The organism is Brevundimonas sp. Marseille-Q4549 (assembly GCF_976940555.1).
In genome coordinates this window covers 2,779,390-2,890,286 of sequence record NZ_CDRHXG010000001.1, presented here as the reverse complement: position 1 = coordinate 2,890,286, position 110,897 = coordinate 2,779,390, and the positions used below count along the sequence as shown (strand labels likewise).

Annotated in this window: 116 protein-coding genes (1 of these 116 running past the window's edge); 49 read left to right on the top strand and 67 right to left on the bottom strand. The window is 64.6% G+C overall.

Going from position 1 to position 110,897, the window contains the following annotated elements:
- From ACWPV3_RS14490 to ACWPV3_RS14460, 7 genes are all read left to right on the top strand, one after another.
- On the top strand, positions 1–553 hold the 3' portion of the coding sequence (locus ACWPV3_RS14490; RefSeq protein WP_035307831.1) for a cation transporter. Its footprint begins 53 nt before the window's first position; only the last 553 of its 606 coding nucleotides appear in the window; its start codon lies beyond the left edge, outside the window; it ends in the stop codon at positions 551–553.
- 8 nt (positions 554–561) lie between these two features.
- Positions 562–1,161, top strand: coding sequence for a methyltransferase family protein (locus tag ACWPV3_RS14485; RefSeq protein ID WP_224764254.1), 600 nt, complete (start codon positions 562–564; stop codon positions 1,159–1,161).
- Between the two features lie 7 nt (positions 1,162–1,168).
- Positions 1,169–1,300, top strand: coding sequence for a hypothetical protein (locus ACWPV3_RS14480; protein ID WP_255347087.1), 132 nt, complete (start codon positions 1,169–1,171; stop codon positions 1,298–1,300).
- An 11-nt stretch (positions 1,301–1,311) separates the two neighbouring features.
- Complete coding sequence (locus tag ACWPV3_RS14475; RefSeq protein WP_035307827.1) at positions 1,312–3,873, top strand: heavy metal translocating P-type ATPase; 2,562 nt, start codon at positions 1,312–1,314, stop codon at positions 3,871–3,873.
- 30 nt (positions 3,874–3,903) lie between these two features.
- Positions 3,904–4,341, top strand: coding sequence for a CopM family metallochaperone (gene copM, locus ACWPV3_RS14470; protein ID WP_035307825.1), 438 nt, complete (start codon positions 3,904–3,906; stop codon positions 4,339–4,341).
- A gap of 115 nt (positions 4,342–4,456) precedes the next feature.
- Positions 4,457–4,762, top strand: coding sequence for a hypothetical protein (locus ACWPV3_RS14465; protein ID WP_287103373.1), 306 nt, complete (start codon positions 4,457–4,459; stop codon positions 4,760–4,762).
- Positions 4,762–5,886 carry an acyltransferase gene (locus ACWPV3_RS14460; RefSeq protein ID WP_314430740.1) on the top strand — a complete coding sequence of 375 codons (1,125 nt, stop codon included), beginning with the start codon at positions 4,762–4,764 and terminating at the stop codon, positions 5,884–5,886. Before ACWPV3_RS14465 ends, ACWPV3_RS14460 begins: the two co-directional genes overlap by 1 nt.
- Positions 5,887–5,892: 6 nt before the next feature.
- Here ACWPV3_RS14460 and ACWPV3_RS14455 read toward each other — a convergent pair whose 3' ends face one another.
- Together ACWPV3_RS14455 and ACWPV3_RS14450 are read right to left on the bottom strand one after the other, a co-directional pair.
- On the bottom strand, positions 5,893–7,263 hold the full coding sequence (locus ACWPV3_RS14455; RefSeq protein WP_293826842.1) for a hypothetical protein: 1,371 nt from the start codon (positions 7,261–7,263) through the stop codon (positions 5,893–5,895).
- Between the two features lie 74 nt (positions 7,264–7,337).
- Positions 7,338–8,399, bottom strand: coding sequence for a hypothetical protein (locus ACWPV3_RS14450; protein ID WP_314430742.1), 1,062 nt, complete (start codon positions 8,397–8,399; stop codon positions 7,338–7,340).
- 164 nt (positions 8,400–8,563) lie between these two features.
- Between ACWPV3_RS14450 and ACWPV3_RS14445 the strand changes: the two genes are divergently transcribed.
- From ACWPV3_RS14445 to ACWPV3_RS14435, 3 genes are all read left to right on the top strand, one after another.
- Entirely contained in the window at positions 8,564–9,040 is a 477-nt protein-coding gene (locus ACWPV3_RS14445) for a hypothetical protein (protein ID WP_314430743.1), read from the top strand.
- A complete protein-coding gene (locus ACWPV3_RS14440) occupies positions 9,033–9,578 on the top strand; it encodes a hypothetical protein (protein WP_287104327.1) in 546 nt (181 codons plus the stop codon). The genes ACWPV3_RS14445 and ACWPV3_RS14440 overlap by 8 nt, the downstream gene beginning before the upstream one ends.
- Before the next feature lie 1,135 nt (positions 9,579–10,713).
- The gene (locus tag ACWPV3_RS14435) at positions 10,714–10,986 is read left to right on the top strand and encodes a hypothetical protein (protein ID WP_003168944.1); all 273 of its coding nucleotides are present in this window, start codon (positions 10,714–10,716) and stop codon (positions 10,984–10,986) included.
- An 18-nt stretch (positions 10,987–11,004) separates the two neighbouring features.
- Here ACWPV3_RS14435 and ACWPV3_RS14430 read toward each other — a convergent pair whose 3' ends face one another.
- Complete coding sequence (locus ACWPV3_RS14430; RefSeq protein ID WP_126150241.1) at positions 11,005–11,781, bottom strand: 2-keto-4-pentenoate hydratase; 777 nt, start codon at positions 11,779–11,781, stop codon at positions 11,005–11,007.
- Between the two features lie 320 nt (positions 11,782–12,101).
- Between ACWPV3_RS14430 and ACWPV3_RS14425 the strand changes: the two genes are divergently transcribed.
- From ACWPV3_RS14425 to ACWPV3_RS14365, 13 genes are all read left to right on the top strand, one after another.
- On the top strand, positions 12,102–13,247 hold the full coding sequence (locus ACWPV3_RS14425; protein WP_126150240.1) for a porin: 1,146 nt from the start codon (positions 12,102–12,104) through the stop codon (positions 13,245–13,247).
- Positions 13,248–14,027: 780 nt separating this feature from the next.
- The gene (locus ACWPV3_RS14420; protein ID WP_126150238.1) at positions 14,028–14,390 is read left to right on the top strand and encodes a hypothetical protein; all 363 of its coding nucleotides are present in this window, start codon (positions 14,028–14,030) and stop codon (positions 14,388–14,390) included.
- A 35-nt stretch (positions 14,391–14,425) separates the two neighbouring features.
- On the top strand, positions 14,426–15,334 hold the full coding sequence (gene dapA / locus ACWPV3_RS14415) for a 4-hydroxy-tetrahydrodipicolinate synthase (protein WP_453978272.1): 909 nt from the start codon (positions 14,426–14,428) through the stop codon (positions 15,332–15,334).
- A 181-nt stretch (positions 15,335–15,515) separates the two neighbouring features.
- Positions 15,516–15,710, top strand: a complete 195-nt coding sequence (locus ACWPV3_RS14410; RefSeq protein WP_035284886.1) for a hypothetical protein — start codon at positions 15,516–15,518, stop codon at positions 15,708–15,710.
- Between the two features lie 54 nt (positions 15,711–15,764).
- Complete coding sequence (locus ACWPV3_RS14405; RefSeq protein WP_003168933.1) at positions 15,765–16,013, top strand: hypothetical protein; 249 nt, start codon at positions 15,765–15,767, stop codon at positions 16,011–16,013.
- A 475-nt stretch (positions 16,014–16,488) separates the two neighbouring features.
- Entirely contained in the window at positions 16,489–16,578 is a 90-nt protein-coding gene (kdpF, locus tag ACWPV3_RS14400) for a K(+)-transporting ATPase subunit F (RefSeq protein ID WP_067179871.1), read from the top strand.
- Positions 16,579–16,608: 30 nt separating this feature from the next.
- The gene (gene kdpA / locus ACWPV3_RS14395; protein ID WP_003168932.1) at positions 16,609–18,312 is read left to right on the top strand and encodes a potassium-transporting ATPase subunit KdpA; all 1,704 of its coding nucleotides are present in this window, start codon (positions 16,609–16,611) and stop codon (positions 18,310–18,312) included.
- 227 nt (positions 18,313–18,539) lie between these two features.
- Positions 18,540–20,609 carry a potassium-transporting ATPase subunit KdpB gene (gene kdpB / locus ACWPV3_RS14390; RefSeq protein WP_126150236.1) on the top strand — a complete coding sequence of 690 codons (2,070 nt, stop codon included), beginning with the start codon at positions 18,540–18,542 and terminating at the stop codon, positions 20,607–20,609.
- A gap of 72 nt (positions 20,610–20,681) precedes the next feature.
- A complete protein-coding gene (kdpC, locus tag ACWPV3_RS14385; RefSeq protein ID WP_126150235.1) occupies positions 20,682–21,254 on the top strand; it encodes a potassium-transporting ATPase subunit KdpC in 573 nt (190 codons plus the stop codon).
- Between the two features lie 57 nt (positions 21,255–21,311).
- Positions 21,312–24,017 carry a DUF4118 domain-containing protein gene (locus tag ACWPV3_RS14380; protein WP_453978271.1) on the top strand — a complete coding sequence of 902 codons (2,706 nt, stop codon included), beginning with the start codon at positions 21,312–21,314 and terminating at the stop codon, positions 24,015–24,017.
- Complete coding sequence (locus ACWPV3_RS14375; RefSeq protein WP_003168927.1) at positions 24,014–24,709, top strand: response regulator transcription factor; 696 nt, start codon at positions 24,014–24,016, stop codon at positions 24,707–24,709. The genes ACWPV3_RS14380 and ACWPV3_RS14375 overlap by 4 nt, the downstream gene beginning before the upstream one ends.
- Before the next feature lie 46 nt (positions 24,710–24,755).
- Complete coding sequence (locus ACWPV3_RS14370) at positions 24,756–25,208, top strand: PTS sugar transporter subunit IIA (protein ID WP_126150234.1); 453 nt, start codon at positions 24,756–24,758, stop codon at positions 25,206–25,208.
- Positions 25,209–25,378: 170 nt separating this feature from the next.
- The gene (locus tag ACWPV3_RS14365; RefSeq protein WP_126150233.1) at positions 25,379–26,356 is read left to right on the top strand and encodes a LysR family transcriptional regulator; all 978 of its coding nucleotides are present in this window, start codon (positions 25,379–25,381) and stop codon (positions 26,354–26,356) included.
- 28 nt (positions 26,357–26,384) lie between these two features.
- Here ACWPV3_RS14365 and ACWPV3_RS14360 read toward each other — a convergent pair whose 3' ends face one another.
- Genes ACWPV3_RS14360 through trbB form a run of 11 tightly spaced genes read right to left on the bottom strand, consistent with a single transcriptional unit; the run spans position 26,385 to position 35,967 of the window.
- The gene (locus ACWPV3_RS14360) at positions 26,385–26,606 is read right to left on the bottom strand and encodes a DUF2274 domain-containing protein (protein WP_126150232.1); all 222 of its coding nucleotides are present in this window, start codon (positions 26,604–26,606) and stop codon (positions 26,385–26,387) included.
- Positions 26,603–27,799: a TrbI/VirB10 family protein gene (locus tag ACWPV3_RS14355; protein WP_126150231.1), complete on the bottom strand. Its 1,197-nt coding sequence runs from the start codon at positions 27,797–27,799 to the stop codon at positions 26,603–26,605. Before ACWPV3_RS14355 ends, ACWPV3_RS14360 begins: the two co-directional genes overlap by 4 nt.
- Complete coding sequence (trbG, locus tag ACWPV3_RS14350) at positions 27,796–28,764, bottom strand: P-type conjugative transfer protein TrbG (protein WP_223214155.1); 969 nt, start codon at positions 28,762–28,764, stop codon at positions 27,796–27,798. The genes ACWPV3_RS14355 and trbG overlap by 4 nt, the downstream gene beginning before the upstream one ends.
- Before the next feature lie 11 nt (positions 28,765–28,775).
- Positions 28,776–29,465, bottom strand: a complete 690-nt coding sequence (gene trbF, locus ACWPV3_RS14345; RefSeq protein ID WP_010395139.1) for a conjugal transfer protein TrbF — start codon at positions 29,463–29,465, stop codon at positions 28,776–28,778.
- Positions 29,462–30,820: a P-type conjugative transfer protein TrbL gene (gene trbL, locus ACWPV3_RS14340; protein WP_126150229.1), complete on the bottom strand. Its 1,359-nt coding sequence runs from the start codon at positions 30,818–30,820 to the stop codon at positions 29,462–29,464. The genes trbF and trbL overlap by 4 nt, the downstream gene beginning before the upstream one ends.
- Before the next feature lie 3 nt (positions 30,821–30,823).
- Positions 30,824–31,111: a putative entry exclusion protein TrbK-alt gene (trbK-alt, locus tag ACWPV3_RS14335; protein ID WP_126150228.1), complete on the bottom strand. Its 288-nt coding sequence runs from the start codon at positions 31,109–31,111 to the stop codon at positions 30,824–30,826.
- Positions 31,112–31,121: 10 nt separating this feature from the next.
- Complete coding sequence (trbJ, locus tag ACWPV3_RS14330; RefSeq protein WP_003170522.1) at positions 31,122–31,901, bottom strand: P-type conjugative transfer protein TrbJ; 780 nt, start codon at positions 31,899–31,901, stop codon at positions 31,122–31,124.
- A complete protein-coding gene (gene trbE / locus ACWPV3_RS14325; RefSeq protein WP_453978270.1) occupies positions 31,898–34,354 on the bottom strand; it encodes a conjugal transfer protein TrbE in 2,457 nt (818 codons plus the stop codon). Before trbE ends, trbJ begins: the two co-directional genes overlap by 4 nt.
- Positions 34,355–34,367: 13 nt before the next feature.
- Positions 34,368–34,649 (bottom strand): VirB3 family type IV secretion system protein, encoded by a 282-nt coding sequence (locus tag ACWPV3_RS14320; protein ID WP_003170524.1) that lies wholly within the window; start codon positions 34,647–34,649, stop codon positions 34,368–34,370.
- Entirely contained in the window at positions 34,649–34,981 is a 333-nt protein-coding gene (locus tag ACWPV3_RS14315) for a TrbC/VirB2 family protein (protein WP_003170525.1), read from the bottom strand. The genes ACWPV3_RS14320 and ACWPV3_RS14315 overlap by 1 nt, the downstream gene beginning before the upstream one ends.
- A complete protein-coding gene (trbB, locus tag ACWPV3_RS14310) occupies positions 34,978–35,967 on the bottom strand; it encodes a P-type conjugative transfer ATPase TrbB (protein WP_003170526.1) in 990 nt (329 codons plus the stop codon). Before trbB ends, ACWPV3_RS14315 begins: the two co-directional genes overlap by 4 nt.
- Before the next feature lie 331 nt (positions 35,968–36,298).
- Here trbB and nhaA point away from each other — a divergent pair, with 331 nt between their 5' ends.
- On the top strand, positions 36,299–37,531 hold the full coding sequence (gene nhaA / locus ACWPV3_RS14305) for a Na+/H+ antiporter NhaA (RefSeq protein WP_453978269.1): 1,233 nt from the start codon (positions 36,299–36,301) through the stop codon (positions 37,529–37,531).
- A gap of 45 nt (positions 37,532–37,576) precedes the next feature.
- Entirely contained in the window at positions 37,577–37,792 is a 216-nt protein-coding gene (locus ACWPV3_RS14300; protein ID WP_453978268.1) for a glycosyltransferase, read from the top strand.
- A gap of 104 nt (positions 37,793–37,896) precedes the next feature.
- On the opposite strand, the gene istB is transcribed toward ACWPV3_RS14300, so the two are convergent.
- The 3 genes from istB to ACWPV3_RS14285 form a co-directional block, all read right to left on the bottom strand.
- Positions 37,897–38,637 (bottom strand): IS21-like element helper ATPase IstB, encoded by a 741-nt coding sequence (gene istB, locus ACWPV3_RS14295; RefSeq protein WP_453977025.1) that lies wholly within the window; start codon positions 38,635–38,637, stop codon positions 37,897–37,899.
- 3 nt (positions 38,638–38,640) lie between these two features.
- Entirely contained in the window at positions 38,641–40,182 is a 1,542-nt protein-coding gene (istA, locus tag ACWPV3_RS14290; protein WP_453977024.1) for an IS21 family transposase, read from the bottom strand.
- Between the two features lie 220 nt (positions 40,183–40,402).
- Positions 40,403–40,657, bottom strand: a complete 255-nt coding sequence (locus ACWPV3_RS14285) for a helix-turn-helix domain-containing protein (RefSeq protein ID WP_291720614.1) — start codon at positions 40,655–40,657, stop codon at positions 40,403–40,405.
- Between the two features lie 38 nt (positions 40,658–40,695).
- On the opposite strand from ACWPV3_RS14285, the gene ACWPV3_RS14280 reads away from it, so the two are divergent.
- The 9 genes from ACWPV3_RS14280 (at position 40,696) to ACWPV3_RS14240 (ending at position 48,547) form a co-directional block, all read left to right on the top strand.
- Positions 40,696–41,154: a helix-turn-helix domain-containing protein gene (locus tag ACWPV3_RS14280; RefSeq protein ID WP_453977023.1), complete on the top strand. Its 459-nt coding sequence runs from the start codon at positions 40,696–40,698 to the stop codon at positions 41,152–41,154.
- Positions 41,151–41,498, top strand: coding sequence for a hypothetical protein (locus ACWPV3_RS14275; RefSeq protein ID WP_453977022.1), 348 nt, complete (start codon positions 41,151–41,153; stop codon positions 41,496–41,498). The genes ACWPV3_RS14280 and ACWPV3_RS14275 overlap by 4 nt, the downstream gene beginning before the upstream one ends.
- A gap of 2 nt (positions 41,499–41,500) precedes the next feature.
- On the top strand, positions 41,501–41,782 hold the full coding sequence (locus ACWPV3_RS14270; RefSeq protein WP_453977021.1) for a hypothetical protein: 282 nt from the start codon (positions 41,501–41,503) through the stop codon (positions 41,780–41,782).
- Between the two features lie 114 nt (positions 41,783–41,896).
- Positions 41,897–43,642 (top strand): dihydroxy-acid dehydratase, encoded by a 1,746-nt coding sequence (gene ilvD, locus ACWPV3_RS14265; RefSeq protein ID WP_453977020.1) that lies wholly within the window; start codon positions 41,897–41,899, stop codon positions 43,640–43,642.
- Between the two features lie 57 nt (positions 43,643–43,699).
- Positions 43,700–44,698: a ketol-acid reductoisomerase gene (ilvC, locus tag ACWPV3_RS14260; protein WP_453977019.1), complete on the top strand. Its 999-nt coding sequence runs from the start codon at positions 43,700–43,702 to the stop codon at positions 44,696–44,698.
- Entirely contained in the window at positions 44,695–46,386 is a 1,692-nt protein-coding gene (ilvG, locus tag ACWPV3_RS14255; protein ID WP_453977018.1) for an acetolactate synthase 2 catalytic subunit, read from the top strand. Before ilvC ends, ilvG begins: the two co-directional genes overlap by 4 nt.
- Positions 46,367–46,603 carry an ACT domain-containing protein gene (locus ACWPV3_RS14250; protein WP_453977017.1) on the top strand — a complete coding sequence of 79 codons (237 nt, stop codon included), beginning with the start codon at positions 46,367–46,369 and terminating at the stop codon, positions 46,601–46,603. Before ilvG ends, ACWPV3_RS14250 begins: the two co-directional genes overlap by 20 nt.
- Complete coding sequence (locus tag ACWPV3_RS14245) at positions 46,597–47,520, top strand: aminotransferase class IV (protein ID WP_453977016.1); 924 nt, start codon at positions 46,597–46,599, stop codon at positions 47,518–47,520. Before ACWPV3_RS14250 ends, ACWPV3_RS14245 begins: the two co-directional genes overlap by 7 nt.
- On the top strand, positions 47,513–48,547 hold the full coding sequence (locus ACWPV3_RS14240; RefSeq protein ID WP_453977015.1) for a threonine dehydratase: 1,035 nt from the start codon (positions 47,513–47,515) through the stop codon (positions 48,545–48,547). The genes ACWPV3_RS14245 and ACWPV3_RS14240 overlap by 8 nt, the downstream gene beginning before the upstream one ends.
- A gap of 482 nt (positions 48,548–49,029) precedes the next feature.
- On the opposite strand, the gene ACWPV3_RS14235 is transcribed toward ACWPV3_RS14240, so the two are convergent.
- Positions 49,030–49,707, bottom strand: coding sequence for a hypothetical protein (locus ACWPV3_RS14235; protein ID WP_453977014.1), 678 nt, complete (start codon positions 49,705–49,707; stop codon positions 49,030–49,032).
- 275 nt (positions 49,708–49,982) lie between these two features.
- Between ACWPV3_RS14235 and ACWPV3_RS14230 the strand changes: the two genes are divergently transcribed.
- Positions 49,983–50,918 (top strand): glycosyltransferase, encoded by a 936-nt coding sequence (locus ACWPV3_RS14230; protein WP_453978267.1) that lies wholly within the window; start codon positions 49,983–49,985, stop codon positions 50,916–50,918.
- Positions 50,919–50,960: 42 nt separating this feature from the next.
- Here ACWPV3_RS14230 and ACWPV3_RS14225 read toward each other — a convergent pair whose 3' ends face one another.
- The 28 genes from ACWPV3_RS14225 to ACWPV3_RS14090 form a co-directional block, all read right to left on the bottom strand.
- On the bottom strand, positions 50,961–51,383 hold the full coding sequence (locus ACWPV3_RS14225) for a CopG family transcriptional regulator (protein WP_003170529.1): 423 nt from the start codon (positions 51,381–51,383) through the stop codon (positions 50,961–50,963).
- Between the two features lie 3 nt (positions 51,384–51,386).
- Complete coding sequence (locus ACWPV3_RS14220; protein WP_453978266.1) at positions 51,387–53,378, bottom strand: conjugal transfer protein TraG; 1,992 nt, start codon at positions 53,376–53,378, stop codon at positions 51,387–51,389.
- Between the two features lie 30 nt (positions 53,379–53,408).
- Entirely contained in the window at positions 53,409–55,172 is a 1,764-nt protein-coding gene (locus ACWPV3_RS14215; RefSeq protein ID WP_453978265.1) for a relaxase/mobilization nuclease domain-containing protein, read from the bottom strand.
- A gap of 250 nt (positions 55,173–55,422) precedes the next feature.
- Positions 55,423–56,208 carry a lytic transglycosylase domain-containing protein gene (locus ACWPV3_RS14210; RefSeq protein ID WP_126150222.1) on the bottom strand — a complete coding sequence of 262 codons (786 nt, stop codon included), beginning with the start codon at positions 56,206–56,208 and terminating at the stop codon, positions 55,423–55,425.
- Positions 56,209–56,211: 3 nt separating this feature from the next.
- Complete coding sequence (locus ACWPV3_RS14205) at positions 56,212–56,550, bottom strand: DUF736 domain-containing protein (protein ID WP_003167733.1); 339 nt, start codon at positions 56,548–56,550, stop codon at positions 56,212–56,214.
- Between the two features lie 68 nt (positions 56,551–56,618).
- Positions 56,619–57,164: a S26 family signal peptidase gene (locus ACWPV3_RS14200; RefSeq protein ID WP_003167734.1), complete on the bottom strand. Its 546-nt coding sequence runs from the start codon at positions 57,162–57,164 to the stop codon at positions 56,619–56,621.
- Entirely contained in the window at positions 57,161–57,682 is a 522-nt protein-coding gene (locus ACWPV3_RS14195) for a DUF2840 domain-containing protein (RefSeq protein WP_126150221.1), read from the bottom strand. The genes ACWPV3_RS14200 and ACWPV3_RS14195 overlap by 4 nt, the downstream gene beginning before the upstream one ends.
- The gene (locus ACWPV3_RS14190; protein WP_126150220.1) at positions 57,679–57,933 is read right to left on the bottom strand and encodes a hypothetical protein; all 255 of its coding nucleotides are present in this window, start codon (positions 57,931–57,933) and stop codon (positions 57,679–57,681) included. The genes ACWPV3_RS14195 and ACWPV3_RS14190 overlap by 4 nt, the downstream gene beginning before the upstream one ends.
- The gene (gene parA, locus ACWPV3_RS14185) at positions 57,930–58,568 is read right to left on the bottom strand and encodes a ParA family partition ATPase (RefSeq protein ID WP_126150219.1); all 639 of its coding nucleotides are present in this window, start codon (positions 58,566–58,568) and stop codon (positions 57,930–57,932) included. Before parA ends, ACWPV3_RS14190 begins: the two co-directional genes overlap by 4 nt.
- Positions 58,565–59,725: a replication initiator protein A gene (locus ACWPV3_RS14180; protein WP_029371818.1), complete on the bottom strand. Its 1,161-nt coding sequence runs from the start codon at positions 59,723–59,725 to the stop codon at positions 58,565–58,567. The genes parA and ACWPV3_RS14180 overlap by 4 nt, the downstream gene beginning before the upstream one ends.
- A gap of 17 nt (positions 59,726–59,742) precedes the next feature.
- Positions 59,743–60,024, bottom strand: coding sequence for a helix-turn-helix transcriptional regulator (locus ACWPV3_RS14175; RefSeq protein ID WP_003167739.1), 282 nt, complete (start codon positions 60,022–60,024; stop codon positions 59,743–59,745).
- Positions 60,025–60,159: 135 nt separating this feature from the next.
- Positions 60,160–60,486, bottom strand: coding sequence for a DUF2285 domain-containing protein (locus tag ACWPV3_RS14170; protein ID WP_083825826.1), 327 nt, complete (start codon positions 60,484–60,486; stop codon positions 60,160–60,162).
- Between the two features lie 190 nt (positions 60,487–60,676).
- Positions 60,677–60,931, bottom strand: coding sequence for a transcriptional regulator domain-containing protein (locus ACWPV3_RS14165; protein ID WP_126150218.1), 255 nt, complete (start codon positions 60,929–60,931; stop codon positions 60,677–60,679).
- Between the two features lie 112 nt (positions 60,932–61,043).
- Positions 61,044–61,307 carry a DNA -binding domain-containing protein gene (locus ACWPV3_RS14160; RefSeq protein ID WP_206437813.1) on the bottom strand — a complete coding sequence of 88 codons (264 nt, stop codon included), beginning with the start codon at positions 61,305–61,307 and terminating at the stop codon, positions 61,044–61,046.
- A 94-nt stretch (positions 61,308–61,401) separates the two neighbouring features.
- Positions 61,402–61,662, bottom strand: a complete 261-nt coding sequence (locus ACWPV3_RS14155) for a helix-turn-helix domain-containing protein (RefSeq protein ID WP_126150217.1) — start codon at positions 61,660–61,662, stop codon at positions 61,402–61,404.
- A 283-nt stretch (positions 61,663–61,945) separates the two neighbouring features.
- Positions 61,946–62,347: a single-stranded DNA-binding protein gene (locus ACWPV3_RS14150; RefSeq protein WP_453978264.1), complete on the bottom strand. Its 402-nt coding sequence runs from the start codon at positions 62,345–62,347 to the stop codon at positions 61,946–61,948.
- A gap of 704 nt (positions 62,348–63,051) precedes the next feature.
- Positions 63,052–63,468, bottom strand: coding sequence for a hypothetical protein (locus tag ACWPV3_RS14145; protein ID WP_010395074.1), 417 nt, complete (start codon positions 63,466–63,468; stop codon positions 63,052–63,054).
- A 164-nt stretch (positions 63,469–63,632) separates the two neighbouring features.
- Positions 63,633–64,568: a DUF2493 domain-containing protein gene (locus ACWPV3_RS14140; protein ID WP_453978263.1), complete on the bottom strand. Its 936-nt coding sequence runs from the start codon at positions 64,566–64,568 to the stop codon at positions 63,633–63,635.
- Between the two features lie 331 nt (positions 64,569–64,899).
- Entirely contained in the window at positions 64,900–65,937 is a 1,038-nt protein-coding gene (locus ACWPV3_RS14135; protein ID WP_126150216.1) for a DUF7146 domain-containing protein, read from the bottom strand.
- Positions 65,938–70,284 (bottom strand): strawberry notch-like NTP hydrolase domain-containing protein, encoded by a 4,347-nt coding sequence (locus ACWPV3_RS14130; protein ID WP_453978262.1) that lies wholly within the window; start codon positions 70,282–70,284, stop codon positions 65,938–65,940.
- Positions 70,285–70,442: 158 nt separating this feature from the next.
- Positions 70,443–71,087 carry an antitoxin of toxin-antitoxin stability system gene (locus tag ACWPV3_RS14125; protein WP_453978261.1) on the bottom strand — a complete coding sequence of 215 codons (645 nt, stop codon included), beginning with the start codon at positions 71,085–71,087 and terminating at the stop codon, positions 70,443–70,445.
- On the bottom strand, positions 71,080–71,496 hold the full coding sequence (locus ACWPV3_RS14120) for a hypothetical protein (protein ID WP_003167753.1): 417 nt from the start codon (positions 71,494–71,496) through the stop codon (positions 71,080–71,082). The genes ACWPV3_RS14125 and ACWPV3_RS14120 overlap by 8 nt, the downstream gene beginning before the upstream one ends.
- A 74-nt stretch (positions 71,497–71,570) precedes the next feature.
- A complete protein-coding gene (locus ACWPV3_RS14115) occupies positions 71,571–71,765 on the bottom strand; it encodes a hypothetical protein (RefSeq protein WP_035284207.1) in 195 nt (64 codons plus the stop codon).
- 9 nt (positions 71,766–71,774) lie between these two features.
- Positions 71,775–71,921, bottom strand: a complete 147-nt coding sequence (locus ACWPV3_RS14110; RefSeq protein WP_453978260.1) for a hypothetical protein — start codon at positions 71,919–71,921, stop codon at positions 71,775–71,777.
- Between the two features lie 9 nt (positions 71,922–71,930).
- A complete protein-coding gene (locus ACWPV3_RS14105) occupies positions 71,931–72,176 on the bottom strand; it encodes a hypothetical protein (RefSeq protein ID WP_453978259.1) in 246 nt (81 codons plus the stop codon).
- A gap of 72 nt (positions 72,177–72,248) precedes the next feature.
- On the bottom strand, positions 72,249–72,863 hold the full coding sequence (locus ACWPV3_RS14100; protein WP_453978258.1) for a hypothetical protein: 615 nt from the start codon (positions 72,861–72,863) through the stop codon (positions 72,249–72,251).
- 138 nt (positions 72,864–73,001) lie between these two features.
- Positions 73,002–73,166 carry a hypothetical protein gene (locus ACWPV3_RS14095; protein WP_010398879.1) on the bottom strand — a complete coding sequence of 55 codons (165 nt, stop codon included), beginning with the start codon at positions 73,164–73,166 and terminating at the stop codon, positions 73,002–73,004.
- A 971-nt stretch (positions 73,167–74,137) separates the two neighbouring features.
- On the bottom strand, positions 74,138–76,285 hold the full coding sequence (locus tag ACWPV3_RS14090) for a ParB/RepB/Spo0J family partition protein (RefSeq protein WP_126150213.1): 2,148 nt from the start codon (positions 76,283–76,285) through the stop codon (positions 74,138–74,140).
- Positions 76,286–76,691: 406 nt separating this feature from the next.
- Here ACWPV3_RS14090 and ACWPV3_RS14085 point away from each other — a divergent pair, with 406 nt between their 5' ends.
- Complete coding sequence (locus ACWPV3_RS14085) at positions 76,692–76,949, top strand: hypothetical protein (protein ID WP_438853039.1); 258 nt, start codon at positions 76,692–76,694, stop codon at positions 76,947–76,949.
- 115 nt (positions 76,950–77,064) lie between these two features.
- On the opposite strand, the gene ACWPV3_RS14080 is transcribed toward ACWPV3_RS14085, so the two are convergent.
- The 16 genes from ACWPV3_RS14080 to ACWPV3_RS14005 form a co-directional block, all read right to left on the bottom strand.
- Positions 77,065–78,012 (bottom strand): adenine nucleotide alpha hydrolase family protein, encoded by a 948-nt coding sequence (locus tag ACWPV3_RS14080; RefSeq protein ID WP_126150212.1) that lies wholly within the window; start codon positions 78,010–78,012, stop codon positions 77,065–77,067.
- Positions 78,012–78,965 carry an ArdC family protein gene (locus ACWPV3_RS14075; RefSeq protein WP_126150211.1) on the bottom strand — a complete coding sequence of 318 codons (954 nt, stop codon included), beginning with the start codon at positions 78,963–78,965 and terminating at the stop codon, positions 78,012–78,014. The genes ACWPV3_RS14080 and ACWPV3_RS14075 overlap by 1 nt, the downstream gene beginning before the upstream one ends.
- A 158-nt stretch (positions 78,966–79,123) precedes the next feature.
- Positions 79,124–79,381: a hypothetical protein gene (locus ACWPV3_RS14070; protein WP_126150210.1), complete on the bottom strand. Its 258-nt coding sequence runs from the start codon at positions 79,379–79,381 to the stop codon at positions 79,124–79,126.
- Between the two features lie 156 nt (positions 79,382–79,537).
- Positions 79,538–79,915 carry an XRE family transcriptional regulator gene (locus tag ACWPV3_RS14065; RefSeq protein WP_453978257.1) on the bottom strand — a complete coding sequence of 126 codons (378 nt, stop codon included), beginning with the start codon at positions 79,913–79,915 and terminating at the stop codon, positions 79,538–79,540.
- Between the two features lie 255 nt (positions 79,916–80,170).
- Positions 80,171–81,058, bottom strand: coding sequence for a HEPN domain-containing protein (locus ACWPV3_RS14060; RefSeq protein WP_126150204.1), 888 nt, complete (start codon positions 81,056–81,058; stop codon positions 80,171–80,173).
- Positions 81,059–81,067: 9 nt separating this feature from the next.
- Positions 81,068–81,883, bottom strand: coding sequence for a hypothetical protein (locus tag ACWPV3_RS14055; protein ID WP_453978256.1), 816 nt, complete (start codon positions 81,881–81,883; stop codon positions 81,068–81,070).
- An 8-nt stretch (positions 81,884–81,891) separates the two neighbouring features.
- A complete protein-coding gene (locus ACWPV3_RS14050; protein WP_126150202.1) occupies positions 81,892–83,655 on the bottom strand; it encodes an ABC-three component system protein in 1,764 nt (587 codons plus the stop codon).
- Positions 83,652–83,897 (bottom strand): ABC-three component system middle component 6, encoded by a 246-nt coding sequence (locus ACWPV3_RS14045; RefSeq protein ID WP_126150201.1) that lies wholly within the window; start codon positions 83,895–83,897, stop codon positions 83,652–83,654. The genes ACWPV3_RS14050 and ACWPV3_RS14045 overlap by 4 nt, the downstream gene beginning before the upstream one ends.
- The gene (locus ACWPV3_RS14040) at positions 83,894–84,808 is read right to left on the bottom strand and encodes an ABC-three component system protein (protein WP_126150200.1); all 915 of its coding nucleotides are present in this window, start codon (positions 84,806–84,808) and stop codon (positions 83,894–83,896) included. Before ACWPV3_RS14040 ends, ACWPV3_RS14045 begins: the two co-directional genes overlap by 4 nt.
- Entirely contained in the window at positions 84,801–85,181 is a 381-nt protein-coding gene (locus ACWPV3_RS14035; protein WP_453978255.1) for an XRE family transcriptional regulator, read from the bottom strand. The genes ACWPV3_RS14040 and ACWPV3_RS14035 overlap by 8 nt, the downstream gene beginning before the upstream one ends.
- A gap of 110 nt (positions 85,182–85,291) precedes the next feature.
- Positions 85,292–85,594 (bottom strand): helix-turn-helix domain-containing protein, encoded by a 303-nt coding sequence (locus ACWPV3_RS14030; protein WP_453978254.1) that lies wholly within the window; start codon positions 85,592–85,594, stop codon positions 85,292–85,294.
- On the bottom strand, positions 85,587–87,002 hold the full coding sequence (locus ACWPV3_RS14025) for a tyrosine-type recombinase/integrase (protein ID WP_126150197.1): 1,416 nt from the start codon (positions 87,000–87,002) through the stop codon (positions 85,587–85,589). The genes ACWPV3_RS14030 and ACWPV3_RS14025 overlap by 8 nt, the downstream gene beginning before the upstream one ends.
- Before the next feature lie 269 nt (positions 87,003–87,271).
- Entirely contained in the window at positions 87,272–88,948 is a 1,677-nt protein-coding gene (locus tag ACWPV3_RS14020) for a M56 family metallopeptidase (RefSeq protein ID WP_453978253.1), read from the bottom strand.
- Positions 88,945–89,319 carry a BlaI/MecI/CopY family transcriptional regulator gene (locus tag ACWPV3_RS14015; RefSeq protein ID WP_292087474.1) on the bottom strand — a complete coding sequence of 125 codons (375 nt, stop codon included), beginning with the start codon at positions 89,317–89,319 and terminating at the stop codon, positions 88,945–88,947. The genes ACWPV3_RS14020 and ACWPV3_RS14015 overlap by 4 nt, the downstream gene beginning before the upstream one ends.
- A 100-nt stretch (positions 89,320–89,419) precedes the next feature.
- Entirely contained in the window at positions 89,420–90,466 is a 1,047-nt protein-coding gene (locus ACWPV3_RS14010; RefSeq protein WP_453978252.1) for an oxidoreductase, read from the bottom strand.
- A 64-nt stretch (positions 90,467–90,530) separates the two neighbouring features.
- Positions 90,531–91,964 (bottom strand): helix-turn-helix domain-containing protein, encoded by a 1,434-nt coding sequence (locus tag ACWPV3_RS14005; RefSeq protein WP_453978251.1) that lies wholly within the window; start codon positions 91,962–91,964, stop codon positions 90,531–90,533.
- Between the two features lie 131 nt (positions 91,965–92,095).
- Between ACWPV3_RS14005 and ACWPV3_RS14000 the strand changes: the two genes are divergently transcribed.
- The 9 genes from ACWPV3_RS14000 to tdh all read left to right on the top strand — a co-directional run bounded on the left by ACWPV3_RS14000 (position 92,096) and on the right by tdh (position 103,750).
- On the top strand, positions 92,096–93,631 hold the full coding sequence (locus ACWPV3_RS14000) for an acyl-CoA carboxylase subunit beta (RefSeq protein ID WP_453978250.1): 1,536 nt from the start codon (positions 92,096–92,098) through the stop codon (positions 93,629–93,631).
- 6 nt (positions 93,632–93,637) lie between these two features.
- The gene (locus ACWPV3_RS13995; protein ID WP_453978249.1) at positions 93,638–94,423 is read left to right on the top strand and encodes a TIR domain-containing protein; all 786 of its coding nucleotides are present in this window, start codon (positions 93,638–93,640) and stop codon (positions 94,421–94,423) included.
- A 9-nt stretch (positions 94,424–94,432) separates the two neighbouring features.
- Positions 94,433–96,409, top strand: coding sequence for an acetyl-CoA carboxylase biotin carboxylase subunit (locus ACWPV3_RS13990; RefSeq protein WP_453978248.1), 1,977 nt, complete (start codon positions 94,433–94,435; stop codon positions 96,407–96,409).
- Positions 96,410–97,786: a methylmalonyl-CoA mutase family protein gene (locus tag ACWPV3_RS13985; protein ID WP_453978247.1), complete on the top strand. Its 1,377-nt coding sequence runs from the start codon at positions 96,410–96,412 to the stop codon at positions 97,784–97,786.
- Positions 97,783–99,942, top strand: coding sequence for a methylmalonyl-CoA mutase (gene scpA / locus ACWPV3_RS13980; protein ID WP_453978246.1), 2,160 nt, complete (start codon positions 97,783–97,785; stop codon positions 99,940–99,942). The genes ACWPV3_RS13985 and scpA overlap by 4 nt, the downstream gene beginning before the upstream one ends.
- Positions 99,939–100,361 (top strand): methylmalonyl-CoA epimerase, encoded by a 423-nt coding sequence (gene mce, locus ACWPV3_RS13975; RefSeq protein ID WP_453978245.1) that lies wholly within the window; start codon positions 99,939–99,941, stop codon positions 100,359–100,361. Before scpA ends, mce begins: the two co-directional genes overlap by 4 nt.
- Before the next feature lie 61 nt (positions 100,362–100,422).
- Positions 100,423–101,322, top strand: coding sequence for a DUF4232 domain-containing protein (locus ACWPV3_RS13970; protein WP_453978244.1), 900 nt, complete (start codon positions 100,423–100,425; stop codon positions 101,320–101,322).
- Between the two features lie 42 nt (positions 101,323–101,364).
- The gene (locus ACWPV3_RS13965; RefSeq protein ID WP_453978243.1) at positions 101,365–102,555 is read left to right on the top strand and encodes a glycine C-acetyltransferase; all 1,191 of its coding nucleotides are present in this window, start codon (positions 101,365–101,367) and stop codon (positions 102,553–102,555) included.
- A 142-nt stretch (positions 102,556–102,697) separates the two neighbouring features.
- Entirely contained in the window at positions 102,698–103,750 is a 1,053-nt protein-coding gene (tdh, locus tag ACWPV3_RS13960) for an L-threonine 3-dehydrogenase (protein ID WP_292087487.1), read from the top strand.
- 13 nt (positions 103,751–103,763) lie between these two features.
- On the opposite strand, the gene ACWPV3_RS13955 is transcribed toward tdh, so the two are convergent.
- Together ACWPV3_RS13955 and ACWPV3_RS13950 are read right to left on the bottom strand one after the other, a co-directional pair.
- Complete coding sequence (locus ACWPV3_RS13955) at positions 103,764–104,765, bottom strand: DNA topoisomerase IB (protein WP_312736492.1); 1,002 nt, start codon at positions 104,763–104,765, stop codon at positions 103,764–103,766.
- Positions 104,765–105,232: a hypothetical protein gene (locus ACWPV3_RS13950; RefSeq protein ID WP_453978242.1), complete on the bottom strand. Its 468-nt coding sequence runs from the start codon at positions 105,230–105,232 to the stop codon at positions 104,765–104,767. The genes ACWPV3_RS13955 and ACWPV3_RS13950 overlap by 1 nt, the downstream gene beginning before the upstream one ends.
- On the opposite strand from ACWPV3_RS13950, the gene rlmJ reads away from it, so the two are divergent.
- Positions 105,179–105,994, top strand: a complete 816-nt coding sequence (gene rlmJ / locus ACWPV3_RS13945) for a 23S rRNA (adenine(2030)-N(6))-methyltransferase RlmJ (RefSeq protein WP_453978241.1) — start codon at positions 105,179–105,181, stop codon at positions 105,992–105,994. The genes ACWPV3_RS13950 and rlmJ overlap by 54 nt on opposite strands.
- 22 nt (positions 105,995–106,016) lie before the next feature.
- Positions 106,017–106,748 carry a glutamine amidotransferase-related protein gene (locus ACWPV3_RS13940; RefSeq protein ID WP_292087495.1) on the top strand — a complete coding sequence of 244 codons (732 nt, stop codon included), beginning with the start codon at positions 106,017–106,019 and terminating at the stop codon, positions 106,746–106,748.
- On the opposite strand, the gene ACWPV3_RS13935 is transcribed toward ACWPV3_RS13940, so the two are convergent.
- Complete coding sequence (locus ACWPV3_RS13935) at positions 106,745–107,824, bottom strand: YeiH family protein (protein ID WP_453978240.1); 1,080 nt, start codon at positions 107,822–107,824, stop codon at positions 106,745–106,747. The genes ACWPV3_RS13940 and ACWPV3_RS13935 overlap by 4 nt on opposite strands.
- A 79-nt stretch (positions 107,825–107,903) precedes the next feature.
- Between ACWPV3_RS13935 and ACWPV3_RS13930 the strand changes: the two genes are divergently transcribed.
- Complete coding sequence (locus tag ACWPV3_RS13930) at positions 107,904–108,779, top strand: LysR family transcriptional regulator (RefSeq protein WP_453978239.1); 876 nt, start codon at positions 107,904–107,906, stop codon at positions 108,777–108,779.
- 7 nt (positions 108,780–108,786) lie between these two features.
- On the opposite strand, the gene hemF is transcribed toward ACWPV3_RS13930, so the two are convergent.
- The gene (hemF, locus tag ACWPV3_RS13925; protein WP_453978539.1) at positions 108,787–109,656 is read right to left on the bottom strand and encodes an oxygen-dependent coproporphyrinogen oxidase; all 870 of its coding nucleotides are present in this window, start codon (positions 109,654–109,656) and stop codon (positions 108,787–108,789) included.
- 22 nt (positions 109,657–109,678) lie between these two features.
- Positions 109,679–110,146, bottom strand: coding sequence for a tRNA (cytidine(34)-2'-O)-methyltransferase (locus ACWPV3_RS13920; protein WP_453978238.1), 468 nt, complete (start codon positions 110,144–110,146; stop codon positions 109,679–109,681).
- 194 nt (positions 110,147–110,340) lie between these two features.
- Between ACWPV3_RS13920 and petA the strand changes: the two genes are divergently transcribed.
- Positions 110,341–110,889, top strand: coding sequence for a ubiquinol-cytochrome c reductase iron-sulfur subunit (gene petA, locus ACWPV3_RS13915; RefSeq protein ID WP_292087502.1), 549 nt, complete (start codon positions 110,341–110,343; stop codon positions 110,887–110,889).
- Positions 110,890–110,897 lie beyond the last annotated feature (8 nt).

Below are 110,897 nucleotides of genomic sequence, written 5' to 3'. Positions count from 1 at the left end.
GCTGTTCCTGAACGCTCTGCTGTTCGTGGGCCTGGGAGTCGGCGGCCTCGCCGCCGACTCCAGCGCTCTGCTCGCGAACGCCGTCGACAACGGCTCCGACGCGGCCGTCTATCTGATCAGCTTCCTCGCCGTCGGGCGCGCGCTGATCTGGAAGACGCGGGCGGCTCAGGTCTCCGGCGTGATGCTGCTGATCTTCTCGGTCCTCGTCCTGCTCGACGCCCTGCGCCGGACGCTGACGGGAACCGAGCCGGTCGGACCGACCATGATGGTGCTCGCTGTCGTAGCGGCGGTTATCAATCTGATCTGCCTGCTGCTGATCCGTCGGCAGCAGAGCAGCGACGTCAACATGAAGGCGGCCGAGACATTCAGCCTGAACGATTTCGCCTCGAACGGCGGCATCCTCGTCGCAGGCGGCCTGGTGATGTGGTTGGACCAGTCGTGGCCCGACCTGCTGGTGGGGGTGCTGGTCGCCGCCATAGCCGCCAAGGGCGGCTTCGACATTCTACGCGATGCGCGCCTTGCGCGACGCGACGCGGAGAGCTCGGTGACATGAGCCCGCCGTTGATCGACATCGCCTCCGTCCAGCGCTGGCGCAAACTCTTCATCGCCGCCGGGTTGTTCGCCCTGCTGGCCTGGACCGCTCTCGTGAAGGCCCAGCCACAGCTCGAGCATCCCGTCGAACATCTCGGGCTGATCGCCATCATGGTTTGCGTCTTGGGGCGCGCCTGGTGCTCGCTCTACATCGGCGGCCGAAAGAAGCAGGAGATCGTCACCAGCGGGCCTTATTCGCTGTGTCGAAACCCGCTTTATGTTTTCAGCTTCATCGGCGCATTCGGGATCGGCGCACAGACGGGCAGCCTGACCGTCGGCGCCACCTTCGCCGTCGCCTGCTGGATCGTGTTCCGCATCGTCGCGAGCCGAGAGGAAAGCTTCCTGACGTCGGCCTTCGGCGACACCTACCGCAGCTACGTCGTGCGCACCCCCCGCTTCGTTCCGAACCTGCGCCTCTGGCGTGATGAGGCGGAACTGTCCGTCCGGCCGGCCTTCTTCCTCCGGACTGTCCGCGACGGCCTTGTCTTCCTTCTGGCGTTGCCCGTGTTCGAGGGACTGGAGCACCTCCAGAACCTCGGCTGGCTCGACGCTCTCATCGCCCTACCGTGAGGTCGAGATGAACCGCAAGCGACTGGTCATCCTCCTGAGTGCGGCTTTGGCGATCGCCGCCTTCGTCGCTGGAGCCGTCGCCCAGCGCGCCGGGATGTTCGTGCCTGACCGCTCGATCCCTACCCGTGATGTCTCCTGAGGAGCCCGATCATGCCCAAGACCCTCCGCCTCAACATTCCCGTCCTCCTGCCTCATGCGCCCGATGTGCAGGACGGCTGCGTTGGACGGCTGATCGCGCTGTTGCGGGCCGAACCCGGCGTCTCTGAGGCGCATGTCGCCGAAGGCGAGGGAGGCCCAGAGCTTTGCATCCATTACGACCCCGACCAGCTGTCGCTGGCTCAGGTCCGTCGCCGTGCGCGTCAGGCCGGAGCCGAGGTCAGTGAGCGTTTCGGGCATCTCGTCGGGCGAGTGGAGGGTGTCCGCCACGCCCGGCACGCCCGCACGCTCGCGGCCGCGCTCGGCGAAGAAGCCGGCGTGATCGAGGCGGTGCTGGATCCGGCTGGCGCTCTGCGCCTGGAGTTCGACCGGCAGATCACGAACCGTGAGACGCTTGTCGATCGCCTTGCGAGCCACGGCCTCGCACTGGTCGGAGCGACGGAGGACGCTGCTTCAGCCACTGCAAAGCGCCCTGATGCGCAGCCGACTGCGCCATCCGATGACGAGGCCAGTCATACGCCCGATGACGGTCACGGCCATGGCCACTTCGATGGCGATGGCCATGACCACGGACATTCCGAAGGCGACGGGCACGACCATGGTCATGGCGGCTTCCTCGGACCCAACACGGAGCTCATTTTCGCGGTCGGCAGCGGTGTCGCGCTCACGATTGGTTGGCTGATCGAGAAATTCATTCCGGGCGTGCCGGGATGGCTGCCCTTCGGCCTTTTCCTGATCGCCTATGCCTTGGGCGGCTGGTTCACGGTCGGCGAGGCTGTCGGGAATCTGCGGCGCAAGCGTTTCGAGATCGACACCCTGATGCTGGTGGCCGCAGCCGGCGCCGCGGCGCTCGGAGCCTGGGCGGAAGGGGCGCTGCTACTGTTCCTGTTCAGCCTCGGGCACGCCCTCGAACACTTCGCGATGGGTCGCGCCAAGAAGGCGATCGAGGCTCTGGCCGCCTTGGCCCCGCGCACCGCTCATGTGCGGCGAGGAGAGGCCGTCGTCGAACTTCCGGTCGAAGAGCTGGAAGTCGGCGACCTCGTCGTCGTCCGGCCGAACGAGCGTCTCCCGGCCGACGGCTTCGTCGTGAAGGGAACATCCAGCGTGAACCAGGCTCCCGTGACAGGGGAGAGCATTCCGGTGGACAAGCAGCCTGTCCTGAACCCCGAGGAGGCCCGCGCCAAGCCGGCGAATGTCTCGGCGGCGTCGGTGGTCTTCGCCGGCACCATTAACGGCGGCGGCGCCATCGAGATCGAAACGACGCGTCGATCCAACGACACCACCTTGGCCAAGGTCGTCCGGATGGTGAGTGAGGCCGAGACCCAAAAGTCGCCGACCCAGCGCTTCACCGATCGCTTCGAGCGCGTCTTCGTGCCCCTCGTGCTCGGTCTGGCCTTCGTCCTCCTGTTTGCATGGGTTGTCGTCGACGAGCCGTTCCGCGACAGCTTCTATCGGGCGATGGCCGTGCTGGTGGCCGCCAGTCCGTGCGCTCTCGCGATCGCCACGCCGAGCGCGGTTTTGTCCGGGGTCGCCCGGGCGGCCCGCGCCGGGGTTCTCGTCAAGGGTGGCGCGCCGCTCGAAAACCTGGGAGCGCTCGACGCCATCGCGTTTGACAAGACCGGGACGCTGACCGAGGGGCGGCCGCGGATCACCGATGTCGTTCCGTTCGGCCAGACGACAGAGAGCGAGCTCCTGGAGATTGCTGTCGCGGTCGAACGGCTCAGCGATCACCCCTTGGCGGAAGCGATCGTCCGCGACGGAAGCCAGCGGTTGGTCGCCGCCCCCGTTCGAACCGCAACGGATTTGCGTAGCCTGACTGGCAAGGGCGTCACGGCACGCCTGGACGACCAGGATGTTTGGATCGGCAAACCGGAGATGTTCGGTTCGGACGCCATCGCTCCGCTCGCACCGGACACCGAGATCGCCGTCGCGGGCCTTCGAAACCAGGGACGGACGCTCATGGTGGTTCGCCGCGGGACAAAGGATCTCGGGGTCATCGGCCTTCTCGACACGCCTCGGGCCAAGGCGCGCGAGACCCTTACCGCGCTCCGCGCGCTCGGCATTCGCCGCATGATCATGATCTCGGGCGACCACCAGAAGGCGGCCCAGGCGGTGGCCGGTCAGGTCGGGCTGACCGAGGCGTGGGGCGACCTGATGCCGGAGGACAAGGTCGACGCCATCAAGAAACTCCGGGCGGAGACCAAGGTCGCCATGGTCGGCGATGGCGTCAACGATGCTCCGGCGATGGCCACCGCGACGGTCGGCGTCGCCATGGGTGCGGCGGGATCGGACGTCGCCCTGGAGACCGCCGACGTAGCCTTGATGGCGGATGATTTGTCGAAGTTGCCCTTCACCGTGGGTCTCAGCCGTCAAACCCGCCGCATCATCCGCCAGAACCTGTTCGTCAGCCTCGGGGTCGTGGCGTTCCTCGTCCCGGCGACGATCCTCGGTCTCGGCATCGGCCCTGCCGTCGCCCTCCACGAGGGTTCCACCCTGCTGGTCGTCTTCAACGCGCTTCGCCTTCTGGCGTGGCGCGGTCCGCGCGGCGTCGAATGACCCGCCTTCAGGAAAGCAAAGGATAGTCCAATGAAACGTCTCGGCTGGGTTGGCGTCATCGCCGCCTTTCTCCTGATCTCGGTCTTCGGCTTCGGGATGCTCTCGCGGCAGGGTCGCCCGGCGCCGGAGCCGACGGCAGTCGATGCACGCCCGATCGACCAGCATGCCGGGCACGGCGATGCCGCCTCGGATAATCCCGCCACCCGTTCCTACAAGGAGGCGAACGAGCGGATGCACGCCGCTATGAACATCGACTACAGCGGCGACGCCGATGTCGACTTCATGCGCGGGATGATCGCCCACCACGAGGGGGCGGTCGCCATGGCAAGGATTGCGCTCGACCAAGGTTCGGATCCCGAGGTCAAGGGCCTCGCGGAGGAGATCATTCGGACTCAGGAAGCTGAAATTGTCCGTATGCGGGTGTGGCTGGCCAACCGCGCGGCTCGCCCGGCGGACGCGCAGGGCTGAAGCCATGGGGGGCAAGCGATCCCCGATCCGGAGCAAGGCTCCTCGATGGCGTCCAGGGCGCTACAAGGGGCGCGGCCGGTCCAAGCTATACGGGAGGCCAGAGCCGTTCCGGCCGGTGCAGGACACACTGATCGCGATTGGCGCGAGCCTCGTCGCCGGCGCGATCGTCGTCTGTCTCGCCGTACCGCTGGCGGCGACCTACCGCATCCCGGTGTTCGTGTCCTTCGGCGTTCTCATGTCGCTCCTGGCGATCATGACCTATCGTCTCGGGCGGAAGGGGCAGGCTGGACGGGTCATGACCGCCGCCATGGCGGCTGTATGTCTCTTGGGGTTCGGCCTTCTTGTTCTGACGCGAGATCAGTTGCAGTTCGCTCCACGTCATCACGATCACCCCGCAGCGGCCGGACAGGCACGACCCTGATGATTGCATCGGAGCACGCACGGCCGCAGCCCGTCAGGATTTCGCGGGGTGGTTGGCTCGATATCCTGCGCTTTGTCGCCGGCGCGCTGATCATTCTTTACCACTTCCGCGAAGCGGCCCCGACGCCTTTGGGTCAGTTCCACCCGGTGTTCGACCGGGGCTATCTCCTGACAAATTTCTTCATCATCGACTCCGGGTACGTCCTTGCCCGGATCTACGGCGACGGCTTCGCGGCCCGCGCAATCCCGCTACACGCCTATGTCCGCCAGCGCCTTCTTCGCGTCGCGCCCTCTCATCTGGTGGTCGTCGGCGTGCTGGCGCTGTTGATCGCCCTCGCCGGGCTTTTCGGGATCGCCCCGAGCAATCCGCAGTGGTTCGATTGGGGTCAGCTGCCGGCGCAGGTCTTTCTGGTTCAGGCCTACGGAGTTCCAGGCGGGCTGGGGTGGAACGCGCCGACCTGGACGCTATCCGCCCTTCTCGGCTGCTACCTTCTACTTCCCTGGATATGCCGCCTGCTCTGGCGGCTCGATCCTTGGACCGTGGTGATCGGCGCCGGCTTGTTGATGATTGCCACAGACTGGGCGTGCCGGACATGGCTCGGCGAGCCCCTCTACCGCCTGCCTCTGAGGTTCGGATTCATTCGAGCGCTTCCGCTGTTCCTCCTTGGGGTCGCCGCCGCTCTTTTTGGATCACGCATCTATTCGACGCCGATATGGGCCGGCCGCATCGGTCTGCTCGCTTTCGTAGGTCTCGTCGCGGCGCAAGTCATCGGCCACTTCGCTCTTGTCTCGGTGGTCCTGCTGACCGTTCTGATCTGGGCGGCCGGAGCCTTGCCAACCGTGCGGCCATCGAGGCTGATCGAACACCTCGGACTTATGTCGTTCGCCATGTTCCTCACCAATGAGGTGAGCCGGATCGTCTGGTTTGGAGCATTTGACGCCTTCGGTCAGTCTGGCTGGTCGGATGCCGTCCGGTGGGGTGTGTGGACGGCGGGGCTCATCGCGGCTTTCCTTGGTGCTGCGGCTTTCCGCTACGGCTTCGACCGCCCGGTTCAAACAAGGCTCAATCCGCCTCGCCCCCGAACACCGCTGCCCGGGACAAGCGCCGATCGACCGATCGCCTGATGATGCTCAATCCTCGTCATCATCGAGTGCGGCCGGGGGCGGCGTCCAACCATCCGCTTCGAACAGAGCGGTCATTTCGGCGAAGGCTTCTCGGCGGCGCGACCTGAGAAGCATTTGATAGAAGCGGTTCCGAGCATCGACTGACGGAAGCCGTCCCGCACCAGCATTCCTGACAACGCTCAGGAGCAGGGTGCTGGTACCCGCTGCCGCGTAGTTCTGGCCGTTGCCGGCGACCGCGTCGAGCAACTGGTCCAGGGCCGCCGCATCGAGCGTCCCCGCGTAGGGCGTAATGTACTCGCTGAAGTTTGCTTCCGATCCGCGGAAGCTTCCGGAACTGGCGTAGATCTCCACCGCCTGCGCCCATAGCTCCGGAAGAGGAGCGGCGGCGATAGCCTGAGCCAAGGCATCGCGGTCGAGCCCGGCAATCAGCGCGACGATCGGCGCTTGGAACTGAGCAAAGGCGACGCCTTTGAGGATCAACGGGTCCGCCAGATTGGCGGCGTTGGCGTTGTTGACCGTTTCCTGAAGAGCGGTCCGTGTCGGCTCCTGCAGCCGGGGCCAGAAATCTGGGAACGCCGCGACGAACGCGATGGCTCGGGGCCGATCAGCCGGGTCGAGAGTATCGAGCAGGCGGACGATAGCAGGCACGACATCGGGCCAAGCGCCTGCCGCGCGATCGCGAACGGCGACCAAGGCGGACTCGATCTTGGAGCGGAAGCCGACGAGATGAGCCGGGACGCCTTTCAGCAACGACTTCGCCAGCACGGTTCCGAAGTTCCGAATGTTTTGCGGGCGGACCCGGGCGAGGTAGCGCTGCTCGACGTAGTCGAGAATCCGTGCGTGATCCCTGGGAAAGCCCGCCGACTGAACGTCGCCGTCGAAGACCTCAAAGATGGCGCGTCCTTGCAAGGCCTCGTGTCCCAAAACAAGGTCGACGGCGTTGACGAGATGCATCCGGACCAACTCCGGCGTAGGCTCGAAAAGCAGAGCTTCGGCGGAAAAAGCCGGATGAGCGCAGAGGTGGCGGTCTTCGCGGAGGCGTTCGAGTTGCCGGCCTGCAATTTGGCTGATCGCCTGAGTGTTGTTGGCGGCGTCCTCCAGAATCTTCCCTTCGAGCTGCAGCAGCTGCCGGATGTCGCTGATAGCGGTCGCGTTGTCCCATGATTGCAGGAAGGTGGTCGCGGCGGCGTCGCCCATTGCGCTGAGCTCGCGGTATTTAGCAATCAGGTCGTACGCGATGGCGACCCAGGCCGCCGTAAGCGAGGCGCGCAGCGCTCCAGCCTTGTAGGCCCGCACCGCGTCCAGAAAGTAGACGCGAGACTGCGGGTTGCGGACCTTGGTCAGGAGGATGTCGAGGTCTACGAAGCTGGAGTCCATTGTTCCTGCAGAAATGTTGTTTGGTTCAGTCGAGGGGCTGGGAACCTTCGTCGCGCTGCCCGAGGGTTCGGAGGCTATTCGTAAGGCAGCTCTCCGAAGAGGCCGATCATCAGATCGCCCCTGAGCTCGCGGAACGGAATCTCGACGAAATGGTCGCGATGTCTGGGCTTAGCCCGACCATCTCCGGGACCGTTCTTTGTGTGGCCCCTGACGTGCTCGCCGTTCTCCTTGACGTACGGAAGGACCACTAGGCGACCGTGATTGGTCGAGAGGATTGTGCCTTCGCGCCAAAGCGTCGAGCCATCCTCTCCCTTGTCGCTGGTCGTGGCCTTAACCGTCCAGCCAAGCTGGCCGTCCGGCTCATACCAGAAGACGATCCCGTTGCTGACAAGAACGCGCTCGCCACGCGCCAGCGCCTCGGCGAGCAGGCGTTGCACGCTGGCCAGTTGAAGAAGCTGATTGGCGCGCGGCAGGAGTTCGGCGCGGATCCGGGCCTTTACTTGACCCCAGTGCTGATCGTGGTGAAACTTGAACCCGTTGGCGATCCGGGCGCGCATAGCTTTTTCAGCTGATTTCTCTCCGGCGGGATAGGGCTTGCTCCAGACGTCGTCGGCATTCCGATACAGAACGACCTGCCGCCCGCGGCCATCGAGAAGAGCCATCCAAAGATAGGGGTAGGTTTGCAGCTCTTGCGCCAGAGCCTCCCGATAGGGCTCGGCCTCAATGTGCAGCTTGATTTGATCGATCGGGATCCGGGGCGTGTCCGCGTGGCGTCGGACCGCCTCAGAAAGCATCAGGGCTTCCTCGTCCGCCAGACGTTGCCGCGACTGAAGCGCCTTGCGGACCTTCAAGGTGAGAGAGGTCTTCTCTGTTGCGTCCATCTGCCTCGCGGCGAGCGCCGCCGTCAGGGATGGGTTCAAGGCTTCGGCTACGGAGACAGCGGTGTCCCGATCTGGATGCACGTCCATCTTCACCCACCCTTCCTCCGAAGGGATGCGGCGGTCTCGCCAGCGCACGCCGCCATCGTCAGTCTCGACCAGTTCAACCATGAACCAACGCTTATGCAGCGGGCGATAGCTCGGCCATATGGCGAGGATCGGATCGTGATCCCGTCGACTGTCTCCCCACTTGATCACGCGCACCTCCCAACTCGGAACGATTTCACCAATCAGCCTGCGATAGCGCAATGCCTGATTGAAGCTTGACGGTTTCTGACAAAACTTGAGATAGCGGCTTCAGGCGCTGGCGTGCGCAGATAGGGCTTCCCATCTCAAGCTCCACAACAGTGGAGAGAATGTTCATGGTGAAGGTTGTCGGCTTTCCTGCCCCTGTCGATGTCGCCGGACTGAAGCCAGGGTCCGCATTCCAGATGGGTGATTTCGATCCGCCCCTCTATGCGCTGACGCTTAAGGCCGGAGACCGGCTGACGGCCGTCGTTCTGGGACAGGTTAAGGGGCAGGCGACCTCACCTGGATATCTTCAGAACCATGAACTTCCGCGCGAGTGCTACGCTGTCGATGCAGAGCTTGTGATCACCCGAACCGCGAAAACCGAGCGACGGGAGGCGGTGGCGCATGGCGCGCTCGTCTTCGACGGAGGGAACAAGCCCTTCCTCGTCATCGAGCAGACTGATCCGTTCCCCCGCCTGTATGTCGCGCTTGAGACCGGCGAAGCGACGCCGGACAACCCAACGGGCATGTTGCGGATTTACGGAAACTGGATCCTCAAGCTGGTGTCCGCAGGGGAGACCCTCTCCGAGCACACCCTGAATGTCTAAGAAGCGCTACACGGCGGCGGAGGATCTGCTCGAAGGTCTCAAGGGCGACATCCTCTATCTGCTCCTCACGATCCTGGCCCACCGCGAAAAGCAACGCCTGCTCAATCTGGCGAAGATGTCGCGGGAAGACCTCGTGCTCGACCTGGTTCTGCTGGAGAGCGGGACGCGCGACATTGTCGCGCGGCTTACAGCTCTGGACGACGACGGATCGGGGTCACGGTCGTTCCCAAACGCTTTGGCGGCTATGAACCGTGAGGGGTTGGAAGCGAAGAGGGCCGAGGAGCTGAAGAAGCAGGTCAAGGCGTATCGGGGAGCGGTCAACGATCTCAAGATCAACCATCGAAACAGCTACATCAGTCATGTGCAGGAGTTCGCCGAAGTCGTCCCCCGCATCGTCGATAAACCCGTGCGTTTCGAGACGGCAGCGGGCCTCGCCGTCAACGTTCTCGACGCATTGATGGGGCGACAGGTGGGATATCGATTCCGGGTTGGCTCACAGGAACCGGAAATAGACTTGCGTGCGCGTCTCTCCGCTTAGAAATCGCACGAGGACGCTCCACAACCGGACGCATACAGCGATCTTAGGCCTTGCCTGTGGGGGCTGCCGCCTTACACAAATGCTTACACACTCGCCTTCTTTGTGATAGATTGTATTTAAGTATCAGTGGTTTGATGCTGGCGTGTGTGACTTAAAAAGTCTTTTTTCTACCGTGCTGAAAAAAAGTTTTGGAGAGGAAAAAGGTTGGCATTTCAGAATGTTGGGAGTGCGGGCTAAGGGAGGCATAAAAGGGCTGTTTTTGTGCTAGGTGCAATATAGGTGCAGAGACCTAGTGCGAGAATCGGCGGCAAAAGGCGGACGTGGCGAAATCGGTAGACGCAGCAGACTTTATAATTGGAGTGCCCGTGGGGAAATCCGCGGAGTAGAACCGCTCAAAGTCGGGGAACGCTAACGGGCAGATGCCTTAAGCCAATCCCGAGCCAAGCCCCTCTTCGGGGGAAGGTGTAGAGACTGGACGGGCGGCGCCTAAAGCCTTTGGGCCACGGCGAAGGGACAGTCCAGACCACGAACGCCATATGGCGGCGGCGAAAGTCGAGGTGGTACGAAAATCTGCTTCTCTGTGAGAGTACGGGTTCGAGTCCCGTCGTCCGCACCATTATCCAGCGTCACAGGGTGCCGCTGGAATCCAAGCATTAAGCGGTGGCGGATGATCTTGCATAATAAGATCGTGTTCGGTGAGTCCGAGTCCAAAATATCGTGCGCGCCATTTCATCTTCGAACTATGAACACTACAGCCGCTGTTCCGAAGATCGAAGTGGAACGGGCGTTAACGTTTTCGATCCTGACCCTGTGATGCAGTTCACCTAGCAACGCACGTCAAACCCCGAAATAAAATCCGCTTATGCAGCTTGCGGACGGTCCCTCTCGAATTCCTATGCAGCAGCATCCTAGAAATAGCTGCGCACTGGAGCGCCGAGGGAGCGCTCATCGCAAATGGCTGGAAATGGTAGGGTCCGGAAGAATCAGAACGAGGCGCCGCGCCCTCAGAAAGAGCCAGGGAATGGTGGGCTTGGCTTGCTGCTTGTCCTGGCGATTACCGCGATCGGCGTTGGGTATGTCGGCTACCGGCTGACCCTCGTCTTCGGCCTGATCTAACGAACGATCCAGGCGTGTTATGCGGTTAGACGAGCAGTCGCGAGAGCACATTGGGCGCTATGGCATCAAGCTGGTCGTCGCTGCGGCAATCGCCTACATTCTGAAGAGCGAGAACTTCCTTGCCACATTCGCGCTGTGGACCGGCATATACGGCGTAATGGCCGTCGCTTACGCAGTTCATCGCGGCGAACGATTCGGCAAGACCAGGTTCACCTATTGGGATGAGGCTCTATGGTTGGCGGCGACGGCGTTGGGTCTCTACATTTTCAGTGGCCATCAGTTGGCCGTCTGATCGGCCGCTTCTGTTGGTTCAAAGAAACCGTGCGGATGCGTCGCCAACGCCTGACAACTCGACCTTCAGTTCCTGACCAGGAAGGATTTGCAGCAGCATCGGGATGATCGATCCGGTTGCTACGATATCGCCGGCGCTGAGATAATTGCCTCTGGCGATCAGGTCATTCACGAGCCAGAGCGCAGAGTTGATCGGATCAACCAGCCCCTCTCCCGATGCCGACTGAAACACTGGAACGTTGTTGATCGACGCTCGCATGTCGATTGTGTCCATGGCCTCCAGGCCTGTTGGCTCATGATATTTGTCGACGATCGTCGAAACATGGAACGCATAGTCAGCAATGGCGGCCAGGTGTGGTTGCCCAGTCAGGTGACCACGTCGCCCAACAAGACCGATAGCCGGTTGGTAGCTCAGGATCGCCTTGCAAAATTGATCGCGAGTGATGGGCCAATGGTCCGCCCCCAAGGGACCGCCTATCGTAAAGACGATTTCGCATTGTGCTCCGATGAAGCCTTGGGGAAGCCGGAACGGCCCGTGGGAGTCCTGAAGAACTGATCCCACAGGGATCGGGCAGTAGATGGGACTGGCAAGGCCGAGCGTGCCGCGGATGGCGGGGCAAGTGCCTATCAGTGCGTAGCCTACCGCGTCATTGGCGAAGGCCGAGATTGCTGCTGACTGCACCGCCCAGGCGTCATCCTCGCTTCGAAGCAGATCGAACGGGATATCTGAGGTAATTCCCTGCCGACGGTTTTGGCAAAGCAAGCTAGCGAGATAGTCGAGATTTTGGTCAATCATAGAAGCACACTCCCGCGCGAGAGAGGGCGCAAAGTCGTGCTCAGTCAAATAAAAATCCAACTATATGAGTGCGTATATTTTTGTCAGGGCTTTTTCTTATGAAAATACTATCGCAGCGCGGCTGAGCTCCCGTCGAAACAATATGCGGCTCTATTTAGCTTGAGGGTCCCACCAAACCGGAAGGACCTGAAGGTATGAAGCCGCTTAAACCGTCCCTCGCACCCGCCGCTACGGCCACAGCCGAGGCCGGTCTCCCAACAAGACCGGGGGCTGGGCGTCGGCGGATGCTTTGCCGGAGCGCAGTTGGCGCGGTCGCGATCATGGCCGGTTCGGTGATGGGTCTTGGCCAGGCAGCGGCCGAACCCCTGAGCGCGCCGAGCTTTGGTGGCCCTCTGCGCCCGAACCCCGATCCGATGAGCATGGATGCGGGCGTGTTTGGTCGCCTTCATATCACCGGCCAGCTCACAGGCATCGGCAATGCGCAGACGAACGGCATTCCCGGCGTCGATCCGCGAACGACAGATCCCCTCGTCGATATCGGCAATGCCCAAATTCAGGTGCAGACAACCGGGGCGCCTTTGACGTTCTTCGTCCAGGGCGGTGTCTACTCGCTGCCTTCTTTGGGCTCTGCCTACACCCGCGCAACCGACGTCACCGATCAGTTGTACGGGCCGGTGCCGGTTGCTTATGGCAAGCTCGAGCTGTCGCCGAATTTCTCAGTGCAGGCGGGTTTGCTGCCGACGTTGATCGGCGCGGAATCGACCTTCACGTTCCAGAATATGAATATCGCGCGCGGCCTGCTCTGGAACCAGGAGCCGGCGATCAGCCGCGGTGTGCAGGTGAACTATAGCAATGGACCGGTCAACGCCTCGGTGTCGGTCAATGATGGGTTCTACTCAGGGGATTACAACTGGGTATCCGGTCTGGTGTCTTATGCGGCGACGCCGTCGAGCACGATCACGCTGGTCGCCGCAGGCAACTTTGCAGAGTCGGGCAAGACCGGCGCCGCGACGCCACTGGCGCAGAACAACAGCAGCATCTTCAATGTGATCTACACCTATGTCGACGGCCCGCTGACGCTCCAGCCCTACCTGCAATACACAACGGTCCGCTCGAACAGGGACATCGGGATCGATCGCTCGGCCGAAACATTCGGCGGAGCGCTGCTGGCTCGATATGCCATCAATGAGAATTTTTCGATCGCTGGACGCGCCGAGTACATCGCTTCAAGCGGAGGAGATTGCGGCGTCGCCGCAGACTGCGCCCCCACCAATCTGCTCTATGGGCCGAAAAGCAGGGCGTGGTCGCTGACAGTGACGCCGACCTACCAGCGCGGGATCTTCTTCGCGCGTACCGAGCTTTCGTACACCCGCATCGATCGGGTCACCGAAGGCTACGGCTTTGGGTCCAACTTCGACAAGCGCGACCAGGTTCGCGGGATGTTTGAAGCTGGGGTGCTTTTCTAGGACGGGCGCGGGCGGACATGCGGAGCCACCGGCTCCGCAGACGCTCTGCGAGCTTAGGTGATACATGGGTTTGGAACAGATCATATCGAAATTGGAGGCTCCTCAAGCCACAGCGACTGTGTATCCGGTCCTGCCCGTTCTCTGGGTCTACCGGAACTATGATGATCGCTGGACTGTGCATCTTGAAGGTGAAGACTCCGAATGGTGCCACCCGACGCGCAATGATGCCGTCGGTGCGGCAAGGCTGATAGGCGAGAGCTACGGCTGCTACCGCCTCTATCTTCAACTGCCAGACGGTCGCTTCTGCCTGGAGATGATGAACCTCAGTCGGCGGCGCGAGCCACCTCAGATGGGGAGCGAGGGCGAAAATTGAGCCGGGCTGTACCAAGCGATCGCCAAGTCTCCCGACACGTCTTCCGCTGCGCCGTGGAGATCATCGCTCTGGTGGTGATCGCCGGTTGCGCTGTTCTTGCTGCCGCAGGCCCCAGCATCTACCTGGTGCTCAGAAATGGCGGCTGAATGCAGATTTTCGGGCCGTCCTGCTCACCCCAGGTTGCCACGACCGAAACCGAGGTTCAGCAAACGCGAGCGACGCCGTAGATCGGAATACCTGCTTCTGATGTTTGCTGCGAGCTGTGCCGCGGTGCAGGTCGTCGCCATAGTTTTTCTGAGAGCGGCATGACACGCCCTGCTGCTCCCGCTCTCCAACCCGACGACCGAAGGCGGGCTATCGGTGAAAGCCGTCTGGCTGAGTTGCCAGGCCTGAGGACGCAGTTGGAGATGGCCAGAGTCCTCAAGGAGCACCACATCTGGCTGGCTGTGAGGATTATCGAGGAGCGCGAAGACCAGCCGCAGTTTCGACGGCACCGCCGGCTCCGTGATCTGCTCGAAGCAAGTGCCTTGCTTGAAGCGGTTCTCGAACTCGGAGCGCATCTGCAGCCAACACGGCACCCTTGGTCGATGGGCCGCTCGGGAGATCGTTGGCGTTGTCGCGTGGCGTGGAGCGATCGAGGCAATTTGCGCAGGTGCGTGGGCCGACACGACGATCTGGCCGCTGCCATGCTGATCGCATTGCTGGGCTCCCTCGATCGTCGCCGGCGCCGGCCGAAAGAACTCTCGCAAGGTGGAGAAGAGGCAGCATGAAACCCAGTGGCGACCCTCCGTTATTCGGCGGTCTGATGACCGCACTTGTCACCCCGTACAGGGGTGAGGCTATCGATTTCGACGCCTTGGCGGAGCTCGCCAACTGGCAGATCGACCAGGGCGTACAGGGTCTTGTCGCCTGCGGTACTACGGGCGAGGCGCCGACCCTGTCTGATCCGGAATGGGCGGCGGTGATCCGCTTGTGCGTCGAGGTCTCCAATGGCCGTGTGCCGGTGATCGCCGGCTCGGGCACCAACGACACCCGGCGTACCGTCGAATCGACCTGCGAGGCGGCTCGCCTTGGCGCGAACGGAGCTTTGGTCGTCACGCCTTACTATAGTCGGCCGAGCCAGGAGGGCCTGTTCCGGCATTTCGAGAGCGTCGCGCAAGCTGCCGAGCTGCCGATCATCATCTATAATGTGCCTTCCCGGACGGCCGTCGATATCAAGATCGAAACGCTCGACCGCCTTGCGCACCTGCCCGGTCTTGTCGGCGTCAAGGACGCAAGCGGAGATCCGACGCGGGTAAGCACGATGGCCGTCCGCTTCGGCGATCGTTTCACGCAGCTTTCCGGCCATGACCGATCCATGCTGGCTTTCATGGCGGGCGGCGGCGACGGCGCCATTTCGGTCGTGTCGAACGTCGCCCCGATGCTGACAGCGGCGATGATCGGCGCGGTGCGGAAGAGTGCCTATCTGGAAGCTCGGCGCATCAACGCCCATCTTTTCCCGCTGATCGAGGCGCTGGAGCTTGAAAGCAATCCATGCCCGATCAAGTTCGCGTTGCATTGCGCGCGCGGATACTCGCCCGCCGTCCGCCTTCCGCTGGTCGAGGTTTCCGATGGCACCGCAGCAAGAATACGCGCGACCGTGGCGGAGATCGACTCCTTGGAGATCGATACGTCTCTGGTCGCCGAGAGGTCTCTCGTCCCCCTCTCGGCCTGACCGGGTCTCCTTATAAGAACAGCATGATGCTGCTGTGTTCTCCAATGAAAATACTATGAAATCCGGCTATCCGTGAAATGGAGAACAAATCCCGACATCTTTAAATTCAACGTATCGGCAAAAGGCATCATTTGACTCGACGCGTGGAATGGCCTGCCGATACCGAGAAAGGATGTCTGCGATGTACCCTCGTGGTTACTATTTCTATGCGATGCAACAACAGAACAAGGCCAACCCTGGGCGGACGGATGGCGAAGCCAAGGTTGCCGTGCGCTCGGATGAGCCGATGGCCGACGTTGGAATGTTCCTGCGGCTCGGAGTCGTAATGGCCCTCGTGATTGCGGCCGTCGCCACAGTCACCGCGTTGGCCGGCTAGCGCGCCAACGACGTCCACAGCTCACTCTTCAACGAACAATCAGGATCATCTTCCATGGCAAGCGCCATTCAGCCGAAAGAGCCTCCCCAACCTCTGAACCATTTTTTCGTCGGCCAGGACAACCGAGGATGCTGGACCGTCCGCGATGAGCGTAACCTCGTCGGCGGCTGCTTTGTCAGCAAGGATGCGGCGATTCACTTCGCCCGTCAGGAAACCAATAACGCGCCAGGGGCTGTGATCTGCATGGCCGAAAGCCAGCGCCTGAGCCTTGACCCGCTGTTTGGACGCCGGGCCGCCGCCTAGCCGGTTGCTATCGATGACCCGCTCACGCTCGCTGACGTTACCGTGACGAGTGAGATGGAGAAGTAACTCTTCTCGTTGACATAAGCAAAGCCTGCCGCCTCTACCGAGTCGGCGGGCTTTTTGCTTGCCAATGGGCGGTTTGGCAGAAATTCCTATGGAATTTTTATGCGCGCCGCCAAAATAACTATTGGATTCCTATTTTTTGAGGCCCCGTCCTCTCTCGAACCTATATGCGGTTCGCGTCCATATTTCCGCCAAATTCCTCCTCCGGCACCCGTGCGTACGCAAGGGCGCGCTGGAAGAATTATAGCTGTGGCTTGCCAGGTCTTCCGTCTTGGCTGGTCATTCGTATCAACTTCGGCGCCGGAGGCGAAAGCAATGGACGTTATTGTGCTGGCAATAGGTGTTGGATTTTTCGCACTGATGTTTGGATACATCAGAGTTTGCGAAAAGCTCTGACCGGGAGAAATCAATCATGATCTTGGAATACTTCCTCGGAGCAGCCGTTGCGGTCTTTGTGACTGGCTATCTGCTCTATGCCCTCGCTCGTCCCGAGCGGTTCTGATCAAGACAGTAGCTCGGAAAGAAACCACCGATGACAATAAATGGATGGATACAGATCCTGGTCTTCGCCGGGATCATCATCGCGCTGGTGAAGCCGCTCGGCGGCTATCTCACCCGCGTCCTGAACGGCGAGCGTACACTCCTTTCGGTCATTTTTGGACCGCTCGAACGGGGACTGTACCGCGTCGCTGGAACGAATGAGAAAGAGGAGCAGCATTGGACGACCTATGCGCTGGCCATGCTGCTCTTCAACCTCGCCGGCTTCACGGTTCTCTACCTCGTTCAACGTCTCCAGGGAGGGTTGCCGTTCAACCCTCAGGGATTGGGGGCGGTTGAGCCGACCAGCGCTTTCAATACCGCTGTCAGCTTCATGACCAATACCAACTGGCAGGGCTATGGCGGCGAGACCACCATGAGCTACCTGACCCAGATGGCCGGTCTTACCGTGCAGAACTTCGTGTCGGCAGCGACAGGCATCGCGATTGCGGTCGCATTGATCCGCGGCTTCTCTCGGGCATCTGGCAAAACGGTCGGCAATTTTTGGGTCGATCTCACCCGCATCACGCTCTACGTCCTATTGCCGATCTGCTTTGTCGGCAGCCTGGTGCTTGTATGGCAGGGCGTCCCGCAGAACCTCAACCCATACACTATCGCAACGACCGTCGAAGGCGCGCAGCAAACCATTGCTCAGGGTCCGGTCGCATCTCAGATGATGATCAAGCATCTGGGAACCAACGGTGGCGGCTTCTTCAACGTCAACGCCGCGCACCCGTTCGAGAATCCTAATGCCTTCACCAACCTCATCCACATGGTCTCGATCTTTGCCATTGGCGCGGCTCTGACCAACGTGTTTGGACGCATGGTCGGCAGCGAGAAGAAGGGCTGGGCCATCTTCACCGCCATGGGCGTTCTGTTCCTCGCCGGTGTCGCAATCACCTATTGGGCCGAGGCCGCAGGCAATCCGCTTCTCCATTCGCTTGGCCTTGAGGGCGGCAACATGGAAGGAAAGGAAACCCGTTTCGGCATCCTCACGTCGGCACTCTTTGCAGTCGTTACGACCGCTGCATCGTGCGGCGCGGTCATATCGATGCACGACAGCTTCATGCCGCTGGGCGGGATGATCCCGATCATCAACATGATGCTCGGCGAGATCATCATTGGCGGTGTCGGCGCAGGCTTCTACGGCATCATCCTGTTCGTCGTCGTCGCGATCTTCGTGGCAGGGCTCATGGTCGGGCGGACACCCGAGTATCTCGGCAAGAAGATTGAGGCGAAGGAAGTGAAGATGGCCATGCTGGCCGTCTTGTGCCTGCCTCTTTCGATACTTGGCTTCACCGCGATAGCCGTAGTGCTCGACACGGGCGTGGCTTCGATGGCCAACGCAGGTCCGCACGGGTTCTCCGAAGTTCTCTATGCCTACACATCCGGCACGGCGAACAATGGTTCGGCCTTTGCAGGTCTTTCCGCCAACACGCCCTGGTACAACATCACGATTGGCCTGGCGATGTTGATGGGACGCTTCATGGTGATCGTTCCGGCGCTGGCTATCGCTGGGTCCCTGGCCGCCAAGAAGACGGTTCCTGAATCCAGCGGCACCCTGCCTACGACCGGGCCTCTGTTTGTCGGTCTTCTGGTGGGCGTGATCCTGATCGTCGGCGGCCTGACGTTCTTCCCTGCCTTGGCGCTGGGTCCGATCGTCGAGCACTTCGCCATGTTGGCGGGCCAGACTTTCTGAGAGCCTCGATGACGGCCAAATGGCTGAGATCGATCCGATTTGTCGTGAACCCTCGCTCCTGGTTTGAGGAGCGAGGGGCGGCCAGACCGCCCAGGGCATCGACGATCATTCTCGGCATGACACTGGCTTTGGGGGGCGTGGTGCTCCTCGCCAAACTTATCACTGAATTGCTCGCGGCGGCGTGACCGAGTGGTTGGCCCCCAAGAACAAACTCGCTGGAGTTTCTTATGAACCAGTCCAAATCCGCGAGCATGCTGGACGCTCGCATACTCGTTCCGGCCATAGGAGATGCGTTTCGGAAACTGAATCCGAAAAGCCTCGCTAAAAACCCGGTCATGTTCGTCGTCGCCGTCGTGTCGGTCCTGACGACGGTGCTTCTGCTCAAGGACATTGCTACAGGAGCCGAAAGTGTCGGCTTCTCTCTGCAGATCGTGCTGTGGCTTTGGTTCACCGTGCTGTTCGCCAATTTCGCAGAGGCCGTGGCCGAAGGGCGCGGCAAGGCGCAGGCTGAATCGCTTCGGCGAACCCGCACGGAGACCCAGGCCAAGCTGCTCTCGAACGGCGGCTCCGACTACAAAATGGTGCCGGGCGCCACGCTGAAGGTCGGTGACGTTGTTCTCGTCGAACCGGGCGACATCATCCCCTCCGATGGCGAAGTCATTGAGGGTGTGGCCTCGGTAAACGAAGCGGCGATTACGGGCGAGTCAGCTCCGGTCATCCGCGAGTCTGGCGGGGATCGCTCTGCCGTCACTGGTGGCACCCAGGTCCTTTCCGACTGGATCAAGGTCCGGATCACGGCCGCGGCCGGCTCGACCTTCATCGATAAGATGATTGCTCTCGTCGAAGGCGCCGAACGCCAGAAAACGCCGAACGAGATCGCGCTCAATATCCTGCTTGCGGGGATGACGTTGATCTTCGTCCTGGCCGTGGTGACCATCCCGAGCTTCGCGACCTATGCGGGCGGGTATGTTCCCATCATCGTTCTGGTCGCCCTGTTCGTCACGCTGATTCCGACCACCATTGGCGCACTGCTATCGGCCATCGGCATCGCCGGTATGGACCGGCTGGTCCGCTTCAATGTTCTGGCCATGTCCGGCCGTGCCGTTGAAGCCGCCGGCGACGTCGACACGCTGCTGCTCGACAAGACCGGCACGATCACGCTCGGCAACCGTCAGGCGAGCGAGTTCCGGCCGATCCGGGGCGTCACCGAAAAGGAACTCGCCGATGCAGCGCAGCTTGCTTCGCTTGCCGACGAGACCCCCGAAGGCCGCTCGATCGTCGTGCTCGCCAAGGAAAAATACGGCATCCGCGCACGCGACATGGCGAGCCTCAACGCGACATTCGTCCCGTTCACGGCGCAGACCCGTATGAGCGGCGTCGACCTGGAGGGCTCGTCCGTCCGTAAAGGCGCGGTCGATGCGGTCTTGAAGCATGTGGAACTCGCCACGGTCGCGACCGGCAGCCCGCGTGCGTCCGGTGAGAGCGTCCGTGAGCTCCAGGCTATCGCCGACGAGATCGCCAAGGCGGGCGGCACGCCGCTTGCCGTGGTGAAGGATGGCCGCCTCCTCGGCGTCATCTATCTCAAGGACATCGTCAAGGGCGGCATCAAGGAGCGGTTCGCCGAGCTGCGCCGCATGGGCATTCGCACGGTGATGATCACCGGCGACAACCCCATGACCGCGGCGGCTATCGCTGCCGAAGCCGGTGTCGACGACTTCCTGGCGCAGGCGACGCCGGAGAACAAGCTGGCGCTGATCCGTGAGGAACAGGCCAAGGGCAAGCTGGTCGCCATGTGCGGCGACGGCACCAATGACGCCCCGGCGCTTGCCCAGGCGGATGTCGGCGTCGCCATGAACACCGGCACGGTCGCAGCCCGCGAGGCCGGCAACATGGTGGATCTCGACAGCGATCCGACCAAGCTGATCGAAATCGTGGAAATCGGTAAGCAATTGCTGATGACGCGCGGCGCGCTGACGACGTTCTCGATCGCCAACGATATCGCGAAGTATTTCGCGATCATCCCGGCGATGTTCCTGGCGTTCTATCCGCAGCTTGGTGCGCTCAACATCATGGGCCTTGCTTCACCGCAGAGCGCTATCCTGTCGGCGATCATCTTCAATGCCCTCATCATCGTAGCGCTGATCCCGCTGTCGCTGAAAGGCGTGAAGTATCGTGCGATCGGAGCCGGTTCGCTGCTGTCCCGGAATCTCCTGATTTACGGGCTGGGCGGCATTCTCGTGCCCTTCGCCGGTATCAAGCTCATCGACATGGCCATCACAGCCGCTGGCCTCGTTTAGTCGAAAGCGGTCACCAGAGACACAATCCGCGAAGCGATATTGATCAGCAGCGGACCATTCAGGACAGAAACGATGCTCAAGCAAATCAGACCCGCGATTTTCTTTATTGTCGCACTAACCGTCATCACCGGTCTCATCTACCCCCTTAGCGTGACCGGTATCGCGCAGGCCATTTTTCCCCAACAGGCCAATGGAAGCCTGATCGAACGTGAAGGCGTGGTCATAGGCTCCGAACTCATCGGACAGAACTTTGCCGGCGAGCGCTACTTCCACCCGCGTCCTTCGGCTGCCGGTTCAGATGGCTACGATGCCGGCGCTTCCAGCGGCTCCAATCTTGGCCCCACCAGCCAGGCGCTTCGCGATCGTGTCGCTGCGGATACCGAGGCATCACGCACGGAGAACGGTGGCGCAGCGGTCCCCATGGACCTTGTTACGGCCTCTGGCAGCGGCCTCGATCCCCATATTACGCCTGAGGCCGCCTACTTCCAGGTGGGCCGTGTCGCCAGAGCGCGCGGCATCGATGAGGCCACGGTGCGCGTTCTGGTCGATCAGCACGTCGAGCAGCGCAAACTCGGCTTCCTGGGAGAACCCGTGGTCAACGTTCTCAAGCTGAACCTGGCGCTCGACAGCGCCAATAGAGGCTGAATGAAGGTGTCAGGGCGGCTATAATAGCCGTCCTGACCGTTGATCCGGAGTCATGAAGTGTCTGACGACCCAATACGAGAGCAGAGCCGTCCATCGCCAGATGCGTTGCTGGAAAGTGCGCAACGGGAGACGCGCGGCCACCTCAAGATCTTTCTTGGGGCGGCGCCGGGTGTGGGCAAGACGTACGAGATGCTCATGTCGGGCCGGGCCCAGCGCGCAGACGGCGTCGATGTTGTCATCGGGGTGGTCGAGACCCACGGGCGGGCGGAGACCGAGGCTCTGGTCGAGGGGTTCGAGATCGTTCCGCGCCGCACTGTGCCGTATCGAGGGCATGTGCTCGATGAGATGGATATCGACGCAATTCTGGCGCGCAAGCCGGCGCTGGTCCTGGTGGACGAGCTCGCCCATACCAATGCGCCGGGCAGTCGCCATCCGAAGCGCTATCTCGATGTCGAGGAACTGCTCGCCAACGGCATAGACGTCTACAGCACCCTTAACATCCAGCACGTCGAAAGCCTCAACGACGTGGTAGCGCAGATCACACGGATTCGGGTGCGCGAGACCGTTCCGGATTCGATCATTGACCGCGCCGACGATATCGAAATCATCGACATCACGCCGGGCGACCTGATCAAGCGCTTGAACGAGGGCAAGGTCTATCTGCCCAAAACAGCCAAGCGCGCGACGCAGAATTATTTTTCGCCCAGCAACCTGACAGCCCTTCGTGAGTTGGCGCTGCGGCGCACAGCGCAGCGGGTCGATGACCAGTTGGTCACGCATATGCAGGCGCATGCCATCGCCGGCCCCTGGTCGGCCGGCGAGCGCGTCCTGGTGTGCATCAACGAACGGCCCGGAGCGATGGCGCTTGTCCGCTACGGCCGCCGTCAGGCCGACCGGCTTCGTGCGCCATGGGCCGCGGTTCACGTCGAGACGAGCAAGGATGCCCGACTCTCAGAGCAGCAGAAGGACAAGATCGCCAGTGCATTGCGTCTTGCCGAGCAGCTCGGCGCCGAGGCTGTTACCCTGCCAGGCGAGAACGTTGCGCAAGAGATCCTGGCCTACGCATCGACCAACAACTATGCGCACGTCATCGTCGGCATGCCGACCTCGCCCAGGTGGCGGGAGATCTTCGTGGGCTCCGTTTCGCATGATCTGATCCGCGCCAAGACGGATGTGAGCGTGCATGTCATCTCGCCGGGCAACGGCGAGGAAACGCGATCTCCAGCGACAGTCAGCGCGCGGCCCAAACGACGAATCGATTTCGGCCACTATCTGTGGAGTTCGCTCTACGTCGCCATGGCGCTAGGCATCGGAACGGCGCTCTCGCGCTTTCTGGACGTCCGCAACATCGCCCTCGTCTTTCTGATGGCCGTGCTGGCCTCGGCGATGGGCGGCGGCCTCTGGCCGGCGCTGTTCGCTTCCGTATTGGGCGCGCTAGTCTTCAACTTCTTTTTCCTCGAACCGCGCTACACGCTGGATATCGGCGATCCCGAGAGCGTCGTCGCCTTCGCGTTCTTTCTCGGCGTTGCGGTGATCGCCAGCAATCTTGCCGGGCGTGTTCAACGCCAGGCTGTGACAGCACGTCAGCGGGCCAAAACGACCGAGGGCCTTTATCTCTTCAGCAAGAAGCTCGCCGGCGCCGGGACCTTGGGCGACGTTCTTTGGGCGACGGTCTATCAGATCGCCTCGATGCTTCAGGTCAGGGTCGTCGCTCTGCTGCCGGAGAATGGCCGCATCGCGGTCCAGGCGGGTTTCCCGCCCGACGATACGCTCGATGACGCCGACATTGCGGCGGCCCAATGGGCCTGGGAGCATGACAAGCCTGCAGGGCGTGGAGCGGACACGCTGCCGGGTGCGAAGCGCCTCTACCTTCCCCTGAAAACCGGCAGGACACGGGTGGGCGTCATTGGTCTAGACAATGACAAGCAAGGGCCGGTTCTGACGCCCTTAGAACAGCGGCTGTTCGACTCACTGGCAGATCAGGCCGCTCTGGCGATCGAGCGCATCCAGCTGGTGGCCGATGTCGACAATGCGCGTCTGGCCGCCGAGGCGGACAAGCTGCGCTCCGCGCTTTTGACGTCACTATCGCATGACCTCAAGACGCCTTTGGCGTCGATCCTCGGTTCGGCGGGAGCGCTCAGAGACTATTCGACATCCCTGACCGATTCCGGTCGGGTCGAGTTGCTGACGACAATTGTCGAAGAGGCCGAGCGGCTGAACCGGTTCATCGCGAACCTTCTCGACATGACACGGCTGGAATCCGGCGCTGCGGCGGTGTCGCTGACGCCGCTGTTCATCGGCGACAGCGTCGGCAGCGCCCTGCGCCGTGCCGAGAAGATATTGGCTCTCCACAGGGTAGACCTTGCAGTGCCGCCCGATCTGCCGATGGTTCGGCTCGATCCGGTCCTGTTCGAACAGGTGCTGTTCAATCTGCTCGACAATGCCCGCAAATACGCACCGTCAGGGTCGCGGATCGCGCTTCGGGCGTGGGCGGACGAGAGCCACGTCACATTGCAGGTCGTCGATGAAGGGCCCGGCATTCCGCCCGACGATCTCACCAGGATTTTCGACAGTTTCTATCGCGTCCGGAAGAAGGACCACGTCCAGGCTGGAACCGGGCTTGGACTTTCCATCTGCAAGGGATTTGTCGAGGCGATGGGCGGAACGATTTTCGCGACCAACCGGGCCGACAGACCCGGCGCCATTTTCACGCTGCGGTTTCCGATCGGACCGGAGCCCTCGACTTTGGAAGGAAGGATATGAGTACGTCCGTAGTCAAGATTCTCGTCGTCGATGACGAGCCGCCGATCAGGAAACTTCTGCGCGTCGGCCTGACAGCCGAAGGCTATGCCATGGTCGAGGCTGCAAACGGCGAGGACGCCGTCGCGCTGCTCACAGAGGAAAAGCCCGATCTCATTCTGCTTGATCTCGGGCTGCCCGATATTTCCGGCCATGAGCTGCTTGAAAGGTGGCGGGCCGAGCTTGTCGAACTGCCGATCGTCATCCTCTCCAGCCGGACCGATGAAACGGGCATCGTCAAGGCGCTGGAACTGGGCGCCGACGATTATCTGACCAAACCATTCGGGATGCGCGAGCTGGCGGCGCGCATCCGGGTGGCGCTCAGGCACAAGCTCCAGCAGCAGGGCGAGCGCCCGATATTCCAGGTCGGCGATCTCTCGGTCGACCTGGTGAAGCGGATCGTCAAGGTCGCAGACAAGGAGGTGAAGCTCTCACCCAAGGAATACGAGATCCTGCGCATTCTCGTGCAGCACGCGGGCAAGGTCATCACGCACCAGCACATCCTCAAGCATGTGTGGGGGGGCTCGACCGATGTCCAATATCTGCGGGTCTATGTCCGCCAGTTGCGGCAGAAGATCGAGGCCACGCCCGATCAGCCGCAATATATCCTTACTGAAACAGGTGTCGGTTACCGCCTCCGTGAGCCGGAGCAGTGACCGCGCGCGCTCGTCCACGGGCGGGCGACTTAACGTGAGTACTCTTATGAACCTGTCATCTGCAATTGCACCAGAGGACGTGATCCTTGATCTATCCATCTCAACAAAAGCCGTCCTGATAAAGAAGCTCGCCGCGCATGCGGCCGCTCGCACGGGGGTGGCCGAGGAAGCAATCCATACTGCTTTACTGGGCCGCGAGCGTCTGGGTTCGACCGGCATCGGTCATGGCGTCGCCATGCCTCATGCACCGGTCCCTGGGCTGGAGGCATCCTTTGCGGCGCTGATGGTGCTGAAGAAGCCAATCGAATTCGAGTCGGTGGACGATCTGCCCGTCGATGTTGTCTTTCTGCTGCTGTCGTCCCCCGAAGGCAGCAACGACTACCTGAAGATTCTCGCGGCGGTCGCCCGTCGGACGCGCGATGAGCAGGTCATGAAAATGCTGCGCGGAGCGAAGACCGCGCCTGCCGCGTATTCGGTCCTGGTAGAACAGCCGGTATGAGGAGGTTCCGACGGCCGGATCGACACGAGGTCGTCGAGGTCACTGGCGTCGCCCGAACGGCGATGCCGGGACTGACCGCGGTCGTCTTCTCCAAATGGGATTGTTGCGCGAGGCCGTTGGTCCTGAGGCATTTATCGCTTCCTCCGCCGATTGATTGAAGGGTCGACCGGATGGAGGAGGAAAACCAGGACTCAGAGGGGCCTTCTTTTCCTCCCGTGTCCGCGAAGATCCCGTTTGATCTGAGTTCGCTTCAGTATGTCGTAGCGGCGGCAGACTACCGCAGCTTTCGGCGCGCTGCGGAGGCGTTGGGCCAATATCCGGCGACGGTGAGCCGGGGCGTGCAACGCATTGAGGATGTGGTGGGCGTTTCGTTCTTCGAGCGATGCCCTTCCGGGATTCGCCTGACTCATGCCGGAGAGCAATTTGTCGCCGCCGTCCGTCCAGCGATTGAGCAGATCATGCGAGCGACCCAAACCGCCGGCGCGGCGGGCCGCGGCGAAAACGGAAGCCTGAGCATCGGCGTTCTGACGTCGCTTGCGGGCGGGTTTCTGAGGGAGCTCATCGAAAAGTATGCCTTGCTACATCCAGAGGTGGCCATAGAGATCAGAGATGGGGGACGGGCTGAACACGTCGCCGCACTGCGGGCGCGACAACTGGATATCGCTTTTATCACCGGGAATGGCGCGATCGCCGATTGTGAAACAGCCGAACTCTGGCAGGAACGAGTGCATGTTGCGCTCTCGGCGGATCATCATCTAGCCGAGCGTGAATCGGTCGAATGGTCGTGGCTCCGCGACCAGAAATTCCTAGCGACAAAATGCGCGCCGGGGCTCGAAGTGCATGATTACATCGTTCGTAGGCTGGCGGACTACAGCACCTATCCTGCGATCGAGATCATGCCCTGCAATCAGGAGACCTTGATGAATATGGTCGCAATTGGCAGGGGCATAACCGTTGTGTCGGCCGGCTGGCGCTTTGTCTCTATCCCTCGGCTCGTACTGCGACCTTTGGTCGAGGACGAAGACATTGTACCGTTCAGCGCAGTTTGGGCACCCGGCCGGGATAACCCGTCACTTCGGCGTTTTCTCTCGCTGGCCTCGAGACTGGCGTCCAAAGACTCTGGGGAACGTCCGCGGCGGCTAATCTGATCTCGCCTAACCGCAGTCGGTGCCGCGATCACTCGCGATTTCGGCGCGCTTTGGCGAACGCCCGGTCCGTCGCCATGAACCGCTCAAGCATCGGTACAATGAGCCTTTTGGGGTCGCTGACGGGCTGGCCCGATTCACGGCCGAGCGCCTCCGCATAGGCACTGAGGTCACGGTGAAGAGCGCCTGGCAGGTCGAGCGTGATCTTCACCGGCTTATCCTCTTCGATTGGGGCGAGCTTCAGTTTGGTCATTGCGCTGCTCCGTAGGGTTCGAGCACCAGGTCACGAGTGACAATCACGCGGACCGGGAATCCCGGCCGGATTGTCAGCGTGGGCGCGACCTGCAACTGACGACGGATGATCTGCTGGCCCGCGTCATTGATGGTGTCCTGGGCTCCGTCGCGAATCGCGCGGATCAGGCGGTCCTCATCATCGACCGCGAGCTCGGCGCCCACGGCGAGAAGGGTCGACAACCCGGCGGCTTTCGCAAGGTCCCACCAATGGTAGTCGACGCCGTCCTCAAGGCCGGCATAACCTTGCGTGTCGGCGCCGGGCTGGCGTTCCAGGACGATAGAGCGCCCGTTCGGCAAGATCAGCCGGTTCCAGACCAAGAGCACGCGGCGCTGTCCGAAACCGACATCATTGCTGTATTCGCCGATGATACGGGTGCCCTGGGGGACGAGCAGGATGCGGCCGGTGGGACTGTCATAGATGTGCTCGGTCACCTGCGCGGTGATCTGGCCGGGAAGGTCGGAGCGGATGCCGGTGATGAGGGCGGCGGATATCACTGCGCCGGCCTGAAGCACATAGGGCGATGCCGGCGCCATGACGCGATCTGGCGACACCGTTCGCCGATCGACGGCGGCATTGAGGAAAGCGCTCTGCCGGTCTTGGGCGGTTGGCGTTCCAACCTGCCCCGGCAGACCGAGGCCCGCCAGCGACGGATTGCTCATGCCGGGGCTTGCGGGCGGCGCGCCCGTTCCAGGTCCTGTTTGGAAGAACACCCGGCTCGTTCGGGCTGCTTCCTCCTCGGCGAGACGGCGTTGCTCCTCGGGATCGACCTGGGGTGTCGCCATTGCTGGCGGCACGACGGGCTGGCCGCGGTTCTGGGCGTCGAGGATCGGACCGCCGAGATCGCCCGGCAAAGGCGGGCCGAGGACCGGTCCGGTATAGTCGCGCGGCAGTCCCGCAAGACCATCGGCAGTGGTTCTGTTCTCCGTGGAATAGAGCTCCTCGTTGCCAGGCCCGGCTTGGCGCGTCTGCAACGCATAAATCAGAGCGCTGCCGATGCCGATGCTGGCGACGAGGCCGACACCAGCCAATACCTTGCGGGACAGCCGGGTGACGCGCGGAGGCTCAGCGCGCAGCCGCATGGTCGAGGTTGACTCGACAGTGGGGCCGGCGGGCGCCAGGCTATCATCGCGGTTATCTTCCTTGTTGCTCATGACGCTGGCCTCCCGTCGGTACGGACAATCCTGACGGTTTGCTGGCGGTCGCCGCTGCCGAGTCTCAACTCGGCCGCGCCGAAGAGGCGATCGACGATCAGGATGTGCTGGAAAATGCGGCTGTTGACGATCTGCGCTTCGCCATCGGAGCCAATGACGAACAGCGGCGGCATCTCACCCTGGACGATGCCGCGCGGGAACTCGACATAGACCCGCCGCCCGTCATCATAGACCGACACGGGCCGCCAGGGCGGTGAATCACCGGTCAAGCCGTAGCGATAGTTGCGCGCCGAGGCGACGGGGATGACGGGCGTCGCCGGGACGCTCTGCCTCTGACCTGCGGGCGGCTGCGGGTAGGCCCAAGCGACGGCGGGCATATAGGGCGCTTCGCCGGAGCGCAGTTCGATCATGTAAACCCGCCGATCGGTCGTGATGACGAGGTTGGTCGTGATGTCAGCGCGACTTGGTTTGACGAGGATATGGACGCGACGGGTCGCGCCGCTGCCGCTTTCGGTATCGCCGATGATCCATCGTGCCGTGTCGCCAGCGGCGATGGGGCCGGCTCCGGTCAGGCTCTCCCCTGGCTCCAGCGCGATATTGGTGATCTGGCCGGGCGCGGCATAGACCTGATAGAGCGCGCCTTCGCTCCAGGGATAGATCTGGATCGAGTTGAAATAGCCTTCGCGGCGAGGCTGAACGCGGGCGGCCGAGTTGGCGTTCTGGACGCGTCCCTCCGGGGTGTTGGCGGCTGTCCCCCCTCTTGCCGGCGTCCATGCGGGAGGGACATGCAATGGCCTCGGCTGCGCGTCCGTGACGACTGCCGGCACGGCGGGCAGCGGCGGCACGTCCGAATCGTAACTGATTTGCGGCGGCCGATTGGTCGCGCAACCGGCAAGTATGGTCGCGGAAAGCAGAACGATCGCGAGGCCAGATCTGGATAAACCCTGAAACGCGGATTTGCTCATCGGAGGGCGGCTCATTGGCTCATCTCCCGCGACCAGTTGATGGCATTGACATAGATGCCCAGAGGATTGGCGCGGAGGCGTTCTGCGTCGCGCGGCGTCTGGATGACGATGGTCAGGATGGCGGTCCAGCGTTCCGTTCGGGCGAGCTGGCCGTTTTCATAATGACGCTCTGTCCAGGCGACACGGAAGCTGTCGGGGGAAGCCCGGATCACACTTGAGACTTCTACGGCGACTTGCTGGCGGCCGACCCGTGTGAAGGGGTCGTTGGAGCGGGCGTAGTCGTTCAGCGCTGCGGCGCCGCGATCAGTGGTCCATTCATAAGCGCGAAGCCAGTTCTGGCGAACGATGATGGCGTCAGACGGGATCGCGCGGGTCTGTTCGATGAAGCGAGCAAGGTGGAAAGCGATCTGAGGGTCGTTGGGCCGATAGTCCGCGGAGGCTGGCGCGACGGTTTGCGCTTGGCCGAGATTATCGACCTGCACGACCCAAGGCACGACGGTCCCGCGAGCTGACTGCCAGACCAGGGCTGCGGCAAACCCCGCAGTGAGAATTAGGCTGCCGAACGCCATGTAGCGCCAGTTCTTCGCCTGCACGCGGGCCGAGCCGATGCGTTCGTCCCAGACCTGAGCAGCCTTCTGATAAGGCGTCTCAGGCTCGGGTGTCTTGCCATAGTGGGTTGCGGGTCGTTTGAAGAGGCTCATGAGCGATCACTTTCAGAAAGGTTGACGGAAGAGCCGCCGCCATGGCTGTCGCCGGAGCGCACGGCGTGACCGGCCGCTGAGACGCCGTGGCTGAGGGCCTGGCTGCGTTTCATGCGCTTCGCCCAGTCAGGGGCTCCATCTCGCGGGGGGCTGGCGGAAGCAGCGGCAGCGTCGCCGCCGCCGATGGTCCCCATGGTCGAGGACCCGCCGGTGGCTCCGAAACCGGCCTTCGCGCCGTCGGCGAAGCTGGACTTGACGCTTTCGCCAGCTTTCGTTGCGGCGCGCTTGAGCGGCGATGCGGCAGCCGAACCTGCTGCGCGTGCGACGCCTCCGAGGCCCGAGGCCACGCCTGACGCGCCAGTCTGACCAAGAGAACCGAGACTGTAGGCCGACGATGCGGCGCCGGCAGCGGCAGCGCCACCACGCACGGCGGCGGCTCCACCGGACATGGCGGCGGCGCCGCCTTTGACGGCCAGACCCGCTGCACCACCTGCGGCCAGCGCCGCGCCGCCGACGGCAAGCCCCGTGCCCACAGCGGCGCCGGCGCCGAGCTGCGGACCGCCTGAGACGAGGCCGCTGGCGATGCCAGGACCGAAGATTCCCAGGCCGAGCAGCGAAAGCGCAGCGAGGACCACGGCCATGGCCTCGTCAATCGTAGGGGTCTCGCCGCCGAAGCCAGCGGTAAACTGGGAGAAGAGGGTCGATCCGATGCCGATGATGACGGCAAGCACCAGGACCTTGATGCCGGATGACACGACATTGCCCAGCACGCGTTCGGCCATGAAGGCGGTCTTGCCGAACAGCCCGAAGGGTATCAGCACAAAGCCCGCAAGCGTCGTCAGCTTGAACTCGATCAGCGTTACGAAGAGCTGCACGGCCAGGATGAAGAAGGCGAGAAGCACCAGAGCCCATGCGAACAGCAGGCAGGCGATCTGGATGAAGTTCTCGAAGAAGGCGATCCACCCCATCAGATCGGAAATGGATTCGAGCAATGGACGGGCGGCATCGAGGCCGGTCTGCGCCACCTTGCCGGGGCGCAAAAGATCCTGAACGGTGAAGCTGGTGCCCGAACCCTTCAGACCGAGGCCGGCGAAACTGTCGAAGACGATGTTCGCCAGATTGTTCCAGTTGCCGATGATGTAGGCGAAGACGCCGACGAAAAGTGTCTTCTTTACAAGGCGCGCGATGATGTCGTCGTCGGCTCCCCAGGACCAGAAGAGCGCGGCCAGCGTCACGTCGATGACGATAAGGGTTGTGGCGATGAAGGCGACTTCGCCGCCAAGCAGGCCGAAGCCGGAATCAATGTAGCGGGTGAAGGTCCCGAGGAATGTGTCGATGACGCCGGTGCCGCCCATGGATCACTGTCCTTGATTCTGAGGTGGGGCTGTGGGCGCCGGCGCACGGCCGAGGAAGCGGTCGCGGGTTTCGGCCCAGACGCGCATGCAGTCCGCATCGCTTGCGGCGCTCTGACCAAGCTGCTGGCACCGGCGTTGAGCCTCGCGCAGGGGATCTCGCACGGGCTCTGCGAGACGCGCGGGCTCCTCTGCGGGAGCTCCCTCCTTCCGGGTCATCTCGATCGCCGTCGCAGTGATCGCGATGGCGACGAAGACGACCGCGCCGAGCCGGGCCAGCAGCTTGCCATCCATGCTTGCGCCCTCAGTTGCCGTTGTTGAACATCTGGGCGTTGCCGGGCTGATAGCCGGAGCCAGGCGTCAGGAACCGGCGGCGTTGTTCGCGCCCCTGTTCGGCTGCGGCAGCCCTTTCTGCTTCGGTCAGCGCCCCGGCACGTCCATCGGCCGCGAGCAATGCGACAAGATCAGAGAGCTGCTGCGACTGGAGAGCGAGAAGCTGGTTGCCGGCCTGGGTCGCCTGGAGCGCGCCTGTCGCCCCTTGGCTTTGGCCGACCAGCGTCGAAACTTCGGCGCGGTTCGTGTCGATGTTGCCGACCACGCCGGCCTGGACGCGCATTGCGTCCTGCAGTCCGCCCACGGTGTTCTGCCAGCGTGAGCGTGCATCGGCGACGAGCTGTTGTTCCGTCGTCGACAGTGAGACATTGCCGTATTGTTGCTGAAAGGCCCGATCGATGCTCTGAACATCGAACGCGATGTTCTGAGCCTGGCTCAGAAGCTGTTGCGTGCGCTGAAAGCCCTGTTGAAGCTGCTGGAGCGAGGAATGCGGCAGGCTCGCGAGATTGCGCGCCTGATTGATGAGCATCTGCGCTTCATTCTGGAGCTGTGTGATCTGGTTGTTGATCTGCTCCAGCGTGCGCGCGGCAGTGAGCACGTTCTGCGCGTAATTGGACGGATCATAGACGATCCGTCCGAAGCCAAATTGAGCTTGCGCCGGAGAGATGAAGATCGGCGACAGTGCGACGGGCATCGCCAGCATTGTCGCGGCCATGAATAGTGCGCGCGAGCGGGAACGATGGATGGTCATGACGTAGTCTCCTTGGGGGCTGGGGGAACGAGATTGGCGAGATCGGGGATAAGGTCGGCGGCCCAGTCGACGCCGCGCAGGCGCAGCCATGCGGGGAGGAACCCGTCTGGCCCATGCTCGGCGAAGATCCTGGCGATGGCCGTCTGATCGGTTTTGGAAGAAGCCGCGGTGAGCGCGAGGCCCACTTCGGAGAGGCCCAGGTCGAACAAGCGATTGCCTCGTCGCGACTGGCAGTAATAGTCCCGCTTCGGGGTGGCCCGCGCGAGGATCTCGATCTGCCGATCATTCAAGCCGAAGCGACGATAGATTGCGGTGATCTGGGGCTCGATCGCCCGCTCGTTAGGCAGCAGCAGCCGCGTCGGGCAGCTTTCGATGATGGCCGGGGCGATCGCCGAGCCATCAATGTCGCTGAGCGATTGGGTGGCGAAGATGACCGATGCGTTCTTCTTGCGAAGGGTCTTCAGCCATTCGCGGAGCTGACCTGCGAAGCCTTCGTCATCGAGGGCGAGCCAGCCTTCGTCGATGATCAGCAGTGTGGGCGATCCGTCGAGGCGGTCGCCGATGCGATGAAAGAGATAGGCGAGAACAGCGGGCGCTGAGCCTGTGCCGACAAGGCCCTCGATCTCGAACGCCTGCACCGCTGCATGCCCAAGATGCTCGTTCTCGGCATCAAGAAGCCGACCATAAGGCCCGCCGACGCAATAGGACCGCAAGGCTTGCTTGAGATCGTTCGATTGCAGCAGCACGCACAGGCCGGTGATGGTCCGTTCTTGGACAGGGGCGGAGGCGAGCGACGTTAAGGCGGACCAGAGGTGTTCCTTTACCTCTGGCGTGATCTGGATGCCTTCGCGCATGAGGATGGCGATGAGCCAGTCAGCGGCCCAGGCGCGTTCGGGCACGTCATGGACGCGCGCGAGAGGCTGAAGTGATACGGAAGACTCGGCGCCGTCCGTCAGATCACCGCCAAGGTCGTGCCAATCGCCGCCCATCGCCAATGCCGCGACCCGAATGGAGCCGCCGAAGTCGAAGGCGAAAACCTGAGAATTTTTGTAGCGGCGGAATTGGAGCGCCATCAGCGCCAGCAGCACGGACTTGCCCGCACCAGTCGGACCGACGACGAGCGTATGGCCGACATCTCCGACATGAAGGGAAAACCGGAACGGGGTGCTTCCTTCGGTCTTGCCGAACAGCAAGGGGGGCGACCCGAAGTGCTCGTCCCGTTCCGGCCCCGCCCACACCGCTGAAAGCGGGATCATGTGGGCGAGATTGAGCGTGGAAATCGGCGGCTGCCGAACATTGGCGTAGACATTGCCCGGCAGCGAGCCGAGCCATGCGTCTACGGCGTTGATGGTCTCGGGCATGGCGGTGAAGTCGCGGCCCTGGACCACCTTCTCGACCAAACGCAGCTTTTCGTCAGCGATCCGCGGGTCTTTGTCCCAGACGGTGATGGTCGCCGTGACATAAGCCTGGCCGGCATAGTCGGCCCCTAGTTCCTGAAGTGCGAGATCGGCGTCTGCGGCCTTATTGGCTGCGTCGGTGTCAACGAGGGCGGACGCCTCGTTGGTCATGACCTCTTTCAGGATTGCGGCGATGGATTTGCGCTTGGCGAACCATTGCCGCCGGATCTTTGTCAGCAGCTTGGTGGCGTCGGTCTTGTCGAGCAGGATTGCCCGTGTCGACCAGCGATAGGGGAATGCAAGACGGTTCAGCTCGTCCAGGATTCCGGGTGTCGTCGCGGTGGGAAAGCCGACGATAGTGAGGATGCGCAGATCGGAATGTCCCAGACGCGGCTCAAGCCCGCCGGTAAGCGGCTGATCGGCGAGCAGCGCATCCAGATAGATCGGCGTTTCGGGGACCCGCACCCGATGACGGTTGGTTGAAACGCAGGAATGCAGATAGGTCAGCGTCTCGGCGTCATCGAGCCAGCCGCATTCCGGCATAAAGCCATCGAGCAGCGACAGCACCCGGTCGGTGCGATCGATGAAGCCGCGCAGGACCTCATGCGGATCGACGCCGTTTCGGTCGCGTCCCTCATAGAGCCATGCTTCAGTCCGCGCCGCATCTTCGGCCGGCGGGAGATAGATGAAGGTGAGGAAGTAGCCGGAAATGAAATGGGCGCCGGCTTCCTCGAAGTCCGCCTTGCGCTCGGCATCGACCAAGGCCGACGCCGGATCGGGAAAACGGCTCTCGGGATAGGTCGAGGCTTCGTGCCGTTGCGCTTCAACGAAGATCGCCCAGCCGGAGCCGAGCCGACGGAAGGCGTTGTTGAGGCGTCCCGCGACCGCGACTAATTCGGCCGCAACGGCACTGTCGAGGTCAGGGCCGCGGAAGCGTGCGGTGCGCTGGAACGAACCGTCCTTATTGAGGACGGCGCCCTGGCCCACCAGAGCCGCCCAAGGCAGGAAATCCGCCAGGCGGCTGGAAGTGCGGCGATATTCAGCGAGGTTCATCATGAGCGCTGCTCCTTCAGACCGACAGGTGGCCGGGGATGCGCAGATGCCTTCGGCCGACCTCGACGAAGAGCGGGTCGCGCTTGGCGGCCCAGACGGCGGCGAAGTGGCCGACAACCCAGATGGCCAGGCCGACAAGCCAGAGGCGCAGACCGAGGCCAACGGCTCCGGCCAAAGTGCCGTTCATGATGGCGATGGAGCGCGGTGCGCCGCCGAGCAGGATGTGTTCGGTTAGCGCCCGGTGGACCTGCACGGTGAAGCCCGGCACCTCGTCGAGCTGTTCCAGCCTCCCCGCCATCACACGAGCGCCCCGCCGCCGAACGAGAAGAAGGAGAGAAAGAAGCTGGATGCGGCGAACGCGATCGACAGACCGAACACGATCTGAATCAGACGGCGGAACCCGCCGGACGAGTCGCCGAAGGCCAGTGTGAGGCCGGTGACGATGATGATGATGACAGCGACGATCTTGGCGACCGGGCCCTCGATCGATTGCAGTATCGATTGAAGCGGCGCTTCCCAGGGCATGGACGAACCGGAAGCGTGAGCGGCGGGGGTGAGGATCAGGGTCGCATAGGTGACGGCTGCTGCTGCCGTGACATGGCGGCGGATGCGCCGGGCGTGACGGATCATGAGGGATCTCCTGTTGGGCTTGAGGCTGAGGTTGCGGGAGTGACGCGGTAGTCGCCGTCCGGGCCGAGGCCATCGACGCGCGCGAGTTCGGCGAGCCGGCGTTGCGAGCCACGACCAGCGAGGACAGCGACGAGGTCGATGGTCTCGGCGATCAGCGCCCTTGGGACGGTGACGACGGCTTCCTGGATGAGTTGCTCGAGGCGGCGCAGCGCACCGATCCCTGTGCCGGCATGGATGGTGCCGATGCCGCCCGGGTGACCGGTCCCCCAGGCCTTGAGCAGGTCGAGAGCTTCGGAGCCGCGGACCTCTCCGATCGGAATGCGGTCTGGTCGCAATCGCAGCGAGGACCGCACCAGATCCGACAAGGTGGCGACACCGTCTTTGGTGCGCATGGCGACGAGGTTGGGTGCGGAGCATTGCAGCTCGCGCGTGTCCTCGATGATGACGACGCGATCCGTGGTCTTGGAGACCTCGGCGAGCAACGCATTGGTGAGTGTGGTCTTGCCGGTCGAGGTGCCGCCGGCGACAAGGATGTTGGCCCGGGCGGCGACCGCCTCGCGCAGAGCCTCGGCCTGGTCCGCCGACATGATTCCGGCGGCCACATAGTCGTCGAGCGTGAAGACTGCGACGGCAGGTTTGCGGATCGCGAAAGCCGGCGCCGCAACAACTGGGGGCAACAGGCCCTCAAAGCGCTCCCCCGTCTCGGGCAGTTCGGCCGACACCCGCGGATTGCCGGGATGGACCTCGGCGCCGACATGGTGCGCGACGAGTCGCACGATCCGTTCGCCATCTGCGGGCGCCAGCTGCTCGCCTGTATCAGACAGGCCTTCGGACAGCCGGTCGATCCAGAGCCGGCCGTCAGGATTGAGCATCACCTCGACGATCGACGGATCTTCCAGAAACCGCGCGATGGCCGGTCCAAGGGCTGTGCGCAGCATGCGCGCGCCGCGCGTGATCGCTTCCGATTTCTGGTGAGATGCCGCCATGTCGTCCCCTTGCGGCCAGGGACCGTTCAGCCGGCCCTGGATCGGGGACGATTAAAAGAGCCCGAAGTTGGGCTGATTCAACAAGTCTTTGTCGGAGTAGTAGCGTGGCGTGCAAATACAGGAGAACGGCGGACAGTGCTTTACTGAAAAGCATGGGCGGTCAGGGAGTGGTCGCGACGCGAATCCAAAAAATGCGACGCAATCGACACGGTTTCGCTGGCGATGTCGGACGGTTTGAGTATGATAGGAACACCACGGCGTGTGCTGCGTGCGCCAGGGTCTCGCCCTCATACGGAGAAGAGAATAACTCTTACCCAGAGGACGCAGCCCTATGGCCTCAACGCAGCCTGTCAGCCCCAATCGCGGGCGTATCAATTCCACGCTTCGGCAGTTCCTCGACAATGAGGCCTCTGGCGGCATCATTCTCATGGGCGTTGCAGCGCTCGCCATTCTGACGGCGAATTCGCCACTCGCCGAGGGCTACTTCGCCGCACTACACGCCTATGTCGGTCCATTAAGCGTCCAGCACTGGATAAACGACGCGCTAATGGCCGTATTCTTTCTGCTGGTCGGGCTTGAGATCAAACGGGAGAGGCTGGACGGGCAATTGTCCAGTTGGAGCCGAAGGCTACTTCCCGGCGCTGCGGCCGCGGGCGGAATGGCTGTTCCCGCATTGATCTATATTGCCTTCAATCTCGGCAACACGGCCGCCCTGCGCGGATGGGCGATCCCTGCCGCAACAGATATAGCTTTTGCACTCGGTGTGCTGTCGCTGCTCGGGCCAAAGGTCCCAGCGTCGTTGAAAATCTTCCTCGCGGCGCTCGCAATCATAGACGATCTCGGGGCCGTCATCGTGATTGCCCTGTTTTATACCGCCGATTTGAGTCTTCCCGCGTTAGCTGGTGCGGTGCTCGTTGTCGGTGCGCTGACTGTGATGAACAGGTCCGGCGTCATGCGCCTTTGGCCTTACCTGATTCTTGGTGCCGTGCTTTGGGTGCTGGTGCTGCGCTCAGGTATTCATGCCACCCTGGCCGGCGTCATACTGGCGTTGACCGTTCCTATCCGCCTCACACCCGGAACCCCGGAAGCCTCGCCGTCGGTTTCCCCTCTGCATCAGCTCGAACATCTTCTGCAAAAGCCAGTCGCCTTTCTGATCGTCCCGATTTTCGGCTTTGCTAATGCCGGGGTTTCCTTCGCGGGCGTGACGCCTGCGGTCTTGATCGAGCCGCTCACACTTGGCGTGGCGGCTGGTCTAGTTGTCGGGAAGCTGGTTGGGGTGTTCGGCACCGTAGCCATTCTGGTAAAAGCCCGGCTTGCCGATCTCCCTGCCGCCGCAAGCTGGGGACAGACGCTTGGCGTTGCGCTGCTGTGCGGAATAGGCTTCACGATGAGCCTGTTCATCGGCTTATTGGCGTTTGACGATCCTGCATTGCAGGACCGAGCCAAGTTCGGGATTTTGTTTGGTTCGCTGATCGCCGGATTGGCGGGTTACTTCATCCTGAGGATTTCTAATCGCAGGCAGGCCAGTTCCGCCTTGCCCACGTCGTTGGAGCGCAAATCGTAACACTCACTACGTTGCATCATCGGCGACCTATACAGGGATAAGAGGATGCGTTTTTCCATCCATACGCTCGGCACGCGCGGCGACATTCAGTCTTATCTGGCGCTTTCTCGTGGACTCAAGGCGCGCGGGCACGAGGTGCTGATTGTTGCGCCTGCTCAATTCGCCGAGATGGCAGCGGCGGAAGGCGTTGCGTTTGCGCCTTTGCCAGCCGAGTTCCTAGAGCTCCTTGAAACCGCTGAAGCGAAAAAGGCTATCGGCTAGAGGGGGCCGCAAAGCTGGGCACCCGGTGCCGGGCGCGCTGGTCAGTGGCCGACTCCGGGGCCGGACGGCCCGCGACGCCGACTGGGCGCCGCAGGCTTCAGGAATCACCCAGCCGGGGACGGGCTGAGCCGTCTCATCGACTCGCCGGCCAACTGTATCCGGTGACTGGTGTTGACCATCCGGTCGAGAATGGCGTCGGCGACCATCGGATTGTCGATGTAGGCGTGCCATTCCTTGAACGGGAGTTGGCCAGCCAACAGGATCGACGCCGAGCGGGTTCGGGCGTCCACGATGTCCAGCAGGTCGTGTTTGCCCAGCTCGGTCAGCGGCGTCAGGCCGAAGTCGTCCAGGATCAACACATCGAAGCGGGCGAGCGCCATCCGCAACCGCGCGAGGCTGCCGTCCTGATGAGCGATCGCCATGTCTTCCAGCAACTGATGGGTTCGATAGTACCGGACCGTCAGGCCGACGCGGGCGGCATGACCGCCAAAGGCGCACGCCAAATGGGTCTTGCCTGTCCCCGTGGCCCCCGTGAGAATCAAGTTCTCAGCCTGTCGCACCCAGGTACAGGTCAGAAGCTCGGCCATCTGGGCCCGGTCCAGGTTGCGGGCGGAGCGGTAATCGATGTCCTCGGCCGCCGCGGGAATCTTCAACCGCGCGGCTTTCAGGATCCGCTTCAGGCGACGATCATCACGATGGGCAGCTTCGGCCTGCAACAAATGCATCAGCCGGTCGTGGAACGGAAGATCGGCGAAGGCCGGAGCGGCGTAGTGATGCTCGATCGCTCCAACCATGCCGTTGAGGCCGAGGTCGCGGAGTTTGTCGATGATGTGGGTGGTGTTCATGAATCAGACTCCGGTGAAATAATCGGAACCGCGCACGTTCTCGTTCGTGGCGGCGGCGGCGTTGGGCGTGACGAAGTCAGCCGGGTCGGTGAACTCCAGGTTCCGATCCAGGATGTTGCGCACATGCGCCAGTCGGGGTTCGCCGCTCCGCACGGCGCGAGCGCAGGCCGCTTCCAGCCTTACGGGACCGACACGCCGCGCCAGGTCGCGAAATGAACGATAGACGGAGGTCTTGGCCGCGCCGAAGAACGGACGCTCAGCCTCTCCCTGGACCACGGCCTGAACGCCGGGACCATGGAGGCGTGACCATAGGACAAGATCTTCGTCCTCCCCCGCGCGCCGCGCCAAGTGGTTAGGCGGCATATGGGCCGGGTCGGTGGAGACCCCGCCGACGACCCCGACGCGCGGATGGACGCCGACCGGTTTCCCGTCGTGCCAGACTTCGACCGTGGCGGCATTCCCGCGCACATCGACCCGCCGTCCGATCAGCGTGTGCGGCGCCGAGTACCGGCGCTGGTCATGCATGATGTGGTAGTCCGGCCCCAGCAGCAGCTGACGCCGGACTTCAAAGAAGGCGAACGGCTCCGCCTGGAGAGGCCGCAACGCCGGGCGATCCAGTTGCTCGAACAGGGTGCTGCGGGACTCTCCGGGCGCGCGCCGCAGCGCCTTTGCGTTCAGGCGGGCGAGCAGTCCGGCCAGCAAGACGTTCATCTCACCGAGAGACATCGCTGGTCGATCCGCGAGCGCCAGCCGGAGCAGGCGCTGAATCAGCTTCACGCCGATCTCCACCTTCGCCTTGTGGGTGGGACTGTAGGCCCGGGCGGGGCGGGCGAGCGTTCCGTGATGATCGCAGAAGGCCTGGAACGTCGGATTGATCACCGCCGCCTGTCCGCGCCTGTGAGATATCACTGCGGCCTTGAGATTGTCGGAGATGATCACCTGGGGGATGCCGCCGAAGAAACAAAGCGCTTGGTCGTTCGCCCAGATCCAGTCGGCCACGCGTTGGGAACGGGTGACGCAGGCAAAGGTGTAATCCGAGGCCGGAAGCACCGCGACGAACAGTTCGAACGGGACCAGGCTGGCCGGGTCGTCGTCGCGCCCGCGCGGCCGAAAGCCGGCGAAATCGACCATCATGGTTTCGCCCGGCCGATGACGCTGTCGCATGATTGGATGGGCGGCCACGTCGTAGTCGCGGAATTTGCGGCAGTAGTCGCGATAGGACATCGTCGGCTGATAGCCCGCCGTCTCGATGTAGGCGTCGTGCAGATCCTTGAGATGATGGCCGGCCTTGACCTTCACGGCCACGGCCGCCCAGTTCGGCTGTAGCTGTCCAGTGGCCCTTGGCGCCGATCGGCCCGGATTGAAGAAGCCCGTCAGATCACTGTCCGCGAGCGCACAAAGGCCCTCGCTGGTCAGAGACAGCTCCAGGGCAAGTGAACGATAGCGGGCGACGGTTGTGTAGGAACAGCCGATCATGCGACCGATCTGCCGGTTTCCGTGGGCCGTGGTGAGGATGAGGCGAAGCAGGCCTCGCGGGTCGAACATGGAAGCTCCCGTTGTTCAGTTTCGATGATGGGAGCCTGAAAGGAAGGCGCGGGTCAGCGGTCGTCGTCGCGCTGATGCGACGGAGTTCCTTGACGGCGATGACGCTTTCGGGGAGATTGGTGGGGTCGCTGTCGCAACGACGAACCATTCTTCCGAAAGGGTCCGCGCTTTTGCCGAGCGCGGGCCTTTTCACTTTCAGGCGTGGATTGCGTGAGATTGGTCAGGGGGCGGGCATGGCTGCCTCCTCACGGCGATCGGCCGAGCCGCTGCGGTAGCGGTCGGGCCAGATTTCTTCCGGCCGCTGTCCCAAGGCGTCCGCGATAGCTTGCTCGACCCGTCGCGAGCGTCTGAATCCGCGCGATACGATGGACACCGTGGAGGGCGTCACGGCCAGCGACCGGGCGATGTCCGACAGGCTGATGCGTTTGAGACTGAGAGCGGACTTGATCCGTGCATGCCTTTTGTCGTCTATCATCGCTCCAGCTCCATCTTGTGCGGCGCAGAGACCATAGTGTGCGAAATACCAACACCGCAACCGTCAATGATCCTGGCCTAGGCATCGCCCGACGGTTGATCGCCGTGCGGCAGCACAGTGGTCTCAATCAGTCCGCCTTCGCAGCCCGGCTCGGCTTCGCCCGCCGCACCTATCTGGGGTGGGAGCGCGGCGAATCTGATCCCCCAATCTGGCTGCTCGACGCTCTTCACCAGGAGTTCGGCATCGATCCTCACTGGATGCTGCACGGCCCAGGGGACCGACCTCGTCAGTATGGCGCCGGGCTCGACTGGACCCGGTTCAGCCGCCTGCTCGTGGCGGTCGATCGAGAAGCGCGAACGGCTGGACTGGCGCCCCGGCCCGAACAACTCTGTGAACTGACACGCGCCGTTTTCGAAGGGCCGCCCGAAGACGAAGACGGGGCAATCGAGCGTCTGGCGCTGACTTTCAAAACAATGAAGTCGCGGGGGCGACGATGACGGACCTGGAGGCCCGCATCGTCCCGTTTCCGGCCCAACCAGACCCCGCGCCGGTCTCGCGTGAAGATCCGGTGGCAGACGCCTTGGCGCGCGTCGGTGATATACCGCTCGCGGAGGTCGAGCCCGGCGTCGCCCAGCAACGGACACCCAACTGGCCAGCGATCATCACGTTCTCGGCGCTTTCGGTGCTGTCGCTGGCGGCGGCGCTCGTTTCGACGGGTCCGGAAGATGACGTGCGATGGGGCGCGGCTATGGCGCTGGTGATCTCAATTTTAACGGGCGGGCTGGCCGTTCTCTATCGCCATGCGCCGGCATTCTGGCGTCTCGCACGCCCTCGCTTCTGATCATGATGATGGGGCTACGCATCGCTTGGGCGATCGACGCGGGTGATCACCGCATCGGGTTGTCGATTGCTGACGTTCTCGCGGCGCTTGGCCGTTTCCCGCGGGCCGGGGTTGACAAGGCCGCATCGTTCGTGGTCTTCGGCCGCATCATGTCGCCGCGCAACAGCCAGTCGCAGACCCTCATCAACGCGCTTTCGCGCGTGACGGTCGTGCGCGGTCTCGCGCTCGCCGCCGCTGCTCAGATTATTACCGTGCATCACAGCGCGGGGTTCGGGCACGTGTAGGTAACAGACCACTACACAACACCCAGGAAGCAAGAACCTGAACCCCGCGCCCGACAAGGGCGCGGGGTTTTTCGTTTTGGCGGCCTGGATTCCATCCAAAAGGACATCCAATCCGTGAGAAGCAACGCCATCAAATCCGGTCCCGCCCGTGCGCCCGCACGCGCCATGCTGCGCGCCACGGGGCTGGACGACGCCGCCATCGCCAGACCGCTGGTCGCTGTGGTGCACACGTGGAGCGACGTGTCGCCCTGCAACATCACGCTGCGCGACCTCGCCCAGCATGCGCGCGCCGGGGTGCAGGCCGGCGGCGGCACGCCGGTCGAGTTCAACACGATCGCCGTCACCGACGGCATCGCCATGGGCAGCGACGGCATGCGGGCCTCGCTGGCCTCGCGTGAGACCATCGCCGACTCGATCGAGCTCGCCGTCAGCGGTCATTGCCTCGACGCGATGGTGCTGCTGGTCGGCTGCGACAAGACCATCCCCGCCGCGGCCATGGCGGCCGCGCGTCTCGATGTTCCGACCGTGATCCTCTACGGCGGCACCATCCTGCCGGGTCAGTGCCGCACCCGCGACGGCGGGACAAAGTCGGTCACGGTGCAGGACGTGTTCGAGGCGGTGGGCGCGCATGCAGCGGGCCGCATCGACGACGCCGAACTGCGTCATGTGGAAATGCACGCCTGCCCTGGCGCCGGCGCCTGCGGCGGTCAGTTCACGGCCAACACCATGGCGATGGTCCTGACCTTCCTCGGCCTGTCTCCGTTGCAGCTCAACGACATCCCGGCCGTGCACCCCGACAAAGCGGGGGCGGCGCACGCCTGCGGTGAGCTGGTGATGCGGCTGCTGCGTGACGGCGGGCCGACGCCGCGCGAGCTGCTTACGCCCGCGGCGCTGCGGAACGCTGCCCGCGCGGTTTCCGCAACCGCCGGCTCCACTAACGCGGCGCTGCACCTGCTGGCCATTGCCCACGAGGCCGGCGTCGAATTCGGACTGGAAGAGTTCGAGTCGGCGGCGAGTACGCCGGTCATCGCCGACCTGAAACCCGCTGGCCGATATACGGCGGCCGAGCTGTTCGCGTCTGGCGGCACGGCCTTGGTGGCGCATGAACTGCGCGTCGCCGGGCTGCTCGAAGACGTCGCAACGGTTACCGGGCGCTCATTCTTCACCGAGCTCGATGCGGCCTGCGCGTCCCTCTCGGAGGCCAGCGCCGACGGCTGGTCGATGCCGGCCCAAGACATAGTCCGGCCGGTCACCGACCCGATCAAGCCGTCTGGTGGCTATTCAATCCTGTATGGCGACCTCGCGCCTGACGGCTGCATCGTCAAGCTGGCGGGGCACGGGCGGACGCTCTTCGAAGGTCCGGCGCGGGTATTCGATTCCGAAGAAGCCGCCTTCGAGGCCGTGCAGACCCGGTGCATCGCCGCCGGCGACGTCGTCGTGATCCGCTTCGAAGGTCCGGCCGGCGGACCCGGCATGCGCGAGATGCTCGCCGTCACCGCCGCGCTCGTCGGTCAGGGCCTCGGCGACGAAGTCGCGCTGATCACCGACGGCCGTTTCAGTGGCGCGACCCACGGCTTCATGGTCGGTCACGTGTCACCGGAGGCCATGCACGGCGGGCCGATTGCCCGGTTGCGCGACGGCGACCGCGTGCGCATCGACGTCACCGCGCGCCGCATCGATGTCGCGGCCGATCTGGCCGCGCGCGAACCCGCCCGCATCGCTCCGCGCGTCACCACAGGCGTGCTGGCCAAGTACGCGCGCAGCGTGAGTTCGGCTTCGCGCGGCGCGGTAACCGCCCCCGGACCACTTCAGGACGAGACCCTACCAGCCGCTTCAATCCCGGTGCTTTCCGCCATCTGAGGCAGCGGCCCCGCCCAGTCATTTTCCTTCGCCCATCAACGCCCGGAGATCACCAACATGACCACCCCTTCTCGCCCTCTCGTCGCCATCGTCGGTTACGGTAGCCAAGGCCGCGCCCAAGCCCTCAACCTGCGCGATTCCGGCTTCGACGTGACCGTCGGCCTACGTCCGGGGGGGCCGACCGAGCTCAAGGCCACCGCCGATGGCTTCACCGTGAAAGCTCCGGCCGAAGCCGTCGCCGGCGCCGATCTGGTCGCCTTGCTCACGCCCGACATGGTGCAGCCGCAACTCTACCGCGACGTGATCGAACCCAATCTGGCGAAGAGCGCATGCCTGCTGTTCGCCCACGGCTTCAACGTCCACTACGGCCAGATCACCCCGCGCGCGGATCTCGATGTCGTGCTGGTGGCGCCGAAGGGACCGGGCGTGCTGGTGCGCCGCGAATATGAGGCCGGGCGCGGCGTCCCCGCTGTCTACGCCACGCACCAGGATTGCAGCGGCAGGGCCGAGCAACTGGCGTTGACCTATTGCACCGGCATCGGCGGCGCGCGCCAGAACGCCATCCGCACCACCTTCCGGGAGGAAACCGAAACGGACTTGTTCGGCGAGCAGGCGGTGCTGTGCGGCGGGGCGACGAAACTGGTGCAGGTCGGCTGGGAAACCTTGGTCGAGGCTGGTTACCAGCCCGAGGTCGCCTACTACGAGTGCCTGCACGAACTGAAGCTGATCGTCGATCTGTTCTACGAGGGCGGGGTCACGCGCATGCACGAGTTCATCAGCGAGACCGCGCAGTACGGCTCGCTTACACGCGGCGCCTACGTGATCGATGATAGCGTCCGCGCTCAGATGAAGAAGGTGCTGGCCGAAATCCAGGACGGCACCTTCGCGCGGGAGTGGATCGCCGAGTATCAGGCCGGCAATGCCAACTACCGAGCGCTCAAGCAGGCCGACCTCGACCACCCCATTGAGGCCACCGGCAGGAAGCTGCGCGCGTCGATGGCTTGGCTGACGACTTCGCCACAGGGCGCTGAGCATCCCGCGCAGGCCGCGACATGAACGGCGTCCAATGGCTTGTACGCGCCTTGGCCGCCGAGGGCGTCGATACCCTATTCGGGTATCCGGGCGGCGCGATCATGCCCTTCTACGACGCCCTGTATGGCGCGGACCTGAGACATGTCCTGGTCCGCCACGAGCAGGGTGCGGCCTTCGCCGCCAACGGCTACGCCCGCGCCAGCGGCAAGGTGGGCGTGTGCGTGGCGACCTCCGGTCCGGGCGCCACCAACCTGGTCACGGGGATCGCCGACGCGATGCTGGACTCCGTGCCAATGGTGGTCATCACCGGCCAGGTCGCCACCACGCTGATGGGCACCGACGCGTTCCAGGAAGTCGATGTGTTCGGCATGACCCTGCCGGTCGTTAAGCACAGCTTCCTTGTCCGCAGCATCGACGCTCTGCCAGAGGCCGTGCGCGAGGGGTTCCGTCTGGCGCGCTCGGGCCGGCCTGGGCCAGTGCTGATCGATCTGCCGAAGAACGTGCAGACAGCCGACGCGTCGCACCTGGCGCCGCATATCGCAGCCCCGGTGGACACCCCCGAAACGCCACGTCCGGAGGACCTTGTCGCCGCCTTGAGCCTACTGTCGCAGGCGCGCCGCCCGGTCGTCTATGGCGGCGGCGGCATCTCGCTGGGCGACGCGGTGGCGGACTTCCGCGCGTTCGTGGACGCCGTCCAGGCGCCGACGGTGCTGACCTTGCGCGGCCTGGGGGCGCTGCCGGCCCAGCATCCGCTCGATCTCGGCATGCTCGGCATGCACGGGGGTCGCTCCGCCAACCTGGCGGTGCAGGAGGCCGACCTGCTGGTCGTGGTAGGCGCGCGGTTCGACGACCGCGTCACCGGCAAGCTCAGTGAGTTCGCGCCAGACGCGCGGGTCATCCACCTCGACTTCGATGCTGCAGAGATCGGCAAGCTGCGCACCGCCGATGTCGGCGTGCGCGGCGACCTGCGTCCCAGCCTCCAAGCGCTGGCCTCGGCGAGGCCGGCCTGCGAGGCGTGGCGAACGACCTGTCTGGCGCGGCGACGACGCTTCGCCGCGCGCTATGACGCACCGGGCGAGAATGTGTACGCCCCGGCACTACTCCGCCGCCTGTCGGAACTGGCGCCGGAGGCGATCGTCAGCTGCGACGTGGGCCAGCACCAGATGTGGGTGGCGCAGCACTGGCGCTTCAGCGATCCGCGCAAGCACCTCACCAGCGGCGGCCTCGGCGCCATGGGTTTCGGCCTACCCGCCGCTTTGGGCGCACAGCTGGCCTACCCGGAGGCGCAGGTGATCTGCGTCAGCGGCGACGGCTCGTTTCTGATGAACGTGCAGGAACTGGCTACCCTCGGCCGCTACCAGCTGCCGGTGAAGATCGTCCTGCTCGACAACCAGCGCCTCGGCTTGGTGCGGCAGTGGCAGGAGCTGTTCTTCGACGAGCGATACTCGGAGACCGACCTGTCGGACAATCCGGACTTCGTCGCCCTCGCCGCCGCCTTCGGCGTGACGGCCTTCCGCCTCGACGAGATGAGCGCGGCCGACGACGTTCTTCGGCAGTTGCTGCAAAGCCCCGGCCCCGCCCTGCTGCACGTCGCGATCGACACCACGGCGAACGTCTGGCCGCTCGTCCCGCCCAATCACAACAACGCGCAGATGCTGCTCGACCCCCGCCCCCATGACCACGAGGACACCCATGCCACGCTATCGACTTGACCTCACCCTGCGCCACGCCGAGGGCGCTCTGATCCGCGTGCTGGGCGTCGCCGAGCGCCGGGGCTTCCGCCCGCTCAGCGTCAACGGCGCGACCAACGCTGGCGGCGAACGCTGGCGTCTGCACCTGGCGGTGGAGGGCGACCGCCCTGCCGAGGCCCTGCGGGTGCAACTGGCCAAGCTGTACGACTGCCTTGCCGTGGAGGTCTCGCCGTGCTGACCGAAACTCCCCGTGCCTCTGAACAGACCGAGCCGGCGACGCCGCCAGCGAGCAACCCATCGCAAATCTGGTTCGACGGCGCCTTCGTCGACGCTGATTCCCCCCGCGTCCCCCTGACCACCCACGCCATGCATTACGGCAGCGGCGTGTTCGAAGGCATCCGCAGCTACGCCACTGCCGACGGGGGCGCCGCCGTGTTCCGCCTGCCGGAGCATCTGGAGCGCATGCGCCAGGGCGCCGAGCTGCTCGGGATCGCTTTCGACGTCGCACGCGCCACTGAAGCAACGCTGGCGGTCCTGCGCCGGAACGGGCAGCGCGACGCCTATGTCCGGCCGCTGGCCTGGTGCGGCACCGGCTCGATCGGGCTGGACGTCGGCGCGAACGTCCAACACCTGATGGTGGCGACCTTTCCCACCAACGTGCACCTGGGCCAGGACGCGGTGCGTCTGGGCGTGTCGAGCTGGCGTCGCAACCCGGCCAGTTCTCTACCGCCGCTGAAACTCTGCGGCGCATACGTCAACTCGATCTTGGCCAAGCGCGAGTCGCGCCAGAACGGTTTCGACGAAGCGCTGTTCATCGACGACGAGGGCTATGTGGTCGAGTGCACCGGCGCCAATGTGTTCATGGTTCAAGACGACCGGATCACTGCCGTGAACCATCGCGACGCCCTGCCCGGCATCACGCGCGCCACCGTGATCGAATTGACCGGCGCCGAGTCTCGCGCGGTGACGCTCGACGAGTTGCTGGCGGCGGACGAGGTGTTCATCGTCGGCACCGCCGCGGAAGTCACGCCGGTCGCCGGCATCAATCAGCGCGCCTATGGCGACACCCACACCGGACGCGAGATCGCGCGTCTGTACCAGCGCGTGGTGTGCGGCGAGGACGGACGCCACGGCGCATGGCTCACCCATGTTTGACGCCAGCGTTGCGGACGCCGAGGTCAGTGCCGCCGACGTGCTGGCGGCTCAGGCGCGGCTGCGGCCATACTTGGCGGCGACGCCGCTTCACTACGCCCAACGCTTCGGCTGCTGGCTCAAGCTGGAGAACCTCCAGCGCACCGGCTCCTACAAGGTGCGCGGCGCGATGAACGCCCTGCTCGCCGCGCGCGAGCGGGGCGATGCGCGGCCGGTGATCGCCGCCTCCGCCGGCAATCACGCGCAGGGACTGGCGTGGGCCGGCCATCGGCTGCGCACACCGGTCATCACGGTGATGCCGCGCACCGCGCCGCAGACCAAGATCGCCGGTGTCGCCCACTGGGGCGCGGCGGTTCGCCTGCACGGCGACAGCTACGAGGAGGCCCGAGCCTTCGCCGCCGAACTTGCGGCAAAGCACGAATACCGTCTGCTCTCTGCGTTCGACGATCCCGATGTGATCGCCGGTCAGGGCACCGTAGGCTTGGAACTCGGAGCCTTGGCGCCGGACGTCGTGCTGGTCCCGATCGGCGGCGGCGGCCTCGCCGCCGGCGTCGCGCTGGCGCTCAAGGCTCAGGGCGTCCGCATTGTTGGCGCACAGGTCGAGGGCGTGGATGCGATGGCGCGCGCGTTGCGCGGCGACCACATCCTGCGCGACGCCGCAAGCACGCTCGCCGACGGAGTCAGGGTCAGCGAGCCGGGCCGCCTGACCCAGCGCATACTGCGCAACCTGCTTGACGATGTCGTCATCGTGGGTGAGGCGGAGCTGCGGGAGACACTGGTCAGGCTGGCGCTGGAGGAACATGTGATCGCCGAAGGCGCGGGGGCGCTGGCGCTGGCCGCCGGTCGGCGCGTGGCCGGCAAGCGCAAATGCGCTGTGGTTTCCGGCGGCAACATCGACGCCGCCGTGCTGGCGCAACTTCTGGCCGACGTTCGCCCGCGCACACCCCGCCGGCCGCGCCGAGCGAACCGCGACCAATGCGGCCCGGTCGAGTGCAATCGGGGAACAGCTCATATCGCATCGGACCTTTGAGGCCGGAATGTCCTTGAGCCGGCTGGTCCGGGCCATGCCGCTGTCGTCGCGGACATGGCCGAATTCGCCGTGTCAGGGGTCCCGATCCTCGACGAGTAGTGTCGGTGCAAGCCGCCCTCCGACGTGGCTTCGTTGCGGCCTTTGCCGATCCCGCCGCCGTCGGCTCCACCACGAAACGAGGGTCCGGCGCGCAGTTAAGCTGCGCCATCGTGCCGCACAATTGCGCCCGAGATGCGGTCCGGCGGTCCACGGACCGCCGGACTGGCGCTGTTATCTCTCTCCGGCCAATTCCAGCATTGTGACTCTGGCGGCCGGAGCAACCTTTTGCGCCCCTGCCAACTGCCACAAACGGATCAGACCTCAGCGTCTGGACTATGGCGCGCTGGCGCCGCCCCAGTTTCTGGTTCGCGAATCTTCGGCCAAGCCGGGAAGCGGGATCTAAGCGAGCGGCCCGGCCACGAGGCCGTCGCCGCTCCTCACCGTCATCCGCCCATGCTGTTGTTTGCAATGATCGTCTGAATGTCCCTCGGCTTGGCAATGTCAGGGCCTGGAGTCTTGCTAACGGACAGCCTGCCATTCTCCCAGTAGCCGACTTCAATCGCCTTGGCGGACTGATCGATCAACAGGTAGGCGGCGTTCAATCCCCCTTCGTGGGCCTTGTTGCCGGATGTGAACAGCGTCGAGCCCTCCCGTTGAAGCGCCGACGACGTTTCAAGGTTTGCTCGGAGCGTGGCGAACTCGTCGCCTAGCAGCGCGCGCAGCTCGCCCGAAATCGCGCTCCTGTCCAAAAGACCGCTCTCGAGCGGGTGTTTGCCCACAAATCCATCGAGAGATTCCCAGCTGGCGCTTTCGTCGCCATCGGCTGCGGCTACAGTAGAGCTTGGGCTGGTTTCGATCAGCATCGGATCTTCTTCGCCGGGGCGGGTCGCCTGTTCACAGGCGGAGAGAGCCAGCGCCGCGAAACCAATCGCGGTCATCAGGATGGGCGTGCGCATGGAGGCGTTCTTCCCCTTTCGATCGAGCCGATCCAACGTGAGCCCGAAACACAGGGGAGCATGGGATTGTTCCATGCGCGCGCCCGCCCCTTCGGCTGTCCATGGGTGCACGTAAGTGTAGGCCAGCACGAATTTGCGCAAGCTACCCTGATTCAAGGTGAACATTTCGATGCCCCACCAACGCAGGGAATATCGAGAGGTGTCGTTGCGGAGCCGCGATCGGGCGACGGCGCTTTGTTGAATAGCTCTGTCGCCCGATCGCTACTGTTGAGAGTGTCCAATGGCATTGGACGTCCAGCTGACGTGGCCAGCGCTGCCCATAAAGTTGGCGTTACGCAATCGGCAGCTCGGGCGCTGGTTTTGGAGCCGGCTTCAAGCTGCTGCGGTATTATCGCGAGATAGGCCGAAAGCTGCTTGATGCCGAGTGGGATGCCGCTCGTATGTTCGCTCCCGAAGCGATTTTATTCCACCCCAAGGCGCTCGGCGCACCCCATATCGCGGCGAAGCTCGGCATTCCACTCTTTCTCGCATCGCCGCTGCCGGGCTTCACCTACACGTCGGCTTTTCCAACACCTATCCTTCCGTTCGGTTCGCTTGGACCGCTCAATCGGGCAAGTCATGCGCTGATGATCCACGGCGGACGCATCCTGTTTGCAAAGACAATCCGGGCTTGGCGAGCTGAGGCGCTCGGGGCTTCTGCTCGCGGCAAAACGGCTCCGCTGAGTGGAACACTCTATGGTTACAGTCCGCATGTACTGCCGAAGCCGAAAGACTGGGGCGCAGACGTTGCAGTGACCGGCTATTGGTTCCTCGATACGCCGGATTGGAAGCCCGACGCGGAGCTTGCTGATTTCCTCGCGGCTGGCGATCCGCCGATCTATATCGGCTTCGGCAGCATGCCCGGTATTGATCCGCAACGGCTGGCAAGTCTCGTGGTCGACGGTTTGAAGCGAGCGGGCAAGCGGGGGTTGCTCGCGACCGCGGGCGGTGCGCTCGGGCAGATCGAGCCGAGTCGGCATATCCATGTCATCTCGGGCGCTCCGCACGACCGGCTCCTTCCGCTTATGCACGCAACGCTACATCACGGCGGTGCTGGGACCACTGGCGCTGCTTTGCGTTCGGGCAACCCCACGGCCATTTGTCCATTTCTCGGTGATCAGCCCTTCTGGGCGCGTCGCGTCGTTGCTCTTGGGGTGGGGCCAAAGCCCCTCGTCAAGGATGCGATGACAGCCGAGGACCTGGCTTCCGCCTTTCTGGCGATGGACGATGTCGGCATGCGCGCCCGCGCCGCCGAAATTGGAACAGCTATCCGTGCCGAGAATGGGGTCGCGGCCGCCATCGACTTTATCGAGAGAAAGCTGAACCAAGCCAGATGACAGCAATGTGCTCAAAAGCCGTCGCTGCCACCCCGCCACTCTTCAGCTCTCGCGTTGATCGTCCGAACCGATATCGTCGGGTATCTCACGCAAGAAGCTCTGACCCTGTTGGAGGCGCCGTCCGATCGTCTCGATAAACCCTTCGTAGCGTTCGCGGCCCTTCGCCTGCGCAGCTGAGTTGGCGTCGCCGGTCAGCGGCGGCGTGACCGACAGCCAGAAGCGAACGTATAGGGCAAGCGTCTCGGCCGTGATGCCGAGATCGCGTTCGATGCGGTGGATCTGCCTGGTCATGCGGTCGAGACGGCGTGTGAGGGCGGCTTCGCGCTTGTCTGCTCCATCAGGCGAAAGAAACGATGCGACCGCAGCCTCGACGATCGCCGAGCGCGAGATCTTCTTGCGGTCCGCGAGGTCGGCGATCTGGCGCAGCATCTCAGGCGGAAAGTACACATTCATGCGGTCGCGCATGGCTCAGAGCTCCATATTGTCGTTGGGGTCCATGGCGACCTGGCGGGCGATTCCAGTCATGTGGCGGCGAAGCGCTTGCCGTTGGCGCGCGGCGTCCTCGGGTTCGTCGTCGAGCAGAGCTTTGAACTCGTCGGCAGGGTTCGGATCGGTCGTTTCCTTGACGATGGCGACATGATCGGGAAGCTCGGGTTCTCGACGAAGGCCGCTATTGGCCGCGTCTTGCTCGGCCTTCTGGATCTCGGCGAGCAGCGCAGCGTCCGGCGCCTGCGGCTTCAGCTCTGTCCAGGCGTCCTTGCGCGTCGTGCGACTGGTTTGGGCCGGGTCCGGCGGGGGCAGTACGCGCTCGACGAAGCGCTTGTCCTCGAAGTAGCGCGCCTTGTTGGCCCGGATCGGCGGGGTCGCCGCCAACATGACGATTTCATCGTTGGGCGGAAGCTGCATGATCTCACCGGGGGTCAGCAGCGGACGCGCGGTTTCAGAGCGCGACACCATGAGATGACCGAGCCAGGGCGACAGACGGTGCCCGGCGTAGTTTTTCATCGCCTTCATTTCGGTGGCTGTGCCGAGCGCATCCGAGACGCGCTTTGCGGTGCGCTCGTCATTGGTCGCGAAGCTCACGCGGACATGGCAGTTGTCGAGGATCGAGTTATTGGCGCCGTAGGCCTTTTCGATCTGGTTGAGCGACTGGGCGATGAGGAAGGCTTTCATGCCGTAGCCGGCCATGAAGGCGAGCGCGCTTTCGAAGAAGTCGAGGCGGCCGAGAGCCGGAAACTCGTCGAGCATCATCAGCACGCGGTGCCGCCGGGCCTTGGTGTGCAGATCCTCGGTCAGGCGGCGACCGATCTGGTTGAGCACAAGCCGGATCAACGGCTTGGTGCGCGAGATGTCGGATGGCGGGACCACCAGGTAGAGGGTGGCCGGCCGCGCGTCCTCGATCAGGTCGGCGATGCGCCAGTCGCAGCGGCGTGTCACTTCAGCGACGACGGGATCGCGGTACAGGCCCAGAAAGGACATGGCGGTGGACAGGACGCCGGAGCGCTCGTTGTCGGATTTGTTGAGCAGTTCGCGGGCCGTTGAAGCGATGACGGGGTGCGGGCCGGCCTCGCCGAGATGTGGCGTGGTCATCATCGCCGCCAGCGTGGTTTCGATCGGGCGCTTCGGGTCGGACAGGAAACCTGCGACGCCGGCGAGGGTCTTGTCCTTCTCGGCATAGAGGACGTGAAGGATGGCGCCGACCAGCAAAGAGTGACTGGTCTTTTCCCAGTGATTGCGTTTCTCCAGCGAACCCTCGGGGTCGACCAGGACGTCAGCGACGTTCTGGACGTCGCGCACCTCCCACTCGCCGCACCGCACTTCGAGCAGAGGATTGTAGGCGGCCGATTTCGGATTGGTGGGGTCGAACAGCAGCACCCGACCGTGCTTCGAGCGGAAGCCGGCGGTGAGCTGCCAGTTTTCGCCCTTGATGTCGTGGACGACGACGGAGCCCGGCCAGGTCAGCAGGGTTGGGACGACGAGGCCGACACCCTTGCCGGATCGGGTCGGAGCAAAACACAGAACATGCTCCGGTCCGTCGTGGCGAAGATAGTCACGATCGAGCTTACCGAGGACGACGCCGTCAGGGTTGAGCAGGCCCGCCGCCTTCACCTCCTGCGGCTTCGCCCATCGAGCCGAGCCATAGGTTTCGATGTTCTTCTGTTCGCGGGCGCGCCACACCGACATGCCTATGGCGACCGCGATGGCGATGAAGCCGCCTGATGCGGCGATGACGCCGCCCTTGGCGAACACGCCCGGCGCATATGCGTCGAAGAAGTACCACCACCAGAAGATCGCAGGGGGATAATAGATCGGCGTCCCGGCAAGCTCGAACCATGGTGTGCCGAGCTGGGCCTGATAGCCAAGTTGCCAGGCGACATATTGCGTCGCGCCCCAGGTGGTGAGGAGGATGATCAGAAAGACGGTGAGGATCTGGCCCCAGAGGATTTTGGTGGCGGACATTCGCCGGGTCCTTTCTTGCTGCTTGTGGTGCTAGAGGCCCAGGCCGCGCTGGCGGCCCAGGCTCCACTCGATGCCGCCATGCCCCTTGGCGACGCCGGCGATATGCTGGCCGAGCTTCTTTTCGAGCGGCGGTGTCCAGGGCACGAGCTGGAAGCCGAGCCCATTGTCGATCATGGCGAAGCGGCCCGAGGTGAGTGCGATACGCTGGCGATAGATACCGGCGACATGCTCGCCGGCCTGCGCTTTCTGGTACGGCAGTCCGTGTTCGCTCTGGAGCTTCGTGCCAACGGCATCGAGCTCGCGCTGCCGCAGCGTATTGAGGAGATCGCGTTGCAGCAGGATGCGTTGGCCCTGCCGGCGGGCAAGGCCTTCATCGGCCAGATGCTCGGCGCGCGCCTGCATGGCGTCGCGCACCTCACCGCCGAAGCCTCCCATCGACATGGGCATCGCCTCGCGCTCAACCAGGCGATGATCCAGCCAGGTCGCGCCCGGCGCCGTGATCTGGCGGTTGAGATCGAAGTCCGATCGGTTGGCGAGCGCCAGCGTCGGCCGGGGATCGTCGGGGCCCCCGAAGCGACGTACCTCGACGATGCCGCCAATCGGGGGCGCATGCTCGAAGGCCTCGATCCCGCGGAAGCGGACATGGTGCGCGCGGCCGTCCGTGCCGTCGATCACGGCATAGGCTTCGCCGGTCAGCTCGTCATGCAGGCCGCGATCGACCAGGCGGCCAATAACGGGTGAACCCGCCCCGCTGCCGTCGATCGTGTAATCGCTGACGCCGCGATCCTGACCACGCTCGGTGAAGGCGCGGTGCATGGTCTTGATGATGTCGCCGCGAATGCCGAGATCGCGCAGTGTGCGTTCGGCCTGCAGCCCGACGGTCCATTCCCCTGGAGCGCCTTGCGCCGCGAGCTCCATGCTTTCGAGATGCTGGAGTCTGCCGATCATCAGGCGGCGCAGCGAGGGATCGGCCTTGCCGTTCGCCTCGGGGCGCAGGTCGATAAAGCCGGTCTCGTCGGCGGCGATGCGGATTTCAACATCGAGCCGTGTCCAGCGCTCGGCGGTGACTTCCTTTTCCAGCGCGTTGCGGATTTCATGTTCGGGCTTGGGGCCGAGCTCGATGGAGACAAGATCCTCGGCGCGGGAGCGCAGGCCGCGGCTGATGTAATCGCGCGAGATGACCAGATCGGCGCCGGTCTCGTCGACGCCGCGCACAAGCAAATGCACATGCGGATTGTCGGTGTTCCAGTGATCGACGGCGACCCAGTCGAGCTTGGTACCCAGATCCGATTCCATCTGGTTGGCGAGGTCGCGGGTGAACTCTCGCAGATCGGTCATGTCCCCCGCGTCTTCGGGCGAGACGATGAATCGAAAATGATGCCGGTCATCCCTGCATCGGTCGGAGAAGGCGAGATCGTCGGCGCGCTCGTTCGTCGCGTCGAACAAGACCCCCTTCTTCCCATCACGGCTGACGCCTTCGCGCTTCAGGTAGGACACATGAGCCGAGAGTGGCGCGGAGCGGAAAGACTTGCCCTGATGGCGGACCACGCGCGCCTTGATGACGACACGGCGCGAAGCACTGAATATGCGCGAACGGCTGAAGCTGGTTCGTCCACGCCCGAAGGTCGAATGACCATGGCCGGCGCTTCTCTTGGCGGTCTGCCCTTCGCCTGAGCTGTGCCCGGCCTTCTTCGAGGCCCTCAGCACTTGATTGATGAAGCTCTTGGACTTGGGTGCGCGCGTGGATTTGATGCGTCCTGGGCGGACGCGGAAATCGCTGTCGCCCTCGCTCATGAGAGGGCCTCCCGAGACGGCGCGAAGGCGCACAGTGCCGAAAACAGCGTTGAAATCGCTGGGTAAAACAGCAGTCGCGGCACGCGACCCGACCGACCGGCACGCCAAAAGCCAAGCCATGTCAATGGCTTGTGCGAATATGGCGAGGCCCTTTTATCTCGCCGTCCTGCTGTCGTTGCTCTCTGCTCCTCCCACCCTTGCGCACAACGCTCTCTGGAACACGCCAAGCTGCGCCATGATGCGAACCGGCTCATTGCGGGTCTCCATCGTCGGCACGGGCAACGAAAATGCTGCCGCTTTGCACAGAATTGGCGGGACCTTCGCCCGATGACGGCGCAGTCCGGGCGTCGTTTTCTTGCGGTTCGGATACCGTTTTGCGCGCATCCAGACCGTGGGCTGTCGGCGTGACGAAGAGCGGAGCTCGTCGCCAAGCGTGCGGATCGGCGGCGGCAACAGCGACGGTCCCCGGTGCGGGTGGCGACAGGTGAGCCCCGCCGATCAATGGCGCGAGCGTGGCGACATAGGCGCGGGTTTCTGCCGGAAGGGGGCGGCCCGCGAGGTATTCCTCATAGCGTCCGGGTCCAGCGTTATAGGCTGCAAGAAAGCCCGGCGATCCGTAGCGATCGTACATTTCGCGCAGATAGGCCGTACCAGCGATGATGTTGTCGCGCGGGTCGAACGGATCGCGTCCAAGGCCATAACGGACGCGCAATTCCGCCCAGGTGGCGAGCATGACCTGCATCAGGCCCATTGCTCCCGCCGATGAGACGGCGCGCGCGTCATCGGCGCTTTCGACGCGGCGCACCGACCTGATCCAGTGTTCGGGAATGCCGAAACGCTGCGAGGCCTCGGTCACGAAGGCGGCGTGAGGATCGTGGGTTGGCTGCGCGATCGACGGAGCGCTCTGCGCCAGTACGTCGAGCGGCGGCGCGGCGGAAACAGACAGGCCGGAAAGGAGGAAGAGGATGATGCACCGGGCAGCGCGAGGCCGCCCGGTTGACATCGGCGATGCGGGGTTGGTGCGAGCGATCCGCATGCGCTATTCCCGTTCGCCGCGCTTCTGAGGGCGGCTCCAGTGCAAAGACCAAGAGGTCGTATCAGCCCCGTTCTGGAACAGGCGGGCACGGATCGGCTGCGCAAAGCTGGGGTCGTCGATCAGCAGTGAGAGATATTCACCAGCCTTTTCGCTGGACTCCGTCCAGGCCGCGCCGATCTCCGGTGCGTTGTCATCCGCGCCGTGGTGGACGCGGTAGCTCGGCGCGTTCTCGACGTCCGAAGGATCGACGGGAACGATGGTGATCTCGCGAAATAGGGTGAGCGTATGAATGCGGCCGGTGAAGCCGGATTCCTCGCGGGTGAATTCGCCGATTTGCGGCATGGCGGTTTCCTTTCAAGATGCGGTGGAGAAGGATTGGGCGAGCACCACGCCCGCCTCAGGCTGGGCGATCACCGCGTTGGCGCCCGCCATTCGAAGCGGCCGTGGCCGTCCTCGTCGGTCCACAAGGGAACCGCGCGGCCGATGACGGCGCTGGCCGGGATCGGGCCGAAATAGCGGCCGTCCAGACTGTCGGGAACGTCCCAGTTCATGAGGAAGATCTCGCCGTCCGCGACGATGCGGCAGCCCTGCCAATCGGGGAGCGGTCGGTCGATGCGGTCGCGTTGGAGTGCCGTTCCCATCGCGACGCCGTCGACACTGATCAGGACGCCGGAGCGGCAGACGGTCTGCCCGGGAAGGCCAAGGACCCTTTTCAGGAGCGGCGTGTCGCGCGGCAGGTATCCGCCATCGGCGAGGAAGCTCGCAATCGGTTCCGGCGCAGCGACGGCGACCAGATCGGTGACTTCGAGCCGCTTTGCAGGTTCGACCGAATAGAAACCGATCGGAGTGCTGGCCGAGGCATTCCAGATGAGTTTGGTGGGGGCGTCGATCCACGTCGTCACGGCGATCGCGCTGGACGCTACGAACGTCGCCATGGCCCATTTGAGGTCGGTCATGGCGCGATCCTCCGACGCTTAAGCCACGCCTGGTGCTGATCGCGCGAGTAGCGGCGTGCGTCCTGGCCGGCGCTCAGTCGGTTGTGTACATGCCGCCAATAGTCTGGCGCGGCTTCGGCCGGATCGAGCGAAAGGGCCTCGATCGCGTCGATGAGCTGCAGCACGCGTTCGACCTTCGGCCAGCTTTCGATCTTGAGCAGGATGTCGCCGCCGGGGCGTACAAAGGGCAGCGTCTGATAGGCTTCGCCGGGCGTGATGGCGCGCACGATATCGATGCGCGAGATGATCGTGCCGAAGTCGTTGGACGCCCACCGGACGAAGGCGAAAGTCGTGCCGGGCCTGAAGAAGAGGACGCGGCGGCGGCGATCAAGGATCGTCTCCTGCACGTCTTGACCGAACCTGATCCAGTATTCGATCTGCTTTTCCACCCATGTCAGCTCGACGTGGGTGAGACGGTCGGTTTGGAAAGACGACGGCATCGAGCCGCCGCGCATGCGGGGGGCCGCGATGCCGGTCATGACGGGTCTCCTGGCGATTGGGGGAATTCGCGCGCGAGCAATTCGCGAAGCATGTCGGCGACGGTGACGCCGCGTTGAAAGGCGGCGATCTTGATGCGACCGCGCACCTCCAGCGTAACGTCGATGGTCAGCCTTGCGGTGAAGCCCGTGCTGGAAGCTGGACCGGGCGACCCCGGTTCAGCGGACTTGATCCAGTCGTCTGGGTCGGAAGGACGGGCGACGAAGCCGCGCCGGGCGCTGGCTTTGGTCATGGCGCCGACCTCCCGACTTCCGCAGTCAGGGCGGCGATCTCGCGCGCGGCCGCGCTATTGTCGTCGGCCTCAAAAACGAGGCGTCCGGACTGCGCCAGGTCGGCGAAGGCGACCCGCTGGCCGATTGTCGCCGACATCAGGGGCGGATCGTGATCGGCCAGTGTCTCGGCGGTCTCGCGGGCGATGACGGTGCGTGCAGCGCAGCGGTTGAGTACGAAGCGGGCGAGGAGTTGCGGCCGATAGATTCGGGCCTCTGCGAGCAGCGCCAGCATTTCGGCCGAGGCCCAGCCATCGAGAGGTGACGGCTGCACAGGGATCAGGACAAGATCGGCGGCGAGCAGCGCCGAACGCATAAGACCTGCAACGCGCGGTGGTCCGTCGATGACGATGTGATCGGCGTCACGCGCGAGCTCGGGCGCCTCGCGATGAAGTGTGTCGCGCGCCAAGCCGATGACGCCGAACAGGCGAGGCAGGCCCTCGCGGGTGCGTTGCTGCGACCAGTCGAGCGCCGATCCCTGCGGGTCGGCATCGATCAGGGTGATGCGCTTGCCTTCACGCGCCCATTGACCGGAAAGATGCAGCGCGAGCGTCGTTTTGCCGACGCCGCCTTTCTGATTGAGAAGCGCGACGATCATTTCGCGCCTCCAGGCTCGTCGCCGAAGGTGCGATGCGCGTGGCCGGAAGAGCGGTCCGTACAGGCGGAGCTACGAAGAGCCTGATCGGTTACATGCGCTTGAAGTGATGGCTTTTTGGCCTGGTTCGGACGCCTTCCGGCGATGTTTTCCACATCGCGCGCGCGCTCTTCAAAGTTAGATTCTTGGTTAGACTCTAAGTTAAGGGCGCGATTTCGCTTTTTGTTTCCAGAGCTTACACCCTGTTTCGGTTCCCGATAGCACGAGCCTCCGGTTCCCGATAGCACGATAGGTCGGGTTCCTGATAGCACGAGGCCGTCCACAGGTTGTCCACAGGCCGCCGATGGTTCGAAAGCAAGCAGCAACCGGCCGCCGACTTCGACCTCAAGGAACAGCGAGTATCCGGGCAATGGCTGGCGGCGAATGATGTCGCGCAGCTCGAACGCGAAGCGCTTGAATGGCGAAAGACTGCCGGATTTCTGATGCAGGTGGCGGAAGTCGAAGCGCCAGCCATTGCGTTGTTTGCCGCCATGCTTGCGCACAATGCGGTAGAGCCAGCGGTCGAGGCCTCCAGTGAGACCGAAATAGTCCCGGTCGATGGTCAGGACGAGCGCATCGTCGAGAACGGCGCGGTAGAACCAGTCCGGCACGATCAGCTCGATGCCGGCGGGACGCCCCTGGCGATCGGTGCGCTCCTGCCATTCATTGATCCAGGAGAAACGGTGGCGGCGGCCTTCGGCTGCTTGCCGTATCGAGGTTGCGACCGTGGTCGACTGCAGCCGGTCGAGGGCAGCCTTGAGGCGCTGATAATCGCGCATCGATACGCCGCGGCCGATGAAATTGAGGATCTCGTAGGGGGTGGCGGCCATCAGGCGCGAAGTGCGAAGACCTTTGTCGCGCGCTTCGACGATCTGGCTCGCCGCCCAGATGAGGATGTCGGCATCCCAGATTGTGGCCATGCCATGATCGGGAACCGCCTCGACGCGGATGCTCACGTCGCCGGCGACGAAATCGATCGGCGCGGTGCGGTGTGACTTGGAGAGGGAGAAGAACGGATAGGCCATGAGGTCCTGCGCGTCGCGGGGCGCGAAATCGCCAGGGAGCGCGTGGAACAGATCGAGTTGTCCGCGCTCCGGAGATGGGCGATGCCGCGTTGTCATTGAAAAGACCGCGCGGATCAGCGGGCGTGACGGCCGGCATGGGATGCCGGTGCGGGCTCATGGCGTTTCGCGGGCAGCACGCTGCCCCGCGGATCGGAGGTGGACGTCACGGCGCCGCGTTCAGCCCATGCCTCAAGCTCATTGACAGAATAGACGACGCGCCCGCCAAGCTTGCGATAGGCCGGCCCGGTGCCGTAGGTCCGGTGCTTTTCGAGGGTACGGGCCGAGAGACTGAGGAATTCGGCGGCTTCCTTGGTGCGGAGGAAGCGCGGCGGCAGGGTCGCGAGATTGGCGTTCATGGTGGCCTCCGTGGCTTTCGCGGGAGCCGCTGGCGATCAGCGGCGAACGAAGGCCACGGTGGCGAAGAAGAATAGCGAAGGGGGAGTGCGAACTTGGGGGGGTCTAATTCGCACACCTTGCCCTAGTAGCGCAGGTTACGAACGACGGCGGTGGCGAAGAAGCTTGCGGTAACCGCCGTCGATCATCGCGAAGCCGTCCTTGACCAGATCGAGGACAGCGTCCCGGAGCGCGGACGTTTTCCAGGGGTCGCTGGCAACGCGTTCAACGCCGAAAATCGCTTCGGCGATCTCGCGATAGTCGGCATTGTGCAAACGGCCGTCAGCGGCGCGTAGCATGTTTTTGAGACGACGGCGCTGCTGCGCCGTCATCCGGCTGTCCTGTGGAACAGGCAGGCCGTGAAGGCTTCGCCAGAGTCTGATCAGTGACTGGACACGATCCAGGCTGTGGGCGTCGAGCGGAATGATGGCGGCGATGGACTGCGTCGGCTCGAGACCCGCTCTCGCGACAAGGTGCAGGCGACCGCTTCCGGTGAGAACCGATATATGCAGTCCTTCCTCTGAACTGCGGCTGATTTCCGAGCGAATATCCTCGAAAATGCGAGGGCTGACCTGCTCAATTTCCGGGGCGGGTCCGATATGGACTACGCTTGTGTCAGCTTCCGGCGTCCAGAAAACAGGTTGTTCGAGTGCATTCAGGCTGGGCCTGGCGGGGAAATCGGAGACCCCAGCGATCGCCGATCGCTTCGGTCTCAGGCCCGAGTTCGGAGGCCGTGCGGATGGAGTTTGCGTAGTCGCGCTGGTAATCGAGATTGCGCCGAAGGCACTCCCACGCCAGTGCATCCACATCTGCCCGATCGAGATAGTCGTATGTAGTTGATGATCGCCATTCTCTTGTATCGGGCGTCATTTAATCCTCCCCGTTCAGCGAATACGCGTACAGAGCGAATTGATTCCGGGGATTCTATTTCTTGGGAAGGTTGCAAGGCGCAACAGGCGTTGCACTTGAGACAACACGGGATCTAATGAGGCCGGCCGCGCCTGAGCTGCCGGTAGCCCTGCTCGGTCATCCAGTGTGCGCGAGCCAGATGGCTGTCGTGGACGCGGCGAGCGCGGTCCGGCTCAGTCCTTGGACAGATGCCGAAAAGAACCTCGGCCGCTTCCCGCCAGTCTGCTCCATCTGCCTCTGCGTCCAGCAGACGAGCATAGAGTTTGATGTGCTGTCGGTCGTATTCGGTGAGCGACAGCATGGACGGGGCTTCGTCGAGGAAATCAATTGTGGTCATTAGTCGGCACGTGACACTCTGGGATGGCGGTTGCTATTCTGAAGCACCATTACAGCGCGACGATGACAAGCGGGAGGCGGTAGAAGGGTGGGAATTACCGGACTTTGCTGCGTTCGGCTGCTTCGTGCACATCGACAAGCATCACCCCTTCGTTGCGGCCCGATCTGATGAAGGCGATTCCTTCGGCCTCAAGCGCTCTGCGGACCTGGTCGCTGGTGCTTTCATACACTCGCAGTTCAGCGGCCGACTCCATGCGCTTGAGCGCCGTCAGCGAAACCTTGGCCTTGTCAGCGAGCATCTCCTGTGTCCAACCCAGTAATGCGCGCGCGGCCCGTGTTTGTCGGGAAGTGATCATGCATGATCACCTCCCACCGTGCGTCAACGTCACGCCAGAACTACGGCTATTATAGACGGAGTTTGAGTGGAAAGCGATCCAGAATCGGTGTTCCTACAGATTTGACGTGGAGTCAGCGGCGGGGGCGATTCGGAAGGTGCTTGGTTCTCTCTCCGCAAGCCAAGGCGCGTAGGAAAGATTGTTCGAAGCTTATCGTGCTGCCGGGAGACGACGACTCATGCCAGGAACGCCAGACAATTAGGAAATCCCGGCGGCTTGCGCCGCCGGGCTCCCGGTATCCCGCTCAGAACGGGATGTCATCGTCGTCGATGAACTTGCCGTCTTCGTTCTGGGTCTGCTTTGCCCGGCTGAGGAAGTCCACCGTCTCGGCGATGATCTCGCAGCCGTAGCGCTCAACGCCCTGCTGATCGGTCCACTTGGTGTGGTGGATGCGGCCGCGAACCAGAACCTTCATGCCCTTCTCGCAATGCTGCTGGATCGTCTTACCGAGGCCGTTGAAGGCGGTGATCCGGTGCCATTCGGTGTCCTGGACGCGATAGCCGTCCTTGTCTCGGACAACCTTGCCTTCCGAGTAGCGGGGGCGCGAGGTGGCCAGCGTGAAGTGGGTGATCGAGGTGCCGCTCTGCGTGTTGCGGGTTTCGGGGTCCTGGCCGATGTTGCCGGCAAGAATGACGATGTTCTGCATTGTAAGTCTCCGTTGCTTCTCGAAGGGACCATCCCTCCGACGAGACCCGGCCAAGGCCGTCGGGAGACGCCAGCAAGTGCTGCCTTGGCGGCACCTCGCCCTTAAGGCCCGGAGTGGAGCGGGCAGCCGCGCTTGCGCGGCAACACGGTCCGGAGCCGCGGGGGTTGCGGTCGGAAACCGAACGGACTTAGGGGATCAGTCAGTCGGAGGGATTGGCGCCTCGGAAAGCTCACACCGGGGACGCACAGCAGAACCGTTCGTCCTTTCCGGCAACGAGGGCGCTACAGGCCCCGATATGAAACCCGCATCAGCAGGGTGTGCGCCGCCGGGATCTCCGTCACGAGCCACAGCACGCCGCCAGTCGGAAGGCGAGCCGGGACCAGGACGAAACGGCTATTGGGCTCCAGGATGTATGGCGTTGTTCCACCCCGTCGGCCGGAGGTGCGATCTAGTGAATTGCAGGGCTGGAGAGCATGAAGGTGTTCGCGGACGCCACGATACGGAGGGGAACGAAGCAGAGAGTGGCGACCTTGCTACGGCAGAGAGCACCGGCCGATGACCGACTTCCACAGCGGGGCCAATCGGAGCGAAGACCCTGGCCGTTACAGCGCCGGTGGCGCCATTCCTCAGAGCAGGATGCCGGAAGCCCAACAGTGCAAACCGGCGCAGATTTTTTTTGTGACGAGCGGCGATTCGCGATCGCATCAGCGAGACAGGACGCCTGTACCGAGCGCATTGAGATTGAGCATCGCCGCTATGCCGATGAAGAGACCGCCGGCGCCGCCGAGCAGGTTCAGCATAATCGTCGAGTCGACGAAGTTCTTCGTGACGCCATGCACGAGCGCATAACCGGCGATCATCGCCGGCACCGCGAATACGGCGAGGGCGATAAGCCGCAAGGCCGGGTTCTTGGCAAAGCCTACGACGGCGATGACCAGCGCCACGGATAGCAGCGCCGCGCCGAGGGCGGCGAGCGCCGACAGCAGGAAGCCGGCCTCCATTCCATAGACATATTGAAAGGCCGTCAGCCCGACCATGAACGGCAAGGCGTAGATGGCAAAGTTGTAGGCGATGACGCAAAGCGCGATCGTCAGGGAGATGGCAAGCAGGATGAGGGTCACGGCAGCCTCCGCATGAACGATTGAGGATCACCACAGGCTGCCGGATAATACGCTCCGCCTGCGACTATGCCAGTTCGCCGTTGCTGCAAATATTCTTCAAGAAAGCCATCAACCTCGTGTTCAGTCAAGTAGAGGCGGCTGGCAGGCCGCCGAGCGGCGGCGCTTTACGCGCCGCCGTCGAACTTCATGACTGGAATGCCGAGCTTGCGCGCCTTATCCGCAAGGTTCTCCTGAATCCCGGTGCCGGGGAAGACCAGGACGCCGACCGGCAGGACATCGAGCATGGCGTCGTTGCGCTTGAAGGGCGCGGCCTTGGCGTGCTTCGTCCAGTCGGGCTTGAAGGCGACCTGCGGCACCTTCCGACTGTCAGCCCAGCGGGAGGCGATCAGTTCGGCGCCCTTCGGCGAGCCGCCGTGCAGGAGCACCATGTCCGTGTGCTTGGCATGAACCTGATCGAGCTTCGTCCAGATCAGGTTGTGATCGTTGAAGTCCGCACCGCCCGTGACGGCGACCCTGGGACCGGCGGGCAGCAGCACCTCGGTCTCGGCCCGGCGCTTAGCGGCGAGGAAATCGCGGCTGTCGATCATTGCCGAGGTGAGGTTGCGATGGTTGACCATCGAACCGCTGCGCGGCCGCCAGGGCGTGCCGGTGTGGTGCTCGAAGGCGTCCGCCGAGAGGTCGCGGAAGAGTTCCATGCTGTTGCGCCGTTCGACCAGGGTCTGTCCCTCCGCCGTGAGGCGTTCGAGTTCGACGCTCTTGACCTCGCTGCCATCCTGTTCCCGCTGGAGGCGGCGCTGCCCCTGCTCGTTGTCGTCGAGTTCGCGTTCGGCCCGGTCGGCGGCGCGATGGAAGAGATTGACCGTCGACCAGAGGAGATCGTCGAGATCGGGCTCGAGGCGGGTGTCGCCGAGCGTCGAGACGAGGGCGTCGAAGATGTCTGCGACGGCTGCGGCGACGGTGTTGCCTTCCGGCAGCGGACGCGGATCGGGTTCGTCCTGGAAGGGGCGGTAGCCATAGAGCTGGAGTTCGGTGAGGACGTGATCGGTGGGGGATGAGGTGTGGAACGGCTCGAAGCCTGCGTCATCGTCTTCGTTCATCATCGGGAGCATCCTTCGTCTGGAGACCGCGCCCATCGCGGCCTTCGCAGGCGTCGAAGCTCACGGGCGGGCCGGCCTGGCAGCCCTCGTGCTGCCGCGAGGGCCTTGATGGCCAAGCCGGCTATTTTGCTTCGCGATGCAAAGGCGGGGCTTGCCCCGCCGGCGGAAAATAGCCGACAGCGCAGCGCCATTGCCCGGCTGGCCCGTTTGTGAGCCGATCGCCCCCTCAGAAGGCCGTGGGCGCCCTCTCCGACACGGGAAGGGTGTTCCCGATGATGAGTGGAGACGGCAGGCGGAACCATTCAGAGCTTTGCCCCATCCCCCGCCGATCCTCTCACCCCTCCATGAACCGGCTGACGTCCACGGGATGAAGCTGATCCTTCAGGGCCGCCCGGAGGGCATCGACGCCGCGCCAGCGCAGATCCTCGTTGAAGTCCTCGCGCGCTGGCGACATCGCAACCGCTTCGATCCCGACGCTCGCAGCTCGGGCGATCAGGCTGTCTCTCGCGCCGTCCCCAGCCGGATCACGATCGCGAAGGACATAGAGCCTGCGCAGCGTCGCCGGGAACAGGATGGCGGCGAGGTGTGCGGCCGAGAGCGCCGCCAGCATCGGCATGTGCGGCAGAACCTGACGGGGCGACAGCACGGTCTCGATGCCCTCTCCGGCGACCAGCACATCTCCGGCAACGCCAAAGCGGACGCCGTGTCCGAGAAGGTCGCCCATCGCCCGCCTCGGCGTTTCGACAGGCGCCTTGCCCGAGCCGTCCGGGGCGAGCCAAGTGCGGTGCGCGCCGGTCTGTCGCCCGTCAAGATCGGTGACGGACGCGATCATCGCGGGCCAGATCTCCGTGGGCGATTGCTCGTCGGGCCGGTAATAGCACCGGGGATGGTAGCGCAGTGCGGTGCCGCCGATGAGCGACGTGATTGCCCGCCCGCTGAGGTAGGTCGCCGCGAGCGTGCCGGGGATCGGCTGCGACATGGCGAACAGCCGCCGCGACGCTTCCGGCGAACCGACGGCAATGCCCGATGTCCTGCCGGTCGGCGTCCCTGTCTGTTCCGGCGCGGGATGCGGGAGACTGAGGAAACGGTGCGCTTCCTCGACCACATCCTTGAAATCGACGAGGCCAAGCGCCTCGCGGATGATGTCGAGCAGATCGCCATGGTCGCCGGTGGCGGCGTCGGTCCATTTCCCGGCCGGACCTTTGGGGGTGTCCCTGAGCCGGACATAGAGGGAGCGGCCGGGGCTGTTCTGCGCGTCCCCGACCTGCCAGTAATTGCCTGCCCTCCGACCGGAGGACAGGTATTCGCGGCAGACCGCCTCGGCCTCGCGGCCGAGACGATGCGCCAGTTCCGAGGCGTGACGCGAAGCCATTTATGCGGCCTCCCGTTCGCCGATGCGTTCGACCGGCCAGCGGTCGAAGAGCTTGCCGATGATTACCGGCCCCTGAGCATCCACCGGCACGAAGAAGCGCAGCTTCCACGAGATGATCTCGTGATAGAGGCCATAGGCCGTGAGGCGCTGGCGCATCGTGTCGGTGAAGCCGGTGAGTTCGATGCGCAGCGCGCCCATGACGCGGACCCGGCGAAGCTGAAGGCCCTCGGCGAGATCGAGGATCGTCTTTCCGTCCATAAGGGCGGTGAAGGCATCCTCCGGCGTGATCGACGCGACGCCGGTCGCGGTCGCGTGGGCAACCCAGGCAGGCGAAACGCGGCGGCCGATGATCCGCTCGCCAGCATCGGTCTGGAGCCGATAGACGCGGGTGGATTCGTTCGGCAACCGCTTCCAGATAGGCAACAGGAGACCTGTCACCATATGCAGGGTGCTGTCGGAAAACTCCGGCACCTCGGCAATCTCGGCATTCCAGGCAGAGGCGAAGGCGTCCCGGTCGGCTTCGACCCAATGGGTCTCGGGCATGGTCTTGACCGGGATGTTGTGCGCTTCCATCGGCCGGATCAGCCGGACACGGCGCTCGATCTCGCCATCGTCCAGCATGACGCTGGTGGTCGGAACCTGCACGGCGGCGCGGCCCGACCGCTCGTTGACCAACAGGACCGCGCGCGGATCGTCCAGGTTGCCTATGGCCTCCGCCAGCGTGACCGGATGGTTGCGCTTGCGCTCGGTGATGGTCAGCAGGCGGGTCTGGGCGCCGGTGCGCGGGTGCGTATAGATCGTCTGGCGGTCGGTGACGACAAAGCTCTCCGCTCGCAGCGTCTCCAGCCCGGCGTCATAGGTGCCCGACGCGATGGCGCCCTCGATGCGCGCCGTCAGAAGTTGCTCGAAGGCGGTGAACAGCACGCCCTGAAGCTCAATCGTCAAGGCCAGCAGCCGGTTCAGGAAGGTCGTGATGGCTGGGAGGTCATCCTTGATGCCGTTGGAGTCCATCAGCTTCAAGCCGGTGGCGCTCTCAAAGCGGTCGAGCGAGCATCCCTCGACCTTACCGCGCACCAGCAGGAGATAGAGCTGGCGCAGCGCGTCGCGTGCGTAATGGGACTCCAGGTTATCTTCCGGTCTGAACAGTCCCTGACCGCCGGTCTGTCGCTGGCCGCGCGTGATCGCGCCCAGGGTGTCGAGACGGCGGGCGATGGTCGAGAGGAAGCGCTTTTCGGCTTTGACGTTCGTGGTGATCGGCCGGAACAGGGGCGCTTGCTTCTGGTTGGTCCGGTGCGTTCGGCCAAGCCCCTGGATCGCAGTATCGGCCTTCCATCCGGCTTCGAGCAGGTAATGGACGCGCAACCGCGTGTTCCGGGCCGACAGTTCGGCATGATAGCTGCGGCCTGTGCCGCCGGCGTCGGAGAACACCAGAACCTGCTTGCCGTCGTCCATGAACGCTTGGGTTTCGGCCAGGTTGGCCGAAGCTGCGCGGTTTTCGACGACAAGGCGATCAACAGTGACGCCCTTGCCAGCCTTGCGGATGATGCGCCGCGACCGGCCCGTCACTTCAGCCACGGTATCGGTGCCGAAATGCTGGATGAGCTGGTCCAGCGCACCGGGGACCGGCGGCAGGCTGGCGAGCTTTGCGATCAGCTCGTCGCGGCGGGCGACCGCTTCACGGCTTTCGACGGGCTGGCCGTCGCGCATGACGGGCCTCGACGACATATTGCCCTCCGAGTCGGTGAACGGCTCGTAGAGCTGCACCGGGAAAGAATGGGCAAGGTAGTCCAGGACATATTCCCTCGGGGTGATGTCCACGCGGACGTCGTTCCATTCCTCGGTCGGCAGCTCGGCCAGCCGGCGTTCCATAAGCGCCTCGCCGGTCGAGACGATCTGGATGACGGCCGAATGGCCCGCCTCCAGATCGGCTGCGATGGAGCGGAGCAGCGTCGGGGTTTTCATGCTGGTCAGGAGGTGGCCGAAAAACCGCTGCTTGGCCGACTCGAAGGCCGAGCGCGCGGCGGATTTCGCCTGCCGATTCAGGGTGCCGGTGCTGCCGGTGATATTGGCCGCTTCCATCGCCGCATCCAGATTGTTGTGAATGATGGCGAAGGCCCCGGCATAGGCATCGTAGATGCGGGTCTGTTCCGGGGTCAGCTCATGCTCGACCAGCTCGTATTCGACGCCGGCGAAGGACAGCGACCGGGCGGTGTAGAGGCCGAGGGCGCGCATGTCGCGGGCCAGAACCTCCATCGCCGCGACGCCGCCGCCCTCGATGGCCTCGACGAATTCGGCCCGCGTGGCGAACGGGAAATCCTCGCCGCCCCAAAGGCCAAGGCGCTGGGCATAGGCGAGGTTGTGGACCGTAGTGGCGCCGGTCGCGGAGACATAGACGATGCGGGCATCCGGCAGGGCGTGCTGGAGGCGAAGCCCGGCTCGGCCCTGCTGGCTGGCGGCGACATCGCCCCGTTCTCCCTTGCCGCCTGCGGCGTTCTGCATCGAATGCGCCTCGTCGAAGATGATCACTCCATCGAAATCCTCGCCCAACCATTCGACGATCTGCTTGACGCGGGAAACCCTATCGCCGCGGTCGTCGGAGCGTAGCGTGGCATAGGTCGTGAAAAGGATGCCTTCGGGCAGCGTCACGGGCTTGCCCTGCGGGAAGCGCGACAGCGGCGTAACCAGGAGGCGCTCCATGCCGAGCGCAGACCAGTCGCGTTGTGCGTCTTCCAGCAATTTGTCGGATTTGGAGATCCAGACGGCCTTCCGGCGGCCCTGCATCCAGTTGTCGAGGATGATGGCGGCGGATTCCCGACCCTTGCCGACGCCGGTGCCGTCACCGACGAAGAAGCCTTGCCGGAAGCGGACGGCGTTCTTGGCGTCCTCGGCCGCCGCGCTGACCACATCGCAGGTCTCGTCGACGGTCCAGGCCCCGGCGAGATGGTCGGCATGGGCCTGGCCGGCATAGATGACGGTCTCAAACTGCGCGTCGGACAGAAGACCGAGAATGGTCTTCGGCAGATGCGGCCGGTAGTTGGGCTTCGGCGGGGCGACGCTCGCCATCGCCGCCGACTGGACGAGCTGGGTTGGATGAGGCTGGGCGCCGGGAATACGGATGACCTGAAGCGCGTATTCCTCATAGATGGCATCGGTGATGTGGCCGCCCTCGGCCGGCTGCCAATCGACGATCTCATAGTCGAGCGGTGCGGCTTCCGGTTCGGTCTGCGGCGCCGGGCGGGCGGCTTTCGCCGTGGCGGCGATATAGCCGCGCACGGTGCGAGGCGTAGGCGCTGCGGCAACCGGAACAACGACTGAAGGATCGACAGGCTGACGCGCGGGCAGGCTCGCGCCGATCCAGACCATCAGGGTGGCGGCATCCGGTGCGGCGCCGGGAGAGGTCGGGAAGACTGCCGGATCGTCGGCGGGCAGCTTGTCGATGACGGTGATCCGGGTATCGATCGTCGTGCCATGCTTGGCATAGACAGAACCATCGACTGCGGCGGAGAAGACCACGCGACCGCGCTCCTGCAGCCGGACGAAGGCCGGGGTCCAGGCAGGATTATCGGGGGCGAAGCTCGCGCCGGTGATCGTCACCAGCCGCCCGCCGGGCGCAAGGCGCGCAAGCGCCGAAGCGACGTGGCGGAAGGCGGCATCGGCGACGCGGCCCTGGACATTCGCCAGCGCCGAGAACGGCGGGTTCATCAGCACCACGGACGGGACCAGGGCGGGATCGAGGTGATCGTCGATCTGCGCCGCGTCGAAACGCGCGACGGACAAGGCGGGAAAGAGGGAAGTAAGAAGACCGGCGCGCATCTCGGCCAGCTCGTTGAGGACGAGCGCGCCGCCAGCGATCTCGGCCAGGATGGCGAGCAGTCCGGTCCCGGCCGAGGGTTCCAGAACCCGGTCGGCGGGCGTGATGGCGGCCGCGGTCGCCGCTGCCAGCCCCAGCGGGATCGGGGTGGAGAATTGCTGGAAGGTCTGCGCCTCCTCCGAGCGGCGTGTATGGGTCGGCAGCAGCCCGGCGATCCGCGTCAGCAGCGGCAGGCTATCGGCTGGCGAACCGGCTTTACGGAAAAGCGCCTTTCCGTACTTGCGCAGGAACAGGACGATCGCGGCCTCGCAGGCGTCATAGGCGGTTTTCCAGTCCCAGGCGCCAGCGGTATCGGACGCGCCGAAGGCGGTTTCCATCGCGCTGCGAAGCGTGGCGGCGTCGATGCGCTGGCCGCGCTCGAGGTGAGGCAGAAGAAGACCTGCCGCCGAAAAGACGGACGTGGCGGCATGGCTGTCGGGGACAAGCGGAAGCGGCCCGGCGACCGATGCCGCCGCAGATGCGGAAATCATGTTCATGGAGGAGACCTCGGGAGAGTAGGACAGGATTGAGCCGCGCAGCGCTCTCTCTCGACCGCACAGGCTCAAACCCGTCCCGGCCTCCTCTGACTCTCGAAAGGTGGGCCGTGGCTGGCATGCAAAAAGCGCCCTGCCGAATGGCAGGACGCTTGCCTGGTTCAGCCGAAGCGACGGCCCGTTGCCGTGAACGTGTATTCGTTGGCGGCGATGACCTCATCGACGGCCTCGTCCGAGGTGAGATATTCGTGTTCACGTTCGAGCTGCCGATAGAGCCAACGGGCCAGGTCGCGCAGCGCATCGGCCACGGCGTCTTCCGCATCGGCCGTCATATCCTGATAGGTTGGACTGTCGCGCTCGACCGAGACCGTCATGCAGTATTCGTGGTAGTAGTGACCGCGATGGCTCGCCTCGGCGCGAAGCTGGTAGAAATTACGCCGCTGGACCGCCTGAAGTGCATCGGCTATGCGGTGCAGTGCGGCGTCTTGCGGCGCGTGTTCCCTGATCCGGCGCGGGGCGTTTTTCCGGTAGGAATAGAAGGTCTCGAAGCAGGCGCCGTCGCCCTGGCTCCAGAACCCCCGAAACCAGATGCAGGGCTTCTGCCGGGAGCCGACGCCGTTGAGCCGCATGCTGCGGGTTTTCAGCCGAAGGCCGAGGATTTCCGCGATCTGTTGGAAATCCTCGTAAACGGCATCATACCAGTCGTAGTCGAAGCCGCCTTCGCGATACCAATCGCGGGCCTTCTCCATGGCGGCGTCAGCAAGCTCGTCGAGCTGATAGACCGTGGTTTCGATGACCTTACTCATCTGAGCCGCCTCCATCGAGAACCTGGGCGAGCCAGCCATCGGTGTAGGTCCATGCCACCGTCTCGCCGGTGGCGAGGTCGAGGACATGAGCGCCGCCGCCGAAACCGTCGAGGCGTGGCCGCGAGCAGGTGTTGGCGTATTGGAAGCCCCAGAGACCACTGAGGCGGAACTCGGTCGCGCAGATCTTCACGAACCGGAGCAGACGCTCGGGATCGCCTGTCTGGTCATCGCGCATCCAGAGCCGGGCACCCCCGTGCTCCGGCTGGATCGATAGGAGAAACCCCTCGGACGGCGGTTCGTCGGAAGCGCCTTCCTCCGAAAGCTTGTTGTAGAGGTCAAGCGCTCGGGCGGCATTATCGGGCGTGCCGACGTCAAGCAGGCACGAGAAATGGGTAAAGTAGTTGGCCATGTCAGGCTCCTGAAACGAGAAAGCCCGGCGCGATGGCCGGGCGAGGTTCAAGGGATGGACGCGGTGCGGAAGCGTCAGAGGCGGAACTGCGCCACAAGCCGCTGGGCATCGGCATGGTGGCGCAGCATGTCGCGATAGAACCGCTTTCGCGCGCCCCGCAGTGCGGGATCGCGCCGGGCCGATAAAGCCAGCTTGCAGCGCGCGGCGCGGATTACGGCGCGCTGGCTGTCCCAGACCAGGATGTCGAGGCGCAGGTAGGTCGCATACATCGCCACCACCTAGACGTTGATGCGTTCGCACAGAGCGTCGATACGAGTCGGATCGAGGCCGGTATGCGCGCCGTCATTGGTGACGATGTTTTCGAGCGCAGGTTCGAGATCGCCGCGCCCAAGGGCGAGCTGGAGGAGGCGCAGCCCCGCCAGCAAGGCGTCGCGCTACTGGGCGGTGACGCCGATGGTCAGGAAGGCCTCTACGGCTTCACCGTCTTCGAGGAGGCGAACGCCGCTATGCTCGTCGATCTCGTAATCGTCGAACTCCTGCACATAGCCGGTGGGGAGCCATGCGCCTTCGTAATGAACGCTCCGGACGAGACTTCGCGCCTCTTCGGGCGTGTCGGCCTCTAGGACGGTTTCGTAATAGACGAAGGCGTCGTGGCCTTTGCTGACGACGAATTTCGGCATGGGAAAACTCCATAGGTGAGAACCCGGCGAAGCGAAGCGCCGGGTCGGATGGGTGGAAATCGGGGGATGGGATCAGGCGGCCTGAGGCAGCCGGAGCAGATCGGCGGCGGCCTCGCGCCAGAAGGGGTCGACCAGGCGTGCTTCGAGCAGGCCGGCCTGGTGGCGATGATTGCGGGCCGCACGCTGCTCGCCCCGGCCGGAGGCGGCGAAAGCCAGTCCGCGCAGGCGGCTGGCTTCGGTCACGATCCGGCGGGCCTCGCCGTCGCTGGCGACGGGCTGTTGCCAGAGAATGATCCCAGCGCGGATTTCGCCGGCCAGAACCAGATTCTGATCGTTGTCCTGGATGACGGCGAAGCGTGGATGAAAGCGCAGCGTCTTATCTTGTCTCACGCCAATGCCGCCGCGCCTGACCGAAACGGCCGCGAAGCTGGTGGCGTTCTCCAGCGACGGGCGGTCGCCGAGAAAGACGCTGCGGTCGAAGCTGTGGGCCTCGTCGGTGCCGACATAGCGGGCCGTGCCGATGCAGGTGATGCGCAGCGGCAGCTTCGCGGCAAGGCGCAGCCGGGGCAGGATCTGATGCGCGAGGATGTCGCCGATCGGGGCGAAGGTGGTTTGAGGTGCAAGGGCCATCGCAGGATGCTCCAGGACGGGCGCCGGGAGCTCTCTCTCCGGCAACCAACCCGTCACGGAAAACCCGTCCGCACTCGCACTCTCCCTTGCCGGGGCATGAGCCGGTGCCGCTGCCGGCGATGAGCGGTAGCGCAGCGCTGAAGGCCCGGACGCGATCTTGCGCTCCGAGCCGTCGGGGTGAGGCGCTGTCGCGCCTCAGCCGAAGGGATCAAGTTCCAGCCTGACCATTTCTTCGTCGCCATCGAATTCGTTGGCGGGCATGGCGCCGTGAGTGCCGTCCCCGGCCTGGAAGACGATGATCGAAACCATCAGCGTGGTGGCTAGGCTTGCGGCGAAAGCGGTGGCATCTGCATAGGACATGGTTCCGGCTCCTGTCTTGGGAGGCGGGGGACCATCCCCCGCGCGACAGGCGCCCGAAGTGTCTGACCGGCTCTGCAATCACCCTCGGGCGTTCGGACCTTTTCCGAATCCCCGAGGGCGGCACGCGCGCGTAAGCCGACCCCTTGCGGGTTGATTGATAAGGAGACGGATCGGACCAAGGTTTGCGAATGAAAGCGGGATGGTGTCCGGCATCAGACAGCAGCCGGATCATCAATCTAAAGGGATGCCATTGCCCCGCACTTCCCGCCTAATGGTGAAGCGAAGATGTTTGAGGGTCTGAGCTGTCCGGGCACGAGCTTGGCCCGCTATGGCGTTGCATGGCGCCGAGGTCCACCGGTCGAATTGATGAGAATACTATGAGCGGCCGGTTGCGTCAGGATGGAATTCATACGCGCTCGAAGCTTTGATGCGGCCTCTTGTTGAGGTGAAACCATGAGCAGAAATGCACTTTTGCGGGCAACGATGAAGACGAAAGAGAGCAGCCGATCATCCTGGCGTATGGCGATGACGGTTATCGGAGCGGCCTTCGGGATTTGGACGAAGCCCGACACACCGAACCAACAAGGCGATCGACGCTCATGATGAGTGGCTATTTGACGGGTAAGTCCGCCAATATCGGTGGCGAGCGACGGCGTTATACGGTCATTGAGAAGCCCGATGGGTGGTGCGTAAGCCTGAACGGGATGACAACAGAGGCGTTTCCAAACCGGGCCGCGGCTGCAACGGTGGCGAGGAGCCTCCAGCACCAAGCCGATAACCTCAATCACGTCTACGAGCGGAAATCCCACTGAGAGGGGAACCGGCTACCGCCATTTGACGGCCGGCTGGTAGATAAATGTCGGAGGTGGGAGTTCCCTGAAAATGAAAAAAGGTCCGACGACGGATCGCCGGGCCTTGAAGCTGAAAATGAAGACGGCGGGGCGGCTTCGACCGCCCGCCGGGGTTTGGCGTCATTCCGCGGCGATCATCGCTGGCGCCTCGGCTTCCGGGTCTTCGGCGGTTTCCTCGTCCTCGTCCTCACCGGCAAGGAAGGCTGGGAGCGCCGTCTCGGCCTCGCCTTCCGAGGTATCGGACGTGGTCGGCTCGTCATGGTCGATCAGGCGCAGCGGCTCCGGTAGCCAGCCACTGTCGGCCAGCAGGCGTTCGGCCTCCTTGGCCATGTCGCCCTTCTTCAAGTGGTCGATGAGCTGGGCCGCGCGTTCGCCCGCGCCTTCGCGGACGGCCGCAAGAATGCGGGGCTTGGTGACGCGGCCGAGATAGTTCTCGACCGTGGGTCGGAAGCCGACGTCCACCATGTCGAGGCCGGTGGCGCGGGCCAGTCGATCGGCCTCTGCCATACGCCGGTCGAGACCCGACTGCGACACGCCGCTGCCGCTGTAGGGATTGGGCCGTTCATAGAGGGCGTTGATCCCATAGCTGACGCAATGCGCGAGCAGCGCCATGCGGCTGGCGTCGTCGAGCACGGCGAGCCAGTCCCACAGCGCATCCTCATCGGCTGGTAGGTCAGCCTTCCAGTCCTCATGCCGCTGGATGACGGACTTGGCATAGGCCGTCTCGGCGAGATCCTTGCCCTGTTCGCGGAAGAAGACGTGATTGACGGACGCCTGCAGGCTGGCGCCGGAGGTGGCCGTCCGCTGGAAGGTGTCGCGCACGAGCTTGTGCAGCAAGGCGGTAAACGCGACCTGGGGATTGGCGCCCACGGCATCGCGGAGCGCCAGGGTGCGGTGCGCAGTCAGCTCGGTAACGAGCCGTTCGGGCAGCGGCTTGATGACGTCTTCCTCGTCGTCATCCTCCGGTTCGGCCGACTGGCCGCCGATGGTGATGACGGCGCGCTGAACGGTGCCGGATGCCGCGACTTCGGTACCGGTGGCTTCGGCCTCGCCGTCGGGGTCCTCGACGCCGACCGGCGTCTCGTCCTCCGGGCGCACATAGCCGCGATCGACGACGGGCGCGCCATTGCGGTCGACGCTGATGAAGACGCCGCCACGCGCGATGTCGGCCGGATCGTAGATGACCGGGCGCTTCTCGAAGGCTTCGAGCGCCGTCTCGATCTCGCCGAGACGCTGGTCGATCTCGTCCGGCAGCTCATCGGCTTCCGAGTATTCAGCCTCGATCCGTTCGTATTCCTCACGCAGGGCTTCTCGGGCCGCGCGCTCGTCATCGTTCAGATCGACGAGGGTGAAGTCGAGCGCCCGCAGCCCCTGATCGAAGCCATAGGGCAGATCGGTATCGACGGTGATCCACTTCCAGCCCTCGGCGGCGATTTCCTCGGCGAGGGTCTTGAGCTGCTCCGCGACCAGGCGGTCGAGAAGCGCGGGGTCCTGAAGCCAGCCGCCTCCATCGGTCTGGAAGAGATCGCGCAGCACGCTGCCGCCCGCCTGCTCATAGGTTTCGATGCCGATGAACAGGGCGCGCTTGTCGGTGGCCGGCACCGTGGTTTCAGTGAGCAACTGGCGGATATACCAGGGCTGGCGATTGTGGGAGGTCTGGACCGTCTCCCAGACCTGCTCCTGGCGGGCATGGTCGGGATTGACGGTGAAGGCCATCAGCTCTTCGAGCTTCATGCCGTCCTCGGCATAGATGTCGAGGAGCGTGGGCGAGACAGAGGCCAGACGCAGGCGCTGTTTCACCACCTGCGCGGTCGTGAAGAAGGCCGCAGCGATCTCCTCCTCGCTCATGCCCTTGCGGCGCATGTCATAGAAGGCCCGGAACTGATCGAGAGGATGCAGCGGCACGCGCTGGGTGTTTTCGGCGAGGCTGTCGTCCTCGGCGAGAATCGACGTGGAGGGATCACGCACGACGCAGGGCACAGGCGCGGTCCTGGCGAGACGCTTCTGCTTCACGAGGATGGCGAGCGCCTGATAGCGGCGACCGCCGGCGGGAACTTCATACATGTCGGTCTCATCGCCCCTGGCGTCGAGGACCGGGCGGACATTGAGGCTCTGGAGGAGCGTGCCTCGGCGGGCGATGTCCTCGGCCAGTTCCTCGACCGAGACGCCGGCCTTGACGCGTCGGACATTCGATTGGCTGAGCACGAGCTTGTTGAAGGGGATGTCGCGGGAAGGCGACAGGATGATTTTCTGGGCGGCAGTAGCCATCGTGGTAGTCTCCGCGACGGGCGCCGAGAGCCTCTCTCTCGACCCGAACCCGTCACGAAAATCCCCACCTCCCTCTCACTCTGCTGGTCGGACCCTGTCGTCTGGCCAGGGGCGAGAACGGAACGGCGATGTTCAGGACTGTCTTCCTGTGCCATAGGGATTGCATCGCCTGCGGCTTGAACACCGCATCGATCGCATCAAGCGTTTGAACACTGGGTCACCGACTATGTCGGGCGGCCCACGGAATAGAATACCCATCAGCGTCGGGCTTGCCCGGCGTGGGAAATACGTGGGGCGCGGTTCCCAGTGTTCACGCGTGTTCAACCGTCCCGGCGCCAGTCGGGGCGGCGGGGAATTGTCTATGGACGCTATGATTTCTGGCTTGAGAAATCCGCCCTGGGCGGACTTGGCGCGCGTTCTGCGCCGATGGCTGGGCGCGTCGCCAGCCCGCCATGTCCGCTTTTCCGAGGCGGACCGGGCCGTCATCACCGCGCAGGGCAAGACACTGATGCTGTTGGCGACAATGCTTCACGCACGGGGCGTGATGGATATGGAGGAGTTCGCCGGCACGCTCGGCGTGTTCAGCGTGGTTGTCGCTGAGGACAACGCGGCCGAAGGCGATATTCTCGCTGTCTGGGCAGGGTTGATGAAGGACGGCCGGTAGGCTGAGCGTCGTAGCGCAAGGCTGCAAGCTGACGAGCCGGAAACGCGGAAAACCGCAGAACCGGAAAGCCGGAAAGCCGGAGAAGCGGCTTTGCGCATCTGCGGCTTTCAGGGAATCAGACCCCGCACATGCCCTCGCACTCGTTCGGCCAGAGATCGAGCTGGCCGCGGTCGCCGGCCGTCGATAGGTCGGCATGGTCGAGCGGCACGGCGGAGCGGTGCAGATAGACTTCGGCGCGGATGCCGCGGAAACCGGTGCGGATGGCGGCGTCGACCGACACGGCGTCCGCCCAGGCTTCGGGATCATGATCGCGCATCTGTCGCCAGTGATCGTCGGAATGAAACGGACACCCGATGCAGGCGCTCTTGGGCGGCGGAGGATAATCATGCCGTTCCAGCCAGCGCAGGCAATCCTGTCGGGTCAGGCCCCGCTCGATCAGGGGCCAGCGGTTGACCCGCCAGCTCTCGAAAGAGGGTTTCATGCGAAGCGCCTCGTCGAGTGAAATCCCGATCCATTGTTCGGCGACCGGCGACGTGGGCGAGCGCCGCCCTGCGATGCCGAGCAGCTCGCGCACTTTCCGCCTGATCGGCACGATCTTGTAGTCTCCGGTGCATTGGCGGCGGATCATGCCGATGCTGGCCCGCTCGGTCGCCACGATGCGGGAGCCGACGACGACGAGATCGCCGTTTTCATCCTCGTCATAGACGGGAAGCTCGCTCCCGGCAGGCGTCACGGTGCGGGTGAAGGCTGGAATGGATGCCCAGCGCTCGCCCTGTGCGCCGGCGATGAGGTCGGCGCGTAGATCCCCGGCCGAGACGATATGGACGGGAAACGGCAGGACATTGGGCGACCGCAGCCAGGCGAGATGGTCATAGACGGCCTGCGGCTCCCACCCGGTATCGGCGAAGATGGCGCAATCGGGCATGGGGCCGACTTCGCCATGCGCCGCCATCAGCGCCAGCGTGGTGGACTGGACGCCGGCGCCGAGGCTGAGGACGCGCAGGCGGATGTCGGCCGACTGCGCGGGGTCGGGGACGAAACCCGGAAAGGCGAGCGCGTTCATCACGCCGCCTCCCGCTCGTCGTCGTTCTGGTCGATGCTGCCGGCATCCGGCAGGAAGCTGAGAAGCCAGTCGGCCGCCTTGCTGGCTTGGGAGGCGGCTCGGACGATGGCGCGGTTGTCTTCGCGCAGGACGTCGAGCCAAGAGCCGATATAGTCGGCATGGCGCACGGTCGGGACGATCCCGAGCGCGGCGCAGCTATAGGCCGAGATCAATTCGGCGGTGATTTCCTCGACCGAATAGAGCTTCGAGCCGAAGGAGCCTGAGAGGTTCCGGTTCAGCCGGTGCTCTGCGCCGCTCGCGTGACCGAGTTCATGCAAGGCCGTCCGGTGCCAGTTGATCGGCTCGAAATAGGCGGCCGGCGGAGGGACTTGCACGTAGTCGAGCGACGGAACGTAGAACGCCCGGTTGCCGCCAATGCGGAAATCGATGCCGGTCGCTTTGATGAGCGCCTCCACCTGGGGCTCGATCATGCCGGGCGGCGGCGGCGGCGCGGTCGCCTCGATGTCTTCGGGCAGGTCGTCGCATTGCGCCGTGTTGAATACCGTGAAGCGCTTCAGGAACGGGATCGCCTGCGCTTCCTCGCCAGCCTCGAAGGCGCGGCGCTTCTCGTCCTCCGGCGTGAAGCGGTCGGCATAGACAACGGTTGTGCCGCGCTCGCCCTTGCGGACATGGCCGCCAAGCGACAGTGCCTGGCGGAAGGTGAGCCAGCCCTGGCCGGGAAAGCCGTGCTCGATGACGGCTCCCCAGAGGATCAGGACATTGATGCCGCTGTAGCTTCGCGAAGTTGCGGCGTTGCGCGGCAGGCCAAGCGGGGCCTTGGCCGCCGACGTGCCCCAGGGCTGGACCCACGGCACGCGGCCGGCTTCCAGCTCGGCGATGATCTTGTCGGTGACTTCGTCATAGAGGTTCGCCCGGTCGGCTCCGGCACGAACGCGGCGATCGTTTCTGGACATCGCGGCTCTCCGCGACGGGCGCCGGAAGCCTCTCCTCCAGCTCTCTACCCGTCACGGCAAAACCGGTCCGCACTCTCACTCTAATAGTTCAGGCACTGCATCGTGTGGTCGGGCAGCGCCATGATTGGCGCGGTGCGATCAAGTGAAACGGCGCGTGATCAAGCAGTGCGCTCGGACCGCCAGTGGCCATCTTGGCCCTTGGCGAGCCGCCAGTTCCGCGCGGTTACGAGCGTGCCGCGGGCGGTGCGATAGTCGGGAACGGTGAGACGGATGGAATCGCCTTCGGCGCGCCATTCCGCGATGACGGTGACGCCATCGCCGAACTCGACTAGGCAGTCGGGCGCGGCCTTCCCATCATCGTCGACGGTGACGCGGCCTTTCCGAAAGGCATGGCTATGAGGAAACAGGAAGCGCATTCGGGCGCTTTCTCCTTCTCGGCGTCTTACGCCTTGAAGATCGCGCTGGACGATCGCCTGACAAGGGGGCGTTGCGGGGTCTCCCCGCAGAAGGGGGTGTGCCGGCGACCTCGGCGCCGGCCAGGGGGAAGGCTTTCCCCCTTCACCTGAATCTGCTCACCTGGTCCCGGCCTGCTTCCGACGACGGGCCACGGTACGAACGCCAGCACTATCGCCCATGGTCATGTCACCCAGGCTATGGAGATGAAGCGCCGGATGCGATGGCAGCTTTACCGTGAGTTCGAGCTTGCCGCCGATGGCTTCGACATAGCTGCGTAGCGTCGAGAGATACATATCCGCCTGCTTCTCGATCTTGGACACGGACGGCTGCTTGATGTTGAGAGCCGATGCGATGTCCTCCTGTGCCTTGCCGGCGATTTGGCGCAGCTCGCGCAGACCCTCGACCTCCTGCCGCAGTTGCTGATAGCGCTCCTCGACTGCCGCCTGTTCGTCCGCGGGAAGCGCGGCAATGATTTCATTCAGGCTTCGTGCCATCTCAACGTTCCTTCTTTGCGGATTTCAGGCTTTCCACATGCTCGGAAAACCGGAGATCCGCTTTTGCGATGAGCTGCCGGTAGAACCGCTGCTGACTCTCGCCGGATGCATCCGCCCGCTACGAGCCCGATAATGTCATTTCACCGTTCATAGCCTCAAAGCTATGCCGGATCAACAAAACGACTCGCGACCAAGCGAGTGATAATCCACTACGGAGTACCACCCCGATCACTCGACACTTTCTCAAGCGGACTTTCAGATCGCAAATGCGGGTCTCGGTCCCGGCCAATCGGGATCGGTTTCCATCTGGCTTGCGAGATCGGCTGCTGCGATCCGCCTCAGGCTAGACGCTGCAATGAACTGGACGCCGAGTGCCAACCTGACTACCGAAAGTCGCTTCAAGCCAGCGGGCTTGTATCGGCTGGCAACATAGGGCGGCAGGCTCACCACCACCGCTTGAACCCGCGCATCGTCGCGGTGCGGCCGTGCAGTAACCATACGCTGGGCGAGCACGGCCAAGTTATGGCCGTCCTTGCCTTTTCGGAAAGAGTCGGGATCAACACCATCCCAAACCAATGTTGCCTTTATGGATAGCTCTGCGGCCATGCAGATCGGCTGTACCACCGAGTCGTGGCTGAACGCGGTAGGCAATGTGTTCGCCACGTCTTCGAGATTCGACCCTGCCATCCGCCAGAGCGTCACCGCGTCAGCATTGCCTTGATCAACCTCGTTGAGACCCATTGTGAAATCGTGAATGTCCGCGCCAGCAAAGGCGACGTCAGCGGCGATCGACCTATCCCGGCGGCACCAATTCCACCATTCTTCCGCATTCTCGAAGCCAGTCATCTGCCACGGCTGGAGAGAATTCTGACCGAACACGACGGGGAAAACGGCCTTTCGCACCTGATCGACCGAAGCTACTAATCCGATTCCGGCGCCGGGCCAGTTCGTCGCAACTTCCGGCATCATGGCTGCATAAGCATCCATTATGCGTTTGACCTCGGGATTGCCGCCCACACCCATCACGAAACTGGAGCCGAGCAGCTCCATCGCGGCCCGGAATGGCCGTTGGTGAATGTGAACGCCATCCTCGGCGTATTTCAGATCCAATCGGCGCAGATCGTCCGCCGTCCACCTACTCATTTGCGCCTCCTACCGCCCGTTGGCTAAGCGCCGGAGGAAGGTTCGCGCGGTAACGAGCACGACGTGGAGACGGAAGGTGCTGTGATCCTCGTCTGAAAGACCGGGGTGCGATCCTTCGGTGTGCAGCATCTTGAAAAGGCCATTGACGTAGTTCTTCCCGTCTCCGGTCCATTCATTGCGGCTCGTCGACAGGAAGCCGATTTCCGCCAGCAACGCCCGGCGATTTTCGGAGCTGGGCCTTTTCGCTGCATCTTCCGGGCGGACGTTGCGGGCAATGTTGTCGAACAGGCTTTCAAGGAATGTGCGAAGCTGTCCGTTGCAGGCAGCCCAATCGCCGCGGCTGTGCGCCTCGATCGCTTGATCGAGATGACCGAGTGGGGTCATGAAAGCGAAGGATTTTAGGAGCCGATGCACTTCATCGTCGGTTTCGGGAAGCTGGATTTCTCCCGGCAGCGCGGCTCGAATGGTTGCGTTCCGAACATTGTCGTCCCAGACCAACACAAAGGCATCGCGGGCAAGCCCACGGGCAAACGCCGTCTGCAATGGATGAATCGCGTCGGGTTGTGCCAGCAGCGCCGCTTGGCGCACGACGGCTTCGCCGAGCGTCATGCGACCATCCAGCGTGTCGAGGATTGCATCGGCGCGCTGGACGACAATGCGTCCAAGCAGATCGCATTTTTTCGTGACGCTGATGCCGGTATCCGACGAAATCTCATCCTCAAGCCCGAGACGAAGCACGACCTGGTTGAAGCGCGCCTGGCTGTGCAGTTCGAGCAGTTCGACGGCAGCAACCAGGGTCGGACGGGTGAAGGGAGCTGATCGCATGGGCGGGGCTACTCAAACCGCAGGCCGAATAGCCCCCCAGTGTCGGTCGCGTCGGTCAGCTTCGTGTCCATGACATAGGAGCGGATATCGAACCCGGCCTTGAACCCTTCACGCGGCAGCGCGTCGGAGTTCATTGTGACAATGTACTGAAACCCGGCTGCCTCAGCCCGTTCCGCGCCGAGTTGCAACGCCTTAGCAACCTGCCTTTCGTCCACCCCATCGAATAGATGGCTGTCATGGACCAGAAAGCCGGGACCGCGCCCATTCTTCAGGCTGATTTCGGTCAACATGAGATCGAAGCAGAATATCTGCATATTGGTGATGCCCTTGCTTCGTTGTCCATCGATATGGACCTCGAATTGGGGGCCGCTTCCGGTCTCGCCAATCGTTAGGCTGCCCGCCTTTTCGTAAAGGGACTCCGAGAGCGACTCGAAAATGAGGATAGCCTCGCGGATGATGTCGGTCCGCTCGTGGATATCGTCGCGTAGCGCCTTGGTCAGGTTGGCCCGTTCGATGTCGAGTTCAGCCTTGGTGCTTTCGATCCGTTCAGCGGTATCGAGCCGCTGGCGAAGTCCCTCGACCTCAGCCTCGGCTCGGCCGGCTTCTTCGCGCAGCGATGTATAATGTTCGAGTGCTCCACCGGAGCGCAGGACACCCATTATCTGACGCCGCCGCCGGTCGCGATCGACTGTGCGCTGATCGCGTTCAGCGATGCGAGCCTCTGCCGAGGCGATCTCGGCGGTCAAGTGCGCGCGCCGGTTCTCGATGATGGTTCGGTGGAAGCGCTCCACCTCGTCAAAACGCCGCCGCACCATATCGGGGAGGACGACGCCGGCCTCCGCATAGAGTTTCGTAACGTCGCCCAAGTCGGGCGCATCCTCACCGACCAGCGAAGCGCGAAGCTGTTGCAGGAGATCGCCGTCGATCACATTCTCGACGTTCATCCCGTCAATTTCGCGCGTAATTTCGTTCGCCTCACGCTCCAGAGCTTTGTATTCCGGCACTACCTCGAACGTTTCAAGCTGCTGGCGAAGCCGCACGGCACGAGCCTCCGCGACAGTCAGCTTCGTTCTGAGGTCGGCCGCCTTACCGAAGAACCGGCCAAGGTCGCCGCTACGGGCGGCCTTACGCAGTTCCTGAGCGACCTTCTCCTGCGCGCGCAGTTCTTGAAAGCGGCCGGGGATGCTCCAGTCGAGGCCAAGCAGATAGCAGATCGAGACCTGCTGATCCCACGCCTGCTGCATCGCCGAATGTTGCATTGGCTGCTGAAAGCCGCCGCTGTTCTGACGGCGGACGAAATAGGAGAAGAGCGAGCGGAACGACGGCTGGAAACGCTCGGCTTCGTCCCCTGCCGAAATGGGCAGGCCGAACCAGAGCTGGCCGAGGTTGGCTTTCCAGTTCTCGTTCGACAACTCGAACAGGCCGGCGCGCGTGTCGAACTGCGGCGGGATTGGCCAGTTCTCGACGGCGCCATTGATAAAGATCCGACTCGGCTTGGCGCCGCTACGGGCCGCCGAGGTGGTTTCTTGCGCTATGTCGACGGAGACGTCGAAGGTCCACGTCGTCAGCGCATCAGAACGGAAGATGCTGTCCTTGCGGGCGTCAGCGCCAAACAGGAAATGGACCAACTCTATGAAACTGGTCTTGCCCGCGCCATTCCTCGACTGGCGATCGTTGGCACCCTCGCTCTTGTCAGCCAATAGGATGTTCAGACCCGGCTTGAAGGTCAGTGTCTTGAAAGACGCGAGGTCGCTGCCGAAACGGCGGATCATGGCTGAATCCTCCGCACCACGCCACGATCAAAGTCAACCGCACCAATCGTGAAGAGCAGGTCAAGCGAGAGAATGAACCACTGATAGTCAATTGGAGCATTGGGCGCATGAAGCGAACGGCGTCCGCGCATCTCGTCCCATAGCCGCGACATGGTCATCGGTCGCTTTAAAATATCGAGAACCTCTGCCCCAACGCCAATGAGCGCGCGATCAGGACGGACATGCTTTGTCGGGAGGATCATGATGCCTCCACAGAAATGATGGTCGGATCTTCGAAGATGTCGCAGCTATCAAAAAAATAGGAGAGGACTGCCAGCGCCGCTCCCTGACGCTTCGGCTCGCCGTTGAAGCCGGCGTAGTCCTGAAGATGCTTGAAAATCGTGTCGGCCGGAAGATCGAGAGCTTTCAGCTCAGCGTACCGCAGTCGGAAAGCCTCGGCGATGCGTTCGCCGAGATCAGGACGGGGAATTTTCTGGAAGAACGTATCAACGAGCGCCGATTTCCGCCTGCCAATGCGCAGAAACAGGCCCGATTCCTCGGATAGAGCGTTTTTTTCCAGCTTTTCCGGCGACGGCGGCGTCAGCGGCGGATCGCTTGGATTGGGCTCCTGCCGCTGGAGCGCCTCAATGATCGGCACCAGATCAGACATGACGAGGCGATCCACGATCGCTATCGAAGCCGCAGGACCGAAGAGGGCCTGAAGCGCGGCCAGATCGAGCATCATGGTAAGATCGAGCAACTCCGGCTCGGACCAAGTGGTAATCTGCAGCGGCGCATGAGCCTGACGAAGGCCGTCGAGATGCTGAACCGCGTTCGGGGGGAGTCCGCGCCCGTCGTTATGGACGAAGACCCACTCCTGCATGTTGCCGTTCCAATGGGCACGGGCACCGTGAAAGTCTTCATCGACTTTGGCGATGAGGTCGGCTTCCTTCATGGCATCGGGGGCGTAGCACTGGAAAACCGAGCCGGAGCTGATCCGGCGGCCATCGCATTTCAGGTCCCCATAGGGACCGTAGGGGCGGACTTCCTCGAAATCAGCGCCGAGGGCATGGCCTGCGAGAAGCACGAACCAATCCTGAAAGGCGGCGCCTTTCTTGGTGTGAAACGCCAAACGGAAACGATCGACGTAGATGGACCGCTGCAACTCATCCATGGCGCCGCCTTGACGTCGGATCGCCGCTCTTCTTCCGCACCGATGCGGCTCTGACAGGCGCAAGATCGCCAAGATGATGAATCCGCAGCACCGGCCGCTTGGGCAGCTTGACGGTCAGCTCCAATTCGCCGCCGACGGCTTCCACGTAATTGCGCAAAGTCGAGAGGTGCATGTCAGTCTGCTTCTCGATTTTGGAGACGGATGGCTGAGTAATATTCAAAGCGGAAGCGATATCCGCCTGAGCTTTGCCCGTGATCTGACGAAGTTCGCGCAAACCCTCGACCTCTTGGGTCATACCCTGTTGACGCGCATCTATGACGGCCTGCTGGTCATGAGGAAGGCGAGCAACGATATGATCGGTGCTTCTACCCATCTTGCTGCCTTTCCTTAACTAGTGTTGGCGTGGTGACGTTACTGCCAAAAGACGATCAGCGAATGCCGTGATTCTACCGACAATTAATCTGCGCCTGTATAGCTTTAGGGCTATGTTCGGTCAACGGAAAGGACGCTTGGCGCGTCCGGCGAGGCTGCCGTGGATCGGCGGCAGCTCGCGGCCCAGGTATCGAGATCTTCTACGGAATAGCGGACCCACTTGCCGAACTTGTGGTAGGCGGGGCCGCCGCCGAGCGAGCGGTAGCATTCGAGCGTGTGGGCCGACAGCGCGAGGTATCGCGCTGCAGCTTCGGTATCGACGAAGCGGATGGGGCCGGCATCGTCGACGAATTGGGCACGACGCAGAATTTCGGGCGTCGGCCAGCGGCGTTGAGCTTTGGCTTCCTCACGCATGATCGGCCACCTCCGGCTCGGAGCGCTTGCTGCCGGGCGGCAGGGTCCGGTTCTCACCGCTGCGGTGGCGGAACGGCCGGTAATTTCCAACGCGCGTGCGCGAGGCGTATTTGCCGTCCTCGAACCCGAGCGGCTTGCCGTCCGGGCCCAGGATCGCGGGTGCCGACCCGCCGACCGGCGCGATAGACGGCGGCTCGATGACGGGCGGAGACGGTGGCGCGGGCGGCTGATGCTCGACGCCGATGACATTCAGTCGGCGCCGCGTCACGGCTTCCGCCGCCGCCCGGACAGGCTCGTCCTCGGTGTGGACGTAGCGCATGAACATGGTCACCGTCTTGTGGGCAGTGAGCGCCATGCCGACCTTCACCGGCACGCCGGAATTGGCGATGTCGGTGGCGGAGCGATGGCGGATGCCATGGGTGCCAACATGAGGAAGGCCGGCCCGCTCCAGAATGCGCTTCCAGCCCTGATAGTAGGTATAGGCCGACATCGGCTTTTCCGGGTCGAAGATCGAAGGGCAGACATAAGGCGAATCCACCACCAGCGGCGCGGTCTCGAACAGGCGCAGAGCCTCAGCGCTCATCGGTTTCGACATCCCGCCGGTCTTGCTGTCCGGCCAGACGACGCGGCGGTTGTCGAAATCGACCCAGGCCCATTCGAGTTCGGTGATCTCCGACATGCGGGCGGCAAACTCGAACTGGAGCCGAATGGCCAGAATGATGAACGGGTGTTCCAACCCTTCCGCCTCGGCGCGATCGAGATATTCGAAGAGTTTGCGCATTTCCCCATCGGTGATGAGGCGGGTCTTGCCGCGTTCGGGATATTTCGGGACGTGGCGGCAGGGATTGGAGCCATCAGGCCGCAATCCCCAGACTTCGGCCACATTGAACATTTTCCGGCACAGCGCCAGAACGCGGTTTGCGCTGGTGGGAGACTTCGCCATCTTCTTCATGAGATCGGCAATGTCAGCGCGCGTAACGTCCGGCACCTTCAAGTGGCCGAGCTTGGGAATGAGGTGGCGCTTGCCCCGTTCCCGATTGGACTGGACGGTAGAGGGCTTATTGCGGCCCTCCGAATAATCGGTGATGAAACGATCGAAGAGTTCTTTGACCGTTGGGGCCTGACGGATCGCCGTCCGCTCGGCGCTGGGATCGCCGCCGCGCCGAACCTCGGCAAGCCAGTCCTGTGCGATCCCACGCGCCTGTTCGACGGTGATCTCGCCGTAGCGACCAATGGCGGGCTTTCGGCGCTGACCGCTGTTCGTGACATAGGCGATCATGAAAGTTTTCCGACCAGCGGGAGTGACCTTCACGAGAAAGCCCGGTATCGTCGTATCGCGGAGTTCGTAGTCGCGTTCCTGCGGGGTTGCGGCGTCGACAGCAGTCTTGGTGAGCTTGATTTTGGCCATTCCTAACCTCCTTTGAGGCCGGATTTCAGGTGCAAAATAGGAGCACCTAGAAATCCAGCCGTGGCGTGTGCCCGGTTAGGTATGGATGTATTGATAGCCGAAAAAAGCTAGTGCCTACAGTCGGTTATCGGGAAATCGGATACCCCCGGATAAACAAAGGATAGGCCATCTGGGCTCGCTTAAAATCTGCCGGGCGCAAGCCCTTGCCGGTTCGATCCCGGCTGCCCGCACCATCCGCCGACTTCGTCCAGAAGCGTCCCTTCTTCGCCTCAACGCCCGGTCATTCGGGCGGCCTGGCGCTCCAGATCGTCGGCGCGGCGCAGCATTTCATCGGCGCGGGCGGGCAGGGAGGCGGACAGGGCGCGCAGTTCCGCGTCCGTCACCGGATTTCCTCGCGCGCGGTTCTCGGCGATCTGGCGCGCCCGATAATTCGGGTCCTGGAGGCGGACGCTTTCCGTCCGCATCTGGGCCGCGCCAGCCCGCATCTGTTCGGCGCCGCGGGCCAGGTCCTCGCCGCCACGACGTTCGGCCTGGCGAGCCTGCTGCTGCGCCCGTTCTCCGGCGAGGCGGGCCTCTTGGGCCTGGCGTCGCGCCTCCACCGCCTGTCGTCTGGCCTCGACGGCCTGTCGGCGGGCGTCTGCGGCGCGGGCGCGGACATCGGCGGCGATCTGGCGCGCTTCCTCGGCCATTTGTTCGTCCTCCGGCGAGCCGTTGACGGTGTAGGTGTAGCTGACGCTCCTTGAAGGCGGAGCGGGGTGCGCGGGCGGAGACGGAGGCGCGGGCGGAGCCGGGACCGCGGCGCTCGAAGACCAGGACGGGACAGGCGGTGGGGCAGGCGGCGGGGCCGGAGGCGCAGGCGGTGCGGGCGGCGCCTTCACCGACACGGTCCTGATCAGGCGCAGCGGCGTCGTTTCAGCGGCTCGCCCGGTCAAAACGAGAACGGCGGCCTCAGGCGTGGCTTCACGCATGGTGTCGACGGCGACCGGCGTCTCGGCCCTCTTGCGGCTCAGCTCCAGGGCGGCCAGGGGCGTGGCGACGGCGGCCAAGGCGACAACCGACAGGGCGGTGGTCAGCGGGCGACGACGGGCGTCGGTATCGGACATGATGCAGGCGATCCTTGTCTTGAGGGTTCGGGCGTCCGCGGCCATGGCGGTCGCGGCGTAAGGGGCAGGCTGAGCGGCCAGACGAACCAGTGTCCGGGCGTAGAGGCGGCGATCCACGGTCTGCAGCGCGCTTTCGTCGGCGGCTTCCTCGGAGCGGGCGACCAGTTCCGCGTGCAGCCGCCAGACCAGGGGATTGAACCAGAACAACGCCAGGGCCAGGCGCGACAGGATGAGGAAGATCCAGTCGTTGCGCCGCAGGTGGGCCAATTCGTGAGCCAAGATGGCCGGAGCGGCCTGGCGCTCGGCCAGGCTGGCCGGATCGACCAGGATGACCCCCGGCGACACGCCCCAGCTCAACGGACTGGACAGATGGTCGCTGGCCACCAGGCGCGGCCGAGCCGAGGGCGAGAGAACATCGAGCGGCGCGGACCAGGCGGCGCATTTCACTGCGCGACCGTCGCGCGTCCAGCGGTTCAGCGTGTGCAGTCCAAGCAGCAACCGCCCTGCCAGCATCGCGACGCCCAGCAGCCACAGCAGGCCGGCCGCGGTCGCCGCCGTCGGCCACGGCAGGCTTGCGGAAACCTCCAGTCCCGCGACGGGACCGACCTCGCCCCGCCACATCGGCAAGACGGCCGTGGGCGTCGGCGCCGCAGGCAGCAGCGTCAGGGTCAGGTTCGGCAGGACGGCCATCAAGATCGGCAGGGTCAGCAACAGACAGACCACGCCGCGCAGGATGTCGGCGCGTTCCGCCGGGCGTCGGCTCAACACCCGCGCGCAGATCAGGCCGGCGCCGGCGATCAGGCTGGACTTGACCAGGAGGGACAGCAGCAGGGTCCAGGTCACGACTTGCGCTCCACGGCCTGATCGATGGCGCGTTCCAGGGCGGCGGCCTCTTCCGGCGTCAGCCTCTGGCCCAGGCCCAGCAGGGCGGTCGCGGCGCTGGCGGCGGAACCGGCGAAAAAGGTGTCGATCATCCGCCGCATGGCGTTGGCGGCGACCGTCTCGGTGCGTTGGGCCGGGCTGTAGACGAAGCCGTCGGGGCCGGAAGTCCGCATCACCAACCCCTTTCCCTCCAGCCGTGTCAGCAGGGTTCGGACAGCGGAATCGCTGAGCGGATCGGACAGGGCGTTGCGGACTGCGGCGGCCGTGCCGCTTTCCAGTCGGCAGAGGATTTCGAACACCTCTCGCTCGCGTCGGGGCAGGGACTCGATCACGCGGGTCTCTCCGTTTCATGTTCGCTACATTTGTAGCGTTACATGTGTAGCGGATTGGGGCGGGATTGAGGCGGCGAGATGAACTCGCGGTAGGGTGCGGCTATAACCGGATTTCGCGGCGCTCGGCGGCGCTACGCAGGCCGGCGTCCAACACCCGCATGACGGTCAGGGCCTGGTCGGCGGGGACAGGCGGAGGGGTTTCGCCCCGGATGGCGTCGCGCATGGCGGCGTAGAAGGCGGGGTAGTCGCCGCGTTCGGACGGGACGGTCGTGCGCTTGGCTTCCCCCTCGACCACGCGAACCAGGACGCCGGGCGACGGATCGACGCCCCAGGCAGGATCGCCGGGACGAAGTCCGGCCTTGGACTGATCTTCCTGCGGATCCAGACCGTGTTTGATGAAGCTGCCGCCCGTGCCGTGGACGGCGAAGCGCAAGGTGCTGTCGGCGGCCAGAAGGCTTATGTTCAGGATCACCCGCATCCGGTCGTAGCGCAGCAGAACGTGGGCGTAGTCGATGCCGGTCGCGCCCTGACGTTGGGGCTGAAGGTCGGCATAGACGCCCAGGGGCGGGCCGAACAGCTGGACCGCCTGGTCCGCCAGATGCGGCCCCAGGTCGGCCCAGATCCCGCCGTCGCGCCGGTCCTTCCAGCGATCGGTCACGGTGGGGCGGAACCGGTCGAAATGGCTTTCGTACACCGCGATCTCGCCCAGGGCGCCGTCGGCGATCAGCCGGCGCAGGGTCAGGAAGTCGGCGTCCCAGCGCCGGTTCTGGAACACGCTGAACACGCCCGGCGCCTGGGCGGCCACGGCGGCGACCACCTCGGCCTCGGCCAGGCTGGCGGCGAAGGGCTTGTCCACCACGACCGATTTTCCGGCCCGCAGCGCCTGCATCGACTGTTCGGCGTGCAGGGCGTCGGGCGTGGCCACCACGATCAGGTCGATGTCGGCGCGCGCCAGGGCCGCGTCCAGGCCCGCCAGCACCTCGACCTCTGGGAGATCGACCCGAACCGCCTCGGGCCGGGAGGAGACGACGACGCGCAGGGCCAGTCCGGGCGTCGCAGCGATCAGGGGCGCATGGAAGGTCTGGCCCGCCAGGCCGTAACCGACCAGGGCGACACCGAGCGGGGCGGAGGAGGGGGATGCGATCATGACCCGATCCAACCGGCCCGACGCCGTCTTGTCGAGGCCGGACGACGGTTCGTAACCCTTCGTGTCAGCGATCCGGCTCCTGCCCCTCCAACCGATAGGGCACGACGCCCCGTTCGTTCTCAGAGACGTGCAGCGTCCGGTCCAGCGGCGGGAAGGCGCGCTGGGTGCAGTCGGTGCGTTCGCAGATGCGGCAGCTGACGCCGATCCGCGTCGCCGGCCCGTTCAGATCCAGCCCGGCCGCATAGACCAGCGACCCCGCGTGTTCGATCTCGCATCCCAGCGAAAGGGCGTAGCGCCGGTCCTCGGCCAGGTAGGAGCCGCTGGGCTTGGATACGCTTCTGGCGATGGAAATGTAGCGCGATCCGTCCGGCATCTCGGCCAGCTGCACCCCGATCCGGTCGGGGGCGGCGAAGGCTTCGTGCACGTTCCACAGGGGGCAGGCGCCGCCGAAACGGGCGAACTGGAACCGCGTCGCGCTGTGCCGCTTGGTGATGTTGCCGGCCATGTCCACACGGGCGAAATAGAAGGGCACGCCGCGCCAGCCGGGTCGTTGCAGGGTCGACAGCCGGTGGCAGACCTGTTCGAAACTGACCTGGAACCGGGTGCGCAGCCGGTCGATGTCGTGCCGCTCGGTCCGCGCCGCCTCCAGAAACGCGCGATAGGGCAGCAGCAGGGCGCCGGCCGCATAGTTGGCCAAACCGACCCTCGCCACGTCGCGCGCCGCCTGGGTGCGGAAGGCCGCGCGGTCCAGCTCGGCTTCGATCAGATCGCGGAACGAGAGCAGGGCCAACTGGTGCGCCATCTGGAAGGCGCGCGTCGCACCGGGTTGCCAGGCGTCCAGCGACAGCACCCGGCTGACGGGATCGTAGCGGCGCAGCGCCGCCTGGCCCGCCACATTGACCACCCGCACGCCGTGGATCTGGGCCAGGGCCGCCTCCAGCCGCCGCTCCAGCTGACCGTCCGGCGGCAAGGCGTCGGCCAGGGCCTCGGCCGCCGTGTCCAGTCCGTCGATATAGTTGTCGCGGTAGTGGAAGAAGTCGCGCACCTCCTCATAGGGCAGCAGGGCGGCCGCCGCCCCGCGCTCGTCGCGGCCTAGGGTGTCGTCCAGCGCCTTCACCCGCTCGTCCAGCCGACGGAAGGTCTGATGCAGGGCCAGGAACTGGCGGGCCAGGCGCGGGGTGTTGGCGACCGCCTGTTTCAGTTCGGCGGCGGATGGCGGTTCGGCCCCGCCGCTGACCGGCCCGGCGATGTCGGTGGTCGCTTCGCGCAGGTCGGCGATCAGCCGGGCGTCCCCTTCCAGATCGAACAGGCTGGCGTCTACATGGAAGGCGCGGGTCAGGGCGATCAGCACCCGCGCCGTCGCCGGCCGCTGGTTCGTCTCCAACTGCGACAGATAGGAGGGCGACAGGCCCAGTCGTTCGGCGCAGGCCTCCAGCGTCCAGCCGCGCGCCTCGCGCAGCTTGCGCAGCTTGGCCCCCAAAAAGAGTTTCTCAGCCATTCGCAACTTTGCAGATCATCGGATCGTCCTTTGCAAGTCGGCGCAGTTCCACACTTTTTGCAAAGTTGCGTTTGCGTATTTGCGATGAAGGCGCCACGCCTTGCCTCACGAACAAGAGGCGCAAACTCATCATGACTCAAGCCATCCTTGAAGAACTGGAGCGTCGTCGCGCCGCCGCACGGCTGGGCGGCGGGGAAAAGCGTATCGCCGCCCAGCACGCCAAGGGCAAGCTGACGGCGCGCGAACGGATCGGCGTGCTGCTGGACGAGGGCTCCTTCGAGGAGACCGACATGTTCGTGGAGCACCGCAGCCACGACTTCGGCATGCAGGACCAGCGCATCCCCGGCGACGGCGTCGTCACCGGGCGTGGCACGATCAACGGTCGGCTGGTCTATGTCTTCTCCAAGGATTTCACGGTGTTCGGCGGTTCGCTGTCGGGCGCCCATGCGGCCAAGATCGTCAAGCTGCAGAAGATGGCCCTGACGACCGGCGCCCCGATCATCGGCCTGTTCGACGCGGGCGGGGCGCGGATCCAGGAAGGGGTCGAGAGCCTGGCCGGTTACGCCGACATCTTCCTGCAAAACACCCTGGCCAGCGGCGTCATTCCCCAGATCAGCGTCATCATGGGGCCGTGCGCGGGCGGCGACGTCTATTCGCCCGCCATCACCGACTTCATCTTCATGGTGAAGGACACCTCCTACATGTACGTGACCGGCCCCGACGTGGTGAAGACCGTCACCAACGAGGTGGTCAGCCACGAGGACCTGGGCGGCGCCCGCGTCCACGCCGGCAAATCGGGCGTGGCGGACGGGGCGTTCGAGAATGATCTGGAGGCCCTGTCGGAGGTGCGCCGCCTGATCGGCTTCCTGCCCCTGTCGAACCGTGAAAAGCCGCCGGTGCGCGAGAGCTATGACGAGCCGGAGCGGGACGAGCCGTCGCTGGACACATTGATCCCGGCCAATCCGAACCAGCCCTATGACATGAAGGAGCTGATCCTGAAGGTGGTGGACGAGGCCGACTTCTTCGAGATCGGGGCCGACTTCGCCCGGAACATCATCTGCGGCTTCGGGCGGCTGGACGGCCAGACGGTCGGCATCGTCGCCAACCAGCCCCAAGTGCTGGCCGGCGTGCTGGACATCGATTCAAGCCGCAAGGCCGCGCGGTTCGTGCGCTTCTGCGACGCCTTCGACATTCCGCTGGTGACGCTGGTCGACGTGCCGGGCTTCATGCCGGGGACCAAGCAGGAATACGGCGCCCTGATCAAACACGGGGCCAAGCTGCTGTTCGCCTACGCCGAGGCGACCGTGCCGAAACTGACCCTGATCACGCGCAAGGCCTATGGCGGCGCCTATGACGTGATGAGTTCCAAACACCTGCGCGGCGACGTCAACTACGCCTGGCCCACCGCCGAGATCGCGGTCATGGGCGCCAAGGGCGCGGTCGAGATCATCTTCCGCAAGGAGGCCGGCGATCCCGAGGCCCTGGCGGCGCGCGAGGCCGAATACAAGGACCGTTTCGCCAATCCGTTCGTGGCGGCGGGCCTGGGCTATATCGACGACGTCATCATGCCGCACGGCACGCGGCGGCGGCTGGTGAAGGCGCTGCGGACGCTGAAGAACAAGGTCCAGGAGAACCCCTGGAAGAAGCACGACAACATTCCGCTGTAGGTCGTTATGCAGATATTGATAGATAAGGCGACCGCAACTTCGCTTGTGCAGCAACGCATGAGGGAGGGCGAAGAACTGGCTGCGTCAATCAATCGCCAGAGCGATGCTAGCGGATGGGCTGCAAAGTTAGAGCACTCATTAGAGCGCATTATGGGCGACGATCAATGGATTGCGAAATTTAAGCACCGTATCGGTAGTGTTTCATCTAGCGATCCTTTTAGGAATATGGAGCTAGCTCGTGACAATGTATCGAAGACTGTCAAAAAGCTTCACAGCTTGATCGATATAATCGATGAAAGTGATGATGTAGCTATCGACGTCGCTCCTTATGTAGATAAGGCGATAACTAATCGCGTGTTCTTGGTGCATGGCCGGGCCGATGCACCAAAAAATGAAGTTGCTCGGTTTCTGGAGCAGCTCGGATTACAAGTCATAATTCTCCACGAAAGACCCAATCTTGGTCGTACGCTAATATCCAAGTTCCAAGAAGAGTCCGCTGACGTAAGCTTTGCTGTCGTCTTGGTAACTGGGGATGACGCAGGAGGCCTCGCTGGCGATGCAGCGAAGCCTAGAGCGCGGCAGAACGTGGTTTTTGAGCTTGGCTTCTTTATCGGGCGCCTCGGACCGGACCGCGTTTGTGCGTTGGTCGCCGATGGTGTGGAGACACCATCGGATTACGATGGGGTAGCATTTGTCCCACTCGACCTAAGTGGCGGATGGAAAAACACGCTCACCAGAGAGCTGGTTGCAGCCAAAGTGCCGGTCGATTTCTCAAAAGCATTTGGCAGTTAGGTCACTAAGATGTTCTCCAAAATCCTCATCGCCAACCGGGGCGAGATCGCGGTTCGGATCATCAAGACCTGCCGCAAGATGGGCATCCAGACGGTGCAGGTCTATTCGGAGGCCGACGCCGGGTCGCTGGCGGTCGAGATGGCCGACGAGGCGGTGCTGATCGGGCCGGCGCCGGCCGCGCAGTCCTATCTGCTGGCCGACAAGATCGTCGAGGCGGTGCGCCAGACGGGCGCGCAGGCGGTGCATCCGGGCTTTGGCTTCCTGTCGGAGAACGCCGGGTTCGCGCGGCGGCTGAGGGACGAGGGGATCGCCTTCATCGGCCCGAACCCCGAGGCCATCGAGGCCATGGGCGACAAGATCAGCTCCAAGAAGCTGGCGGCCGAGGCGGGGGTCTCGACCGTGCCGGGCCACATGGGCCTGATCGAGACGCCCGACGAGGCGGTCAGGATCGCGCGCGAGATCGGCTATCCGGTCATGATCAAGGCCTCGGCCGGCGGCGGCGGCAAGGGCATCCGCGTGGCCCATTCAGATGCCGACATGGCCGAGGGGTTCGCGGCGGTGAAGGCCGAGGCGCTGAACGCCTTTGGCGACGACCGGGTCTTCCTGGAGAAGTTCATCGTCGATCCGCGCCACATCGAGATCCAGGTGCTGGGCGACAAGCACGGCCACGTCGTCCACCTGTTCGAACGTGAATGCTCGATCCAACGCCGCAACCAGAAGGTCATCGAGGAGGCGCCGTCGCCCCTGCTGGATGAGGCCACCCGCGCCGCCATGGGGGCGCAGGCCGTCGCCCTGGCTCAGGCTGTGAACTATGACAGCGCCGGAACGGTCGAGTTCGTCGCCGGTCAGGACAAGAGCTTCTACTTCCTGGAGATGAACACCCGTCTGCAGGTCGAGCATCCGGTGACGGAACTGATCACCGGCGTCGATCTGGTCGAACAGATGATCCGCTCGGCCTGGGGCGAGAAACTGGCCTTCGAACAGAAGGACCTGGCGATCAACGGCTGGGCCATCGAGAGCCGCATCTACGCCGAGGACCCCTATCGCGGCTTCCTGCCGTCCATCGGCCGGCTGGTCCGCTATGAGCAGCCGCAAGAGGGCGATCAGGGCGACTATACCGTCCGCAACGATTCCGGCGTCCGCGAGGGCGACGAGATCTCGATGTTCTACGACCCCATGATCGCCAAACTGTGCGCCTGGGGCGAGACGCGCGACGACGCCGTGCGCGGCATGGCTCGCGCGCTGGAGGACACCCATCTGGCGGGGTTGGGCCACAACGTGCCCTTCCTGGCGGCGGTGATGGATCAGGAGCGGTTCCAGTCCGGTCAGCTTTCGACCAGCTACATCAAGGACGAGTTCCCTGAGGGTTTCCACGGCCTGACGCCGACGCCCGAGCAGGTGAAGATACTGATCGCCTGCGCCGTCGCCATGAACGAGGTTGTCGCCGAACAGGACGGCGACCCCAGCGAGCGCACCGACTGGACCGTCCTGGTCGACAAGACGGCCCATGCGGTGGAGGTCGGCTATGACGAGGCCGAGGACCTGGTCGTCGTTATCGACGGGGAAGAGGTTTCCCTGTCCGAGATCGACTGGCGGCCGGGTCTGTCGCTGTTCAAGGCGGTGCTGGATGACGACGCCTTCACCGCCGAGGTCAAACGCGTCGCCGACGGCTTCGACATCCGTCACCGCGCGGTCAGGGCGCGGGTGCGCGTGCTGCGGCCCGACGTGGCGCACCTTTACGCCCTGTTGCCCGAGAAACAGGCGGCGGACACCTCCAAACTGGTGCTCTCGCCCATGCCGGGCCTGGTGGTGGACATCCCCGTGACCGAGGGCCAGGAGGTCAAGTCCGGCGAGACGGTCGCCATCATCGAAGCCATGAAGATGCAGAACATCCTCAAGGCCGAACGCGACGGCCGGGTGAAGGCGGTCAAGGCCAAGGCGGGCGACCCCGTCGCCGCCGACGACGTTCTGGTGGAGTTCGACTGAATGACCGACTTCGCCGTCCCGACCCCGCTGGAGTGGCGCGAGGCCGCCGTCAAGGCGCTGAAGGACCGCCCGCTGGAAAGCCTGGTCCATCTGGACGCCGACCAGCTGGCGACGCGGCCCCTCTATGGAGCGGCGACCGGCGGCGCGCCCATCTTCGCGCCCCGACCGTCGGAGTCCGAAGGCCGGGCCTGGGACGTGCGCACGCTGAACGAGGGAGAGGACGCCGACGCCCTGAAACAGGCCGTCCTGACCGATCTGGAGAACGGCGCGGCTTCGGTCCTGATCGCCGGGCCGGTCGCGGCGGACGCCGGCCGACTGGCCCGCGCCCTGGACGGCGTGGCGCTGGAGCTGGCGCCCGTGGCCCTGGACGCCGGGTTCGACGGGGTGAAGGCCGCCGAGGCCCTGGCGGCCGTCGCCAAGGGTTCGCCCCGCGCCAAGCTGGCCTTCCATCTCGACCCCATCTCCGCCTACGCCCAGGCGGGCGGCGCGCCCGGTGATTTCGCCAGCCTGATGGCCGAGACGGCGAAGGCGGCGACGACACAGGCCGCCACCTATCCCGAGGCGACCCTGTTCATGGCCTCGGGCCGTGTCGCCCATGAGGCGGGCGGCTCCATCGCGCAGGAGCTGGCCTTCGCCGCATCGTCGGCCGTGGCCTATGTGAAGGCGGCCGTTGAAGCGGGCTTGGCGGTCGAAGCGGCGCTGAAAGGCGTGGTGCTGGGCGTCGCCGTGGACCAGGCCTATTTCGACTCGCTGGCCAAGATCCGCGCCCTGCGCCTGGTCTGGGCCAGTGTGTCCAAGGCGTTCGGCGCCGAGGTTCCGGCGATCGTCGAGGCGCGCTCGTCGCGGCGGATGCTGTCGGCGCGCGATCCGTGGCCGAACATGCTGCGTCTGACCGCCGCCGGTTTCGCCGGCGCCGTGGGCGGGGCCGACGTGGTGGTGCTGGACGGCTTCACCCGCGCTGCCGGTCTGTCGGACGCCTTCGCCCGGCGTCAGGCCCGCAACACCCAGTTGATCCTGATGGAGGAAGCTAATCTGGGCCGCGTCGATGATCCCGCCAGCGGTTCCTGGTATCTGGACGCCCGCACCCGCGAACTGGCCGAGGCCGCCTGGGCCGAGTTCCAGGCCTATGAAGCCGAGGGCGGCGTCATCGCCTGTCTGGAAGGCGGGGTGATCCAGCCCCGTATCGCCCGCGCCCGCGCCCTGGCCGAAAAAGCCTTCAAGGACGGCGCCGCCCAGATCGTCGGCGTCACCAAATTCGTCGACCCGGACGTGCGCACCACGCCCGTGACGCCCGCGCCCGCCGTGACCGCCATCGGGATGTTCGAGGCCCTGACGCCTGTCCGCTTCGCCGCCGCCTTCGAGGAGGCCGCTCAATGACCTTTCCCGACTTCTCCAAAGTCGCCCTTGATCTGGACGCGACCGGCGTCGGCCCCGACCGCGCCCCATGGACCACGCCCGAGGGGCTCACGGTCCAGACAGCCTATGGCCCGGATGCGCTGGACGGGCTGGACTTCATCCACGGCCTGCCGGGCTTCGCCCCCTTTGTGCGCGGGCCCTATCCGACCATGTACGCGGGCGCGCCCTGGACCATCCGTCAGTACGCCGGCTTCTCCACCGCCGAGGAATCGAACGCCTTCTATCGCCGCAACCTGGCCGCCGGTCAGAAGGGCCTGTCGGTCGCCTTCGATCTGGCCACCCACCGGGGCTACGATTCCGATCACCCGCGGGTGAAGGGCGATGTCGGCATGGCGGGCGTCGCCATCGACAGCATTCTGGACATGCGCACCCTGTTCGACGGCATTCCGCTGGACCAGATGTCGGTGTCCATGACCATGAACGGGGCGGTTCTGCCGATCCTGGCCCTCTACGTCGTGGCGGGCGAGGAGCAGGGCGTCGACCACGCCAAGCTGACCGGGACCATTCAGAACGACATTCTGAAGGAGTTCATGGTCCGCAACACCTACATCTATCCGCCTGCGCCCTCGATGCGGATCATCGCTGACATCTTCGAGTGGACGGCGAAGGAAACGCCCAAGTTCAACTCGATCTCCATCTCCGGCTATCATATGCAGGAGGCGGGGGCCTCGGCGGACATCGAGCTGGCCTACACCCTGTCGGACGGCATCGAATACCTGCGCGCGGGCAAGGCGGCGGGCATGGAGATCGATCGTTTCGCGCCGCGCCTCAGCTTCTTCTGGGCCATCGGCATGAACTACTTCATGGAGGTGGCCAAGATGCGCGCCGGCCGCCTGCTGTGGGCCGAGGCGGTGCGTCGCGAAGGCGGCGTCGATCCGAAGTCCCTGTCCCTTCGCACCCACTGCCAGACCTCGGGCTGGTCGCTGGCGGCGCAGGACGTGTTCAACAATGTCAGCCGCACCATGGTCGAGTGCATGGCGGCGGCGGGCGGCCAGACGCAGAGCCTGCACACCAATGCCCTGGACGAGGCCCTGGCCCTGCCGACCGACTTCTCGGCCCGGATCGCGCGCAACACGCAGATTCTGGCGCAGGCCGAGACGGGCCTGACCCGTGTCATCGACCCCTGGGGCGGCAGCTTCTACGTCGAGCGCCTGACGCAGGAACTGGCGACGAAGGCTCGTGCCCTGATGGACGAAGTCGAGGCCTACGGCGGCATGGCCAAGGCCATCGAGGCGGGTATTCCCAAGTTGCGGATCGAGGAGTCCGCCGCCAAGACCCAGGCACGGATCGACACCGGCCAGCAGACGGTCGTGGGCGTGAACAAATATCTGAACCCCGTCGTCGACGACATTCCGATGCTGAAGGTCGACAACGCCGAGGTGCGCGCCCGCCAGATCGAGAAGCTGCAACGCCTCAGGGCCGAGCGGGACGAGGCGGCGACGCAAGCCGCTCTAGACGCCCTGACCGAGGGCGCGCGGGGCAGTGAGAACCTGATGGAACTGGCGGTACGGGCCGCACGCGCCAAGGCCACTGTGGGCGAAATCTCCGACGCTCTGGAGGCCGCCTTCGGCCGCCACGTGGCCACGGTGAAGACGGTCTCGGGCGTCTATGCGAAAGAGGCCGGGAACGATCCCAAGGTCGCCCGCGCCCGCGAGATGGTCGCGACTTTTATCGAGAACGACGGCGGCCCGCCGCGCATCCTGATCGCCAAGCTGGGCCAGGACGGCCATGACCGGGGCCAGAAGGTCGTCGCCACCGGCTACGGCGACATCGGCTTCGACGTGACAGCCGGTTCCCTGTTCCAGACGCCCGCCGAGGCGGCCAGGGACGCGGTCGAAAAGAACGTCCACGCGGTCGGCGCGTCGTCTCTGGCGGCTGGGCACCTGACCCTGGTTCCTGAACTGCGCGCCGAACTGGCCAAGCTGGGCCGCGAGGACATCATGATCGTGGTCGGCGGCGTCATTCCGCCGTCGGACGTGCAGCCCTTGCTCGATATGGGGGCGGCCGCCGTCTATCCGCCGGGTTCGGTGATCGCCGAGACGGCGGCGGATCTGATCGAGAAGCTGAACCAGCGCCTGGGCTACGCCCAGCCCGCGCCGCGAAAGGAGCCGGCATGATCGGCAATCTGAACCATGTCGGCGTCGCCACGCCCTCCATCGCTGACTCGATCCGCCTCTATCGCGACGTGCTGGGCGCGACCAGGATCGGCGAGCCCTTCGACCTGCCGGCCCAGGGGGTGAAGGTCTGTTTCATCGACACCCCCACCGCCCAGATCGAACTGATCGAACCCTATGACGACGCCAGCCCCATCGTCGGCTTTCTGGCCAAGAACCCCAAGGGCGGCCAGCATCACATCTGTTTCGAGGTGGCGGACATCCACGCCGCCGTCGCCGAAATGCGCGCCAAGGGCGTGACCGTCCTGGGGACCGGCGAACCCCGCATCGGCGCCCACGGCACGCCTGTCGTCTTCCTGCATCCGAAGGAGATGGGCGGCGTGCTGATCGAGCTGATGGAGACGCCGAAAGGGGCGCACTGAAGGGGGGCGCGGAGCCTTTCGTCAGCTTCGCCGTTGAAGCGCAGAACGGGAGATTTTCACCATGCCGCGCCGTCTGACCGCCTTCGTCGCCATCGCCGCCCTGAGCGCGACGGCTGCCTGCCAGCAGAACGCACCCGAACAGCCCGCGGCGCCGGCCGAGCCTGCGTCGGCGACCGGCGCCGATGTGGCCGCCGTCGCCTACGCCTGTCAGAGCGGCCAACTGATCCAGGCCCGCTATCCGGACAAGACCACCGCCCGTCTGACCTACAAGGGCCAGGACTTCGTGCTGCGCAGCGCGCCGGCCGCCACGGGCGCGCGCTATATCGGCCAGGGCGTCGAATGGGCCACCAGCGCCGCCGAGACTGAGGAGACCGGCACGCTCAGCCTGCTGTCGCCCGATCAATCGACGGCCCTGTCGGTGGTGGAGCAATGTGTCCGTCCCCTGGCCTCGGTCGGCACGGCCCCGGTCCTGGCCGGCGGCGCCCCGACGCCTGCCCCGGTCGCCGACAAGATCCCGGCCTGCCTGGCCCCGCAGTTGAAACTGGCCTCGGGCGAGGGCGACGCCGGCGCCGGCAACCGCGTCCTGAACTTCAGCCTTCAGAACCTGGGCCGCGAGACCTGTCGCCTGGATGGCTATCCGATGGTCGCCTTGGCCGATGCTCGCGGCCGCACGATCGGCTCGATCCGCGCCGACCAGAGCCCCGGCAGCTATTTCCGTCAGGGCGAGGCGCCGCGTCCCGTCACCCTGCCGTCCCAGGCCAAGGCCTATTTCGAGGTCGCCTGGAACGTCATCCCCAACGAGGCCATGGGCCAGACGACCTGTCCGCAGGCCGCGACGCTGAAGGCCACGGTTCCCGGCGATACGGCGGCCCTTAGCACCCCGTTCGACGCTCAGCCCTGCGGCGGCAAGATTCGCGTCAGTCCGATCCGCACCGCGTCAGCCGTGCCGCCGACCTCCTGATTTCGGATGGAATCGTGCGGGAAATGGTCTAAGTCGGCCATCATGACCCAGTCCTTCTACGACCGCGTTTCCGGCGAACTGTCCGATATCGACGCGCAAGGGTTGACCAAGCCCGAACGCGTCATCGCTTCGCGCCAGGGGCCGGTGATCCGGGTCGGCGGCCGCGAAGTGCTGAACTTCTGCGCCAACAACTATCTGGGCCTGGCGGGCGATGAACGCGTCGCGCAGGCCGGGATGGCGGCGCAGGAGAAATGGGGCGCGGGCACCGCCTCGGTCCGTTTCATCTGCGGCACTTTGGAAATCCACAAGGAACTGGAAGCCGCCATCGCCGGCTATCTGGGTTTCGAGGACGCCATTCTGTTCGCCGCCGCCTTCGACGCCAACGGCGGGATTTTCGAGCCTCTGTTCGGCGAAAACGACGCCATCGTGTCGGACAGCCTGAACCACGCCTCGATCATCGACGGCGTGCGCCTGTGCAAGGCCAAGCGCTATCGGTTCGCCAACTCCGACATGGACGAGTTGGAGAGCCGGCTGAAGGAAGCCCGCGCGGCCGGCGCGCGCGACATCATCATCGCCACCGACGGCGCCTTCTCGATGGACGGCTATATCGCCCGGCTGAAGGACATCCGCGCCCTGGCGGACAAGTACGACGCCCTGATCATGGTCGACGACTGCCACGCCACTGGCTTCCTGGGGCCCAAGGGGCGGGGCTCTTTCGCCTATCACGACGTTAAGGTGGACTTCGTCACCGGCACCTTCGGCAAGGCCCTGGGCGGCGCCATGGGCGGCTTCATCTGCGCCCGTAAGCCGGTGGTCGAACTGCTGAAACAGCGGGCGCGGCCCTATCTGTTCTCCAACGCCCTGGCGCCCGCCGTCTGCGGCTCCAGCCTGGAGGCGATTCGCATCGCTCAGGGCGAGGAGGGCGACGCTTTGCGCACGCGCCTGTCCGCCAACGCCCATCGCTATCGCGGCGCCATGACGGACGCGGGCTTCACCCTGCTGGACGGCGAACACCCGATCATTCCGGTCATGCTGGGCGACGCCAAACTGGCCCAGGACTTCGCCGCCCGTGCGCTGGAGTTGGGCGTCTATGTGATCGGCTTCTCCTTTCCCGTGGTGCCGCGCGGCCAGGCCCGCATCCGCACCCAGATGTCGGCGGCCCATACCTTCGATCAGATCGACCGGACGGTCGAGGCGTTCAAACAGGCGGGCCGCGAACTGGGCGTCATCTGACGCCCTCGAAACGTCGTCATCCTCGCCCTTGTGGCGAGGATCCATAAACTCCGTCGTGGACGTGGGGTCGCGACGGGCGCCGGAAGTCCGGATCCCAGGTGCAAGGCCTGGGGCGACGGGCTTCTGTTAGGGAGTTGAGAGTATGACCGACATGATGAAAGCCCTGGCCAAGACCGGCCCCGTCGAAGGTCTTGAGCTGATCGACGCGCCGATCCCGCAGCCAGGACCGGAGGACGTGCTGATCAAGGTGCACCGCACCGCCGTCTGCGGCACCGACATCCACATCTGGAACTGGGACGAATGGTCCCGGAAGAACGTCCCGACGCCCATGATCACCGGCCACGAATTCGCCGGCGAGATCGTCGCCATAGGCAAGGATGTGGACCGTCGCCTGAAGGTCGGTCAGCGGGTCTCGGCCGAGGGTCACGTCATCGACCTGAACTCCGAAGCCGCCCGCGCCGGTCACTTCCACCTGGACCCGGCGACCATGGGCATCGGCGTGAACCGCCAGGGCGCCTTCGCCGAATATGTCGTGGCCCCGGCCTTCAACGTCATCGAACTGCCCGATGACGTGCCCTATGAGATCGGCGCGATCCTGGACCCGTTCGGCAATGCGGTCCACACCGCCCAGCAGTTCGACCTCCTGGGCGAGGACGTGCTGGTCACGGGCGCGGGGCCCATCGGCATGATGGCCGCCGCCGTCGCGCGCCACGCCGGCGCCCGCACCGTGGTCCTGACCGACATCAACGACTTCCGGCTGGATTTGGCGCAGAAGGTCGCGCCGGGCGTCCGAACGGTGAACACCACCAAGGAAGACATCCAGGACGTGATGAAGGAGCTTGGCCTGAAGGTCGGCTTCGACGTGGCGCTGGAGATGTCAGGCTCGCCCGTCGCCTTCAAACAGTGCGTCGACACCCTGATCATGGGCGGCGGCATGGCCATGTTGGGCATTCCGGCCAAGCCGATGGAGACCGACTGGGGCGCCATCATCCTGAAGGCGCTGACCATCAAGGGCGTCTATGGCCGCGAGATGTTCACGACCTGGCGCAAGATGTTGGGCCTCTTGAAGGCCGGTCTGGACCTCAGCCCTCTGATCACCCACCGGCTGGCCTATACCGATTACCGCCAGGGTTTCGAGGCGATGAAGTCGGGCCAGTCGGGCAAGGTGGTGCTGGACTGGGATCAGGCGGCCTGATCGGAAGAACCGTTCAGGCGCGCAACTGCCGGATCAGCGCCTTTTCGAACCCCTTGGTGTCCGATCCCGGCAGGACGTCGCCGATCTGACCGGCCTCGAACAGGGTGAACACCTTGGGGTGGACGTAGGACGCCCGGCAGACGGTCGGGGTGTTGCCCAGCAGCCCCGACACCGCCTTGACGCAGACGGTGATCTTGCGCCTGGCGTCGGTGGGCGAGGTCGGCGGCTCCATGTCGCGCAGCGCCCGCGCCGCCGAGACCGTGCCCGCCCAGGTGCGAAAATCCTTGGCCGAGAACTGCTCGCCCATCGCTTCGCGGATGTAGGCGTTCACATCGTCGGAATCGACGGGGCACAGTGTGCCGTCGGTCGCGCGGTATTTGAACAGTTGCTGGCCCGGCAGGCCCTCCAGCGCGCGCACCACCGCCGCCAGCCGCCGGTCCTTGACGCTGACCACATGGTCCTTGCCGCTCTTGCCCCGAAACTCGAACGTCAGGGCCGCGCCGTCGACGTCCAGGTGCCGCTTGTGCAGGGTGGTCAGGCCATAGCTGCGGTTCTGTTTGGCGTAGACCGCATTGCCGACCCGGATCAGGGTGATCTCCAGCAGGCGCACGGCGGTAGCCAGAACCTTGTCGCGGCACACGCCGCGCAGGCCCAGGTCATGCTCCACCTTCTCTCTCAACCGGGGAAGGGCGCGAGAGAAGGCCGGCAGGCGCTCGAACTTGTTTTCGGACCGCGCGGCGCTCCAGTCGGCGTGATAGCGGTATTGTTTGCGCCCCTTGGCGTCGCGGCCGGTCGCCTGGATATGACCGTTCGCCTTCGGGCAGATCCACACCTCGGTCCAGGCGGGCGGAATGGCCAGGGCGCGAATGCGGGCCACGACCCTGGCATCCTTGATCGTCCGTCCCTGCGCGTCGCGATAGGACCAGCCCGTCCCCACGCGCCGTCGCGTCAGGCCAGGATGTTCGTCGCTGCAATAGCTCAGCCCTTGCGGAACCGTGGCGACGTCGGTCGCCATCACTCGGCGTCCCTGAGGGCGTCGCGCAGCCCTTCGATCCAGTCGCGCCCCGGATCGCCGCCCCACAGCAGCCAGGCGATATAACCGGCCGATGGCTTGTCCTTCATGCCCCAGTAAAGGCTGCGCTTGTCGACTTCGTGCCGGGCGAAATAGCTGTACATCGACTTGATGTCCCGGTCGCTGACGGGCTCGCGGTTTTTCAACTGCAGACCGCGCGCATGGCCGACCTCCGTGCCGCCGCGGCGATGTTTTTCGCGCAGCATCAGGCCTAGTGCGGCGCAGTCCGCGACGGCCTTGGGCGGGATGCGCTGCTTGTCGGATAGGGGAGAGCGGGCGTTCATGCGTGGCGGCAACGTCGCATCGTCACCACCGGTTCCGCTTGACCCGGACGACGACGCGGGGGACGAGGGCGGATGAACTACCGCCACAGCTTTCATGCTGGGAATTTCGCCGATCTGGTCAAGCACGCCCTGTTCCTGTGGCTGGTCCAGGCGCGCCAGGCGATGGGGCCGGTCGCGGTGCTGGACACCCATGCGGGCGCAGGCCTGTACGACCTGTCCGGCGACGCGGTCCGGTCGAAGGAGGCCGAGGCCGGGGTGGCGCGTCTGATGACGGCCCAGGGTCGCCCGCCCCTGATGGACGCCCTGGCGAACGAGGTTCGGGCGCTCAATCCCGATGGCGCGACGCGCTTCTATCCCGGCTCGCCGCGCTTGATCGTCGACGCCCTGGCGACCGGTGGCCGCTATGTCGGGTTCGAACTGAACCCGCCCGTCCGCGCCCTGTTGGCCGAGGCTTTGGCCGGCCGTGCGAACGCCGAGGCGCGCGAGGGGGACGGCTATGACGGCGCGGTCACGGAGGCGGCCCGAAGCCGTGCGCCCCTGATCCTGATCGACCCGCCGTTCGAACGGCCGGACGACTATGCCCGCGCGGCCGAGACCGCCGCCGCCGTCGTGCGCCGCGATCCGTCCGCGACCGTGGCGATCTGGACGCCGCTGAAGGACCTGGAGACCTTCGACGCCTTCATTCGCCGGCTCCAGGGCAAGGTCGGCCCGACCCTGGTGGCCGAGGCGCGTCTGCGTCCCCTCACCAATCCGATGAAGATGAACGGTTGCGCCCTGGTGGTGGTCAACCCGCCACCAGGAGCCGAAGCCGCCGCGCGCGAAATCTGCGGCTGGGTCGCGGACGCCCTGGGCGATCCCGGCGCCCGCGCCGAGGTCTGGACCTTCTGACGGCGTGCTCTAGGCTGACCCCATGACCCGCATCGCCATTCTGGAAACCGGCCATCCGCCCGAGCATCTGAAGGATGACTTCGATGATTATCCCGCGCGCTTTCGGGCGCTGCTGGGCGAAGGCGTGCCGACGACGCGGTTCGACGTGCAATCGGGCCATCTGCCGGAGGACCCGGCGGCTTTCCAGGGGGCCATCGTCACCGGCTCGGCGGCGGGAGTGTATGACGACCTGCCCTGGATTCCGCCGCTGATCGACTGGCTGAGGGCGGCGCGAGGCCGGACCCGGCTGGTCGGCATCTGCTTTGGCCATCAGGTCCTGGCCCACGCCTTCGGCGGCATGGTCGAAAAATCGAACAAGGGCTGGGGCGTGGGCCTGCACCGCTACGACGTGCGTACGGAAGAGCCGTGGATGCATCCGCGCGCGCGCACAATCGCCATACCCGTGTCGCACCAGGATCAGGTGGTCGCCGTGTCCGCCGACGCGCGGGTCATCGCCTCCAGCGGCTTTACCCCATACGCCGGCCTGGCCTGGGGGCAGGACGCCATCTCCTTCCAGTGCCATCCGGAGTTTCAGCCCGACTACGCCGCCGCCCTGATCGAGGGTCGGCGCGGCCATCGCATCCCCGAAGCCCTGGCCGATGAGGCGGTCGCCAGTCTGAAACGTCCCAACGACCGGGCCGTGCTGACCGCCTGGATCAGGGCCTTCCTGCTCCTGACCCCGCCCCCGGTCGAGCAGCAGGGCAGCGGCATCTAGAGCCCAAGCATCCGGATCAGCAGCACCGCCAGCGCCAGCAGGGCGCCCAGCGACAGGACCGCCGCCACCACGACGCGCCCGCCCGCCCGCGCGACGGCCCGGATGTCGGTCTGCAATCCCAGGCCCGCCATGGCGAGCACGGTCAGAAGGCCGGAAGCCGCCGCCGTCGGCGCCAGCCACGTCTCGGGGATGACGCCCAGGGACCGCAGGCCGATCATCAGCAGAAAGCCGACGATGAACCAGGGCAGCAGCCGATGCAGGCCCGGCCCCTTGGCGCGGGCGCCGTCCTGCGCCGCCGGGTCCGTCTTGAGCACCGCGAGCAGCGACAGGACCAGGATCACTGGCCCCAGCATCAGCACCCGCACCAGCTTGACCACCGTGCCCGTCTGGACGGCGACGGGGCCGAAGGGGGCGGCGGCGGCCAGCACCTGCGGCACCGCATAGACGCCGAGACCCGCCAGGGCGCCGTATTGCGGCGCGCTCATGTGCAGCAGGCCCCCCAGCAGCGGCAGGGCCAGAACCACGATCACCCCCAGAACGGCGGTGAAGGCGATGGAGGCCGCCACTTCTTCGCCGTCCGCCTCGATCACCGGAGCCACGGCGGCGATGGCCGAGTTGCCGCATATGGCGTTGCCGCAGGCGACCAGCAGCGCCATGCGCGGGTTCAGGCCCAGCATTCGTCCCACGCCGAAACCGACGGCGATCCCGACGACGACCAGAACCAGGATGGCGAAGACGAAGGAGACGCCCAGCGCGGCCAGAGTCGCCGCGCTGACCGATGCGCCCAGCAGCACCACCGCCACCTCCAGCAGAATCTTGGCGCTGAAGTCGACGCCGGGCTTGAAGCGCGCACCCGGCGTCCAGACGGTCCGTACCGCCGCCCCCAGCAGAATGGCCAGGACCAAGGGCTCCAGCCAGCCGTGGCCGACCAGGCCATGCTCCACCCGCGCCAGGCCGATGGCCGCTCCCATGACCACGATGGACAGGCCGACGCCGGGGGCGATACGGCGCAGAAACGCCATCGGCGCCGTCGGATGAAACGCGGGAACGGGCGAGGGCAGGGCGGCGGGCTTCATCGCTCAGCCTGATGCGCCGCGCATCGACAGCGGTCCAACGGATAGTTATGGTCGTTTCAATCCGATTTGGAGATTGGTTGTGACCTTAGAACGTCTGCGCATCTTCGTCGCCGTGGCCGAGCGCGACCATGTGACGGCGGCGGCGCGGGCGTTGAACCTGACCCAGTCGGCCGTCTCCAACGCCCTGGCGGCGCTGGAGGCCGAGCATCAGGTGCGTCTGTTCGACCGGGTCGGGCGGGGCGTGGCCCTGAACGCCACCGGCCGCGCCTTCCTGCCTGAGGCCAAGGCCGTTCTGGCCCGCGCGGCGGCGGCCGAGGCGGCGCTTGCGGACATGAGCGCCCTGCGGCGCGGACGTCTGGCCGTCTTCGCCAGCCAGACCATCGCCAGCTATTGGCTGCCGCGCCGGCTCGTGGCCTTCCACGTCGCCCATCCCGGCATCGAATTGGACGTCCAGATCGGCAACACGCGCGAAGTCGCCCAGGCGGTGCTGAACGGCGACGCCGAAATCGGCCTGGTCGAGGGCGTCGTTGACGCGTCGGCCCTGACGCAGGTTCAGGTCGGCTCGGACCGGCTGGCGGTGGTGGTGACGCCCGACCATCCCTGGGCCTTTGCGAAGCGACTGTCGGCGGGAGACCTGATCGAATCATCCTGGGTGCTGCGCGAACCGGGCTCGGGCACCCGGTCCAGTCTGGAGGCGGCGCTGCGCGAGGCGGGCGTGAATCCGGCCGATCTGCCGGTCGCCATGACCCTGCCGGCCAATGAGGCGGTCTTGGCCGCCGCAGAGGCGGGCGCGGGCGCCACAGCCCTGTCCGAAAGCGTGGCCCAGGCATCGGTCGCAGCCGGACGCCTGGTCCGTGCGCCGTTTTCCCTGCCGGAACGCCCCTTCCGTCTGCTGCGCCATTCGGACCGCTATCGTAGCCGGGCCGGCGACGCCTTCGTTCAGGCGCTGGCCTGACCGCCGATCACGGCCATTTCACAGCCGGGGGCATGGAGCTGAGGATCGATTCGACGTTCCCGCCGGTCTTCAGGCCGAACATCGTGCCGCGGTCGTACAGCAGGTTGAACTCCACATAGCGTCCGCGCCGGATCAACTGCTCCTCGCGATCCTGCGGCGTCCAGGCCTCGGTCATCCGTCCGGCGACGATGCGCGGATAGACGTCCAGGAAGGCCAGACCGACATCGCGGGTGAAGGCGAAGTCCCGGTCATAGTCGCCGCTGTCGTGGTGGTCGTAGAATATGCCGCCGGTGCCGCGCGGCTCCTGTCGGTGGGGCAGGTAGAAATAGTCGTCGCACCACGCCTTGTAGCGGGTGTGCCAGTCCGGATCGTGCGCGTCGCAGGCCGCCTTCATCGCGGCGTGGAAGGCCAGGGTGTCGGGGTGATCCTGACGACGATCCGCCATCAGCACCGGCGTCAGGTCGCCGCCGCCGCCGAACCAGCTCTTGGTCGTGGCGATGAAGCGGGTGTTCATGTGCACCGCCGGCACGCGCGGGCTGACGGGATGGCAGATCAGGCTGATCCCGGTGGCGAAGAAGCGCGGATCGTCCTGCGCGCCCGGCACCGACTTGGCATAGTCGGCGGGAAAGGCGCCGTGCACGGTCGAGACGTGGACGCCGACCTTCTCGAACAGCCGCCCGTGCATCATCCCCATGACGCCGCCGCCGCCCTCTGGCCGCTCCCACGGCGTCCGCACGAACCGCCCCGGTTCGCCCGGAAACAGATCTGCGGGGGCGGCCTCCTCCAGCGCCTCGAACGCCGCATGGATACGGTCGCGCAACGCCTCGAACCAGGCGCGGGTCTCGACCTTCTTCAGGTCCAGGGAGTTGGGGGGCATGGCGTCGCTCATCGCCATGGTCCTAGCCGGGTCGGGGCGTCACGCCAACCTGACCCGTCTGGCGCAATCCCTCCCACAGGGCGACGCCAGCCGTGACGGACAGGTTGAGCGAGCGCGCCTGGGGTCTCAGCGGCACGACGACGCGGGCGTCGGCGGCGGCGTGGACGTAGTCGGGCGCGCCCGCGCTCTCCTTGCCGAACAACAGCACATCGTCGGGCCGGAAGGCGAAGTCGGTCAAGGGCGTGGCGCCCTTGGTGGTGAACAGGACCAGTCTTCCGGCCGGTCGGTCCCGCAGAAAGGCGTCCCAGTCGGCGTGCCGCGTCATGTGCGACAAGGGGCCGTAGTCCAGCGCCGCCCGCTTCATGGCGCGGTCGTCGAATCGAAAGCCCGTCGGCTCGATCACATGCAGATCGACGCCGAAACAGGCCGACAATCTGATGCAGGCTCCGACGTTCTGAGGAATGTCCGGTTGAAAAAGGGCGAGACGCATTCTAAGCCCTGACATACGCGCGGCCAGGGGGTTTGTCGCGGCCTGTTTTGCGATCGTTTCGCAAGAAACGTCAGCAGCTTGCGCCGAGGGGGCGTCGGCGTCGGGCCGCTGGAGATCTCCGGCCTCGTTCTTTGGTTTAGCCGTCACGAACAAGAGGCTTTCGGGTCCATTCGACGGCGTGCGGGAGGTGAAACGTGGCCGAATCGGTCGTGCATGCTGAAAGCCCCGAGGGCGGCGATCCCAATCGCCGTGACTTCATCCATATCGCGGCCGGCGCCGCGGCCGTCGGCGCGGGGGTCATGGTCGCCTGGCCGCTGATCAACCAGATGAATCCGGCGGCGGACACCCTGGCCCTGGCGTCGATCGAGTTCGACCTGACCAAGGTTCAGGAAGGCCAGCAGGTCGTCATCAAATGGCAGGGCAAGCCGGTGTTCGTGCGCTATCGCACCCCGGCCGAGCTGCAGCGGGTCATCGCCGACGACCATGCGCCCGACCTGAAACAGCCCCAGACGGACGCCGAGCGCACCAAGCCGGGGCATGAGAAATATCTGGTCGTTATCGGGTCGTGCACCCACCTGGGCTGCGTGCCGACCTTCGGCGCGGGCGATTACGGCGGCTGGTTCTGCCCCTGCCACGGCTCGCACTACGACGCCTCCGGCCGCATCCGTAAGGGGCCCGCGCCCCTGAACCTGGTGGTGCCGGACTACGACTATCTGTCCGACACCCGCGTCAAGATCGGCTGAGGACAAGG

Excerpts from the sequence above, each read along its gene's own strand:
- ACWPV3_RS14150 (WP_453978264.1), bottom strand. The coding sequence starts at position 62,347 with ATGCAGAACATCGTCATTCTTGCCGGCAACATCGGCCAGGACCCCGAA.
- ACWPV3_RS14275 (WP_453977022.1), top strand. The coding sequence starts at position 41,151 with ATGACGGACCTGGAGGCCCGCATCGTCCCGTTTCCGGCCCAACCAGAC.
- ACWPV3_RS14355 (WP_126150231.1), bottom strand. The coding sequence starts at position 27,799 with ATGAGCAACAAGGAAGATAACCGCGATGATAGCCTGGCGCCCGCCGGC.
- ACWPV3_RS14315 (WP_003170525.1), bottom strand. The coding sequence starts at position 34,981 with ATGATCCGTCACGCCCGGCGCATCCGCCGCCATGTCACGGCAGCAGCA.
- trbJ (WP_003170522.1), bottom strand. The coding sequence starts at position 31,901 with ATGACCATCCATCGTTCCCGCTCGCGCGCACTATTCATGGCCGCGACA.
- ACWPV3_RS14120 (WP_003167753.1), bottom strand. The coding sequence starts at position 71,496 with ATGGCCAACTACTTTACCCATTTCTCGTGCCTGCTTGACGTCGGCACG.
- tdh (WP_292087487.1), top strand. The coding sequence starts at position 102,698 with ATGACCGACATGATGAAAGCCCTGGCCAAGACCGGCCCCGTCGAAGGT.
- ACWPV3_RS14320 (WP_003170524.1), bottom strand. The coding sequence starts at position 34,649 with ATGGCGGGGAGGCTGGAACAGCTCGACGAGGTGCCGGGCTTCACCGTG.
- ACWPV3_RS14035 (WP_453978255.1), bottom strand. The coding sequence starts at position 85,181 with ATGGGTAGAAGCACCGATCATATCGTTGCTCGCCTTCCTCATGACCAG.
- trbF (WP_010395139.1), bottom strand. The coding sequence starts at position 29,465 with ATGAGCCTCTTCAAACGACCCGCAACCCACTATGGCAAGACACCCGAG.
- ACWPV3_RS14075 (WP_126150211.1), bottom strand. The coding sequence starts at position 78,965 with ATGTCCAGAAACGATCGCCGCGTTCGTGCCGGAGCCGACCGGGCGAAC.
- copM (WP_035307825.1), top strand. The coding sequence starts at position 3,904 with ATGAAACGTCTCGGCTGGGTTGGCGTCATCGCCGCCTTTCTCCTGATC.
- ACWPV3_RS14125 (WP_453978261.1), bottom strand. The coding sequence starts at position 71,087 with ATGAGTAAGGTCATCGAAACCACGGTCTATCAGCTCGACGAGCTTGCT.
- ACWPV3_RS14195 (WP_126150221.1), bottom strand. The coding sequence starts at position 57,682 with ATGACCGGCATCGCGGCCCCCCGCATGCGCGGCGGCTCGATGCCGTCG.
- ACWPV3_RS14210 (WP_126150222.1), bottom strand. The coding sequence starts at position 56,208 with ATGCGGATCGCTCGCACCAACCCCGCATCGCCGATGTCAACCGGGCGG.
- ACWPV3_RS13965 (WP_453978243.1), top strand. The coding sequence starts at position 101,365 with ATGACCCAGTCCTTCTACGACCGCGTTTCCGGCGAACTGTCCGATATC.
- ACWPV3_RS14250 (WP_453977017.1), top strand. The coding sequence starts at position 46,367 with ATGCCACGCTATCGACTTGACCTCACCCTGCGCCACGCCGAGGGCGCT.
- istA (WP_453977024.1), bottom strand. The coding sequence starts at position 40,182 with ATGTTCGACCCGCGAGGCCTGCTTCGCCTCATCCTCACCACGGCCCAC.
- ACWPV3_RS14070 (WP_126150210.1), bottom strand. The coding sequence starts at position 79,381 with ATGCGCTTCCTGTTTCCTCATAGCCATGCCTTTCGGAAAGGCCGCGTC.
- ACWPV3_RS14430 (WP_126150241.1), bottom strand. The coding sequence starts at position 11,781 with ATGATTGACCAAAATCTCGACTATCTCGCTAGCTTGCTTTGCCAAAAC.
- ACWPV3_RS14095 (WP_010398879.1), bottom strand. The coding sequence starts at position 73,166 with ATGTCCTATGCAGATGCCACCGCTTTCGCCGCAAGCCTAGCCACCACG.
- ACWPV3_RS13955 (WP_312736492.1), bottom strand. The coding sequence starts at position 104,765 with ATGGCGACCGACGTCGCCACGGTTCCGCAAGGGCTGAGCTATTGCAGC.
- ACWPV3_RS14365 (WP_126150233.1), top strand. The coding sequence starts at position 25,379 with ATGGAGGAGGAAAACCAGGACTCAGAGGGGCCTTCTTTTCCTCCCGTG.
- ACWPV3_RS14055 (WP_453978256.1), bottom strand. The coding sequence starts at position 81,883 with ATGCGATCAGCTCCCTTCACCCGTCCGACCCTGGTTGCTGCCGTCGAA.
- ACWPV3_RS14130 (WP_453978262.1), bottom strand. The coding sequence starts at position 70,284 with ATGAACATGATTTCCGCATCTGCGGCGGCATCGGTCGCCGGGCCGCTT.
- ACWPV3_RS14000 (WP_453978250.1), top strand. The coding sequence starts at position 92,096 with ATGACTCAAGCCATCCTTGAAGAACTGGAGCGTCGTCGCGCCGCCGCA.
- ACWPV3_RS14025 (WP_126150197.1), bottom strand. The coding sequence starts at position 87,002 with ATGGCCAAAATCAAGCTCACCAAGACTGCTGTCGACGCCGCAACCCCG.
- ACWPV3_RS14065 (WP_453978257.1), bottom strand. The coding sequence starts at position 79,915 with ATGGCACGAAGCCTGAATGAAATCATTGCCGCGCTTCCCGCGGACGAA.
- ACWPV3_RS14115 (WP_035284207.1), bottom strand. The coding sequence starts at position 71,765 with ATGTATGCGACCTACCTGCGCCTCGACATCCTGGTCTGGGACAGCCAG.
- ACWPV3_RS13990 (WP_453978248.1), top strand. The coding sequence starts at position 94,433 with ATGTTCTCCAAAATCCTCATCGCCAACCGGGGCGAGATCGCGGTTCGG.
- ACWPV3_RS14040 (WP_126150200.1), bottom strand. The coding sequence starts at position 84,808 with ATGGATGAGTTGCAGCGGTCCATCTACGTCGATCGTTTCCGTTTGGCG.
- ACWPV3_RS14230 (WP_453978267.1), top strand. The coding sequence starts at position 49,983 with ATGTTCGCTCCCGAAGCGATTTTATTCCACCCCAAGGCGCTCGGCGCA.
- scpA (WP_453978246.1), top strand. The coding sequence starts at position 97,783 with ATGACCTTTCCCGACTTCTCCAAAGTCGCCCTTGATCTGGACGCGACC.
- ACWPV3_RS13940 (WP_292087495.1), top strand. The coding sequence starts at position 106,017 with ATGACCCGCATCGCCATTCTGGAAACCGGCCATCCGCCCGAGCATCTG.
- ACWPV3_RS14090 (WP_126150213.1), bottom strand. The coding sequence starts at position 76,285 with ATGGCTACTGCCGCCCAGAAAATCATCCTGTCGCCTTCCCGCGACATC.
- mce (WP_453978245.1), top strand. The coding sequence starts at position 99,939 with ATGATCGGCAATCTGAACCATGTCGGCGTCGCCACGCCCTCCATCGCT.
- ACWPV3_RS14285 (WP_291720614.1), bottom strand. The coding sequence starts at position 40,657 with ATGATAGACGACAAAAGGCATGCACGGATCAAGTCCGCTCTCAGTCTC.
- ilvC (WP_453977019.1), top strand. The coding sequence starts at position 43,700 with ATGACCACCCCTTCTCGCCCTCTCGTCGCCATCGTCGGTTACGGTAGC.
- ACWPV3_RS14435 (WP_003168944.1), top strand. The coding sequence starts at position 10,714 with ATGCGGTTAGACGAGCAGTCGCGAGAGCACATTGGGCGCTATGGCATC.
- ACWPV3_RS14240 (WP_453977015.1), top strand. The coding sequence starts at position 47,513 with ATGTTTGACGCCAGCGTTGCGGACGCCGAGGTCAGTGCCGCCGACGTG.
- ACWPV3_RS14475 (WP_035307827.1), top strand. The coding sequence starts at position 1,312 with ATGCCCAAGACCCTCCGCCTCAACATTCCCGTCCTCCTGCCTCATGCG.
- ACWPV3_RS14375 (WP_003168927.1), top strand. The coding sequence starts at position 24,014 with ATGAGTACGTCCGTAGTCAAGATTCTCGTCGTCGATGACGAGCCGCCG.
- istB (WP_453977025.1), bottom strand. The coding sequence starts at position 38,637 with ATGAACACCACCCACATCATCGACAAACTCCGCGACCTCGGCCTCAAC.
- ACWPV3_RS14270 (WP_453977021.1), top strand. The coding sequence starts at position 41,501 with ATGATGATGGGGCTACGCATCGCTTGGGCGATCGACGCGGGTGATCAC.
- ACWPV3_RS14420 (WP_126150238.1), top strand. The coding sequence starts at position 14,028 with ATGGCCAGAGTCCTCAAGGAGCACCACATCTGGCTGGCTGTGAGGATT.
- kdpB (WP_126150236.1), top strand. The coding sequence starts at position 18,540 with ATGAACCAGTCCAAATCCGCGAGCATGCTGGACGCTCGCATACTCGTT.
- ACWPV3_RS14235 (WP_453977014.1), bottom strand. The coding sequence starts at position 49,707 with ATGTTCACCTTGAATCAGGGTAGCTTGCGCAAATTCGTGCTGGCCTAC.
- trbG (WP_223214155.1), bottom strand. The coding sequence starts at position 28,764 with ATGAGCAAATCCGCGTTTCAGGGTTTATCCAGATCTGGCCTCGCGATC.
- trbB (WP_003170526.1), bottom strand. The coding sequence starts at position 35,967 with ATGGCGGCATCTCACCAGAAATCGGAAGCGATCACGCGCGGCGCGCGC.
- ACWPV3_RS14045 (WP_126150201.1), bottom strand. The coding sequence starts at position 83,897 with ATGATCCTCCCGACAAAGCATGTCCGTCCTGATCGCGCGCTCATTGGC.
- ACWPV3_RS14050 (WP_126150202.1), bottom strand. The coding sequence starts at position 83,655 with ATGATCCGCCGTTTCGGCAGCGACCTCGCGTCTTTCAAGACACTGACC.
- ACWPV3_RS14160 (WP_206437813.1), bottom strand. The coding sequence starts at position 61,307 with ATGACCACAATTGATTTCCTCGACGAAGCCCCGTCCATGCTGTCGCTC.
- ACWPV3_RS14005 (WP_453978251.1), bottom strand. The coding sequence starts at position 91,964 with ATGGCTGAGAAACTCTTTTTGGGGGCCAAGCTGCGCAAGCTGCGCGAG.
- rlmJ (WP_453978241.1), top strand. The coding sequence starts at position 105,179 with ATGAACTACCGCCACAGCTTTCATGCTGGGAATTTCGCCGATCTGGTC.
- ACWPV3_RS13985 (WP_453978247.1), top strand. The coding sequence starts at position 96,410 with ATGACCGACTTCGCCGTCCCGACCCCGCTGGAGTGGCGCGAGGCCGCC.
- ACWPV3_RS14220 (WP_453978266.1), bottom strand. The coding sequence starts at position 53,378 with ATGTCCGCCACCAAAATCCTCTGGGGCCAGATCCTCACCGTCTTTCTG.
- trbL (WP_126150229.1), bottom strand. The coding sequence starts at position 30,820 with ATGGGCGGCACCGGCGTCATCGACACATTCCTCGGGACCTTCACCCGC.
- ACWPV3_RS14105 (WP_453978259.1), bottom strand. The coding sequence starts at position 72,176 with ATGCCGAAATTCGTCGTCAGCAAAGGCCACGACGCCTTCGTCTATTAC.
- ACWPV3_RS14215 (WP_453978265.1), bottom strand. The coding sequence starts at position 55,172 with ATGAGCGAGGGCGACAGCGATTTCCGCGTCCGCCCAGGACGCATCAAA.
- ACWPV3_RS14300 (WP_453978268.1), top strand. The coding sequence starts at position 37,577 with ATGCGTTTTTCCATCCATACGCTCGGCACGCGCGGCGACATTCAGTCT.
- ACWPV3_RS14135 (WP_126150216.1), bottom strand. The coding sequence starts at position 65,937 with ATGGCTTCGCGTCACGCCTCGGAACTGGCGCATCGTCTCGGCCGCGAG.
- nhaA (WP_453978269.1), top strand. The coding sequence starts at position 36,299 with ATGGCCTCAACGCAGCCTGTCAGCCCCAATCGCGGGCGTATCAATTCC.
- ACWPV3_RS14455 (WP_293826842.1), bottom strand. The coding sequence starts at position 7,263 with ATGGACTCCAGCTTCGTAGACCTCGACATCCTCCTGACCAAGGTCCGC.
- ACWPV3_RS13935 (WP_453978240.1), bottom strand. The coding sequence starts at position 107,824 with ATGAAGCCCGCCGCCCTGCCCTCGCCCGTTCCCGCGTTTCATCCGACG.
- ACWPV3_RS14410 (WP_035284886.1), top strand. The coding sequence starts at position 15,516 with ATGTACCCTCGTGGTTACTATTTCTATGCGATGCAACAACAGAACAAG.
- ilvG (WP_453977018.1), top strand. The coding sequence starts at position 44,695 with ATGAACGGCGTCCAATGGCTTGTACGCGCCTTGGCCGCCGAGGGCGTC.
- ACWPV3_RS13970 (WP_453978244.1), top strand. The coding sequence starts at position 100,423 with ATGCCGCGCCGTCTGACCGCCTTCGTCGCCATCGCCGCCCTGAGCGCG.
- ACWPV3_RS14080 (WP_126150212.1), bottom strand. The coding sequence starts at position 78,012 with ATGAACGCGCTCGCCTTTCCGGGTTTCGTCCCCGACCCCGCGCAGTCG.
- dapA (WP_453978272.1), top strand. The coding sequence starts at position 14,426 with ATGACCGCACTTGTCACCCCGTACAGGGGTGAGGCTATCGATTTCGAC.
- kdpA (WP_003168932.1), top strand. The coding sequence starts at position 16,609 with ATGACAATAAATGGATGGATACAGATCCTGGTCTTCGCCGGGATCATC.
- ACWPV3_RS14480 (WP_255347087.1), top strand. The coding sequence starts at position 1,169 with ATGAACCGCAAGCGACTGGTCATCCTCCTGAGTGCGGCTTTGGCGATC.
- trbE (WP_453978270.1), bottom strand. The coding sequence starts at position 34,354 with ATGATGAACCTCGCTGAATATCGCCGCACTTCCAGCCGCCTGGCGGAT.
- ACWPV3_RS14165 (WP_126150218.1), bottom strand. The coding sequence starts at position 60,931 with ATGACGCCCGATACAAGAGAATGGCGATCATCAACTACATACGACTAT.
- ACWPV3_RS14030 (WP_453978254.1), bottom strand. The coding sequence starts at position 85,594 with ATGCGTGAGGAAGCCAAAGCTCAACGCCGCTGGCCGACGCCCGAAATT.
- ACWPV3_RS14425 (WP_126150240.1), top strand. The coding sequence starts at position 12,102 with ATGGCCGGTTCGGTGATGGGTCTTGGCCAGGCAGCGGCCGAACCCCTG.
- ACWPV3_RS14175 (WP_003167739.1), bottom strand. The coding sequence starts at position 60,024 with ATGAACGCCAATCTCGCGACCCTGCCGCCGCGCTTCCTCCGCACCAAG.
- ACWPV3_RS14060 (WP_126150204.1), bottom strand. The coding sequence starts at position 81,058 with ATGAGTAGGTGGACGGCGGACGATCTGCGCCGATTGGATCTGAAATAC.
- ACWPV3_RS14190 (WP_126150220.1), bottom strand. The coding sequence starts at position 57,933 with ATGACCAAAGCCAGCGCCCGGCGCGGCTTCGTCGCCCGTCCTTCCGAC.
- ACWPV3_RS14225 (WP_003170529.1), bottom strand. The coding sequence starts at position 51,383 with ATGCGCGACCGCATGAATGTGTACTTTCCGCCTGAGATGCTGCGCCAG.
- ACWPV3_RS14460 (WP_314430740.1), top strand. The coding sequence starts at position 4,762 with ATGATTGCATCGGAGCACGCACGGCCGCAGCCCGTCAGGATTTCGCGG.
- ACWPV3_RS14440 (WP_287104327.1), top strand. The coding sequence starts at position 9,033 with ATGTCTAAGAAGCGCTACACGGCGGCGGAGGATCTGCTCGAAGGTCTC.
- ACWPV3_RS14205 (WP_003167733.1), bottom strand. The coding sequence starts at position 56,550 with ATGCCGCAAATCGGCGAATTCACCCGCGAGGAATCCGGCTTCACCGGC.
- parA (WP_126150219.1), bottom strand. The coding sequence starts at position 58,568 with ATGATCGTCGCGCTTCTCAATCAGAAAGGCGGCGTCGGCAAAACGACG.
- kdpF (WP_067179871.1), top strand. The coding sequence starts at position 16,489 with ATGATCTTGGAATACTTCCTCGGAGCAGCCGTTGCGGTCTTTGTGACT.
- hemF (WP_453978539.1), bottom strand. The coding sequence starts at position 109,656 with ATGCCCCCCAACTCCCTGGACCTGAAGAAGGTCGAGACCCGCGCCTGG.
- ACWPV3_RS14445 (WP_314430743.1), top strand. The coding sequence starts at position 8,564 with ATGGTGAAGGTTGTCGGCTTTCCTGCCCCTGTCGATGTCGCCGGACTG.
- ACWPV3_RS14140 (WP_453978263.1), bottom strand. The coding sequence starts at position 64,568 with ATGATGAACGAAGACGATGACGCAGGCTTCGAGCCGTTCCACACCTCA.
- ACWPV3_RS13995 (WP_453978249.1), top strand. The coding sequence starts at position 93,638 with ATGCAGATATTGATAGATAAGGCGACCGCAACTTCGCTTGTGCAGCAA.
- ACWPV3_RS14360 (WP_126150232.1), bottom strand. The coding sequence starts at position 26,606 with ATGACCAAACTGAAGCTCGCCCCAATCGAAGAGGATAAGCCGGTGAAG.
- ACWPV3_RS14370 (WP_126150234.1), top strand. The coding sequence starts at position 24,756 with ATGAACCTGTCATCTGCAATTGCACCAGAGGACGTGATCCTTGATCTA.
- ACWPV3_RS13920 (WP_453978238.1), bottom strand. The coding sequence starts at position 110,146 with ATGCGTCTCGCCCTTTTTCAACCGGACATTCCTCAGAACGTCGGAGCC.
- trbK-alt (WP_126150228.1), bottom strand. The coding sequence starts at position 31,111 with ATGGATGGCAAGCTGCTGGCCCGGCTCGGCGCGGTCGTCTTCGTCGCC.
- ACWPV3_RS14180 (WP_029371818.1), bottom strand. The coding sequence starts at position 59,725 with ATGACAACGCGGCATCGCCCATCTCCGGAGCGCGGACAACTCGATCTG.
- ACWPV3_RS14200 (WP_003167734.1), bottom strand. The coding sequence starts at position 57,164 with ATGACCGACCTCAAATGGGCCATGGCGACGTTCGTAGCGTCCAGCGCG.
- ACWPV3_RS14155 (WP_126150217.1), bottom strand. The coding sequence starts at position 61,662 with ATGATCACTTCCCGACAAACACGGGCCGCGCGCGCATTACTGGGTTGG.
- kdpC (WP_126150235.1), top strand. The coding sequence starts at position 20,682 with ATGCTCAAGCAAATCAGACCCGCGATTTTCTTTATTGTCGCACTAACC.
- ACWPV3_RS14010 (WP_453978252.1), bottom strand. The coding sequence starts at position 90,466 with ATGATCGCATCCCCCTCCTCCGCCCCGCTCGGTGTCGCCCTGGTCGGT.
- ACWPV3_RS14405 (WP_003168933.1), top strand. The coding sequence starts at position 15,765 with ATGGCAAGCGCCATTCAGCCGAAAGAGCCTCCCCAACCTCTGAACCAT.